At 44.0% G+C, this 115,343-nt stretch carries 122 protein-coding genes, 2 tRNA genes and 1 pseudogene (2 of these 125 running past the window's edge); 65 read left to right on the top strand and 60 right to left on the bottom strand.

All coding sequences use genetic code 11. The features are described from left to right. Together DW121_RS05170 and DW121_RS05165 are read left to right on the top strand one after the other, a co-directional pair. Window positions 1–77: the 3' end of a hypothetical protein gene (locus DW121_RS05170; protein WP_118323184.1), read on the top strand. Its footprint begins 520 nt before the window's first position; the window shows 77 of its 597 coding nt (coding positions 521–597); its start codon lies off the left edge, out of view; it ends in the stop codon at window positions 75–77. A gap of 2 nt (window positions 78–79) precedes the next feature. Next, window positions 80–376 carry a transcription termination/antitermination NusG family protein gene (locus DW121_RS05165; protein ID WP_118323183.1) on the top strand — a complete coding sequence of 99 codons (297 nt, stop codon included), beginning with the start codon at window positions 80–82 and terminating at the stop codon, window positions 374–376. Here the strand turns inward: DW121_RS05165 and DW121_RS05160 are convergent. From DW121_RS05160 to DW121_RS05150, 3 genes are all read right to left on the bottom strand, one after another. Continuing rightward, window positions 364–1,386 carry a YeiH family protein gene (locus DW121_RS05160; protein WP_118323182.1) on the bottom strand — a complete coding sequence of 341 codons (1,023 nt, stop codon included), beginning with the start codon at window positions 1,384–1,386 and terminating at the stop codon, window positions 364–366. The two genes, DW121_RS05165 and DW121_RS05160, sit on opposite strands and share 13 nt — an antisense overlap. A gap of 82 nt (window positions 1,387–1,468) precedes the next feature. After that, window positions 1,469–2,365: a LysR family transcriptional regulator gene (locus DW121_RS05155; RefSeq protein ID WP_117710629.1), complete on the bottom strand. Its 897-nt coding sequence runs from the start codon at window positions 2,363–2,365 to the stop codon at window positions 1,469–1,471. Between the two features lie 20 nt (window positions 2,366–2,385). Next, window positions 2,386–3,006, bottom strand: coding sequence for a DUF6621 family protein (locus DW121_RS05150; protein WP_117710630.1), 621 nt, complete (start codon window positions 3,004–3,006; stop codon window positions 2,386–2,388). 186 nt (window positions 3,007–3,192) lie between these two features. Here DW121_RS05150 and clpB point away from each other — a divergent pair, with 186 nt between their 5' ends. After that, window positions 3,193–5,787 carry an ATP-dependent chaperone ClpB gene (gene clpB / locus DW121_RS05145; protein WP_117710631.1) on the top strand — a complete coding sequence of 865 codons (2,595 nt, stop codon included), beginning with the start codon at window positions 3,193–3,195 and terminating at the stop codon, window positions 5,785–5,787. Window positions 5,788–6,083: 296 nt separating this feature from the next. Here clpB and DW121_RS05140 read toward each other — a convergent pair whose 3' ends face one another. The 5 genes from DW121_RS05140 to nusB are packed head-to-tail and all read right to left on the bottom strand — an operon-like array spanning window position 6,084 to window position 9,479. Beyond that, window positions 6,084–6,521: a DUF5606 domain-containing protein gene (locus tag DW121_RS05140; protein ID WP_118323181.1), complete on the bottom strand. Its 438-nt coding sequence runs from the start codon at window positions 6,519–6,521 to the stop codon at window positions 6,084–6,086. A gap of 27 nt (window positions 6,522–6,548) precedes the next feature. Beyond that, window positions 6,549–7,163, bottom strand: a complete 615-nt coding sequence (gene coaE, locus DW121_RS05135; protein ID WP_118323180.1) for a dephospho-CoA kinase — start codon at window positions 7,161–7,163, stop codon at window positions 6,549–6,551. Continuing rightward, window positions 7,160–8,170 (bottom strand): CdaR family protein, encoded by a 1,011-nt coding sequence (locus tag DW121_RS05130; protein ID WP_117710633.1) that lies wholly within the window; start codon window positions 8,168–8,170, stop codon window positions 7,160–7,162. Before DW121_RS05130 ends, coaE begins: the two co-directional genes overlap by 4 nt. Window positions 8,171–8,184: 14 nt before the next feature. Further along, entirely contained in the window at window positions 8,185–8,514 is a 330-nt protein-coding gene (gene yajC / locus DW121_RS05125; protein ID WP_005652032.1) for a preprotein translocase subunit YajC, read from the bottom strand. A gap of 38 nt (window positions 8,515–8,552) precedes the next feature. Continuing rightward, window positions 8,553–9,479 carry a transcription antitermination factor NusB gene (gene nusB, locus DW121_RS05120; RefSeq protein WP_117710634.1) on the bottom strand — a complete coding sequence of 309 codons (927 nt, stop codon included), beginning with the start codon at window positions 9,477–9,479 and terminating at the stop codon, window positions 8,553–8,555. Between the two features lie 171 nt (window positions 9,480–9,650). On the opposite strand from nusB, the gene DW121_RS05115 reads away from it, so the two are divergent. From DW121_RS05115 to DW121_RS05095, 5 genes are all read left to right on the top strand, one after another. Beyond that, a complete protein-coding gene (locus DW121_RS05115; protein ID WP_117710635.1) occupies window positions 9,651–10,052 on the top strand; it encodes a PUR family DNA/RNA-binding protein in 402 nt (133 codons plus the stop codon). A 137-nt stretch (window positions 10,053–10,189) separates the two neighbouring features. Further along, the gene (locus tag DW121_RS05110) at window positions 10,190–10,783 is read left to right on the top strand and encodes a 50S ribosomal protein L25/general stress protein Ctc (RefSeq protein WP_117710636.1); all 594 of its coding nucleotides are present in this window, start codon (window positions 10,190–10,192) and stop codon (window positions 10,781–10,783) included. A gap of 139 nt (window positions 10,784–10,922) precedes the next feature. Then, window positions 10,923–11,486 (top strand): aminoacyl-tRNA hydrolase, encoded by a 564-nt coding sequence (gene pth, locus DW121_RS05105; RefSeq protein WP_117710637.1) that lies wholly within the window; start codon window positions 10,923–10,925, stop codon window positions 11,484–11,486. Next, the gene (locus DW121_RS05100) at window positions 11,483–11,899 is read left to right on the top strand and encodes an RNA-binding S4 domain-containing protein (RefSeq protein WP_117710638.1); all 417 of its coding nucleotides are present in this window, start codon (window positions 11,483–11,485) and stop codon (window positions 11,897–11,899) included. Before pth ends, DW121_RS05100 begins: the two co-directional genes overlap by 4 nt. Window positions 11,900–11,911: 12 nt before the next feature. Continuing rightward, the gene (locus DW121_RS05095) at window positions 11,912–12,898 is read left to right on the top strand and encodes a Gfo/Idh/MocA family protein (RefSeq protein ID WP_118323179.1); all 987 of its coding nucleotides are present in this window, start codon (window positions 11,912–11,914) and stop codon (window positions 12,896–12,898) included. Window positions 12,899–12,985: 87 nt separating this feature from the next. Here DW121_RS05095 and DW121_RS05090 read toward each other — a convergent pair whose 3' ends face one another. Both DW121_RS05090 and DW121_RS05085 read right to left on the bottom strand, forming a co-directional pair. Next, window positions 12,986–13,411 carry an HIT family protein gene (locus tag DW121_RS05090; protein WP_117710640.1) on the bottom strand — a complete coding sequence of 142 codons (426 nt, stop codon included), beginning with the start codon at window positions 13,409–13,411 and terminating at the stop codon, window positions 12,986–12,988. A 54-nt stretch (window positions 13,412–13,465) separates the two neighbouring features. Then, window positions 13,466–15,733, bottom strand: coding sequence for a cation:proton antiporter (locus tag DW121_RS05085; RefSeq protein ID WP_118323178.1), 2,268 nt, complete (start codon window positions 15,731–15,733; stop codon window positions 13,466–13,468). Between the two features lie 199 nt (window positions 15,734–15,932). Between DW121_RS05085 and mce the strand changes: the two genes are divergently transcribed. The 6 genes from mce to DW121_RS05055 all read left to right on the top strand — a co-directional run bounded on the left by mce (window position 15,933) and on the right by DW121_RS05055 (window position 22,530). Beyond that, window positions 15,933–16,349: a methylmalonyl-CoA epimerase gene (mce, locus tag DW121_RS05080; RefSeq protein ID WP_117710642.1), complete on the top strand. Its 417-nt coding sequence runs from the start codon at window positions 15,933–15,935 to the stop codon at window positions 16,347–16,349. 68 nt (window positions 16,350–16,417) lie between these two features. Then, window positions 16,418–17,971, top strand: a complete 1,554-nt coding sequence (locus DW121_RS05075; protein WP_118323177.1) for an acyl-CoA carboxylase subunit beta — start codon at window positions 16,418–16,420, stop codon at window positions 17,969–17,971. Window positions 17,972–18,018: 47 nt separating this feature from the next. Beyond that, window positions 18,019–18,951 (top strand): OadG family transporter subunit, encoded by a 933-nt coding sequence (locus DW121_RS05070; protein ID WP_117710644.1) that lies wholly within the window; start codon window positions 18,019–18,021, stop codon window positions 18,949–18,951. A gap of 26 nt (window positions 18,952–18,977) precedes the next feature. Beyond that, window positions 18,978–19,409, top strand: a complete 432-nt coding sequence (locus DW121_RS05065) for an acetyl-CoA carboxylase biotin carboxyl carrier protein (RefSeq protein ID WP_117710645.1) — start codon at window positions 18,978–18,980, stop codon at window positions 19,407–19,409. A gap of 1 nt (window position 19,410) precedes the next feature. After that, entirely contained in the window at window positions 19,411–20,571 is a 1,161-nt protein-coding gene (locus DW121_RS05060) for a sodium ion-translocating decarboxylase subunit beta (RefSeq protein WP_117710646.1), read from the top strand. A 108-nt stretch (window positions 20,572–20,679) separates the two neighbouring features. Then, window positions 20,680–22,530, top strand: coding sequence for a glycoside hydrolase family 13 protein (locus tag DW121_RS05055; RefSeq protein WP_118323176.1), 1,851 nt, complete (start codon window positions 20,680–20,682; stop codon window positions 22,528–22,530). 107 nt (window positions 22,531–22,637) lie between these two features. On the opposite strand, the gene DW121_RS05050 is transcribed toward DW121_RS05055, so the two are convergent. After that, on the bottom strand, window positions 22,638–23,648 hold the full coding sequence (locus DW121_RS05050; RefSeq protein ID WP_118323175.1) for a class II fructose-bisphosphate aldolase: 1,011 nt from the start codon (window positions 23,646–23,648) through the stop codon (window positions 22,638–22,640). 279 nt (window positions 23,649–23,927) lie between these two features. Further along, the gene (locus tag DW121_RS05045) at window positions 23,928–24,935 is read right to left on the bottom strand and encodes an endonuclease/exonuclease/phosphatase family protein (RefSeq protein WP_118323174.1); all 1,008 of its coding nucleotides are present in this window, start codon (window positions 24,933–24,935) and stop codon (window positions 23,928–23,930) included. Between the two features lie 191 nt (window positions 24,936–25,126). On the opposite strand from DW121_RS05045, the gene DW121_RS05040 reads away from it, so the two are divergent. Further along, window positions 25,127–25,378, top strand: coding sequence for a type B 50S ribosomal protein L31 (locus tag DW121_RS05040; protein WP_004289781.1), 252 nt, complete (start codon window positions 25,127–25,129; stop codon window positions 25,376–25,378). Between the two features lie 211 nt (window positions 25,379–25,589). Here the strand turns inward: DW121_RS05040 and gcvT are convergent, their stop codons facing one another. The 9 genes from gcvT to DW121_RS04995 all read right to left on the bottom strand — a co-directional run bounded on the left by gcvT (window position 25,590) and on the right by DW121_RS04995 (window position 36,068). Continuing rightward, window positions 25,590–26,681, bottom strand: a complete 1,092-nt coding sequence (gene gcvT, locus DW121_RS05035; RefSeq protein WP_118323173.1) for a glycine cleavage system aminomethyltransferase GcvT — start codon at window positions 26,679–26,681, stop codon at window positions 25,590–25,592. 22 nt (window positions 26,682–26,703) lie between these two features. Further along, entirely contained in the window at window positions 26,704–27,930 is a 1,227-nt protein-coding gene (pepT, locus tag DW121_RS05030; RefSeq protein ID WP_117710651.1) for a peptidase T, read from the bottom strand. A gap of 185 nt (window positions 27,931–28,115) precedes the next feature. Beyond that, the gene (locus DW121_RS05025; protein ID WP_117710652.1) at window positions 28,116–29,525 is read right to left on the bottom strand and encodes an amidophosphoribosyltransferase; all 1,410 of its coding nucleotides are present in this window, start codon (window positions 29,523–29,525) and stop codon (window positions 28,116–28,118) included. A gap of 165 nt (window positions 29,526–29,690) precedes the next feature. Next, window positions 29,691–31,853 (bottom strand): glycoside hydrolase family 97 protein, encoded by a 2,163-nt coding sequence (locus tag DW121_RS05020; RefSeq protein WP_117710653.1) that lies wholly within the window; start codon window positions 31,851–31,853, stop codon window positions 29,691–29,693. Window positions 31,854–32,028: 175 nt separating this feature from the next. Further along, on the bottom strand, window positions 32,029–32,502 hold the full coding sequence (locus DW121_RS05015) for an HU family DNA-binding protein (RefSeq protein WP_117710654.1): 474 nt from the start codon (window positions 32,500–32,502) through the stop codon (window positions 32,029–32,031). A 547-nt stretch (window positions 32,503–33,049) separates the two neighbouring features. Continuing rightward, window positions 33,050–34,723 carry a formylglycine-generating enzyme family protein gene (locus DW121_RS05010; protein WP_118323172.1) on the bottom strand — a complete coding sequence of 558 codons (1,674 nt, stop codon included), beginning with the start codon at window positions 34,721–34,723 and terminating at the stop codon, window positions 33,050–33,052. A 6-nt stretch (window positions 34,724–34,729) separates the two neighbouring features. Beyond that, window positions 34,730–35,176 carry a hypothetical protein gene (locus tag DW121_RS05005; protein ID WP_118323171.1) on the bottom strand — a complete coding sequence of 149 codons (447 nt, stop codon included), beginning with the start codon at window positions 35,174–35,176 and terminating at the stop codon, window positions 34,730–34,732. 12 nt (window positions 35,177–35,188) lie between these two features. Beyond that, window positions 35,189–35,521: a hypothetical protein gene (locus DW121_RS05000; protein ID WP_118323170.1), complete on the bottom strand. Its 333-nt coding sequence runs from the start codon at window positions 35,519–35,521 to the stop codon at window positions 35,189–35,191. A 4-nt stretch (window positions 35,522–35,525) separates the two neighbouring features. Further along, window positions 35,526–36,068, bottom strand: coding sequence for an RNA polymerase sigma factor (locus DW121_RS04995; RefSeq protein WP_118323169.1), 543 nt, complete (start codon window positions 36,066–36,068; stop codon window positions 35,526–35,528). A 436-nt stretch (window positions 36,069–36,504) separates the two neighbouring features. Between DW121_RS04995 and crcB the strand changes: the two genes are divergently transcribed. Beyond that, window positions 36,505–36,882: a fluoride efflux transporter CrcB gene (gene crcB / locus DW121_RS04985; protein WP_117710660.1), complete on the top strand. Its 378-nt coding sequence runs from the start codon at window positions 36,505–36,507 to the stop codon at window positions 36,880–36,882. A gap of 72 nt (window positions 36,883–36,954) precedes the next feature. After that, the gene (gene eno, locus DW121_RS04980) at window positions 36,955–38,235 is read left to right on the top strand and encodes a phosphopyruvate hydratase (RefSeq protein ID WP_117710662.1); all 1,281 of its coding nucleotides are present in this window, start codon (window positions 36,955–36,957) and stop codon (window positions 38,233–38,235) included. Between the two features lie 59 nt (window positions 38,236–38,294). On the opposite strand, the gene DW121_RS04975 is transcribed toward eno, so the two are convergent. Continuing rightward, window positions 38,295–38,368 (bottom strand) — tRNA-Thr (locus DW121_RS04975). A 232-nt stretch (window positions 38,369–38,600) separates the two neighbouring features. Between DW121_RS04975 and DW121_RS04970 the strand changes: the two genes are divergently transcribed. From DW121_RS04970 to DW121_RS04945, 6 genes are all read left to right on the top strand, one after another. Further along, entirely contained in the window at window positions 38,601–39,128 is a 528-nt protein-coding gene (locus DW121_RS04970; protein WP_118323167.1) for a DUF4199 domain-containing protein, read from the top strand. A 64-nt stretch (window positions 39,129–39,192) separates the two neighbouring features. Further along, window positions 39,193–40,146, top strand: a complete 954-nt coding sequence (locus tag DW121_RS04965; protein WP_117710664.1) for a glycosyltransferase family 2 protein — start codon at window positions 39,193–39,195, stop codon at window positions 40,144–40,146. A 2-nt stretch (window positions 40,147–40,148) separates the two neighbouring features. Then, window positions 40,149–40,634, top strand: a complete 486-nt coding sequence (locus DW121_RS04960; protein WP_117710665.1) for a DUF6452 family protein — start codon at window positions 40,149–40,151, stop codon at window positions 40,632–40,634. After that, window positions 40,603–41,370, top strand: coding sequence for a DUF6048 family protein (locus DW121_RS04955; protein WP_117710666.1), 768 nt, complete (start codon window positions 40,603–40,605; stop codon window positions 41,368–41,370). Before DW121_RS04960 ends, DW121_RS04955 begins: the two co-directional genes overlap by 32 nt. Window positions 41,371–41,374: 4 nt before the next feature. Next, on the top strand, window positions 41,375–41,956 hold the full coding sequence (locus DW121_RS04950; RefSeq protein ID WP_118323166.1) for a manganese efflux pump MntP family protein: 582 nt from the start codon (window positions 41,375–41,377) through the stop codon (window positions 41,954–41,956). Between the two features lie 61 nt (window positions 41,957–42,017). Next, window positions 42,018–43,040 (top strand): FAD:protein FMN transferase, encoded by a 1,023-nt coding sequence (locus DW121_RS04945; RefSeq protein ID WP_118323165.1) that lies wholly within the window; start codon window positions 42,018–42,020, stop codon window positions 43,038–43,040. A 196-nt stretch (window positions 43,041–43,236) separates the two neighbouring features. Here DW121_RS04945 and DW121_RS04940 read toward each other — a convergent pair whose 3' ends face one another. Together DW121_RS04940 and DW121_RS04935 are read right to left on the bottom strand one after the other, a co-directional pair. Beyond that, entirely contained in the window at window positions 43,237–43,605 is a 369-nt protein-coding gene (locus tag DW121_RS04940; RefSeq protein WP_117710669.1) for a DMT family protein, read from the bottom strand. A 45-nt stretch (window positions 43,606–43,650) separates the two neighbouring features. Next, window positions 43,651–44,394, bottom strand: coding sequence for an ATP-binding protein (locus DW121_RS04935; protein WP_118323164.1), 744 nt, complete (start codon window positions 44,392–44,394; stop codon window positions 43,651–43,653). 135 nt (window positions 44,395–44,529) lie between these two features. Here DW121_RS04935 and DW121_RS04930 point away from each other — a divergent pair, with 135 nt between their 5' ends. The 4 genes from DW121_RS04930 to DW121_RS04915 all read left to right on the top strand — a co-directional run bounded on the left by DW121_RS04930 (window position 44,530) and on the right by DW121_RS04915 (window position 48,463). Further along, window positions 44,530–45,960, top strand: a complete 1,431-nt coding sequence (locus DW121_RS04930) for a tetratricopeptide repeat protein (protein ID WP_117710671.1) — start codon at window positions 44,530–44,532, stop codon at window positions 45,958–45,960. 7 nt (window positions 45,961–45,967) lie between these two features. Further along, window positions 45,968–46,441: an NfeD family protein gene (locus DW121_RS04925; RefSeq protein WP_117710672.1), complete on the top strand. Its 474-nt coding sequence runs from the start codon at window positions 45,968–45,970 to the stop codon at window positions 46,439–46,441. A gap of 46 nt (window positions 46,442–46,487) precedes the next feature. After that, window positions 46,488–47,489: a flotillin-like protein FloA gene (gene floA, locus DW121_RS04920; protein ID WP_117710673.1), complete on the top strand. Its 1,002-nt coding sequence runs from the start codon at window positions 46,488–46,490 to the stop codon at window positions 47,487–47,489. A 95-nt stretch (window positions 47,490–47,584) separates the two neighbouring features. Then, window positions 47,585–48,463, top strand: coding sequence for a nucleoside phosphorylase (locus tag DW121_RS04915; RefSeq protein WP_117710674.1), 879 nt, complete (start codon window positions 47,585–47,587; stop codon window positions 48,461–48,463). On the opposite strand, the pseudogene DW121_RS04910 reads toward DW121_RS04915, so the two are convergent. Next, a pseudogene (locus DW121_RS04910) lies at window positions 48,460–50,050 on the bottom strand (histidine kinase dimerization/phospho-acceptor domain-containing protein). The gene DW121_RS04915 and the pseudogene DW121_RS04910 sit on opposite strands and share 4 nt — an antisense overlap. A 123-nt stretch (window positions 50,051–50,173) precedes the next feature. On the opposite strand from DW121_RS04910, the gene mnmE reads away from it, so the two are divergent. Next, window positions 50,174–51,559, top strand: a complete 1,386-nt coding sequence (gene mnmE / locus DW121_RS04905) for a tRNA uridine-5-carboxymethylaminomethyl(34) synthesis GTPase MnmE (protein WP_118323163.1) — start codon at window positions 50,174–50,176, stop codon at window positions 51,557–51,559. 150 nt (window positions 51,560–51,709) lie between these two features. Here the strand turns inward: mnmE and DW121_RS04900 are convergent, their stop codons facing one another. From DW121_RS04900 to DW121_RS04880, 5 genes are all read right to left on the bottom strand, one after another. After that, complete coding sequence (locus tag DW121_RS04900) at window positions 51,710–52,624, bottom strand: alpha/beta hydrolase-fold protein (protein ID WP_118323162.1); 915 nt, start codon at window positions 52,622–52,624, stop codon at window positions 51,710–51,712. 12 nt (window positions 52,625–52,636) lie between these two features. Continuing rightward, window positions 52,637–54,256, bottom strand: a complete 1,620-nt coding sequence (locus tag DW121_RS04895; protein WP_233514850.1) for a RagB/SusD family nutrient uptake outer membrane protein — start codon at window positions 54,254–54,256, stop codon at window positions 52,637–52,639. A gap of 18 nt (window positions 54,257–54,274) precedes the next feature. Then, on the bottom strand, window positions 54,275–57,583 hold the full coding sequence (locus DW121_RS04890; RefSeq protein WP_233555771.1) for a SusC/RagA family TonB-linked outer membrane protein: 3,309 nt from the start codon (window positions 57,581–57,583) through the stop codon (window positions 54,275–54,277). Between the two features lie 203 nt (window positions 57,584–57,786). After that, window positions 57,787–58,782 carry a FecR family protein gene (locus tag DW121_RS04885; protein ID WP_117710694.1) on the bottom strand — a complete coding sequence of 332 codons (996 nt, stop codon included), beginning with the start codon at window positions 58,780–58,782 and terminating at the stop codon, window positions 57,787–57,789. Between the two features lie 52 nt (window positions 58,783–58,834). Then, window positions 58,835–59,416, bottom strand: coding sequence for an RNA polymerase sigma factor (locus tag DW121_RS04880; protein WP_118323161.1), 582 nt, complete (start codon window positions 59,414–59,416; stop codon window positions 58,835–58,837). 231 nt (window positions 59,417–59,647) lie between these two features. Between DW121_RS04880 and DW121_RS04875 the strand changes: the two genes are divergently transcribed. Then, window positions 59,648–60,460: a TrmH family RNA methyltransferase gene (locus DW121_RS04875; RefSeq protein WP_118323160.1), complete on the top strand. Its 813-nt coding sequence runs from the start codon at window positions 59,648–59,650 to the stop codon at window positions 60,458–60,460. On the opposite strand, the gene DW121_RS04870 is transcribed toward DW121_RS04875, so the two are convergent. Further along, window positions 60,450–61,484, bottom strand: coding sequence for an alcohol dehydrogenase (locus DW121_RS04870; protein WP_118323159.1), 1,035 nt, complete (start codon window positions 61,482–61,484; stop codon window positions 60,450–60,452). The genes DW121_RS04875 and DW121_RS04870 overlap by 11 nt on opposite strands. Before the next feature lie 167 nt (window positions 61,485–61,651). Here DW121_RS04870 and DW121_RS04865 point away from each other — a divergent pair, with 167 nt between their 5' ends. From DW121_RS04865 to DW121_RS04825, 9 genes are all read left to right on the top strand, one after another. Next, window positions 61,652–62,101 (top strand): DUF6078 family protein, encoded by a 450-nt coding sequence (locus tag DW121_RS04865; protein WP_118323158.1) that lies wholly within the window; start codon window positions 61,652–61,654, stop codon window positions 62,099–62,101. Window positions 62,102–62,335: 234 nt separating this feature from the next. After that, entirely contained in the window at window positions 62,336–63,016 is a 681-nt protein-coding gene (locus DW121_RS04860; protein ID WP_118323157.1) for a glycine zipper family protein, read from the top strand. A gap of 86 nt (window positions 63,017–63,102) precedes the next feature. Beyond that, window positions 63,103–63,315: a hypothetical protein gene (locus tag DW121_RS04855; protein ID WP_117710700.1), complete on the top strand. Its 213-nt coding sequence runs from the start codon at window positions 63,103–63,105 to the stop codon at window positions 63,313–63,315. 7 nt (window positions 63,316–63,322) lie between these two features. Next, entirely contained in the window at window positions 63,323–64,966 is a 1,644-nt protein-coding gene (locus DW121_RS04850) for an RluA family pseudouridine synthase (RefSeq protein WP_118323284.1), read from the top strand. 31 nt (window positions 64,967–64,997) lie between these two features. After that, entirely contained in the window at window positions 64,998–65,435 is a 438-nt protein-coding gene (locus DW121_RS04845; RefSeq protein WP_117710701.1) for a GNAT family N-acetyltransferase, read from the top strand. A gap of 41 nt (window positions 65,436–65,476) precedes the next feature. Next, complete coding sequence (locus tag DW121_RS04840; protein WP_233514852.1) at window positions 65,477–65,701, top strand: hypothetical protein; 225 nt, start codon at window positions 65,477–65,479, stop codon at window positions 65,699–65,701. 1 nt (window position 65,702) lies between these two features. Further along, the gene (locus DW121_RS04835; protein ID WP_118323156.1) at window positions 65,703–66,611 is read left to right on the top strand and encodes a hypothetical protein; all 909 of its coding nucleotides are present in this window, start codon (window positions 65,703–65,705) and stop codon (window positions 66,609–66,611) included. Window positions 66,612–66,631: 20 nt separating this feature from the next. Next, window positions 66,632–67,024, top strand: coding sequence for a VOC family protein (locus tag DW121_RS04830; RefSeq protein ID WP_117710703.1), 393 nt, complete (start codon window positions 66,632–66,634; stop codon window positions 67,022–67,024). 108 nt (window positions 67,025–67,132) lie between these two features. Further along, window positions 67,133–68,431 carry a glycoside hydrolase family 28 protein gene (locus DW121_RS04825; protein WP_117710704.1) on the top strand — a complete coding sequence of 433 codons (1,299 nt, stop codon included), beginning with the start codon at window positions 67,133–67,135 and terminating at the stop codon, window positions 68,429–68,431. On the opposite strand, the gene nfo is transcribed toward DW121_RS04825, so the two are convergent. The 3 genes from nfo to DW121_RS04810 all read right to left on the bottom strand — a co-directional run bounded on the left by nfo (window position 68,421) and on the right by DW121_RS04810 (window position 70,164). After that, window positions 68,421–69,269, bottom strand: a complete 849-nt coding sequence (gene nfo / locus DW121_RS04820) for a deoxyribonuclease IV (RefSeq protein WP_117710952.1) — start codon at window positions 69,267–69,269, stop codon at window positions 68,421–68,423. The two genes, DW121_RS04825 and nfo, sit on opposite strands and share 11 nt — an antisense overlap. Before the next feature lie 22 nt (window positions 69,270–69,291). After that, window positions 69,292–69,603 carry an MGMT family protein gene (locus tag DW121_RS04815; protein ID WP_117710705.1) on the bottom strand — a complete coding sequence of 104 codons (312 nt, stop codon included), beginning with the start codon at window positions 69,601–69,603 and terminating at the stop codon, window positions 69,292–69,294. Window positions 69,604–69,681: 78 nt separating this feature from the next. Further along, a complete protein-coding gene (locus tag DW121_RS04810; protein WP_117710706.1) occupies window positions 69,682–70,164 on the bottom strand; it encodes a PepSY-like domain-containing protein in 483 nt (160 codons plus the stop codon). A gap of 159 nt (window positions 70,165–70,323) precedes the next feature. Between DW121_RS04810 and DW121_RS04805 the strand changes: the two genes are divergently transcribed. Both DW121_RS04805 and DW121_RS04800 read left to right on the top strand, forming a co-directional pair. After that, window positions 70,324–70,779 (top strand): GNAT family N-acetyltransferase, encoded by a 456-nt coding sequence (locus DW121_RS04805; protein WP_117710707.1) that lies wholly within the window; start codon window positions 70,324–70,326, stop codon window positions 70,777–70,779. Beyond that, on the top strand, window positions 70,772–71,146 hold the full coding sequence (locus tag DW121_RS04800) for a nitrous oxide-stimulated promoter family protein (RefSeq protein WP_117710708.1): 375 nt from the start codon (window positions 70,772–70,774) through the stop codon (window positions 71,144–71,146). Before DW121_RS04805 ends, DW121_RS04800 begins: the two co-directional genes overlap by 8 nt. On the opposite strand, the gene DW121_RS04795 is transcribed toward DW121_RS04800, so the two are convergent. Continuing rightward, window positions 71,092–71,298, bottom strand: a complete 207-nt coding sequence (locus DW121_RS04795; protein ID WP_117710953.1) for a hypothetical protein — start codon at window positions 71,296–71,298, stop codon at window positions 71,092–71,094. The two genes, DW121_RS04800 and DW121_RS04795, sit on opposite strands and share 55 nt — an antisense overlap. A 2-nt stretch (window positions 71,299–71,300) precedes the next feature. After that, window positions 71,301–71,765 (bottom strand): MaoC family dehydratase, encoded by a 465-nt coding sequence (locus DW121_RS04790; RefSeq protein WP_117710709.1) that lies wholly within the window; start codon window positions 71,763–71,765, stop codon window positions 71,301–71,303. Between the two features lie 297 nt (window positions 71,766–72,062). Here DW121_RS04790 and DW121_RS04785 point away from each other — a divergent pair, with 297 nt between their 5' ends. The 4 genes from DW121_RS04785 to DW121_RS04770 are packed head-to-tail and all read left to right on the top strand — an operon-like array spanning window position 72,063 to window position 76,128. Further along, window positions 72,063–73,937, top strand: a complete 1,875-nt coding sequence (locus tag DW121_RS04785) for a PAS domain-containing sensor histidine kinase (RefSeq protein ID WP_117710710.1) — start codon at window positions 72,063–72,065, stop codon at window positions 73,935–73,937. A gap of 25 nt (window positions 73,938–73,962) precedes the next feature. Beyond that, window positions 73,963–74,373 (top strand): secondary thiamine-phosphate synthase enzyme YjbQ, encoded by a 411-nt coding sequence (locus tag DW121_RS04780; protein ID WP_117710711.1) that lies wholly within the window; start codon window positions 73,963–73,965, stop codon window positions 74,371–74,373. A gap of 9 nt (window positions 74,374–74,382) precedes the next feature. Next, window positions 74,383–75,108 (top strand): SDR family NAD(P)-dependent oxidoreductase, encoded by a 726-nt coding sequence (locus tag DW121_RS04775; RefSeq protein ID WP_118323155.1) that lies wholly within the window; start codon window positions 74,383–74,385, stop codon window positions 75,106–75,108. 39 nt (window positions 75,109–75,147) lie between these two features. Further along, complete coding sequence (locus DW121_RS04770) at window positions 75,148–76,128, top strand: lytic transglycosylase domain-containing protein (protein ID WP_118323154.1); 981 nt, start codon at window positions 75,148–75,150, stop codon at window positions 76,126–76,128. Window positions 76,129–76,131: 3 nt separating this feature from the next. Here DW121_RS04770 and DW121_RS04765 read toward each other — a convergent pair whose 3' ends face one another. The 3 genes from DW121_RS04765 to DW121_RS04755 all read right to left on the bottom strand — a co-directional run bounded on the left by DW121_RS04765 (window position 76,132) and on the right by DW121_RS04755 (window position 78,440). Next, entirely contained in the window at window positions 76,132–76,905 is a 774-nt protein-coding gene (locus DW121_RS04765) for a TIGR03915 family putative DNA repair protein (RefSeq protein ID WP_118323153.1), read from the bottom strand. After that, window positions 76,902–78,173, bottom strand: coding sequence for a putative DNA modification/repair radical SAM protein (locus DW121_RS04760; protein ID WP_117710715.1), 1,272 nt, complete (start codon window positions 78,171–78,173; stop codon window positions 76,902–76,904). Before DW121_RS04760 ends, DW121_RS04765 begins: the two co-directional genes overlap by 4 nt. Window positions 78,174–78,263: 90 nt before the next feature. Next, window positions 78,264–78,440 carry a histone H1 gene (locus DW121_RS04755; RefSeq protein WP_009121302.1) on the bottom strand — a complete coding sequence of 59 codons (177 nt, stop codon included), beginning with the start codon at window positions 78,438–78,440 and terminating at the stop codon, window positions 78,264–78,266. A 149-nt stretch (window positions 78,441–78,589) separates the two neighbouring features. On the opposite strand from DW121_RS04755, the gene DW121_RS04750 reads away from it, so the two are divergent. The 4 genes from DW121_RS04750 to DW121_RS04735 all read left to right on the top strand — a co-directional run bounded on the left by DW121_RS04750 (window position 78,590) and on the right by DW121_RS04735 (window position 80,704). Further along, a complete protein-coding gene (locus tag DW121_RS04750) occupies window positions 78,590–79,231 on the top strand; it encodes a helix-turn-helix domain-containing protein (RefSeq protein ID WP_118323152.1) in 642 nt (213 codons plus the stop codon). A gap of 79 nt (window positions 79,232–79,310) precedes the next feature. Beyond that, window positions 79,311–79,943, top strand: a complete 633-nt coding sequence (locus tag DW121_RS04745) for a hypothetical protein (protein WP_117710717.1) — start codon at window positions 79,311–79,313, stop codon at window positions 79,941–79,943. 37 nt (window positions 79,944–79,980) lie between these two features. Continuing rightward, entirely contained in the window at window positions 79,981–80,556 is a 576-nt protein-coding gene (locus DW121_RS04740) for a uracil-DNA glycosylase family protein (RefSeq protein ID WP_117710718.1), read from the top strand. Window positions 80,557–80,631: 75 nt separating this feature from the next. Then, window positions 80,632–80,704 (top strand) — tRNA-Trp (locus tag DW121_RS04735). 99 nt (window positions 80,705–80,803) lie between these two features. Here the strand turns inward: DW121_RS04735 and DW121_RS04730 are convergent. Together DW121_RS04730 and queD are read right to left on the bottom strand one after the other, a co-directional pair. Beyond that, entirely contained in the window at window positions 80,804–81,349 is a 546-nt protein-coding gene (locus DW121_RS04730) for a 7-carboxy-7-deazaguanine synthase QueE (RefSeq protein ID WP_117710719.1), read from the bottom strand. Between the two features lie 11 nt (window positions 81,350–81,360). Continuing rightward, window positions 81,361–81,693, bottom strand: coding sequence for a 6-carboxytetrahydropterin synthase QueD (gene queD / locus DW121_RS04725; protein WP_117710720.1), 333 nt, complete (start codon window positions 81,691–81,693; stop codon window positions 81,361–81,363). Window positions 81,694–81,812: 119 nt separating this feature from the next. On the opposite strand from queD, the gene DW121_RS04720 reads away from it, so the two are divergent. Continuing rightward, on the top strand, window positions 81,813–82,175 hold the full coding sequence (locus DW121_RS04720; protein WP_118323151.1) for a YbaN family protein: 363 nt from the start codon (window positions 81,813–81,815) through the stop codon (window positions 82,173–82,175). A 14-nt stretch (window positions 82,176–82,189) separates the two neighbouring features. Here DW121_RS04720 and DW121_RS04715 read toward each other — a convergent pair whose 3' ends face one another. From DW121_RS04715 to DW121_RS04700, 4 genes are read right to left on the bottom strand one after another with little or no spacing between them, the layout of a single operon-like run. Then, complete coding sequence (locus DW121_RS04715; protein ID WP_117710722.1) at window positions 82,190–82,777, bottom strand: nucleosidase; 588 nt, start codon at window positions 82,775–82,777, stop codon at window positions 82,190–82,192. Window positions 82,778–82,801: 24 nt separating this feature from the next. Continuing rightward, the gene (locus DW121_RS04710; RefSeq protein WP_117710723.1) at window positions 82,802–83,086 is read right to left on the bottom strand and encodes a winged helix-turn-helix domain-containing protein; all 285 of its coding nucleotides are present in this window, start codon (window positions 83,084–83,086) and stop codon (window positions 82,802–82,804) included. Between the two features lies 1 nt (window position 83,087). Continuing rightward, window positions 83,088–83,696 carry a hypothetical protein gene (locus DW121_RS04705; RefSeq protein ID WP_117710724.1) on the bottom strand — a complete coding sequence of 203 codons (609 nt, stop codon included), beginning with the start codon at window positions 83,694–83,696 and terminating at the stop codon, window positions 83,088–83,090. A gap of 29 nt (window positions 83,697–83,725) precedes the next feature. Continuing rightward, window positions 83,726–83,905, bottom strand: a complete 180-nt coding sequence (locus DW121_RS04700; protein WP_118323150.1) for a hypothetical protein — start codon at window positions 83,903–83,905, stop codon at window positions 83,726–83,728. A gap of 458 nt (window positions 83,906–84,363) precedes the next feature. Between DW121_RS04700 and DW121_RS04695 the strand changes: the two genes are divergently transcribed. From DW121_RS04695 to DW121_RS04680, 4 genes are all read left to right on the top strand, one after another. Further along, window positions 84,364–84,657, top strand: coding sequence for a hypothetical protein (locus tag DW121_RS04695; protein WP_117710726.1), 294 nt, complete (start codon window positions 84,364–84,366; stop codon window positions 84,655–84,657). A 14-nt stretch (window positions 84,658–84,671) separates the two neighbouring features. Then, a complete protein-coding gene (locus DW121_RS04690; protein WP_117710727.1) occupies window positions 84,672–84,962 on the top strand; it encodes a cell division protein ZapA in 291 nt (96 codons plus the stop codon). A gap of 127 nt (window positions 84,963–85,089) precedes the next feature. Further along, window positions 85,090–86,628, top strand: a complete 1,539-nt coding sequence (rny, locus tag DW121_RS04685) for a ribonuclease Y (protein ID WP_117710728.1) — start codon at window positions 85,090–85,092, stop codon at window positions 86,626–86,628. A gap of 132 nt (window positions 86,629–86,760) precedes the next feature. Beyond that, a complete protein-coding gene (locus DW121_RS04680) occupies window positions 86,761–87,522 on the top strand; it encodes a copper homeostasis protein CutC (RefSeq protein WP_118323149.1) in 762 nt (253 codons plus the stop codon). 29 nt (window positions 87,523–87,551) lie between these two features. Here DW121_RS04680 and DW121_RS04675 read toward each other — a convergent pair whose 3' ends face one another. Continuing rightward, window positions 87,552–90,233 (bottom strand): transglutaminase domain-containing protein, encoded by a 2,682-nt coding sequence (locus DW121_RS04675; RefSeq protein ID WP_118323148.1) that lies wholly within the window; start codon window positions 90,231–90,233, stop codon window positions 87,552–87,554. A gap of 255 nt (window positions 90,234–90,488) precedes the next feature. Between DW121_RS04675 and DW121_RS15685 the strand changes: the two genes are divergently transcribed. After that, entirely contained in the window at window positions 90,489–90,629 is a 141-nt protein-coding gene (locus tag DW121_RS15685; protein ID WP_187120008.1) for a hypothetical protein, read from the top strand. 94 nt (window positions 90,630–90,723) lie between these two features. Here DW121_RS15685 and DW121_RS04670 read toward each other — a convergent pair whose 3' ends face one another. The 5 genes from DW121_RS04670 to DW121_RS04650 form a co-directional block, all read right to left on the bottom strand. Continuing rightward, the gene (locus DW121_RS04670; RefSeq protein ID WP_117710731.1) at window positions 90,724–91,098 is read right to left on the bottom strand and encodes a YccF domain-containing protein; all 375 of its coding nucleotides are present in this window, start codon (window positions 91,096–91,098) and stop codon (window positions 90,724–90,726) included. Between the two features lie 49 nt (window positions 91,099–91,147). After that, window positions 91,148–92,245 carry a DNA polymerase IV gene (gene dinB, locus DW121_RS04665; protein WP_118323283.1) on the bottom strand — a complete coding sequence of 366 codons (1,098 nt, stop codon included), beginning with the start codon at window positions 92,243–92,245 and terminating at the stop codon, window positions 91,148–91,150. Between the two features lie 30 nt (window positions 92,246–92,275). Next, entirely contained in the window at window positions 92,276–93,622 is a 1,347-nt protein-coding gene (locus tag DW121_RS04660) for an MATE family efflux transporter (protein ID WP_118323147.1), read from the bottom strand. Window positions 93,623–93,707: 85 nt separating this feature from the next. After that, complete coding sequence (locus DW121_RS04655; protein ID WP_117710955.1) at window positions 93,708–94,418, bottom strand: murein L,D-transpeptidase catalytic domain family protein; 711 nt, start codon at window positions 94,416–94,418, stop codon at window positions 93,708–93,710. Between the two features lie 87 nt (window positions 94,419–94,505). After that, the gene (locus DW121_RS04650; RefSeq protein WP_117710956.1) at window positions 94,506–95,534 is read right to left on the bottom strand and encodes a L,D-transpeptidase; all 1,029 of its coding nucleotides are present in this window, start codon (window positions 95,532–95,534) and stop codon (window positions 94,506–94,508) included. 273 nt (window positions 95,535–95,807) lie between these two features. Here DW121_RS04650 and DW121_RS04645 point away from each other — a divergent pair, with 273 nt between their 5' ends. Together DW121_RS04645 and DW121_RS04640 are read left to right on the top strand one after the other, a co-directional pair. Further along, window positions 95,808–97,763: a heavy metal translocating P-type ATPase gene (locus tag DW121_RS04645; protein ID WP_117710733.1), complete on the top strand. Its 1,956-nt coding sequence runs from the start codon at window positions 95,808–95,810 to the stop codon at window positions 97,761–97,763. A gap of 14 nt (window positions 97,764–97,777) precedes the next feature. Further along, entirely contained in the window at window positions 97,778–98,206 is a 429-nt protein-coding gene (locus DW121_RS04640; RefSeq protein ID WP_118323146.1) for a Fur family transcriptional regulator, read from the top strand. A 10-nt stretch (window positions 98,207–98,216) separates the two neighbouring features. On the opposite strand, the gene DW121_RS04635 is transcribed toward DW121_RS04640, so the two are convergent. Continuing rightward, window positions 98,217–99,233 carry a LacI family DNA-binding transcriptional regulator gene (locus DW121_RS04635; RefSeq protein ID WP_117710735.1) on the bottom strand — a complete coding sequence of 339 codons (1,017 nt, stop codon included), beginning with the start codon at window positions 99,231–99,233 and terminating at the stop codon, window positions 98,217–98,219. A 170-nt stretch (window positions 99,234–99,403) separates the two neighbouring features. Between DW121_RS04635 and DW121_RS04630 the strand changes: the two genes are divergently transcribed. The 6 genes from DW121_RS04630 to DW121_RS04605 all read left to right on the top strand — a co-directional run bounded on the left by DW121_RS04630 (window position 99,404) and on the right by DW121_RS04605 (window position 106,039). Beyond that, the gene (locus DW121_RS04630; RefSeq protein ID WP_118323145.1) at window positions 99,404–100,336 is read left to right on the top strand and encodes an aldo/keto reductase; all 933 of its coding nucleotides are present in this window, start codon (window positions 99,404–99,406) and stop codon (window positions 100,334–100,336) included. A gap of 12 nt (window positions 100,337–100,348) precedes the next feature. Continuing rightward, window positions 100,349–101,272, top strand: coding sequence for an amidohydrolase family protein (locus tag DW121_RS04625; RefSeq protein WP_117710737.1), 924 nt, complete (start codon window positions 100,349–100,351; stop codon window positions 101,270–101,272). Window positions 101,273–101,286: 14 nt separating this feature from the next. Continuing rightward, entirely contained in the window at window positions 101,287–102,546 is a 1,260-nt protein-coding gene (fucP, locus tag DW121_RS04620; RefSeq protein WP_118323144.1) for an L-fucose:H+ symporter permease, read from the top strand. Between the two features lie 27 nt (window positions 102,547–102,573). Then, window positions 102,574–103,590, top strand: coding sequence for a zinc-binding alcohol dehydrogenase family protein (locus DW121_RS04615; RefSeq protein ID WP_118323282.1), 1,017 nt, complete (start codon window positions 102,574–102,576; stop codon window positions 103,588–103,590). Between the two features lie 96 nt (window positions 103,591–103,686). After that, window positions 103,687–104,085, top strand: a complete 399-nt coding sequence (locus tag DW121_RS04610) for an L-rhamnose mutarotase (protein ID WP_117710739.1) — start codon at window positions 103,687–103,689, stop codon at window positions 104,083–104,085. 307 nt (window positions 104,086–104,392) lie between these two features. Next, window positions 104,393–106,039 carry an alpha-L-fucosidase gene (locus DW121_RS04605; protein ID WP_118323143.1) on the top strand — a complete coding sequence of 549 codons (1,647 nt, stop codon included), beginning with the start codon at window positions 104,393–104,395 and terminating at the stop codon, window positions 106,037–106,039. Between the two features lie 41 nt (window positions 106,040–106,080). Here the strand turns inward: DW121_RS04605 and DW121_RS04600 are convergent, their stop codons facing one another. Beyond that, a complete protein-coding gene (locus DW121_RS04600; protein ID WP_118323142.1) occupies window positions 106,081–108,450 on the bottom strand; it encodes a beta-L-arabinofuranosidase domain-containing protein in 2,370 nt (789 codons plus the stop codon). A gap of 530 nt (window positions 108,451–108,980) precedes the next feature. On the opposite strand from DW121_RS04600, the gene DW121_RS04595 reads away from it, so the two are divergent. Further along, the gene (locus DW121_RS04595) at window positions 108,981–109,700 is read left to right on the top strand and encodes a hypothetical protein (RefSeq protein ID WP_233555770.1); all 720 of its coding nucleotides are present in this window, start codon (window positions 108,981–108,983) and stop codon (window positions 109,698–109,700) included. Between the two features lie 181 nt (window positions 109,701–109,881). On the opposite strand, the gene DW121_RS04590 is transcribed toward DW121_RS04595, so the two are convergent. From DW121_RS04590 to DW121_RS04570, 4 genes are all read right to left on the bottom strand, one after another. Beyond that, window positions 109,882–110,355, bottom strand: a complete 474-nt coding sequence (locus tag DW121_RS04590; RefSeq protein ID WP_118323141.1) for a hypothetical protein — start codon at window positions 110,353–110,355, stop codon at window positions 109,882–109,884. Between the two features lie 6 nt (window positions 110,356–110,361). Beyond that, window positions 110,362–111,417, bottom strand: coding sequence for a peptide-methionine (R)-S-oxide reductase MsrB (gene msrB / locus DW121_RS04585; RefSeq protein ID WP_118323281.1), 1,056 nt, complete (start codon window positions 111,415–111,417; stop codon window positions 110,362–110,364). 81 nt (window positions 111,418–111,498) lie between these two features. Then, the gene (locus tag DW121_RS04580) at window positions 111,499–111,774 is read right to left on the bottom strand and encodes a putative quinol monooxygenase (RefSeq protein ID WP_117710743.1); all 276 of its coding nucleotides are present in this window, start codon (window positions 111,772–111,774) and stop codon (window positions 111,499–111,501) included. A gap of 379 nt (window positions 111,775–112,153) precedes the next feature. Then, window positions 112,154–112,516: a winged helix-turn-helix transcriptional regulator gene (locus DW121_RS04570; RefSeq protein WP_118323140.1), complete on the bottom strand. Its 363-nt coding sequence runs from the start codon at window positions 112,514–112,516 to the stop codon at window positions 112,154–112,156. Between the two features lie 165 nt (window positions 112,517–112,681). Between DW121_RS04570 and DW121_RS04565 the strand changes: the two genes are divergently transcribed. After that, window positions 112,682–113,212 carry a DJ-1/PfpI family protein gene (locus tag DW121_RS04565; protein ID WP_117710959.1) on the top strand — a complete coding sequence of 177 codons (531 nt, stop codon included), beginning with the start codon at window positions 112,682–112,684 and terminating at the stop codon, window positions 113,210–113,212. A gap of 22 nt (window positions 113,213–113,234) precedes the next feature. Here DW121_RS04565 and DW121_RS04560 read toward each other — a convergent pair whose 3' ends face one another. Beyond that, window positions 113,235–113,942, bottom strand: a complete 708-nt coding sequence (locus DW121_RS04560) for a TIGR02757 family protein (RefSeq protein WP_117710746.1) — start codon at window positions 113,940–113,942, stop codon at window positions 113,235–113,237. A 23-nt stretch (window positions 113,943–113,965) separates the two neighbouring features. Then, complete coding sequence (locus DW121_RS04555; protein WP_118323139.1) at window positions 113,966–114,829, bottom strand: urea transporter; 864 nt, start codon at window positions 114,827–114,829, stop codon at window positions 113,966–113,968. A 223-nt stretch (window positions 114,830–115,052) separates the two neighbouring features. Between DW121_RS04555 and DW121_RS04550 the strand changes: the two genes are divergently transcribed. Next, entirely contained in the window at window positions 115,053–115,316 is a 264-nt protein-coding gene (locus DW121_RS04550; protein WP_118323138.1) for a GNAT family N-acetyltransferase, read from the top strand. Window positions 115,317–115,318: 2 nt separating this feature from the next. Here the strand turns inward: DW121_RS04550 and DW121_RS04545 are convergent, their stop codons facing one another. After that, on the bottom strand, window positions 115,319–115,343 hold the final stretch of the coding sequence (locus DW121_RS04545; RefSeq protein ID WP_187120007.1) for a DUF6845 domain-containing protein. Its footprint extends 836 nt past the window's final position; 25 of the gene's 861 nt are visible here — the last part of the coding sequence; its start codon lies beyond the right edge, outside the window — the gene reads right to left on this strand; the stop codon is at window positions 115,319–115,321.

Genomic DNA, 115,343 nt, shown 5'->3' with positions numbered 1-115,343 from the left:
TCGTTCTCCCGATAACTATCGGAAACAAGCCGCAATTCTTCCACACTTTCAATTTCACAGTAACACAAGCTAACTAACTATGACTTTTCAATATATTATCAGTCAATTAGATAAACCGCATATGTGGTATATCGTACTGACCGGTCCGCACGCCGAGCTGAATACCAAAAAGAAACTGGAACGACAAGGGTTTATCACCTACGTTCCATCTGATTCAGTTCGGCGAAGTTGGGCGGGGCACATAAAAGAAATACACACCCCGATAATAGCGAGATGTGTATTTGTATATGCAACCAATGAAGAGATTCAGGGGATACGGAAAGAATATGCCATCCTGTCCCCTCAAACCATAACAGCTTTATATCAGAACCAATAGATATAAGCCAACGTACTGAAACTGATAACCACCCACAGCAGTATACCTTGTACAAGCGGCTTGACTCCTACAGCTTTCAAAACGTCACGTGACAAGGAAGCTCCGATAAAGAACAGAGTTATTGTCAAGGTCTTACGAGCAATACTGTTGATTCCCGCACCAATCAAAGCACCGGTTTCTGAAAGGCTCAGCACGTAGGTGTTGACAATCATTGCCAAAACAAAAAAGAAGATGAACCAAGGAATACTAATCTTCTGCCCTTTGCTTTTGAAAATAAATGAAGTAGCAATTGCCAACGGAATAATCCAAAGGGCGCGTGTCAGTTTAATAGTAGTGGCAACTTTCAACGCTTCTTCACCATAGGCGGCTCCTGCACCCACTACCGAGCTGGTGTCGTGGATAGCAATGGCAGCCCACGTACCAAACTCATGCTGGCTCATGTTCAACGCATGGCCAATCATAGGAAATATAAACAAAGCTATCGCATTCAAAATGAAGATTGTACCCAATGCCACAGACATTTCACTATCTTTCGCCTTCAAAACAGGACCTACCGCCGCAATAGCACTGCCACCGCAAATAGCCGTACCGGAACTAATCAAATAAGAAGTGTCGCGGTCTACTTTAAGAAACTTACGACCGATAACCCAACCGATAAGCAATGTGCCTACCACGGAGATAATCGTAAACTCCATACCTTCCTTGCCGGAAGCAAGCGAAGCCTGCAAATTCATACCAAACCCCAGACCTACTACCGAGTATTGCAACAGGTATTTAGAAGTCTTTTTATTAAACTTAGGATGGGCCTGCCCACACAGCAACGCAAACGCCAATCCGAGGAATAAAGCTACCGGAGGAGTGACCCATGCAGAATAAACGTGCATTCCCGGAATATAATCGAGAAATAGGAAGAAAGAAAGAATAACAAGAAGGGAAACGTAAATAATTTTGTTGTTGTTCTGTAAGAAAGACATATTAATGCTTTTCGCAGATGCTTGAGTTGAAGCCATACCTTTTTATTTTTATTAATTTGTTTTCGGGCGCAAAGGTAGGCTTCTTTTCCCAATCACGCCAATCGTTTCTGCTTATGTACTATAACTTATTGTTATTATGTATGGCAAACTGCATGAATACTTGGGCCAAACCGCTTTCTTGCCCCTGAGGCTGTGCAAAACTGAAATCACGCAACATAGGCATTCCCTTTATTTCAACAACACGCAACTGTCCTGAATATAATTCACGCGTAATAGAACGAACGGAAACAATACCTAAACAATCCGTATGTTCCAAAAACAGTTTGATGCTCTCCGTACTCCCCAAATACATCAGAACCTGCAAAGAGGATAACTTTATATTATGTTGCTGCAAGGCACGTTCAAAAACATCCAATGTACCCGAACCTCTTTCACGAAGCACCAAAGGCAGGTGCAACAGTTCTTCCGGGGTTATCTCCTCCCCTACGGCAAGTTTGCTGCCTGTACGAACCACCGCTACCAATTCATCTTCCAGAAAAGTGGTATATTTTATATTAGGTAAACGAAATACTCCTTCCACAAACCCCAAATCAATACGATGCTCTTGCAGAGCGGCTTCTATCTCTCTAGAATTACCATTCAACAACGACAAATTAACTTGTGGAAATTTGCCTATGAAACTGGCAAGCAAAGGCGGCAGTACATATTGGGCAATAGTGGTACTGGCACCCAACTTCAAACCACCGGTGTACTCATTGTGCAACAAGTGCATTTCGTACTCCAGTCGTTTATAATCTTCCAAAATCCGCTCGCAATGCTCCAAAAGCAATTTACCGGATTCCGTCAATGAAATCCTACTCCCCTGACGGTCGAACAGACGCGTCTGATAAGCGGCTTCCAACTCTTGTATATGCTTGGTAATGGCAGGCTGGCTGACAAACAACTCTTGCGAAGCCTTCGTAAAACTCAGGTTCTTCGCAACAGCCTGGAACACTTTTAAACGAAAATCACTCACGGCATAATGAATTAAAACGATTAATTATCCTGCAAATCTTCGCTCCTGATACCTAATGCCGACATCAACGGATAACCCAACATCTCCCAATGACAAACAGCAGGTACAGCCGGTTCTTCCATACGGAAATAAATAAATTCCTTCGCATCTCCCGGCTTGCCGGCATTTTCCGCAACAGACTCTTTCAGCACCTCTTCAACTTCCTCACCATATTCTTCGCTAAAAGGTACAACAATCAATTTCTTCACATCGGCTGAGTTCAGGACTATATGTAGCAAATCAAGATACAATTCTCCACGGGACACAAAGCCCTCCGAAGGTACAGCCATAAAACTAAACTCCCCCAAAGGCCCTTTAAAAGCCACCCCATCCAGTTCACTCTTCAAATCGGAAGGCAGGCAGTGTTCCAACTTTCCGGATTGTTCATCATACACCAAAAGTATCTGTACATTATTCTCCCCCTCTTTCATTCCGGCATCCATTGCCAAATACATAGTAAAAAGTCCCAAGTCTACTGTCTGTAAAGAACGTCCCAGCAACGGTTCAAAATACTTCTTTAAATCATTGATAACAAAATTCAAGTAGGCAACGTCTATCACCATTACCGTCTCGGAAAGTTTTATTTGGGTATTTTCCATAATTATATATTAATTGAGGGGGTAAAGGTACAAAAAGTTTTGCAGATAAAAACGATTTGTCGCAAATCAGCCATTTTGACATTCATTCTCTTCTATTAACTGAAATTTTGTCTCATTTCTGCCGCTGGCAAATCTTTTGCGCCCTTTGAAGTGTTATGAATCTGATAAAAATAGAAAGGAGAACAAGATATGAACTTTAACAATTTTACCATCAAAGCGCAGGAAGCCGTACAAGAAGCCGTGAACCTGACGCAAGCACGGGGGCAACAAGCCATTGAACCCGTACACTTGCTTCAAAGCGTGATGAAGGTGGGCGAAAACGTTACCAACTTCATTTTCCAAAAGCTGGGTATGAACGGGCAGCAAATCGCACTTGTGCTAGACAAGCAGATTGATTCATTGCCGAAAGTATCAGGCGGTGAGCCTTATCTGAGTCGTGAAACGAATGAAATTTTTCAGAAGGCCACCCAGTACTCCAAAGAAATGGGAGATGAATTCGTTTCATTGGAACCGATTCTGTTGGCTTTGTTAAACGTAAAAAGCACTGCCTCCACCATCTTGAAAGATGCCGGAATGACGGAGAAAGAATTGCGCAACGCTATCAATGAATTACGAAAAGGCGAAAAGGTAACCTCACAATCCAGTGAAGACACTTATCAGTCATTGGAAAAGTACGCTATCAACCTGAATGAAGCAGCCCGAAGCGGCAAATTGGACCCTGTCATCGGACGTGACGAAGAAATCCGCCGGGTACTGCAGATTCTGAGCCGCCGTACAAAAAACAACCCTATATTAATAGGTGAGCCGGGTACAGGTAAAACAGCCATCGTAGAAGGTCTTGCCCATCGTATATTGCGAGGTGACGTTCCTGAGAACCTGAAAAACAAACAGGTTTACTCCTTGGATATGGGTGCATTGGTTGCAGGAGCCAAATACAAGGGTGAATTTGAAGAACGTCTGAAAGCCGTTATCAACGAAGTGAAGAAGTCGGAAGGAGACATCATTTTGTTTATCGACGAGATTCACACGTTGGTAGGAGCCGGTAAGGGTGAAGGCGCCATGGATGCCGCCAACATCCTGAAACCCGCCTTGGCACGTGGTGAGCTGAGAAGTATCGGGGCTACCACCCTCGACGAGTATCAAAAGTACTTTGAAAAGGACAAAGCTCTGGAACGTCGTTTCCAGATAGTCATGGTGAATGAACCGGATACGTTAAGCACCATTTCCATTCTTCGCGGTTTGAAGGAACGTTACGAAAATCATCACCACGTACGGATTAAAGACGATGCCATCATTGCCGCCGTAGAGCTGAGCAACCGCTACATCACCGACCGTTTTCTGCCGGACAAGGCTATCGACTTGATGGACGAAGCCGCAGCCAAACTCCGTATGGAAGTGGACTCCGTACCGGAAGAGTTGGACGAGATTTCACGTAAAATCAAGCAGTTGGAGATTGAGCGTGAAGCCATAAAACGCGAAAACGACCGTCCCAAACTGGAACAAATCGGTAAAGAACTTGCCGAACTGAAAGAACAGGAAAAGTCGTATAAAGCAAAGTGGCAAAGCGAAAAAACGCTGGTGAACAAGATTCAGCAAAACAAGGTCGAAATAGAGAACTTGAAGTTCGAAGCCGATAAAGCGGAACGTGAAGGTGACTACGGAAAGGTTGCCGAAATACGCTATGGCAAACTCCAGGCGCTGAATCAGGAGATTGAAGAAACGCAGCAAAAACTGCACGAAATGCAAGGTGACAGCGCAATGATTAAAGAAGAAGTCGATGCCGAAGACATTGCTGATGTAGTTTCTCGCTGGACGGGTATACCGGTAAGCAAGATGCTGCAAAGCGAAAAGGATAAGTTGCTGCATCTGGAAGACGAACTGCACCAACGCGTAATCGGTCAGGATGAAGCCATCGAAGCCGTTGCTGATGCCGTACGCCGGAGCCGTGCAGGATTGCAAGACCCGAAACGCCCTATCGGTTCGTTCCTCTTCCTCGGTACTACCGGTGTGGGTAAAACAGAACTTGCCAAAGCGCTCGCCGAATATCTGTTTGATGACGAAACGATGATGACACGTATCGACATGAGCGAATACCAAGAGAAACACAGTGTTTCCCGCTTGGTCGGAGCCCCTCCGGGATACGTAGGCTATGATGAGGGTGGCCAGTTGACGGAAGCCGTACGCCGGAAGCCGTACTCAGTCGTACTGTTCGATGAAATAGAAAAGGCACATCCGGATGTATTCAACATCTTACTGCAAGTTTTGGACGACGGACGTTTGACAGATAATAAAGGCCGTACCGTAAACTTCAAGAATACCATTATCATTATGACTTCCAATATGGGTAGCGGATACATTCAAAGCCAAATGGAAAAACTAAACAGTTCCAACAAGGAGGAGATTGTAGAAGAAACCAAGAAAGAAGTAATGAATATGCTGAAAAAAACAATCCGTCCGGAATTCCTGAACCGTATCGATGAAACAATCATGTTCTTGCCACTGACGGAAAAGGAAATCAAACAGATTGTTGTACTCCAAATCAAAAGCGTACAAAAGATGTTGTACGGAAATGGAGTGGAACTGGTATTGACCGATGCTGCCATAGACTTCCTTGCCAATGCAGGGTACGACCCTGAGTTTGGCGCCCGTCCTGTAAAGCGTGCCATCCAGCACTACTTACTGAACGATTTATCAAAGAAGCTATTAGCCCAAGAAGTAGACCGTAGCAAGCCAATCACAGTGGATGCCGATACAACGAAAGACGGATTGGTATTCAGAAACTAAAAACAAGACCTTTTCAGGAAGTTAATATCGTAACTGCAAGAAGTTAACTTTATAGACAACACGAAGTTAACTTTGTAAGAAATAATAAGTTAACTTCATAAGAAACAAGATATTAACTTAGTAAATGGGGTTGTGTCAAAATGTAAAAGTCCTATCATTCTGTCATTCTGAACGCAGTGAAGAATCTCTTCTCTGCATACATAAGAGAGGAGATTCTTCGTCGCAAGCTCCTCTGAATGACAGAATGATAGGACTTTTACATTTCGACACGCCTCTACCTTAAAAAGGGAGTATAATTACTCTGCAGTTTCTTCTTTCACTTCTTCGGCAACGGTTTCGGCCTCTTCTTCAAAGTCCGTCATGCCGCTTGCAACCAACAGGTTATACCAAGAAATCAGCTTCTTAATATCCGATACATATACGCGGTCACGGTCAAAGTTCGGCAACACTTCCGCCAAATAAGCCTGAAGTTCTTTTGCAGAAGCCTTTTTCACATCCAATGTCACAGCCACGCCGTTCTCTTTTTTCTTCATTGAAAGAAGCACATCCTTCAAAGGTACTTCTTCTTCGTCCGTATACATGGCAATATCGCCTAAAGAAATAATCTTTTCATTACCGTAAGCGGGGAAACGCTTCTTATCAACCAGTGACTCTACAATCAGCATATTCTTTCCCTGAGAAATGAGTTTATACAATCCCGGCTTGCCGGAAATAGACAAAATAGTCTTCAACATAGTATATTCTGTTTTTGTAATTAGTAGTTATTTTTTCGGTGGGCAAAGATAGGTATTATTTTGAGACAGGAAAGTGATTAAAGCTAAAACCTGTGGAATTAACGGTGTTTCACCATCATTCACTATTACAAAATCCGCCCGACCGCGCTTTTCTTCATCACTCATTTGGCTGTGGATGCGTTTTTCTATCAATTCGCGCGAGGAAACATCCCGCTTCATAGCGCGTTGTACCCGCACTTCTTCGGGAGCATAGACCATAACAATTACATCCACTTCGCCCGCAAAACCTGCCTCTATCAGAATAGCCGATTCGATGCCTGCTATCGGACAAACCGCATGATGCCGGAGCCATTGTCTGAAATCTTCTTTTACTCGCGGATGAATAATACCGTTCACCTGCAGAGCATGTTCGGGGTTGCCAAAAAGATAAGAAGCAAGCAAAGGCTTATTCAGCACTCCACCGACATAGACTTCATCACCCAACAAAGCAACCAACTCCCTGCGAATGTCAGAGTCTGCCAGCATAAGCCGCTTGGTTTCCACATCAGAAATATAGACAGGAATCCCCATCGCTTCCAACAGTCGGGACACAACACTTTTTCCACTGCCAATACCTCCGGTTATGCCTATCCTGACGGTCATAATGAAGAAGGAATTTGTTCTATAAGGAAATCAACCTGTTCGGGATTAAAACGCACTTGAGTCACTCCTTCCGGAATATTCCTTAGCTTTACAGTGTACTTGTCCGAACCCAACCGCAGCAGTTCCTCATAGGAAACATTGATATGAAAATCATCCGCGGTTATTTGACGGAAACGGCTAAGTCCTACTTGAAAAGTCACTTGAACTTTAGACGGGAAAGCACGCAGTACTTTATTAGCCGGGAAGTTTACTCCATGTAATGGTACTTCTACTGTCTTTTCCGTATAAATATCCACAGGAAGCATCATTTCAATAGAAGCCGGTACGAACTTCACCCCTTTCTGAGTGACCAAAGCCACCTGCCGCCTCAATGTATCAGAAATATTCTCCAGCTTAATATGTTGCGTATAGGCAGCGGTTATTGTATCCAGTACCCCTTCCGGTGCATAGGCCAAAACTGAATCCGGACTAAAAACCGTATCCGACAAATAATATTGCCGTCCGGCACTGACCGTGCCCGATAGTTTTACAGGGACCAACTTAGACAATCCCGTCGCATAAATATATTCCAGTGTATCCGGCTTTATGGATAGCAGGCGCGTAGAAACGTTCAACTGACTAAGAACCTTCTTCTCAAATTGAGAAGCATACACACGTACATGATTGTTGACACCTCGATAATCAGAAAAGTCAAGTGTAATCGGATAGAAACTTTTTCCCAACATATAATTGAGCAAGACAGTTCCTTTATCCTTCACCTTGATGCGAAGTTCGGAAGCAGGCTCTGAAGTAATCATTGTATTATTGGGCACACCGCGCAGACGCACCGGAACAGAGAACTCCGCTTCATAATCGTTGTTCAACGTCTGTAACAGCCAGAAACCGCCGGCTATAAAGAAGAAAAACAAAAAAACAAAGAACTCCCTGCTCTTATCGCTAAGCAGAAAGTCCTTTGCTTTTCCGGTTATATTTAAATAAATACGTCTTATGTTCCTACGATTCAACATAGGCTCACATCTACTTATTTAGAAGCCTGGCTACTGTTTGCATCAGCAGCTGCGGCAAAAATAGAATTCTTATCAATATGGATTTTAACGTTAGAAGCAATTTCAAGTACTACATCATTATCGTTAATTTCCTTGATGATACCGTGAATACCACCGGCAGTGATAACCTTTTGGTTCACTTGAAGAGACTTACGAAAGTTCGCAATTTCTTTTTGTTTCTTGTTTTGAGGACGAATCATAAAAAAGTACATGATGGCAAACATAGCTATCAGCATAATCCACATCATGCTTCCGTCCGGGCCTGCGGCAGGAGCTTGCAGGAAGAATACAGTCATTAAATTCATAAATATTCCGTTTTAATTTTTATTATTCAACAAAGGTATCAGTTTTTCGACAACTTCCCTTCTTTTTTTAATTCCTTAACTATTCCATCTAATGTGCCATTTACAAAGCTACCGCTTTTAGCAGTGCTGTATACTTTGGCTATGTCTACATACTCATTTAACGAAACACTAACGGGAATATTCGGAAAGCTCAATATTTCCGCCAACGCACACTGCATAATAACCACATCCATGAATGCGACACGATCCAAATCCCAATTACGCGTATTTTCGCTGATAAGATGACGATAGTAATCGCAATTCAATATCGTGCGACGGAACAAACGGCGAGCAAACTCCTGATCCTCGTCATCCTTAAATTCGGGTAGCAAAGACTGATTGGCACCATTCTTCTCTTCAAAACGTTTAATTGTTTTCAGAACGAATGTGTCAACTATTTCTTTATCATCATTCCAATAGAGACTTTGATCCTCAAGCAATACATCAAGATCCTCATTGTTGAAAATAAATGTTTTATAAAGCTTTCGCCATAATTCGCGGTCTTCCTCATAAGTCTTTTCAGAAGAAGCCATATATTCTTTATATATATCGGAAGCGATAATCTTTTCAAACAATCCTTTGACAAAATCCTCGTCATTCGCCCAAGTGCGCTTCTGATTGGAGATAAAATCCATCAACTGCTTGTTTACTTCTAACTGGGAAATGAATTTGTTTTCTACGAATTTCATGTTCGGATACAACTCTTCGGCCGTAGGAGCCAATTTTGCTTTTGCCGCATCAAGGCGCTTTTGTGCGTAGTTCGTCAATGCTATCATCAGCATGAGCAGGTAGTTGTAGAGATCATATGCTTTGGAAAGGCTGAAGAACAATTCCTTCTCTGCAGCATCTAAATTTTTACTACCATTCTGATAATAAGCGTATACTATTTGTATAATCTTAAGACGAATAAGAACTCTGTTTATCATAACTAAAGTAAATACTGGTGTTTTAATGAGGGGCAAAAGTAGATATTTTTAATGAGTTTACATAAATAAATCACATTTTTTAATGCAGATAATCATTATCCGGGCTTTTTCTTTTGACAGTTTAAAAAAAATCGTCAATTTTGAGCCCGATTACAACAAGATAGCTAAAATATGGAAGACTTTAAAAAGAAAAGTGGACTGGACGTGAACGACAAAGAAATTGTATTCTCCCAATCCATTAAAGCAGGCAAGCGCATCTACTATTTAGACGTTAAGAAAAACAGAAAGGACGAAATGTTTTTGGCCATTACTGAAAGTAAGAAAGTAGTAATGGGCGAAGGGGATGACTCGCAAGTGAGTTTTGAGAAACACAAAATCTTCTTGTATAAAGAAGACTTTGAAAAGTTTATGAATGGCCTGCAACAAGCGATTGGCTTTATTCAAGAGCAACAAGGGGCTTATGTGCGTCACAACGACAACGAAGAATTACCCTGTAACGAACAGCCAACGGCAGAACAAGAAGAGAAAGAGTCTCCACTGGATGGGGAAATAAAAATAGATATTGATTTTTAAAGGACAACCTTTTGATAATTCAAAAAGAAGCTGTACTTTTGCACCGCTTTTTGCAACATCGTGTGGTGAACCACATCGTGTGATGGTGAATTAAGCAATAATCTACTTAATTTAGAGTAACACAAAATTAAAAAAAAATGAAATCAATTGAAGTAAAAGGAACTGCAAGAACTATTGCAGAACGTTCTTCGGAACAAGCAAGAGCTTTGAAAGCTATTCGTAAAGACAACGGTGTACCTTGCGTACTCTACGGAGCAGGTGAAAACGTTCATTTCACTGTACCGGCAGAAGGTCTGCGCAACTTGGTTTATACTCCGCACATCTACGTGGTTGACCTGATTATCGATGGCAAGAAAGTAAACGCTATCTTGAAAGATATTCAATTCCACCCGGTAAAGGACACTATCCTGCACGTTGACTTCTATCAAATTGACGAAGCTAAGCCTATCGTTATGGAAGTTCCCGTACAAATGGAAGGTTTGGCAGAAGGTGTGAAAGCCGGTGGTAAGCTGACTCTGCAAATGCGTAAACTGAAAGTTAGAGCTTTGTACAACGTTATTCCTGAAAAGCTGATTGTCAACGTATCTCACTTGGGATTGGGCAAGACAGTAAAAGTAGGTGAATTGAGCTACGAAGGTTTGGAACTGTTGAATGCAAAAGAAGCCGTTGTATGTGCTGTTAAGCTGACTCGTGCTGCAAGAGGTGCTGCGGCAGCTGCTGCAAACAACTAATCAGTGCTTTCTTAGTAAGAAAACAAGATATTCCGGAACGCGGATTAACGCAGACAACGCAGATTTCATATCCGCGGACAGCTGCGATAATCCGCGTTCCTCTTTTATCCGAATTATCATCATAGTAAGAATATAAACAATGAAATATCTAATTGTCGGTTTAGGCAATATCGGTCCCGAGTATCACGAAACGCGCCACAACATAGGTTTCATGGTAGTAGACGCCTTAGCAAAAGCTACCGGAGCGACCTTTAACGACGGACGTTACGGTTTCACCGCCACGTTGTCAATCAAAGGCAGGCAGATAATGTTACTGAAGCCGTCTACCTTTATGAACCTGAGCGGAAACGCCGTACGCTACTGGATGCAGAAAGAGAACATTCCATTGGAGAATGTATTAATAGTGGTAGATGACTTGGCGTTGCCTTTTGGCACTCTGCGGCTGAAAGGAAAAGGAAGTGATGCGGGACACAACGGTCTGAAACATATCGCAGCAACATTGGGTACTCAAAATTATGCCCGTCTGCGTTTTGGCATCGGCAATGATTTCCCCCGCGGCGGACAGATAGATTTTGTATTGGGACATTTTACAGACGAGGATTGGAAAACAATGGACGAGCGTCTGGAAACAGCCGGCGAAATCATCAAAAGTTTTTGCCTTGCCGGTATCAACATTACAATGAATCAGTTTAATAAGAAATGAGCGAAGCAAGAATAGACAAATGGATGTGGGCTGTACGTATATTCAAAACACGTACCATTGCAGCCGAAGCCTGCAAAAAAGGACGCATCAGTATTAACGGTGCACTGGCAAAGGCTGCCCGAACGGTAAAGCCGGGAGATGTCATACAAGTACGCAAGCCGCCCGTCACCTATTCTTTCAAAGTACTACAAACAATAGAAAAGCGCGTAGGGGCCAAGCTCGTTCCCGAAATGATGGAGAACGTAACCACTCCCGACCAATATGAGTTATTGGAAATGAGTAAGGTTAGCGGTTTTATCGACCGCGCCAAAGGGACCGGACGTCCCACCAAAAAAGACCGCCGTGAACTGGAAGACTTCACTGCTCCGGAATTCATGGATGACTTTGATTTTGATTTCGACTTTGAAGAATAATTATATATAAGTATGAGCGAGAAAATAATAAAATGGGGCTTCATTGGCTGCGGGGAAGTAACCAAATACAAAAGCGGACCTGCTTTCCAGAAGATTGACCACTCCGAAGTAGTGGCTGTAATGAGCCGGGATATTGCCAAAGCCAAAGCTTATGCTAAAGAAAGAGGCATTGCCAAATGGTACAACGATGCGCAAGAATTGATTAACGATGAAGAGGTGAATGCCGTGTATATCGCTACTCCACCCTCCTCCCACGCCACGTATGCCATAATGTCCATGAAGGCCGGCAAGCCTGTCTATATAGAGAAACCAATGGCAGTGACCTATGAAGAGTGTTGCCGCATCAACCGTATCTCTCAGGAGACCGGCATTCCCTGTTTCGTTGCCTATTACCGCCGCTATCTTCCTTACTTTCTGAAAGTAAAATCATTAGTGGAAGAAGGAGCTATCGGAAACATAATCAATATACAAATCCGTTTTGCCCAACCTCCCCGCGACTTGGATTATAATAAGGAAAACTTGCCTTGGCGTGTACAACCCGACATTGCAGGTGGCGGTTATTTTTACGACTTAGCCCCGCATCAGATAGACATATTGCAAGATATGTTCGGCTATATTCTTGAAGCTAACGGATATAAGAACAACCGTGGCGGCCTATACCCGGCAGAAGATACCCTCAGCGCCTGTTTCCAGTTTGATAGCGGACTTGTAGGCAGTGGTTCATGGTGTTTCGTTGCCCATGAATCCGCACGGGAAGACCGTATAGAAATCATCGGAGATAGAGGTATGATATGTTTCTCTGTATTTACCTATGACCCCATAGCCCTACATACCGAAAGAGGAAGGGAAGAAATTCCGGTTGAAAATCCAATCTATGTTCAGCAACCGCTCATCCAAGCTGTTGTAGACCATCTGCTTGGCAAATCTACCTGTAGCTGTGACGGCGAAAGCGCAACACTGACAAACTGGGTGATGGATAAGATACTAAATAAAATATAATTTATAAAAAATGAAGAATGAGGAATGAAGAATTACCTTGCGGCATAATAGCGCAGCTAATTCTTCATTCCTCATTCTTCATTGCTTTTAAAGGTTCTTTTTCACTGCCTCAATCAGTTCTTGGTATTCAGCATCTGTCAGGTACACTTTTCCCGGATTCATTTGGAAAGTACCGCCATAATCCGGACCATCTACATATTTCGGTGCTAAATGGAAGTGAAGATGAGACAACTTATCTGAGTATGCACCATAATTAATCTTTTCAGGGTTAAAGGCTTTCTGCATGGCGCGAGTCACACGGGCCACGTCTGCCATAAAAGCATTACGTTCTTCGTCAGTCAACTCGTTCAAGTCATTCACATGGTCTTTGTAAGCCACAAGGCAACGTCCACGATAAGTCTGCTCCTTAAAAAGGAAAACACGGGACACACTAAGCTGTGCAATCTCAATCATCAGATTATGCAACGTCTCATTATTCTGGCAATACAGACATTCTTTCGGATCACTTTTCATGATATTCTTTTTTTAGTTTATATTTACAAAGCAAAGATAATTGTTCTCTCAACATTATAGGTCGACATTTTCATCATTTTCGCCAACCAATTTATACACATCCACATTTTCACCGACAATCCACACCACATCCCCCTCGGCAAATGGTTCATGTACATCGGGAGCATGCAACGCTTCCTCCCCCCGTTCTACTCCGGCAATCAGACAATGATATTTCTCCCGGATACCCGCTTCCTTCAAAGTCTTGCCCAGAAAAGGAGAAGTGGCATCTATACGCAGTTGGCGCAGTATCATTTCACTCTTTTCCACCGCATCCGTGGCTATTGCAGAAAACTTGTCCATTTCTTCGCCAAACGCATTCAGTTCTTCATCGGTGGCAATGACCTGTATCTTATCCTGAGGGAAAAGACGTACCGAAGCGCCGGGAATATTTATCCGCTTGCGTCCACGAAGAATGGAAACGACATGTACCCCATAGCGCTTGCCAAAGTTTAACTCCGCCAATGTCTTTCCCGCCCATGCCGATTCACCGGGAATCTCATAATCCGTCAGATGCAAATCGCGGGAAAGCAAACGACCGGCATACTCAGGCTTCTTCTCACCCAAATATTCCGCCCTCATCTCCCGCGAACGTAGATTCTGAAAGAAAGTACGCTCAATCATTATAGACTGACGTTTCAGCTGCCGGGAGAGTATCATCACTATAACCAGTAAAACCGCAACGCCGAAAACCAGCCCGACCGACAACTTAAACAGCCCGGCAATGACAAACATCACGAAAGAAACCGCCAACAAAATCCGCAGTACGATAGTGGCCACCAACGGAGCACGATTGCCACGGCTATCACGCCACAACGTAACGAACTCTACCGAATGGTTCTTCTTAATCATAATAGCCCGCAAAAAAGGAGATATGAACAGGATAATGACCAACGCAGACATCAAAGCCCCCCAAATACCCGGTAGGCTTTCTTTAAAAAACGGTACAAGAAAACGGAATGCAATAGCTACCACCGCAGCACTCACAATGGAATAAACCACTGTAATACGCAGCAGGGCAAATATCAATTTCTTCCATAAACTTTCATGATTCACTGTTTGAGAACCGGAAGCGTAATGCAGCAAAAACTTCTGCCACCTCTCCGGCAGGTGCGTATCGACGAAGTTGGAGGCCGGTTCGGCAAAACGAATCATATAAGGAGTAAGGAAAGTGGTAATAACAGATACTGCCACCACTATAGGATACAGAAAATGACTTGTCACGTGCAGGGACACTCCCAAAGAAGCGATGATAAAGGCAAACTCACCAATCTGTGTCAAACTGAAACCACATTGCATAGCCGTTTTCAACGGTTGCCCCGCAAGCAATACTCCCAACGTACCGAACAAAGACTGTCCGATGATAACCGCCAGAGTGATTACAATAATAGGTCCGGCATATTCCACTATCATCAAAGGGTCTACCATCATACCTACGGAAACAAAAAATATGGCGCCAAACAAATCTTTCACCGGCTTAACCAGACGTTCAATACTCTCCGCTTCTACCGTCTCAGCAAGGATAGATCCCATGATAAACGCACCGAATGCAGCCGAGAAGCCGGTATGGGCGGCAAGGACAACCATGCCGAAACAAAGTCCGAGCGATACAATCAGCAAAGTCTCCTCACTCATCAATTTGCGGCATTTCTTCAGCAAAACAGGAATCAGATAAATACCGACAACAAACCATAATATGAGAAAGAAAAGCAACTTCGCTATACTGCCCAGCATTTCCGTTCCTTCAAAATTATGACTGACCGCCATAGTGGACAGCATAACCATCAGGACAATAGCTAGAATATCTTCCAGAATCAACACGCTAAGCACCAAGCCTGTAAATTGTTTCTTGCGCATCCCCAAATCATCAAAAGCCTTATATATAATAGTAGTGGAGGACATGGCAATCATACCGCCCAGAAAGATGCAGTCCATCCGCTTCCATCCGAAAGCCGTACCGACCGCTACACCTAATAATATCATACAAAATATAATAGTGCAAGCTGCAATAATAGCGGCGCCTCCCACCTTTACAATTTTCTTAAAACTAAACTCCAGCCCCAAGGCAAACAACAAGAAAATAACGCCAATATCCGCCCAAGTCTGTATATTTGCCGTATCCATTACCGAAGGTGTATAAGCCATATGAGGACTTGCCAGAAACCCTGCCACAACATATCCCAAGACCAACGGTTGCTTCAGTTTTTTAAATAATAGCGTCATTACTCCGGCGCAAATCAGTATCAATGCCAAATCGGCAATCAAAGGAGCTAAATGTGACATAATATTTGTCCGATTGTATTTCTACTGACAAAGATATAACAAAAATTACAGCGGTCAACAGCAATCATAAAATCATTTTAAGAAGAAATACCATTATAATTAATTGGCGAAAAATTTCTTTATTCAAGTAGAAATATCTTTCTTTGTACTGCTTATTTTAAAAATTAGGAATTGAATACCAACATTAATAAAAACTGTTATGAAGATTTCACACATTGAACATTTGGGTATTGCCGTAAAAAGCATAGAAGAAGCCCTTCCGTACTACGAAAATGTATTAGGTTTAAAATGCTACAACATTGAGACCGTAGAGGATCAAAAGGTAAGAACCGCTTTCTTGAAAGTCGGTGACGTGAAAATTGAATTGCTGGAACCGACTTCCCCCGAAAGTACCATCGCCAAATTCATCGAAAAGAATAACGGTAACGGCGGTATGCACCATTTAGCATTTGCTGTGGAAGACGGAGTAGCCAACGCACTCGCTGAAGTTGAAGAAAAAGGTATCCGCCTTATTGATAAAGCTCCCCGCAAAGGTGCTGAAGGTTTGAATATTGCATTCCTGCACCCGAAATCCACACTCGGTGTGCTGACAGAACTCTGCGAAAAAGGAGAATAAGCTTTGTGATTTAATAAATCATAAATAGGCAAACATAATTCTGAAATCATAAATCATAAATAAAGAATATGAGTAATCAACTTGAGAAAATTAAAGAGCTTATTGACCGCCGTGCAGCTGCACGCCTTGGCGGTGGTGAAAAGGCGATTGCAAAGCAACATGAGAAAGGTAAATATACAGCTCGCGAGCGTATAGCTATGTTACTCGACGAAGGAAGTTTCGAAGAAATGGATATGTTCGTTGAGCACAGATGTACAAACTTCGGTATGGAAAAAAAACATTACCCCGGTGACGGTGTAGTTACAGGATGCGGTACTATCGGAGGTCGTCTGGTTTATATCTTTGCACAAGATTTCACTGTTTCTGCAGGTTCTTTGTCAGAAACCATGTCTCTGAAGATTTGCAAAATCATGGATCAGGCTATGAAAATGGGTGCTCCCTGTATCGGTATCAATGACTCCGGCGGTGCACGTATCCAAGAGGGTATCAACGCCCTGGCCGGTTATGCCGAGATTTTCCAACGTAATATTCTTGCTTCCGGCGTTATCCCGCAGATTTCCGGTATCTTCGGTCCTTGTGCCGGTGGCGCCGTATATTCTCCTGCTCTGACAGACTTTACGCTGATGATGGAAGGAACTTCCTATATGTTCCTTACCGGTCCGAAAGTTGTGAAAACTGTAACAGGTGAAGATGTCAGCCAAGAAAACCTGGGTGGCGCCAGTGTACACTCCACCAAATCAGGTGTAACTCATTTCACTGCACAAACCGAAGAAGAAGGTTTGGCCTTAATCCGCAAACTTTTGAGCTACATTCCGCAGAATAATCTGGAGGAAGCTCCGTATGTAGATTGTACAGACCCAATCGACCGCCTGGAAGATTCTTTGAACGACATTATCCCCGACAATCCGAACAAGCCTTACGATATGTATGAAGTAATCGGCGCTATTGTCGATAACGGTGAGTTCCTCGAAATCCAGAAAGATTATTCCAAAAATATCATTATCGGTTTTGCCCGCTTCAACGGACAATCGGTGGGTATCGTAGCCAACCAGCCTAAATACTTGGCGGGTGTACTCGACAGCAACGCTTCTCGCAAGGGTGCACGTTTCGTTCGTTTCTGCGACGCTTTCAATATTCCTATCGTATCTTTGGTAGACGTACCGGGCTTCCTTCCCGGAACAGGTCAGGAATACAACGGTGTCATCCTGCATGGCGCTAAGCTGCTGTATGCTTACGGTGAGGCTACCGTTCCTAAGGTTACTATCACGTTGCGTAAGTCTTACGGCGGTTCACACATCGTGATGAGCTGTAAGCAGCTCCGCGGCGATATGAACTATGCATGGCCTACTGCAGAAATCGCCGTAATGGGTGGTGCAGGCGCTGTAGAAGTTCTGTATGCACGCGAAGCTAAAGAACAGGAAAACCCGGCTCAGTTCCTGGCAGAAAAAGAAGCAGAATACACCAAGTTATTTGCCAATCCTTACAATGCAGCCAAGTATGGTTATATCGATGATGTTATCGAACCGCGTAATACGCGTTTCCGCATTATCCGTGCCCTGCAACAGCTGCAAACCAAGAAATTGACCAACCCGGCCAAGAAGCATGGTAATATTCCTCTTTAAAAATTGAGAATTGAAAGTTGAGAATTAAAACATTAAAACTCAAATTTATGAATAAAACAAAAATCGGAATATTCCTTTCATTGATGCTGGTGCTGGGGTTCTGTTCTTCTTGCGGAGAGAAGAAGTCAAACTCTAAACTGCTGCTGAATGAAGTGCTTATCAACAACGAAAGCAATTTTCAGGATGACTACGGCGTACACAGCGCATGGATTGAAATATTCAACAAATCATACGGCAGTGCCGACCTTGCCGGTTGCTATCTGAAATTCAGCAGCCAGCCGGGCGATACCGCCACATATTTTATCCCGAAAGGTGATGTACTGACTTTGGTGAAACCTCGTCAGCACGCATTGTTCTGGGCAGACGGAGAACCTAATCGCGGAACGTTCCATACCAACTTCAAGCTGGACAGCGTGAATGCCAACTGGATAGGTTTGTATGACTCCGGAAAGAAATTGCTCGACCAGATTGTAGTACCTGCCGGCATATTAAAAGCCAACCAGTCCTACGCACGCGTCAGTGATGCCACTCCGGAATGGGAAGTAAAGGGTGGAAGCGATGACCAATACGTAACTCCAAGCACCAACAACAAGACCATTGACAGCAACGCTAAAATGGAAAAGTTCGAGGAACACGACAGCGTAGGTATCGGTATGGCCATTTCCGCCATGAGCGTAGTATTCTGCGGATTGATACTTCTCTATATTTCTTTCAAGATTGTAGGCAAGATTTCCGTCAACCTCAGCAAGCGCAATGCTATGCGGGTTAAGGGCATTACCGACAAAAAGGAAGCTAAAGAGAAGCAACTCGGAGAAGCTCCCGGTGAGATATTCGCCGCTATTTCTCTGGCCATGCACGAAATGCAAAGTGACGTACACGATGTGGAAGACACCGTACTTACTATTACTCGTGTAAAACGCAGCTACTCACCATGGAGTTCCAAGATTTATACACTGCGTGAAACTCCGAACAGAAAGTAAAGTTACCTTTTAATAAAGATAAAACGATGAAAGAATATAAATACAAAATCAACGGTAATGTATATAAAGTTACCATTGGAGATATCGAAGATAATATCGCTCATGTAGAAGTGAACGGCACTCCCTATAATGTTGAAATGGAGAAAGCTCCGAAAGTAGCGGTAAAACCGGTAGTGCGTCCTGTAAGCACAGCTCCGGCTGCTCCGGCTACTCCGGTAGTAAAACCGGCTGCCACCTCAACAGGCAAGTCAGGTGTAAAATCTCCGCTACCCGGTGTTATCCTTGACATCAAAGTCAACGTTGGTGATACAGTGAAGAAAGGCCAGGTTATCATCATCTTGGAAGCCATGAAGATGGAGAACAACATCAATGCCGACAAAGACGGTAAGATTACCGCTATTAATGTTAGTAAAGGAGAATCCGTACTCGAAGGTACTGACCTTGTAATTATTGAATAATATGGGAGAATTTATCACATTTTTAGGAAACAACCTTGCCGATTTCTGGACTTATACGGGTTTTGCCAATGCAACGGCAGGCCACGTGGTCATGATTCTGGTAGGTCTGTTCTTCATATACTTGGCTGTAGCCAAGGAATTTGAGCCGATGCTGCTGATTCCTATCGGTTTCGGTATGCTGATCGGTAATATTCCTTTCAACATGGAAGCCGGATTGAAAGTCGGTATCTATGAAGAAGGATCTGTACTTAACATTCTGTATCAAGGAGTGACTTCCGGTTGGTATCCGCCACTCATCTTCTTGGGCATCGGCGCTATGACGGACTTTTCCGCTCTAATCTCGAACCCCAAACTGATGTTGGTAGGTGCGGCCGCACAGTTCGGTATCTTCGGCGCATACATGACAGCTTTGGCTATCGGATTCGATCCGATGCAAGCCGGTGCTATCGGTATCATCGGTGGTGCTGACGGCCCGACAGCTATCTTCCTTTCGTCCAAACTGGCTCCTAACCTGATGGGTGCCATTGCGGTATCGGCTTATTCTTATATGGCATTGGTACCGGTAATCCAGCCGCCTATCATGCGTTTGTTGACCAACAAGCACGAACGTCTTATCCGTATGAAACCGCCGCGCGTTGTTTCACACACGGAAAAAGTAATGTTCCCTATTATCGGTCTGTTGCTTACTTGCTTCCTTGTTCCGTCCGGTCTGCCTTTGCTGGGTATGCTGTTTTTCGGTAACTTGCTAAAAGAAAGTGGAGTAACCCGTCGTTTGGCCAACACAGCCAGCGGTCCGCTGATTGATACTATCACTATCCTGCTCGGTCTGACTGTAGGTGCTTCCACACAAGCATCCGAATTCTTGACTACAGACTCATTATGGATTTTCGGTCTGGGTGCATTCTCATTTATCGTTGCAACAGCTTCCGGTGTAATCTTCGTGAAGATATTTAACATCTTCCTGAAGAAGGGCAATAAGATTAATCCGCTGATTGGTAATGCAGGTGTATCTGCAGTACCCGACTCTGCACGTATCTCACAGATAGTAGGTTTGGAATACGATCCGACAAACTATTTGCTGATGCATGCCATGGGTCCGAATGTAGCGGGCGTTATCGGTTCGGCAGTAGCTGCCGGTATATTGCTGGGATTCCTTATGTAAGCAGTGAAAACGTTTGCATAACCTGCATAAAGGATAATAGCGGAGAGGCGGCAGCCTTCTCCGCTATTTTTTTTAATTTAGCGCAGAAAATAACGAAAAACTAATATCATGAAAAAAGTATTCTTCATTTTGGGAACACTCCTACTATCCCTTAGCACGTATGCAGCCATGAACGTAAACAAAATCGATCCTCCGTTTTGGTATGCCGGAATGCAAAATCCCGAGCTTCAGCTAATGGTATATGGCGAAGGCATTGGCAATGCAGCGGTATCCGTCAATTATCCCGGTGTCTCACTGAGTAGCACAGTAAAGCTGGAAAGTAATAATTACTTGTTAGTCTATCTCAAACTGGATAAAGACGTGAAGCCCGGCAAAATGGCTCTGACCTTTACACAAGGCAAGAAAAAACTTATCAAGGAATATGAATTAAAGGCACGTGCCAAGAAAGGCTATGAACACAAAGGCTTCGATGCGTCCGATGCCCTTTACCTGCTGATGCCCGACCGCTTTGCCAACGGCAATCCGGAGAATGACCGGATTGCAGGTATGTCAGAATACAAGGTAGACCGCAATGACCCGAACGCCCGTCATGGCGGCGACCTTGCCGGAATCGAACAAAACTTGGATTACTTTTCCGACTTGGGCGTAACCGCCCTCTGGTTCACTCCGGTATTGGAGAACAACATGGCAGGCGGTTCTTATCACGGCTATGCCACTACCGACTATTATAAGGTAGATCCTCGCTTCGGCACTAACGAAGAGTATAAGCAGCTCATTGAAAAGTCTCACGCGCGCGGCATAAAAATCGTAATGGACATGATTTTTAACCACTGCGGCGTAGAACATATATGGATAAAGGATATGCCCGGCAAAGACTGGTTCAACAATCCCGACCACGAAAACAACTTTGTACAGACCTCCTTCAAACTCACTCCCCACGTAGACCCGTACGCATCGAAATATGATTTCAGCCAAATGAACGACGGTTGGTTCGTGACCGCCATGCCCGACCTCAACCAGAAGAATCCGCATGTGTACCGTTATCTCGTCCAGAACAGTTTCTGGTGGATTGAGTATGCCAATATAGACGGTATCCGCATGGACACTTATCCGTATGCTGACTATGATGCCATGAGCAATTGGATGAAAGAGCTGAATGAAGAATACCCCAACTATAACACTGTAGGCGAGACATGGGTTACCGAACCTGCATATACCGCTTGGTGGCAGAAAGACTCCAAGTTATCCGCTCCCAGAAACAGTAACCTGAAAACTGTAATGGATTTCAGCTTCTTCGATAAAATCAATATCGCCAAAACGGAAGAGACGGAAACTTGGTTCAAAGGGCTGGATCGTGTGTATAACAGTTTCGTATACGACTTCCTATACCCGAATCCGGAATCGGTACTTGCTTTCATCGAGAATCACGACACCGACCGCTTCTTGGGTGAAGGCAATGACTTACCGATGCTGAAGCAAGCCTCTACCCTGCTGCTTACCACCCGCCGCATTCCACAATTATACTATGGAACGGAGATTATGATGAATGGTATAAAGAGCAAGAGTGACGGTTATGTTCGCAAAGACTTCCCCGGAGGCTGGGCCGATGATAAGGAAACCGCACTTACAGCCGCAGGCCGTAGTAAAGTTCAAAACGATTGCTACAACTTCTACAAAACAATACTGAACTGGCGCAAAGGAAACGACGTTATCGCCAAAGGCAGCATGACCCAGTTTATGGTACAGAACGGCGTATATGCCTATGCCCGCCAATACGAAGGCAAAACTGTTTTCGTGATGCTGAACGGTACAAATGCCGCAACGAGCGTGCCTTTGAAGTTCTATAAAGAGATACTGAAAGATGCCAAACAAGGAAAAGATATTCTAAGCGGCAGAACAATCGCCTTTGGAGAAGAGCTGAAGATGGGACCACGTGAATCGCTGGTTATCGAGTTGTAAGCACGGATGAATCAAAAAAAACATGAACTTTCGTAAAGTTTGTGCCTAAAAAAAACAGGGAGTGCACTTCAAAAATGCACTCCCCTTTTTATAATCAGATAACTCTATTAGTCTAATTGAGCCAATTTGTTTTCTGAACCAAGCACGCTGATGATTTTGTGCTTGTAAAGTTTCTCCATGTTGTCGCGAGCCGGGCCCAGGTATTTACGCGGGTCAAATTCAGCCGGTTTTTCAGCGAACACCTTACGAACAGCTGCAGTCATAGCCAGACGAGAGTCTGAGTCGATGTTGATTTTGCAAACAGCAGACTTGGCAGCTTTACGCAATTGGTCTTCAGGAATACCGATAGCGGCTTCCAGCTTACCACCGAATTGATTGATAGTATCAACTTCTTCCTGAGGAACTGAAGAAGAACCGTGGAGTACGATAGGGAATCCCGGAAGTTTCTCCATTACAGCGTCCAATACGGCAAATTCCAAAGGAGGAGGAACCAGACGACCTGTAGCGGGATCTACGTGGCATTGTTCGGGTTTGAACTTGTATGCACCGTGAGAAGTACCGATAGAGATAGCCAAAGAATCGCAACCTGTACGAGTAGCGAAATCAATAACTTCTTCAGGGTTAGTATATGTGTGGTGTTCGGCAGAAACTTCGTCTTCCACACCTGCCAATACGCCAAGTTCGCCTTCTACTGTAACATCGAATTGGTGAGCGTACTCAACAACTTTCTTTGTCAGAGCAACATTTTCTTCGTATGGAAGATGTGAACCGTCAATCATTACTGAGGAGAAACCGGAATCGATACAGCTCTTGCAAGTCTCGAAAGTATCTCCATGGTCAAGGTGAAGAACAATTTCAGGATGTTTACAGCCCAATTCCTTGGCATATTCTACAGCACCCTGAGCCATGTAACGCAACAAAGTAGCGTTAGCATACTGGCGGGCACCCTTAGAAACCTGAAGGATAACCGGAGACTTAGTCTCAACTGCAGCCTTGATGATAGCCTGCATCTGTTCCATGTTATTGAAGTTGAATGCAGGGATTGCATATCCACCCTTGATAGCGCGAGCAAACATTTCTTTTGTGTTTACAAGGCCTAAATCTTTGTAATTAACCATTTTGTTTAAAGTTTATTGTTAGTGAATCAAAATTCTACGCAAAAGTAAGCATTATCCTTTAAATAGAAGAACGAGAGAAGAATAAAATATCTCTATTTATCTGTCAAATCTATTCTATTTTAAAGCTATTGGCTTGAATTAACAGAAGATTGTAATCTCCATATTACAAAGTTTTTGCATCTGTCTGTTTATTCCTGCCTTTTGCGTTCTTACCTTCATAAACAAACGGGTCGGAAAGCAAGTTTGCTTTCCGACCCGTTATTTACACATTATTATATATTATTTCTTCAGATAGATAATCGTAGGCAGATGGTCGCTATAACCGTTCAGCCATGTACGCCCGCCATGAGTACGCAGGGGTGAACCTTTGTATTTGCCGTCTTGCTGGATTAAGTAGTCACGGATAAAGACTTCGTTATGATCGTAGCGTAATCCTTTTTTTGCCTTCACCAATGGCTTTGACAGTACAATCTGGTCGAATAAGTTCCATTTGCCGCGATAAAGCAACGTGCCCACTCCCTTATCTTCCAGTGTTTCCCACCACGGGTTATAGAACTGGTTGGACTTCATGCCCGATATGTACTTACGAGCCCCCAAAGTCCGCATACTCTCATCCATCGGGTCATCGTTCATATCTCCCATCACAAAGAGTTTCAGCTTCTTGTCCTCACGCAGCAAGGAGTCCGTCAAAGCCTTCACCTGCTTGGCGGCGTGCACACGTACCGGTGATTTCGCTCCGCGGGAAGGCCAGTGATTCACTATGAAACAGACGCGCTCACCCGCCATCCGACCGTCTACAATCAGGAAGCCACGCGTCAGATGCACCGTATCCCCCTCGAAAGGAGTAGAAAGCACCAACTTGGAGTTGGTAACCGTAAACTGCTGCGGATCGTACAACAACGCACAATCGATGCCGCGTCTGTCGGGACCTTCATAATGAACAAACTTATAGTTGGATATGGCCGGCCGGCTGACGAGGTCCGTCAGCGCCCTGCGGTTCTCAACTTCTGCCACACCAATTACCGCCGGACCTTCGGGAACCAGATTTCGCGACAACGAGCTCAGTACTTTCGACAGATTATGCAACTTGGATTCGTATTTCTTGGCCGTCCACCGATAGCTGCCATCGGGCAAGAACTCACGGTCATTCTTACCTGCGTCATGGATAGTGTCAAACAGATTCTCAAGATTATAAAACGCTACACTGTACAGTTTGCGTTCTGTGTTCTGGGCTGCAAGTGTTGCAACGCAGAAGCAAAAAGAAAAGAATATAATCAGTTTTCTCATAGGTGATATGATATTAATCTCCTGCAAAAATCTAAAATAAAAAGCTATAAACCTATCAATTACCCGATTTTTTTTGCAAAAAACCTTTTTTCATTTCATAGAAAAGCATTATCTTTGCGCACTGAAAAAGACCATTACACTATTTATTACCAAAATAGTAACAGAATATAAATTAAAAAACAAATATTAAAATGAAAAAAGGTATTCATCCTGAAAATTACCGTCCGGTAGTATTTAAAGATATGTCAAACGGTGACGTGTTCTTGTCTCGTTCTACAGTAAATACCAAAGAGACTATCGAGTTCGAAGGCGAAACTTATCCATTGGTAAAATTGGAAATCTCCAGCACTTCTCACCCGTTCTACACAGGTAAGTCTAAGTTGGTTGACACAGCCGGTCGCGTTGATAAGTTCATGAGCCGCTACGGTAACCGCAAGAAATAATCTGTTTTTTAAGAAACAGCAAAAAAGGGAGTCTGATACAGATTCCCTTTTTTATTATGCCGTTTAGTAAAACTCCGCCGACGATTTAGTAAATCATTGGCGGAGTTTTACTAAATCGTTGGTGGAGTTTTAGTAAATCGCCGGCAGAGTTTTACTAAAACGTCGGTAGGGTTTTAGTAATGCTATCAGACAAGGAGGATATATCAACTTCCTATACTTTTCCCCGGAACGGCGGACGTACCACCACCGCTTTCAGCTTGCGTCCGCGCATATCAATACAAATCTCCGTACCGACCTTGCTATATTCAGGCTTCACATACCCCATACCGATACCGATTTTACGGGTAGGCGACATTGTACCCGAAGTAACCACGCCAATGGGAGCGCCTTCCGGGCTCTGCAACTCATAGCCATGACGGGGAATACCGCGGTCTACCATTTCAAAACCTACCAACTTGCGTACCGTACCCTCCGCTTTCTGTTTCTCCAGCACCGGACGATTAGTGAAATTCTTGCCTTCTACAAACTTGGTAATCCATCCCAGTCCGGCTTCGATAGGCGACGTGGTATCGTCCAAATCATTTCCATACAGGCAGAAGCCCATTTCAAGACGAAGCGTATCGCGGGCACCGAGTCCGATAGGCTTGATACCGAATTCCGCGCCTGCCTCGAACACGGCATTCCATATCTTCATCGCCGCTTTCGGATAGAAGTAGAGTTCAAAACCACCCGCACCGGTATAGCCGGTATTGGAAATAATGACATCCGGTTCGCCTGCAAACTCACCGTGCGTAAAGGTATAATACGGGAGTTCGGAAAGGTTGACGGGAGTCAGTTTCTGCAATGCCCCGATAGCCTTCGGACCTTGTACGGCAAGCTGTGCCATGCGGTCGGAAGCATTCTCCAGTTCGGCGCCCTCCGTATTATGAGACACACACCAGTTCCAGTCCTTCTCTATATTGGAAGCATTGACAACCAACAGATACTTCTCCGGCTCATATTGATAGACGAGCAAGTCGTCCACAATACCGCCATCCTCATTGGGAAAGCAAGTGTACTGCACTTTACCGGGAGTAAGGGCTGCCACATTATTAGAAGTAACTTTCTGCAAAAAGTCCAAAGCGTGCGGACCCTTCACCCAAAATTCTCCCATATGGGAGACATCGAACACGCCTACACCTTGGCAAACGGTGAGATGCTCATCGATGATACCGGAATATTCGATAGGCATATTGTATCCCGCAAATTCGTGCATCTTAGCACCCAGCGAGATGTGTGTTTCTGTAAACGGAGTGGTTTTCATGGTAGGATTTATGATTTATAAATTATGATTGATGAGCAACGAGTTCGGCTATCTTGACGATAACCTTCATGGCTTTCTCCATATTCTGAACAGGCACGAACTCGTAGCGTCCGTGGAAATTCAGGCCACCGGCAAAGATATTGGGACAAGGCAGACCCTTGAACGAGAGTTGCGCACCGTCCGTACCGCCTCGAATGGCTTTTACACGAGGCTCTACGCCGACGGCTTCCATAGCTTTGAAAGCGGTGTCGATGATGTGCATTACCGGCTCAATCTTCTCGCGCATATTATAGTACTGGTCGTGCAGTTCGAGCACGGCTGTGCCTTCACCGTATTCGGCATTAATTTTGCGTACAAGATGTTCAAATTCCTTCTTGCGGCTCTCAAAACGGAGACGGTCGTGGTCGCGGATGATATAGGCTACAGTAGTCTGTTCCACTTCGCCCGTGATGCTGATGAGGTGGTAGAATCCCTCGTACCCCTCTGTATGCTCCGGCGTTTCGTGGCTGGGAAGCATGGAGATAAAACGGTTGGCAACACGAATAGAATTTATCATCTTATTCTTGGCATATCCCGGATGCACATTACGTCCCTTGAAAACAATCTTGGCAGAGGCGGCATTGAAGTTTTCAAACTCCAGCTCGCCCAGTTCACCGCCGTCCATGGTATAAGCCCATTCACAATCGAATTGCTCAACGTTGAACTTATGCGCTCCCAAACCGATTTCCTCATCGGGATTGAAACCTATGCGAATCTTACCATGCTTGATTTCAGGATGTTCTTTCAGGTAGGCCATTGCCGAAACAATCTCCGCAATACCGGCTTTATCATCGGCACCCAACAAAGTCTTTCCGTTGGTTACAATCAGGTCCTCTCCCTTATGGTCGAGCAACTCGGGGAAACGTGCAGTAGAAAGAACCACCTTCTCGTCCGCACAAAGAACAATGTCCTTGCCATCGTAATTCTCTACAATACGCGGAGAAACATCCTTGCCACTCATATCGGGACTTGTATCCATGTGGGCTATGAAACCTACAACAGGTACAGCCTTATCTATATTGGCAGGAAGGGTGGCAAACAGATAACCGTTCTCATCCAACGTAATCTCTTCCAGACCCAAAGTTTCCAATTCTTCTTTCAGGAACTTGGCAAATACCATTTGCCCCGGAGTACTTGGAGTTACCCCGCTCTCCTCATTCGATTGAGTATCGAAACTTACATACTTTAAAAAACGTTCTACTAAAGTCATACTAATAATGTGTTAAAGTGATGAGATGGCAGAGTGATAACGGGATATTACTTCATTATATAATGTAACTCACTTTATCGCCCTATCCCCTATCGTTTTTTTAATTGCCGTAAAGTTAAAAAAAGGGGCGTGAACTGCCAAGCAATTCACGCCCCTTTTTTATTCCTTAATAGATGATTTGTCAATCAAAAGTGGCTGCTTCCGTCAAAACAATGGGTACAGAGTTTACATTTAGGCAGCCCGATAGCCTCAACCAACGTTTCCAGTGTATTGAACTTTAATGATGAAAGTCCGAAACGCTCGCGGATGACCTCCACCATTCTCTCATACTCCGGCGAACCGGTAGTGGCATACTTCTCAAGGTTTTTGTTTTCATCACCTTCCAACTCTTTGATGACACGACGGGTAATCAGTTCCAAATCTCCTTTGGATGCCGTGAAACCCACAAACGGACAACTATATATCAGCGGCGGGCAGGCAATACGGATGTGAACTTCCTTAGCACCATACTCGTAGAGCACCTTTACATTATCGCGCAACTGGGTTCCGCGCACTATGGAGTCGTCACAGAACAGAAGACGTTTGCCTTCCAGCATGGCACGGTTAGGAATAAGTTTCATCTTTGCCACCAACGAACGCATTTCTTGTCGGCTGGGAGTGAAGCTGCGCGGCCATGTCGGTGTATATTTTGAGATGGCACGATGATAGGGCACCCCTTTTCCTTCGGCATATCCCAACGCCATGCCCACACCAGAATCGGGAATACCGCAAGTGCAATCTACCTCCGAAGTATCGGTCTGTCCCATTTTCAACCCGGACGAGAAGCGTACATCTTCCACATTCTTTCCCTCATAACACGAAGTGGGGAAGCCGTAATAAACCCATAGGAAAGAACATATCTGCATCTCCTCATTGGGTTTGCGCATCTGCTCTATTCCATCGGCACGCAGGCGGACAATTTCGCCCGGTCCCAAATAGCGGTCTACCTCGTAACCCAAATTCGGGAAGCTGCTCGACTCACTGGTTGCAGCATAAGCCCCGTCTTTCTTGCCTATAACGACAGGAGTACGTCCCCAACGGTCACGGGCAGCGATAATGCCGTCTTCCGTAAGAAGCAGCATGGAGCACGAACCTTTAATATGCTTGTATACATTTTCTATTCCTTCCACAAAGGTTTTTCCTTGTATCAGGAGCAGGGCTATAAGTTCTGTTTGATTGGTCTTGCCGGAGCTTAATTCGGCAAAGTGCATATTTTGTTCCAAAAGTTCGGCTTCCAGTTCTTGCAGGTTCACAATCTTGGCAACCGTTACAATGGCAAAACGACCGAGATGGGAGTTCAATATAAGAGGCTGGGGATCTGTATCGCTGATGATTCCGATGCCGGAGTTCCCTTTGAATTTATCCAGCTCATCTTCAAATTTCGTACGGAAGTAGGTACTCTCCAAATTGTGGATAGAACGCTTAAACACCGCTTCTTCCTGATCGTAAGTAGCCATACCGCCACGCTTTGTCCCTAAGTGCGAATTATAATCTGTGCCGTAAAACAAATCTGCCACGCAACTTGCTTTGGCGACTGTTCCGAAAAAACCTCCCATAAGTTCCTTGTGTTATTAGTTATTTTATTAACGGGCGCAAAGGTACGAAGAAGTTTCCTTGTTAACGCCATTTTCTACCTCTAAAAATAATAAAAAGACTCCCCGCAGAACCAAAGTCCTGCGGGGAGCCAACCAATACCTAATCAGAAACTCTTTTTACCCTAACTATTTCCATTTCTTCACAACCTTTTTATCCGCTGGAGTAGCCTCAATCAGGCTCAGCGCAAAACCACCGCTACGCGCTTCCTTAACGGACATTTTGGTTTTATTGGTCACAATACCTTTCTTTATCAGGTAAGAAGTAGGGTTTTCCTTGTAATCGGCATCCTTACCGTCAGCATACAGAATGGCCACATACTGCTTGCCCGGCGTCAAGAAATCGAGGGTAAAGTTTGCTGTACGGGCATTCTCATCTGTAATACCGCCTACAAACCAATTGTCAGTGCCTTTTGCCTTACGCGCTACGGTAATATAATCTCCCGGTTCCGCTTCAATATACTTGCTGTCATCCCAATCTACGGCTACATCCTTGATGAACTGGAATGCATCCATATGCTTCTCATAGTTCTCAACCAAGTCGGCAGCCATTTGCAACGGACTGTAAAGGGTGACATAAAGAGCCAGCTGCTTGGCAAGCGTTGTTTGTACTTGTCCATGAGGCAGGTCGCCCATAAAGTCCAACTTCGTATCGAAAATACCCGGAGTATAATCCATCGGGCCACCGATAAGGCGGTTGAACGGAAGTAATGTGGTGTGGAACGGTTTGCTGCCGCCAAAGGCTTCGTACTCAGTGCCGCGGGCAGATTCATTGCCAATCAGGTTTGGATAAGTACGGCACAAACCGGTAGGACGTACGGCTTCATGACCGTTGACGCAAATCTTATAGTCGGCAGCTTTCTTCACGGCGTAGAGATAGTGATTGTTCATCCACTGTCCGTAATGATGTTCGCCGCGCGGGATGATATCGCCTACATAACCGCTCTTCACAGCATTATAGCCATTGTCTACCATAAACTGGTACGCTTTGTCCATATGGCGTTCGTAGTTGCGGACGGAAGAAGAAGTTTCGTGGTGCATCATCAGCTTAACGCCTTTGCTTTTGGCATAAGCATTCAGCATCTTCACGTCAAAATCGGGATATGGAGTCACAAAGTCAAAAACATAATCTTTGGATTGCCCGAACCAGTCTTCCCAGCCTTCGTTCCAGCCTTCTACCAAAACCTGATCGAAACCGTTTGCGGCTGCAAAGTCTATGTATCTCTTCACATTCTCATTGTTGGCGCCATGACGTCCGTTGGGTTTTGTTTTGGAATAGTTCGTTTCGCCCAACTTAACGGAAGGAAGGTCGTCTGTATATGCCCAAGTGCTTTTACCGGCAATCATTTCCCACCATACACCTACATACTTCACCGGTTTAATCCAAGAAACATCTTCATAAGCGCAAGGCTCATTCAGGTTCAAAGTCAACTTGGAAGCAAGAATATCGCGCGCATCATCACTGACAATCACCGTACGCCACGGAGATTTACAGGGAGCTTGCATATAGCCCTTGTCACCTACTGCATCAGGAGTCAGCCAAGATTCAAAAATCAAGTTTTTATCATCCAGATTCAGATGCATACAAGAATAATCCACCAAGGCAGCTTCATGCAGGTTGATATACAGGCCGTCCTCAGTCTTCATTTGGAGGGAAGTCTGCACACCTGTCGGAGAAAACTGGGTTTGTGACGCATTGCCGGTAATCGCTTCCTTCATCAGTCCGCGAATCTCGGAAAGTTTGGACTCTGTAAAGTCATATTCCTGCGTATCATAATCACCCGGAATCCAGAATGCTTTATGGTCGCCTGCCATGGCAAACTGTGTCCGCTCTTCTTTAATCACAAAGTAATTCAGATTCTTCTGCAAAGGGAACTCATAACGGAAACCGAGGCCGTCATCAAACAAGCGGAAACGGATAATGATGTTACGGTTCTGCGCTTTCTGATTCAGTGTTACCGCCATTTCATTATAATGGTTGCGGATTTGTCTCACTTCACCCCACACAGGTTCCCATGTTTCATCGAAGGTAGACGTCCGGGTATCAGCCAAAGTGAATCCGTTCATCAGTCCCGGATCATTCTTCAGTTCCAAGCCCAATTTTGAAGGTTTAATAACGGCTTTTCCCTTATAAAAAAGCTCATAAACCGGTTCACCTTGAGGATTCACGGAAAAGTTCAATTGAAGTTGGCCGTTGGGAGAAGTGATGCCCTCGGCCATTGCTGCGCTACCCATGAAAAGGACTAGCAGGAAGCAGGTTAGTTTGATACAAATTGCTTTCATGTTTCTCATACTATGGTATTTTAATTAGTTATCGTACCGCAAATATAAGCAGGATAAGGATTTCTATCGGAAACAATCGGATAAAAATCGAATAATTCGCCAGAAAACGTTTGCATAAGAATGAAGGGTAATGCTACCCTTCATTCTTATTTCTATCCTTCTGTATCCTCAGAAAGTTGCCATGTTATCCCAAAGGATCTTCTTTCTCACCTTCATCGGGGATACCCGAATTGTCAGGTTCGCCGCTACCTCCATTGGTATAATCCGTATCGGGCACCGCCATTCTGGTAACGCTCATATTACCCAGCATCGTACTGAAAGCCTTTCCCGGAAAAAAGAGAATACGCTTACGAACGATATTACTTGCCGTAACACCCTCTTCCGTATCCGCGCTTTTTCCTGTAAAAGAAGGGCGGAAGAGTCCGAATTCGCCTAAGCGGACAGTCTTTCCATCGTCAATCTCTTCCGACATGATGTCTACAAGGCCGGTAGCCACCAAGTCCACCGTTTTTCTATGAATGCCGAGAATACGGCTCACTTTGGCACACAACTTACCAAAGTCCAACTCGCCCGACCCTACGGATTTGGCAACATACTTTACGTTTTTATCCTTGTCGAAACCGAATACACGTTTAGCTACTACATACTGAAGTCCCATAATTTTTAATGTTTTAAAAGGTTTATATAATATAATAATGTAACAGGCCTGAGCCTTTATCTTTTTCAAGAAGCGGAAGTTTGCTGCGAGGCCTCAACAGTTCAGCATCTGTTTCTCAAATTCGATGTTGCAAAGTTAGGGCGAGAATGAAGGGAATACAAGAAAACGGCATCTACAACCGTTTTGGCTAAACACTTAAAACATAGAGAATTAAAAAGAAGGTATCTCTACAGGGCAAAAGAAACGTGAGTAAGGTTAAGGAAAGGGAAAGAAACGAATTCTACAATTTCAGCCTGAAAACTACTGATTATCAGCACAAGTTCTGAATGCAATCTCTACAATCGAGCATTGAAATTACTTAAAGGGGAATGCGTCAAAATGATGATTAACATATCATTCTATCATTCAGAAGGAAGCGAAGAAACCCTTCTCTTCATGCACACAAAAAAGGGAGTAGATTCTTCGCTACGCTCTGAATGACAGAATGGTATAAACTAATTATGCGTATTTACTTAATTGGTAAGTTTATATTTACAATACATTGAATTTATCGGGCACTTGAAACATCTGTTCTTACTACCCTGAAGCCGACATTGGCGTAGCCCTGCGTGCCCGTTCTTACAACATCCGATTTCTCGCTACGGCAATCATCACGGCTGGAGTCCCAACTGCCTCCTTTTATAATGTACGAACCGGCTGCATCTGTTGATGAAGTCCATTCCCAGCAATTGCCCCAAAAATCTATACCGCCACAAGCACCGGTTGTCTGATTGTAAGCATCCACTGCTGTCAGTCCGGATTCCACACGGTCAGCGTTCATAGTGACATCTTTAGGCATATGACCAGCGCCGAGTATCCACTCTTCATCGGTCGGAAGACGATATATATGGGCGTTGTCTTGAGTGGTAAGCCAGTCGCAATAAGCCGTGGCTTCGGCAATCGTAATATTCACTACCGGATAGTTCTCCTCTCCTGCATTATAAACGAATCCGCCTTTGAAGGCTGCGTATTCGGCATTTGTCACAGGTGCATAACCTATGTAGGAATTCGGAGCCGATGCACCGCGCAGTACTATCCAAGCATCATTCGGGTCTTCGTCATTTCGAGGGTCGATGAGACGCAGAAACTGTTGCTCCAATCGAGTATCTCGATTTTCGACCATCTCATCCACAATACCCTGCATTTCTTCTACGAGGTCGGGAGTTTTAGCCTCCCTCTCCAATTCGCGAAGTTTGGCTTTCTTTCGCGCAACGACTTTATCATACCGTAATCCCATTTGATTCAAAAGAGCCTGCTTATTGTCCTCTGTCGGGCTCTGTTGGTACTGGCGGAGAAGTGCTGTGGTCGTGGCATCCAGTTCCGGACGTTCTTCTTCTACAAGCGGAGCATCCGGGTCGTCAAACTCCAACTCGCTTTCCAGCAAATCGTTCGGGGTTATATAAGCGGTTCGCTCTATCGTTTGATGCACACTGAAATAATGGGCCACCAAACCATCCTTGTAAATAGACAGCCTATAACCTCCATAAACGTCACAAGGCAAGGTTGATATATAATAATCCTTTCCGGGAGTAAAACCTGATTTATCCGAAGCACTGAAAGTAATGATGGAATTGGCGTTTTCTATCTTATCGGCTATCGGTTTTCCCTGTTCATCCCATTTTATCCTGACCGTACCGGAAAGTGCATAACCATCAACGCTTTCAAGTTCAATGCCCGTTACACCCGACATTTGGAAGTTAAGCTTGATGCCACCGCAAACAGTCTGAAAATTCAGAGAGTTGGATGTGCTACGAGCCACTGCCACTACCGACTTTTCATCATATCCACTCTCATTTCCGGTTTGAGTGGCAGGTATGGTTACAGTTAAACTTTCATTATCCGAGGACACCTTGTTATCTGCCGGATATATACCAAACAAAGGATTATCATCAGTAAAAGTTCCTTCAATAGTACCTGACAGAATAGATGAACTACCGGCTTCCTGTGCCTGTACAGTAATAGTTTGTTCGTCATGAACCAGCATTATGGGGTCGCCTTCGTTCCAACTGCCATGAAGCCCGTCGGAAATAATGGCAGTAATACTCTCAGGATTTGAATCTTGTTCTTGTTCCTGTTCTTCTTCATCAGGAAATGCCGTATCATCATTCTGGCATGCATTCATTGCAGCCAAAAAGAGGAATGAAAGGCAATACAAATTACAAGTTTTCAAAATCGTCTTCATAATTATTTATCGTTTTTGAGTTTTTGCCTTTTGAGAACGATGATACAGACGATCCATCATCTTTTTTTCCAATTCATATACACGCACAATCTGTTGTTGTGATAAGAACTTGCTATATTCCTCATAATACTTATGCCGCAGGTTCAATATCTTTTGGCTATGGGCAAACCGCTCTTTAATGGCTTGTTCTGTTTCCGCATCCGTCCTGCCCGAGACCTCTCTCTTAGGCCGGGGGCCAAGTGCCCAAATCTCTTTTTGAAACCGGCAAAAGGTTTCAACAAACTTTTCTGAGGTAGTGCCGTCCATTTCCATTTTCTGTGCAATGTATTTAGCCTGTGTTTCGGCCAATTGTTCACGGGTCATACGTTGTCTGCTATCTTTTTGGGCGTAAGCACTTGCGCAAAAAGCGGTCATTGCCATAGCAAACAGAAGGATTCTAAAAATACTTTTCATGATTGATTATTTTTATTCGTTTATAAATAAGTCGTCCTGATAGACGCTAAACAGATAATTCTGGTCGGCTCTGCTCAATTGAGAGAATGCTTGTTCAAACGACTTAAAGTCAGTTGCCTTATGGCTATCCGGCAGAATATTGAAGACCAGTAACAACGCGATGCTTGCCGCCACAAGTCCGCCGGATATGGTGTACCACAGGCGATAGTTCCGTTGGGGCTTGGGTGGTGTCATTTCGTCTTTTATAGCCTCCCATACATTATTTTCAATATCGTCCAAGAAGTTTTCGGGCGCGGTATAGGGCATTCGTTTGCCTATGCGGTTTAAATCAAAATCTTTATTCATACGACTAACTGTTTAAATTCATATACTTGATAATCTTTTCTTTTGCAATATGGTAGTTTGATTTAGCACCATCTGCTGTTGAACCGATGATTCCGGCAATCTCATCATATCCCAAACCGTTATAGTATCGTAAGTTGAAAACCATTTGTTGTTTGGTTGGCAATGCCAGAATAGCCTGTTGCAACCTGACTGTTTCCAAATCACTGTAGTCTACATACTCATCAGCCAACAAACCATTAAGTTCAACCGGAGAATCATCCAATGACATCCGGTCATCACGTCGCCGGTCCAAAATACGCAGGGCCTCGTTGGTGGCAATTCTGTAAAGCCACGACCGAAAAGAGCATTCGCCTTTGAAACCGGACAGCGACCGGAATACCCGCACAAAAGTTTCTTGTGTAGCATCCTGCGCATCTTCGTGAGCCACAACCAATCGCCGAATGTACCAATAGACCTCCTCCTTGTATTTCGCCATCAGACATCGGAATCCTGTTCCGGGGTCTTTGATTACCCTCGCGACCAATTCCCTATCATCCATTATTCCCATATACAACAAGCTCAAAGGTTACCGGATAATCAGCGGATGCACGGTTACACATGATTGCAACAAGAACATGGCCGTAATACCTAAAGCTAAGAATCTCCAAATAGGTTTCATATACTATCCTTTTGTTATACATTATATATTGCACGTCCCCTTTTCGTGAAATCATCCGAATGGACGCTCTATATAAAAGACCTTGCAAAGAAATGAAAGTAAAATTGAATCAACGTTTTTTTGTATTTTTCTTGATGCCCTATAAGATTCTCCTGTTTTACTAAAACACCCCCGACGATTTACTAAATCTCCGGCAACGATTTACTAAATCTTCCCCATCGTTTTAGTAAATCTCTATTTGCTTCATAAAACCTGCCCGAAGATTGATTAAAATTCCCCTGCCTTCACTACCTTTGCAACCCGAAACATTCCTATTACAATCATTATGACTAAAATCCTGATAGCCATATTTCTTGGCGGCGGCACGGGCAGCGTATTGCGCTATTGCGTGCAAATGGCACTACACGAGCGGATAGTACCCTACTCCTTTCCTTGGGCTACGTTCGCCGTAAACATCATCGGAAGTTTTCTGATAGGATTGTTCTATGCCTTGTCCGCACGCTTCAACTTGTCTGCGGAAATGCGAATGTTGCTGACTACCGGTTTATGCGGCGGCTTCACCACCTTTTCCACATTCTCCAACGACGGATTGATTCTGATAAGACAAGGATTCTACGGACTATTTGCCCTATATACCTTATTAAGTATTCTATTGGGAATATTTGCGGCATTGGGCGGGAGTGTTTTAGGAAAAACCTTATAGGACTGAGAACCTGAACAATTCTCTATTTTCACTTGTTATAGTTCGTAGAATTTATATTAAAAACAGAATAAGATGAAAATAGAAAAGATTATCGGACGTGAGATTCTCGATTCAAGAGGAAACCCTACAGTAGAAGTTGATGTCATATTGGAGTCAGGCTTTATCGGTCGCGCTTCAGTACCTTCCGGTGCATCCACCGGCGAGCACGAAGCTTTGGAGCTGCGTGACGGTGACAAAAAACGCTACGGCGGCAAAGGTGTGCTGAAAGCCGTTGACAATATCAACAACATCATTGCTCCCAAATTAATCGGTATGTCGGCTTTGGAACAAATGAGTATCGACCATGCCATGCTGGCACTGGACGGCACGAAGACAAAATCCAATCTGGGTGCCAACGCCATTCTGGGCGTGTCACTTGCCGTAGCCAAAGCGGCGGCGGCCTACCTTGACGTTCCTCTTTATCGTTATATCGGCGGAACAAATACATATGTAATGCCTGTTCCGATGATGAATATCATCAACGGAGGTTCGCACAGCGACGCCCCTATTGCCTTCCAAGAGTTCATGATACGCCCGGTAGGAGCAACTTCCTTCCGCGAAGGTCTGCGCATGGGCGCCGAAGTATTCCATGCTTTGAAGAAAGTGTTGCACGACCGTGGTCTTAGCACCGCCGTCGGCGATGAAGGAGGTTTTGCTCCCGGCTTGGCAGGAACAGAAGATGCTTTGGACTCGATTATTGCCGCCATCAAGGCTGCCGGCTACGAACCGGGCAAGGATGTAATGATTGCCATGGACTGTGCTTCCTCCGAGTTCTACCACGACGGTATTTACGACTACAGCAAATTTGAAGGTGAGAAAGGTAAGAAACGTACTGCCAACGAACAGGTTGATTATCTGGAAGAGCTGATTAACAAATACCCCATCGACTCCATCGAGGACGGCATGAGCGAAAACGACTGGGAAGGCTGGAAAAAACTGACCGACCGTATCGGGAACCGTTGCCAGTTGGTAGGCGATGATTTATTTGTTACCAACGTAGATTTCCTTGCCATGGGCATCGAGAAGGGTTGCGCAAACTCCATACTGATTAAAGTAAATCAAATCGGCTCTTTGACGGAAACACTGAATGCCATCGAAATGGCACACCGCCATGGATACACCACCGTTACTTCCCATCGCTCAGGCGAAACCGAAGATTCCACAATTGCCGACATTGCCGTAGCCACCAACAGCGGACAAATCAAGACCGGTTCTTTAAGCCGTTCGGACCGTATGGCTAAATACAACCAGCTGTTGCGCATCGAAGAAGAATTAGGCAATAACGCTGTGTACGGATACAGAAGAATAAGATAAATGTAGTAAATATGCCATAAAAAAAGAGACATATCCGCAAAGATATGTCTCTTTTTTTGAGCCTCTTGTCGGATTCGAACCAACGACCCCGAGATTACAAATCACGTGCTCTGGCCAACTGAGCTAAAGAGGCAGGCGGGTAAGCTTTCTATATCGCGCCGCTACAACCAACTACCTTTGCTGCGATCAAGCCCTGGAGGATTCGAAGGGAGCTGGCCGTATAGGACTTACCCATGTTTGCGGGTGCAAAGGTAGATAAAAATTTTAAATCTGCAATACCTTACCCCAACTTTTTTCAACTTTAACAAGAATACAGGGTCTACAACCAATATTATTTATAACTTTGCACCATATTTCTAAGAAAAATGGCAGAAAATAAAGGTTACATGCAATATGCAATGTTGTTCGGCACTTATCTGGGCGGGTATTGGATTTTAAAGTTCATCCTCTTCCCTCTGGGGCTGACAATCCCGTTTTTATCTTTCCTTTTCGTAGGGCTCACGCTATGCGTCCCTTTTATGGGATATTATTATGTGCGGATGTATCGAAATACAGTATGCGGCGGCAGTATCAGCTTCTTGCACGCATGGGTCTTTACAGTCTTTATGTATATGTTCGCCGCGTTGCTGACGGCAGTGGCGCACTACATTTATTTCCGCTTCATAGACCACGGTTTTGTTATCAACGCCTACGAATCGCAAATCAATATTCTGAAACAAAGCGGCGTACCGGGCATAGAAGCCTATACAGATATATTTCAAGAAACACTGGACACTGTGAAATCGCTCACTCCCATAGACATCACCATGCAATTGGTGTCATGGAATGTGTTTTGCGGTTCGTTGCTTGCCCTTCCTACCGCCCTGTTTGCTATGAGGCGCAAAAAAGGATGACGGGAAACGGCAGATTCCAGATAAATTCAGGTATAAAGTAAACAGTAAAATCGTAAATAAGCAAATGGATATTTCAGTCGTTGTTCCTTTATATAATGAAGAGGAGTCTCTTCCAGAGTTGTTTGCATGGATTGAACGGGTAATGAAAACCCATAACTTTTCCTACGAGGTTATTTTCGTCAACGACGGAAGTACCGACCGTTCATGGCAAATAATAGAACAATTACAAGCAAAGTCGGACAAAGTGCGGGGGATAAAATTCCGCCGTAATTATGGCAAGTCTCCGGCACTCTATTGCGGGTTTGAACAGGCGCAGGGAGATGTCGTGATAACAATGGACGCCGACCTGCAGGACAGCCCGGATGAGATACCCGAACTGTACCGCATGATTACGGAAGAGGGTTACGACTTGGTATCCGGCTGGAAACAAAAAAGATATGACCCGCTGTCCAAAACCATACCGACAAAACTGTTCAACGCTACGGCACGCAAGGTTTCCGGCATAAAGAACCTGCATGACTTTAATTGCGGACTGAAAGCCTATCGCAAAGACGTCATCAAGAACATAGAGGTATATGGTGAAATGCACCGTTATATTCCTTATCTTGCAAAGAATGCCGGTTTCAAGAAGATTGGCGAGAAAGTGGTACATCATCAGGCACGGAAATTCGGCAAGACTAAGTTCGGCGGATGGAACCGCTTCTTCAACGGATATTTGGATTTGATATCCCTCTGGTTTCTCTCCACTTTCGGCATCAAACCCATGCACTTTTTCGGCATATTGGGTTCACTGATGTTCTTTATCGGATTCGTAGCGGTAGTAATTGTGGGTGCAAGCAAGTTGTATTACATGAATCAGGGTATGCCGTACCGCCTTGTGACAGATTCTCCCTACTTCTACCTGTCACTCACGTCTATGATTATCGGCACACAGCTGTTTGTGGCCGGTTTCCTCGGCGAACTGATATCCCGCAATGCACCGGAACGCAACAAGTATCAAATTGAGAAAATGATTTAACCATGAAAGCATTAGTCAAATTTATCATATTCGGGGCTGTTCTTCTCCCTGTCTTCAGTGTAGTAATGTCCTGTTCGGAAGAAGCCGACTGTTCGATGGCAACACGAGCCATGATGCAATGCTACCTCTATACGCTGGACCCCGAAACCAAGGTCGTGTCCAAAGATACGTTAGACTCGCTGACGGTCACCGCTTTCGGTACGGACTCCATTATCATCAACAACCAGAAGAAGGTGCACGACCTTTCGCTTCCGCTGAGATATACCGAAAATTCCACTGTACTCGTATTTCATTACAGCAAAACCCTGACAGACACTCTTGTAATCCATCAGACCAACACCCCCTACTTCCTGTCGATGGACTGCGGTTATCAAATGAAACAGGCTATAACGGGAGTGGATTACAGCCGTCACAGCCTCGATTCTATTCGCATTGCAAATAAAGAAGCCGGAATTTATGGAACAGAGAATCTTAAACTATTCTATTAGCCTGGCGCTTTGCTTACTGCTGTCCCTTCCGTTACAGGCGCAAAACAGTAACATTTCCGCTCCACCGGCAAACACTCCACCCAAGACGGAGAAAAAAGAAGCCAAAGAGGAAGTGTACTATCCGCTGTACAACGGTATCTCCGTCAGTGTAGACCTGTGGGGTCCCGGAAGCAAGCTACTCGGAAGTGATTTCTTCAGTAGCGAAGTGGCGGTTGATGTAAATCTCAAGAACCGTTTCTTCCCAATCGTAGAATTAGGATATGGTAATACCGACACTTGGAGCGAGAAAGGCATACATTATAAAACCGGTGCGCCCTATTTCCGTATCGGCATGGACTACAACGCGCTATACAACAAGAAACACGGCCATATGATACTCGTCGGTCTGCGTTATGCGGCAACCGGCTTCAAATACGATGTAGAATCATTGCCGGTGAGCGACCCCGAATACGGAGGCAGCTTAGGCAACCCCAATTTGATAGACGGCATCTGGGGAAACAGCCTGCCCTTCAACTATAAAGGGATGAAGGGCTCGATGCAATGGGCGGAGTTTTGCGTCGGTATACGGGCACATGTATGGAAAGACCTGTACATGGGCTGGGCATTGCGCTTCAAGTTCCGCCTGAGCTCTTCCGTTGCCGAGAATGGCGACCCGTGGTATGTACCGGGCTACGGCAAGTATAACGGAAACACAACGGGTGTCACCTATACAATAACTTATAAACTTCCATTCTAAGACAATGACAGGATTAGAAATCTGGCTACTTGCTATAGGGCTTGCAATGGATTGTTTTGCTGTATCTATAGCCAGCGGCATCATATTGAAACGTGTCCGGCTGCGTCCGATGCTGATAATGGCGCTGGCTTTCGGCTTTTTCCAAGCACTCATGCCATTGCTTGGCTGGATAGGCGCCAGTTTTTTCAGCCACCTCATCGAGAGCATAGACCATTGGATTGCCTTTGCCATTCTGGCATTTTTGGGCGGACGCATGGTTAGGGAGTCTTTCAAAGACGAAGAATGCAGACACGAGTTCGACCCTACCAGTTTGAAAGTTGTCGCCGCATTGGCGGTAGCCACCAGTATCGATGCTTTGGCGGTAGGTGTTTCGTTTGCCTTTCTGGGCGTACGCAACTACTCTTCCCTTATGCCCTCCATCGGCATCATAGGATTCGTGTCATTTGTCCTGTCGTTTGTAGGGCTGATGTTCGGCATCCGCTTTGGGTGCGGCATTGCCCGCAGACTGCGTGCAGAGCTTTGGGGCGGCATTATCCTTATCATTATCGGCACGAAGATATTGATAGAACATCTTTGTTTTAGTTGAGAGTTGGAGAGAGGAAAGATTTAAACCGATTTTAATCATTTACTTAGCACTATAATACATTATGGATAAGAAAGCACAACGGAATTTTTTATGGATTGCCTTGCTTGTGTTAGGCACTATCGGAATACTGGCGCGCCACAATCGCACCGCCCCCTACCAAACTACCAGCGGACTGATTTTCGGAACAGTCTACAACATCACCTATCAGTACGACGGTGACTTGAAGGCAGAGATAGAGGCGGAACTCAAGCGGTTCGACGGTTCGTTGTCTCCGTTCAACGATACAGCCACCATTACACGCATCAACCGTAATGAGGACATCGTACCCGACACCTTCTTTACCAACGTATTCCGTCGCAGCATGGAGGTTTCCCAAGAAACCGGAGGCGCATTTGACATCACGGTAGCCCCCTTGGCTAATGCTTGGGGATTCGGCTTCAAGAAAGGAGCGTTTCCCGACTCTGCCATGATAGACAGTTTATTAGACATTACAGGCTATTCGAAAGTTTCATTATCCACCGAAGGAAAAGTTCTTAAACAAGACCCTCGCGTCATGCTTTCGTGCAGTGCAGTAGCCAAAGGATATGCGGTAGATGTCATTGCACAATTGCTGGAAAAGAAAGGAGTTGGCAACTTTATGGTAGATATAGGCGGAGAAGTAGTAGTCCGCGGAGAGAATCCGAAAAAAAGCCTGTGGAGAATCGGCATTAACAAGCCGATAGACGATTCACTTGCAGTAAATCAAGAATTACAGACTGTATTGCAAGTCACTAACGTAGGCATAGCCACCTCCGGTAACTATCGGAACTATTACTACAAAGACGGTAAGAAATATGCCCATACCATAGATCCGCGCACAGGATACCCGGTACAGCACAACATACTGTCGGCAACAGTAGTTGCCCCCGATTGTATGAGTGCCGACGCTTACGCCACTGCCTTCATGGTTATGGGATTGGAGGAAGCCGAACGTTTCGCTGATGCCCACCCCGACCTTGACGCATGTTTTATATATACTGACGAAAAAGGAGAGTTCCAGACGTTCTACACAAAAGGAATGGAAAAATATATGGCAGGAAAATAAAGAGATGAATGCCAAAATGTAAAAGTCCTATCACTCTGTCATTCTGAACATAGTGAAGAATCTCTTCTCTGCATACATAAGAGAGGAGATTCTTCGTCGCAAGCTCCTCTGAATGACAGACTATACCTTAGCGTAAAAATCAAAAGATGTTTTGAGCGAAGCTAATGATAGGGCTTTTACATTTTGACAACCCCCTTTATTTATAAAAGACGAAATACACAGCCAGCACCAAGCAAACAAATGCTGCAAAATGATTCCAGTGCAAACTCTCGCCTTTGAACAGTACCGTGGTAAATATCGTAAAGATAATAAGCGTCACCACCTCCTGAATAACCTTCAGCTGCATCAATGAGAACGGGCCGCCATTGCCGATGAATCCGATGCGGTTGGCGGGAATCTGGAAAGAATACTCCGCAAGCGCAATTCCCCACGAAAAGAGGATAACGGCATAAAGCGGCCAACTGGATATAACTTTCATTTCCTGCAACTTTAAATGCCCGTACCAAGCAAATGTCATAAAGACGTTGGACACAATCAATAGTAAAATGGTATAAAAAGCTTTCATATAGTGGTTAATGATTAGTTATTAGCGATTGGTGATTAAGGACGGTTAAATCTTTCGGGGCAACAACTCTTCCTGTACATTAGTCATGCTTCCCCACAGGCTATACCTCGCCTCCGGATTCATTTCCTCCAACTGATGCAAAACTCCTTTCATCGTGCTCCGGCTCGATTGTGATTCATAAGGGCAATTCTTCTTTTGCTTCCGATAAGCCCTTATCTCCGCCAGTTCCGTCAAGTCCGCTTCGTGCACAAGGCACATCGGCCGGATAATCGTCATGTCGAACTTCTTCATCACCAGTCGCGGCGGCATCGAACTGAATGCGCCCTGATAAGTAATGTTCATCAGCAATGTCTCCAGAATATCATCCATATGATGTCCCAAAGCTATCTTGTTGCATCCTTGTTCCTTGGCTACGGTAAACAGCGCCTTACGCCGATTCCAAGAACACAGGAAGCAAGGTGATTTACGCGTGTCCGTACTTGCGTCAAACTCCGTTTCGTACAGCACAAAAGGCACTCCCCACGATTCGGCATAGCCTCTAAGATAATCCGTATCGCTCTGATAGGGAATATTCCGCATCACCACATGGGCAGCGACCACCGAAAACTTCGGTTTAAAAACCCGGGCGCGACGAGCCAATAACTCAACCAATGCCAAGGAATCCTTTCCGCCCGAAAGCCCAATAAGAATCTTGTCACCGTCTTCTATCAGCCCGTATTCCACCACCCCTTTACTGAACCGCTTGTCAATACGCCGCAATGTCTTCTCTTCCTCTGTAAATTGTGCCATAAAAATCAGTTAAAAGTCGGCTGCAAAAGTAACTGAAAAGAATCATTTAAAGAAGAATTAACATAATAGAATTACGGAAGACGGCTTTATTCCCGATAAATTTGTATTTTTGAACTCATTAAAAAGATTTTTAGTATGAAGAATAGATATATACTGTTTTTATTGTTCGGTTTCTTTGGCATACACGCTTCAGCGCAAACCCTTGCACAAGCGAAAGCACTCTATGAAAAAGGGCAATATGAACAAGCGAAGCCCGCTTTTAAGAAATTCGTAAAATCACAGCCTAATAATGGAAGTTATAATCTGTGGTATGGCGTGTGCTGCCTGAATACGGGAGAAGCGGAAGAAGCCATAAAATATTTGGAAACAGCCGTAAAGCGTCGCGCCACCGGCGGACAACTCTATTTGGGGCAGGCCTACAATGACACCTACCGTTTTGAAGAGGCCGTCAATACTTTTGAAGACTACATTGCCGAACTGGAAAAGCGGAAACGCTCCACCACCGAAGCGGAAAAACTTCTGGAAAAGAGCAAGGCAAATCTCCGTATGCTGAAAGGTGTGGAAGAAGTATGCTTCATCGACAGTTTCGTGGTGGACAAGAAAGACTTCCTCAAAGCATACAGAATCAGTCCCGAATCCGGCAAGTTGTTTATGTACGATGTTTACTTTGAAAATTCCAACAGCAAGGGCGGTACTGTGTACGAAACGGAATTAGGAAACAAGATTTATTACAGCGAACTGCAAAAAGACAGTACGTTCAACATCCTGTCGCGCAATAAAATGCTTGATGAATGGGGTAAAGGCAATATGCTGCCGGGCAGTATCAACGAATCCATGAACGCCGGTTATCCGTATGTATTGGCAGACGGCATCACTATCTACTACGCCGCCGACGGTCCGGCATCAATGGGAGGCTACGATATTTTCGTAACGCGCTACAACATGAATACTGACACCTACCTCACTCCGGAGAACGTAGGTATGCCTTTCAACTCTCCCTACAACGACTATATGTATGTCATAGACGAATTCAACAACCTCGGTTGGTTTGCCTCCGACCGTTATCAGCCGGAAGGCAAAGTTTGCATATATGTGTTCGTTCCGACCTCATCCAAACAGGTGTACAACTATGAAAACATGGATAAACCCAAACTGATAAAGCTTGCCCAACTTCATTCCATTAAAGACACTTGGACCGATGAAAACTTAGTAGCCGATGCCCAAAAACGTCTGCAAGAAGTGATGCAAGAAAAGCCGGAAACCAAGAAACGTCATGAGTTTGAATTTGTAATTGACGACAGGCATATTTATCATTATGCCGCCGACTTCCGTTCTCCACAGGCGAAAGCGCAATTCAAAAAGTATCTTCAATTGGAAGAAAGCTACAATCAGCAGCAAAGCAAACTGGAGAATATGCGCGCCCAATATTCGCGTGCCAATCAAAATGAAAAAAGCAAAATGGCTCCGGCCATACTTGATTTAGAGAAACGAGTGCAACAGTTAGCCACCGAAACAGACCGTGCAGCTATCCAAGTACGCAAATTAGAAAAGCAAACCATTAAATAAAATAGCTATGGACATCTTCATTATCGTAGTATTGGTCGTTGCGGCAGTCATACTGTTCCTCGTAGAATTATTCATAGTACCGGGTATCAGCATTGCAGGCTTTCTGGCAGGCGGTTGCATCATTTATGCCAATTATTATGCTTTCGCCAATTTAGGGACAACAGCCGGGGTCATCACACTTGCCATATCCGCCATAGCTTGTGTAGGCTCATTGGTATGGTTTATGCGTTCTAAAACCCTGGATAAGATAGCTTTGAAGAAAAATATCACTTCAAAAGTAGACCGCAGCGCCGAAGAGAGAGTGAAGATAGGTGATACCGGTATTACCACCACCCGTCTCGCCCTCATCGGATATGCCGAAATAAACGGTGACATCGTAGAAGTAAAATCCACAGACGGCTTTCTGAATGAGAAAACTCCTATCATAGTAAATCGCATTACGGACGGAGTAATTCTCGTAGAGAAAGCTGGCAAGTCATAATCATAAATTGATATTCAATAATAGTAACCATTAATAACTAAAAATCATGGATCCAAGCACAATGTATCTCACTGCCTTCATTATCGTAGGCGGTATCATTTTTCTGGTACTGTTTTTCCACTACGTACCATTTTTCCTATGGCTGTCCGCCAAAGTTTCAGGAGTAAACATATCACTGGTCCAGCTATTCCTGATGCGCATCCGTAACGTACCGCCTTACATCATTGTGCCGGGCTTGATTGAAGCGCATAAAGCCGGTCTGAGCAACATCACCCGCGATGAATTGGAAGCACACTACCTTGCCGGCGGACACGTCGAGAAAGTAGTACATGCGTTGGTATCCGCTTCCAAGGCCAATATAGAATTACCTTTCCAAATGGCAACCGCCATTGACCTTGCCGGACGTGATGTGTTCGAGGCAGTCCAGATGTCGGTAAACCCGAAGGTTATTGACACTCCTCCTGTCACTGCAGTGGCAAAAGACGGTATCCAGCTAATTGCCAAAGCCCGTGTCACTGTACGCGCCAATATCCGTCAACTGGTAGGTGGCGCAGGAGAGGACACAATCCTTGCCCGTGTAGGTGAAGGTATCGTATCGTCCATCGGTTCTTCCGAGAACCATAAATCCGTTCTGGAAAATCCGGACTCTATCTCGAAACTGGTGCTCCGCAAAGGACTGGATGCCGGTACGGCTTTTGAAATCCTGTCCATTGATATTGCCGACATCGACATAGGTAAGAACATCGGTGCAGCTTTACAGATAGACCAAGCAAATGCCGACAAGAACATCGCTCAGGCAAAAGCGGAAGAACGCCGTGCCATGGCCGTTGCCAGCGAACAGGAAATGAAAGCCAAAGCACAGGAAGCACGTGCCAAAGTAATTGAAGCCGAGGCGGAAGTGCCTAAGGCTATGGCTGAAGCATTCCGTAGCGGCAACTTGGGCATAATGGATTATTATCGCATGAAGAACATTGAGGCCGATACTTCGATGCGCGAGAACATTGCCAAACCGACAACCGGCACATCCAGTCAGCCGTTGAGCAAGTAAACCGGTAAATTCATCAATATAAACGTCGGAACCGGTGAACAGAAACCGGTTACCGGCGTTTTCTCTTTATAAACGAACTTATAATATCCTGTAACATGAAAAAGTATTTTGCATCTTCCGAACTGATAATCAATGAAGACGGTTCCGTTTTCCATTTACATGTAAAGCCCGAATGGCTGGCAGATAAAGTAATCCTTGTGGGTGACCCCGGACGAGTGGCACTGGTTGCCTCCCATTTTGAGAGTAAAGAATGTGAAGTGGAGAGCCGCGAGTTCAAAACGATTACAGGTACATATAAAGGTAAGCGCATTACCGTCGTTTCTACCGGTATCGGTTGTGACAATATCGATATTGTAATGAACGAATTGGATGCCCTTGCCAATATCGACTTCCAAACCCGGGAAGAAAAGTCTCAGTTACGTCAGCTGGAATTGGTGCGTATCGGCACTTGCGGCGGTCTGCAACCTTATACTCCTGTGGGAACTTTTGTTTGCTCCGCCAAATCTATCGGTTTTGACGGCTTGCTGAACTTCTATGCCGGACGTAATTCTGTTTGCGACTTACCTTTCGAACGCGCTTTCCTCAACCACATGGGCTGGACGGGAAATATGTGCGCACCGGCTCCTTACGTGATTGATGCAGATACCGAATTGATAAACCGCATAGCCGGAGATGATATGGTGCGAGGTGTAACCATCGCCGCAGGTGGCTTTTTCGGCCCGCAAGGACGCGAACTTCGTGTACCTCTGGCAGATCCGCATCAAAATGAGAAGATTGAAAAATTCGAATATAACGGCTATAAGGTTACCAATTTTGAAATGGAAAGTTCCGCATTGGCCGGTCTTAGCCGCCTAATGGGACACAAGGCTATGACAGTTTGTATGGTAATAGCCAACCGCTTGATTAAGGAAGCCAATACAGGATATAAAAATACCATTGACCACCTTATCCTTAAAGTGCTCGAACGTATTTAAGCGTCTTGCAATAAAACCCTGACCGTCTCTTTCAAGCGGTCTAATGAATAAGGTTTTACTACAACCTTATCACATCCCGCCTGATATGCCTGTTGTTTTGCTGTATAGCATGAGTGTTCCGCTATAGCAACAACGGGTATAGCAGCGGAAACTTGTTTCATCTTCTCTATCACTTGCACACCATCCAATTTGGCAAGTTTCAGATTGATTAATACAAAATCAGGCTTGTCATTAAGGAAGCACTCTATGGCCTCCTCCCCATCCCTTGCCCACAACATCTCATAACCTTTTTTAAACAAGCCATCTATCTCATTCCATTTCAACAACACACCCTAATACAATACGCCCCTCTGAGGTATTTTTAATGGCATTGGACATAAAGTTAGAAAGTACCTGGGTCAATCGGTTTCGGTCGGTATTGATAGTGATATCCTCCTTAGGCAGTATTACTTCCAATTGTATCGCATGGGGTATTTTAAGACGATGTACCTTTGCCACCTCCGTCAGTAAAGCCGACAAAGACACCGGACCGAAATGCATCTCAGACCGTCCTGATTCAATGCGGGATAAATCCAATATATCATTGATAAGTTGCAGTAACAAGCCGCTATTTTTCTGAATAATCTCCAAATACTCCTTCTTTTCATTCTCATCTTCAGTCAGAGACACAATTTCAGAGAAACCGACTATTGCATTCAACGGAGTACGGATTTCATGGCTCATATTAGCCAAAAAGAGTGTTTTCATACTATCAGCTTCTTCCGCCTTCCGCTTAGCCTCAATCAGTTCATTCGAACGGCGTACACGATCACTAATATCATGAATCAATGCCAAGACCTTATTGCCTTCAAAGGGTACAATGCGAGCCTGGAAGTAGTAACGTCTCCCGTCCACATCCAACGGATATTCAATCTCCCGCAGTTGATTATCCTCCAAACATTCATGAATATTCTTCAAGAAAAGTTCACTTACCTGTGGAGAATAGATAGAACGACCGTCCGCTCCTTTCAGAACTTCCACCGGGTGAAGCAATACTGTACCCGGAGCCATCATCACATCAATAAGAAAGAATTTGTCATCAAATATAAATATGAATTCAGGGAGCGCCTCTATTATTTTCCGGTTATGTTCGGCAAGACGGGCTATCTCCAACTCTTTTTCGCGTTTGGCAGTCACATTCACTGTATACACCACCAACTTCTGCGGATGTCCATAGTCATTCCGCTGATAAGACAGAAAATGGTCTTCCACCCAAACCACCTCTCCCCGGCTTCCGACAAAACGATATGGAATCTGTGCGGTTTTTGTCTCCGACTTCAACATTTTTTCAAACTCCTCCTGATAGGACGGCAAATCATCCGGATGAATAAAATGATAGGACTCCTCCATATCCTTAAAATGTATATTCAGTTTATCCAAACCTAATATCAGAAAATAATCATCCGAAAAACTACATCTTCCCGTAGGGATATCATATTCCCACAAAGCTATTTGATGTGCAGTCAGAACAGAAACAATCTTCTGAAAATCTTCCTGTATTGTTTCTCTTTCGTCACTTCTCCAATAGGAGTTATATTCGGCCTCCATAGATGTCTTGTTTGTAGTCATTAATTCATACGAAGTTACGATAAAAGCTAAGAACTTGCATCATTGTAGCTGCTTTTTTATGAAGAAAGCATTATCTTTGTCAAATAAAACAAGCTGGAAATCATGAACCAAGATACTATCTGCGCTATAGCTACCGCCCAGGGAGGGGCTATCGGATGTATTCGTGTCTCCGGACCGGAAGCTATCGAAATCACATCCCGTATTTTTATCCCTGCGGCTACCAATAAAAAGTTAGAGGACAGCAAACCTTATACGCTCACTTTCGGACGAATTTATGACGATTCTGAAGTTATAGATGAAGTGCTCGTCAGCTTGTTTCGTGCCCCTCATTCCTATACAGGTGAGAATAGTACGGAGATTACTTGTCATGGTTCCGCCTACATTCTGCAGAAAGTATTGCAACTACTAATCAAGAACGGCTGCCGCATGGCCGGTCCGGGTGAATATACCCAACGCGCATTCCTTAATGGCAAAATGGATTTAAGCCAGGCAGAGGCTGTTGCAGACCTAATCGCTTCCTCTTCTGCAGCTACTCACCGTCTTGCCATGAGCCAAATGCGAGGCGGTTTCAGTAAAGAACTTGCCACCCTACGCGATCAACTACTCCATTTCACCTCACTCATCGAACTGGAATTAGACTTTAGCGATCACGAGGAACTGGAATTTGCCGACCGCTCCGAACTTTGTCAGTTAGCGGATAACATCGAAAAAGTGATAACCCGCTTGGTGAACTCCTTCAGTGTAGGTAATGCCATAAAGAATGGGGTTCCGGTAGCCATCATCGGAGAAACAAACGCAGGAAAATCCACGTTACTCAATGTTTTGCTTAATGAAGAAAAAGCTATTGTCAGCGACATTCATGGTACTACGCGCGATGTGATAGAAGATACGGTCAATATCGGTGGCATCACTTTCCGCTTTATTGATACGGCAGGTATTCGTGAGACCAACGATACCATCGAAAATCTTGGTATAGAACGCACTTTTCAAAAGCTGAATCAGGCGGAAATTGTTCTTTGGATGATTGACGCTACGGATGCCCAAGCTCAAATTACACAGTTGTCCAATCAACTCCTTCCCCGCTGTGAAGGGAAACAACTTATCCTCGTTTACAATAAAGTGGATTTAGTGAATAATATGCAGAATACTATTCCTGCCTACTTTCCTGATAGTGTAAAATCAATCACCTTATCTGCAAAAAAAAGAGAACATATAGAAGAACTTCAGCAGATGCTAATAACATCCGCCCATCTTCCTGCAATTACTCAAAATGATGTCATAGTAACAAATGTCCGTCACTATGAAGCATTAAACAATGCACTGGAAGCCATTCATCGAGTTCAAAAAGGTCTGGCAAATAATATTTCCGGAGATTTCGTATCACAAGATATTCGGGAGTGTATTTTTCATTTGAGTGATATTGCGGGAGAGGTAACGAATGATATGGTATTACAAAATATATTTCAGCATTTCTGCATCGGAAAATAACACATTACACCAACTACATTAGCAAACAGTCCATCAAACATAGAGGTTAGAAAAGCATATATATGCTTTTCTAACCTCTATGTTATCTCCGATATTTCACCGATAATGAAACTTTTACAATAGATTCAAGTAATTATAATTAAGTTACAGCTATTTTGTCTCATTCCGAACTCTTTCCATAAACAAAAAAACATGAGGAAGAACAACTGGTATCATTTCTCCATGCCCTTTATTTACCTCCATATACTCCACCTCATAGTTCTTTTCAGACATATATTTATAAATCAACCGGCTACTTTTACTTGCCGACTTAGAGCCTTCAGATATAAAGACCGGTATATTGCTAATACTATCCCAAGGATATCCATGCTCAAGCACAAAAGGACCAGACATCGGAGCTAATCCTTTCCAATAATTAGAGTATTTTGCACCTAAATACCAAGTACCTCCAGCTCCCATAGAGTGTCCTGTTAAAAACATATTTTTTTTATCTATTGGATATTCGGCAAGAATCAATTCCAACACATTAATAATATCTTTCTCACTTAATATTTGTTCTTCCTTAGAATACATTTTATTTCTCCCTGCAGCAATTATCTTAGAGCTTTCTTCTGTTTCACCAAATACAGCTGGTAACAACAGATTATTGCCATAAGCTGCATGACAACCCAATGGAGAAACCAATAAGTATCCATATTTTTCGGCTAACTTGATGAGTTGTCTATCATTAGCATCTACATATGAATTTTCATCATTCCACCCACCATGCAAAAACATTACTAACGGTAAATCACTTTTGCCATCCCAATTTTGAGGCACATATAACCTATATGGCATATTTTCATTGGCCTCTTTAAAAAAATAATTTCGATGTTGGTCTCCTTTTGCTCTCCAATATCCAACCTGTGGGTCTACTATGGACAGAGCATTTTTCCGAGCGGCTTCAATTTGAGACTTTGCATCCAGCGCTGTCCCAAAAGAAATTAAAGGAGTACACTCTTCTTGGGCTAAACAATAATTAGCTCCTATGATAGCAATTAGCAATTGTACAAATATCTTCTTCATTTTTTAATACCTTTATTTATTCATCTCATTTCCTTGCAAATTCTTATTATTATTTAGCTCTTGTTGTGGAAATGGATAGTACATAGCTTTTTCTGTCCAACCCAAATCTTTTATAGATTCCAGCCATTTCTCATCTGCCATTCCCCACCTCAACAGATCAAAATAACGTAAATACTCACCACAAAATTCAACATATCTTTCGTGCACAATCAAATTTTTGACATTATTCATTGGAACTCCATTTATTACACTTCCTGAAGCTAAAAGAGTTTCAACGTCCGGAATAGTTCCAGGAGAGTGTTGATACCACAAATGTGGCTGTTCAGAGGGTACTATATTATTTGCACGTGATCGTACAACTTGAATCCAATATTTAGGGCCATTTGGATCTGTTATCGCTAGATTATCATGCCCTGCCTCATGTAAGCATTCTGCATACATAAGCAATATATCTGCATAACGCATCAACCTTTCATTATGCTCATTTGCAATATTCCCAATTTGATAATCTAAACAATACTTACGTGTACCATAAAGTGAAACTTCCACCGGGTAATGTCCATACATATATTCCCAATCGGCTACATTACCATTTAGTTCTGTATAATAAGCACCTTCAGGGCACCATAGGGTCATAAATTTTCTCGGGTCACCTTCCTCAAATTCGTTGTAAGTACGCTGATTCGGAGCTAATTGCCACCAAGCACTCCCTGTTCCGCTAGGAACACCTATCATTTGCCACCGTAAGGAATAGGATTGTTCAAAAAAATCTGCTCCTAATAACATTTGCACTTCAAATATTGATTCTTTATTATTTTCATTATTTCCTACTGAATTATCCCGGAAATTGTCCACAAGCTCGTATTCATTACTATCAATTATTTCCTTCAACACTTTTTCTGCTTTACTAAATTCGGCAGTGGAGCCTTTCTCTAATAAAGGACGATACAGATATGCCCTAGCTAAGTATCCTTGTGCAGCTCCCTTAGTTGCCCTACCAATATATGACTCATTTTCATATAACTTACTACGAACCGGCAAAAGTTCAGCCGCTTTAGAGAAATTATCAATGATAAATGCATATATTTCACCCCGTTGGGCATTTCCTTTGTAATAGTCACTGGCATCAGTTACCGAATGATCATACAGGGGAACCGTTTCTCCAAACAACATACACAGATGCATATAATGTAATCCTCTCAGAAAATAGGCTTCACCCAACATTCTATCCCTAATACTCTCCTGAATATCACCAGTATAATTTTCTATTTTCTCTATTGCCAAATTTGCAGCATATACTCCTGAAAAGAAATCTTTCCATGAATTTAAAATAGTAGCATCATACGCAGGAGTAGTATATGTATCTTGAAAAATAGTATTAGATGGTGTTGCATCAAAATCATCACCCGGAGCCAACTGATTATTGAATGCGCCTACAGCATAGCCTCCCTGTGACACTCCGAACAAAGCCTGATAGGCAGGTATAATAGCTGCTTCTAATTGTTCAATTTTTGTATAATATGTCTCCGTCGATACTTCTTCAGGATTATTCAAATCCATATTTGGCACACATGCAGTTGCCCCAACCATTGTAGTTACTAACAAAGTATATATTTTAAGAAATTGTTTCATATCGAATAAGTTTTTTAATTAAAATACAAGTTCAAGTCCCATGTAATATTCTCTTATGTTAGGAAATGTAGAGCCCCATGTAGATGAAGCATCAATTCCCCTAGTAAGATTGTTCTCTGTATTTTGATCTCCTACTTCAGGGTCAAAGCCTGAATAACCTGTAAATGTCAAAAGATTCTTACCGCCAATAAAGAATTTCATTTTCTCTATATTCAATTTCTTTATTAAATTAGTTGGTAAGGAGTACGATAATACCAAAGATTTCAAACGTAAATATTTTCCGTCTTCCACAAACCTATCAGATTTCCTAGAGTTTTGATTCGGATCTCCAAAAACAGCTCTTGGAATATCGGTGTCTGTATTCTTTGGATATATTGTAGTAACGCCTGATACCGGATTGGTAAATGACAACTCTTCTGCACGATACCGGTTTTTTGTACTGGCAAAGCAATTAGTATATCCAAACATTCCTTCACCATAATATCTGGTATTATTATATATATCATTACCATAAGTTCCCTGCCATATCATTGATAAATCAAAAACACCTACATTGGTACGGTAGCTCAAATTTGAACTTAGTCCAAAGTTCAGTTTCGGAATTGGATTTCCTATAAAATCCTGATCATCAGCATTTAGTTTACCATCATTATTCAAATCCTTGAAACGTACATCTCCTAATTGTGCATTAGGTGCAAATGCCTTATCTTCATTAAGTTGATCAACAGAGGTATAAAGTCCATCAGTAACATATCCCCAAAACATTCCTATTGGTTTGCCAACAACTGTTTTTGAAATTTCATTCGAAGCAAATATTTCATTTTTAGTTCCCAATTCTACAACCTTATTCTTTACAGAAGATAAATTTGCAGAAATTGAATAATCAAGTTTCTTATACCTATTTCTATATGTAATCATAAGTTCCATACCCTTATTCTGAATACTACCCGCATTTAAAACAGGAAAAACATCTCTAAAGCCAGCTGCAAATGAAATTGGCACTTCTACAAGCATATCTTTGGTCTTCTTATAAAAATAATCAAATGTAAAGGACAAATGGTTATTGAACATTGACAGATCCAGTCCTAAATCTGTAGAATATTGGCTTTCCCACTTTACATCAGGATTTGAAGGAGTGGTAGGAAATCCTCCAGCTACCCTTACATTGTTTAAATAATAGCATATTTTATCAAATGATACAGTACTTTGGTATTGATAAGCATTAATGTTAGAATTTCCTAATATCCCCCAGCTTCCTCTAATTTTAAGATCAGTAATGAAATCCAGATTTCTCATGAATTTTTCCTGACTAACTCTCCAAGCTGCAGAAAATGAAGGAAAATTACCATAGCGATTTTTTTTACTAAAGTTCGAAGAGCCATCTCGACGGAAGTTTATTGTCATCATATATTTACTATCGTAACTGTAGTTGATTCTTCCCAACAATGAATACATAGCAGATTCGAATTCTGAAGAGCCGACTGTCCTTGAATCATAATCTCTTGTTGTTCCCAAAGAAAGAACAGATTCACTCGCCAAGGCCCTTACCCCTGCATTCACTCCCAATCTTTTTGTTTGCTCCGATGTTACACCAATCAAAGCGCTGATATTATGCTTACCAAAATCTTTCTCATACGAAAGAGTATTTTCGTATAGTACTCTGTTTGACTTAATACTAGAAAGGTCGTACTGATCAGGAGAATGTGTACAATAAATAATAACATAATCACCATCATAATTTTGAGTCATAGTAGTATAGAAATCAACCCCCATATTGAATTTATATTTCAAACCAGGCAGTATATTCCACACTCCCCATGCATTTCCGTTTATTAGTGTTGTTTCCGTCTTATTCCAATTTAAATGTGCTTGAGCTAAAGGATTTCCACAAGTTGTTCCATTGCTTGCCCCCATGAATCCTGTCGGATTATTTTCATCATAAAACGGAACCGTAGGTGACCATTGCAAAGATTCCAAAACATTTTTGTTGCTCCAGTCACGGTTAAGCCTTTTTATCGTAAATGTTTCACCAAACTCAAAATTCCCAACTTTAAAATCTGAGATAAACTGTAATCCCAAACTCTTGCTATCTTCTTTTATGAATGTCGGTTGATCAGAAGAATAGACTCCATTAATTCTAAAATGAGCCGTTTCCGAACCACCATTAAGCGATAAGTTGTGTTTCTGATAAAATCCCGTACGTTTAAGGGCATTCAACATATTGTATCCCTCACCAATAGATTCAGGATTTGAAAGAGCTTTCATATAATCATTCCGCGTCGGGTCGGCATTGTATAATTCCTCATTAACCAATTCAGCCAGCTCCCGTCCATTCAACAGATCTATAGTATGTTGTAATTCCTTAAGCCCTGCATAACCATTATATTCCACCTTAACTTTACCTACTTGCCCCCGCTTTGTGTTAATAAGTATCACACCATTAGCCCCTCTTGCTCCATAAATAGCACAAGAAGCTGCATCTTTTAAAATCTGGATACTTTCAATATTATTTTCATCAGGTACAGCACCTCCAATCATTCCGTCCACGACATATAATGGATCTGTATCATTTATACTTCCCACACCACGAATGCGGATTCTCCCATTTGTTATCTGCACTCCGGGCACTGAACTCTGCAATCCCGTTTCCAACCCATTTGGCAATTGTCCTATATCCTTAGACGAGAGTGTGGCAATTGAAGAAGACAAATCCACCTTTTTTTGAGTTCCATAACCAATCACTATAACTTCATCCAATGCTTGTGTATTTTCTTCTAAAGTGATAGAAAATGAATTATTTGATTTAAGTGATAACTCTTGCTCAATATAGCCCATATATGAAACAACCATGACGCCTTCATAAGGTACTTCAAGTTCAAAATGACCGTTTATATCTGTAATAGCACCTATATTAGTCCCTTTTATCATAATATTTGCTCCTATAACAGCATCTCCTGATATATCCCTTACTATACCGGTAATATGTTTTGTTTTTTTATTTGCATTATTAATCTTTTCAGAAATAACAATCGATTTAGATGATATTATGCTGTAATATAAATTTCTATTCTTTAGTGCTTCATCTAACACGACATTAACAGTAGCATTTAATTTAGAAATAGAAATGTCTTTCTTATTATCAATAGTTGCGTTACGGTAAGAAAAACGATAGGTAGTTTGTTGTTCAATTGTTTTAAAAACTTCTTTGAGAGATGCGTTTCTCACATTAACAGACACTTTCTGTACTTGTGAGAAAACATTCTCACAACAGAAACATGACAATAACATAAAAACAATAAAACACCTCATTTTCAAATGATTGTTCATGACATTATAAATTAAAGTTAATAAATACCCTCTTCTTGAGAGGCTATAAGTAAAGACAATACATATTTAAAAAGGTACCATTAAAAATCTATGTTAAATAACATATTACGTATACCTCCTTAAACCAAAAATGAGTAATTTAAACTGTCCTATGATTATACTGTTATTTACAACTTACCAGATTGTGTTTATATCATTTTGTCCTATCGTGCCAAAACCGTAACATCTGCCTTTATAAAAACTATTTTACGACCTTCTACTACAGCCTTTACATTATATGATTTTTCAATAATTTCAAGAGCTTCATTCAAACTTGATGTAGGCAATGTTCCTGTAAAAAGGTCATTACCGGAAATTACTGTATCTAATTTTATTTGAACAGCAAATGCCTCTTCTACTTTTTTCAAGACATCTCCCAATGGCAGGTTTCTAAATACCAAATCGCCTCTTTTCCATGCGGTTGCAGTTGACACATTCTCTGCTGTGCTCACCGTAATAACGCCCGTACTATAATCCAAAACAGCTGTTTGACTTGGCTGTAAAACCACTTCTTTTCCTGTTTTTAAAGAGGTAAAGAGTACACTGCCTGTTTCCAATGTTAATTCAGCTGCAAAATTGTCCTCACGTGCAGACAAATTAAAAGAGGTTCCCAATACTTTTACTTTAAAATCTTTAGATAATATATAGAAAGGGGATTCTTTACGTTTACTCACCTCAAAATAAGCCTCTCCATTAAACTTTATCTCACGTTTATCTTTATTATAAGAATTCGGTTTATAACACAATCTAGAATTATAATTCATGGTTACTTTAGTCTTATCAGGAAGAGTAATACTAACTTTCTCACCCGGACCGGTAGTGACCAACATCTCTTCAGCTACATAATTAACGTTCTCAATATATAAATATATACTAATAGTAATAAAGACAGGTAACATGATGGCGGCGGCTATCTTCAGCACCTTTATCATATTGTTTCTAAACACATTAGGATTAGTAATTCTTGAATCTATTTTTTTCTTTATTTCATTTATGCGTGCATCATCAACATCAGCAATGGCTATCTCATCATTCATCCAATGTTCACGCATTACGTTCTCTATTTTTTCAATATTTCCTATATTGAAATCATTCCTCAATTTTGATAATTCTTCAATAGATAAATTATCATTTCTATATTTCTGATCTAAATCTTTCATACTTTCATTTTTTTATGACAAATCGGAAGAGATAAAGTACTTTTTTTTCTGTCTAATTAACAAATAACAACAAAATGATTATAATCAAAGCTTTTTTTAGAATTTCCCGTAATTTTTTTAATCCAATAGAAAGCTGATTTTTAACCGTTTGTTCACTTAATAACAATTTCTCCGCAATTTCCTTATTTCCTAATTGATGTAATAAAGAAAGTTCCAAAACTTTTCTCTGTGTAGCGGGCAACTCTTTTATTACTGACTTTAGCTGAAAAACAAACTCATCATACTCCATTTTTTTAGTAGGGTCACTACCAGATATTAAATATGGACAATTTACAAAATCTTCGTATATCGGGGAGTTTATCTTGGCATGATATGCATTAATCAGCCGATTTCTGGACATTATAAAAAGTAAAGACTTTAATGTTTCTTCTTGGCGAATTTCTTTTCTTATTTTCCATAAATGTACAAAAACATCCTGCACAATATCCTCAGCATCTTCTACATTCTTAGTGTATTGCAAACAATATGCATACAAGCGCTTAGCATACATGGCATATATTTCATCAAATGCCTTTCGAGAGCTTTTTTTCAAGTCCCGAATTAGTATTTGCTCAAATTGATAACTACAATCCATACGATATGATATCCATTGCAGAAGTTAGTAGAATTAATATTAGATACTTCCAATTAATTATGAAAGTAAGTCAACAAGCACATGATTTATATGCAATATTCGCAATTTATATCGATATCTGCAAACATTATTTATAGATACTGATTGAAAAATCAACTATCTTTGCTTTGCAAGTCAATGGACTTATATTTCTAAAAAATCATATTACCAATAAAACAAAGACTTATAAATATGCCCATCATCGAAATATCCTCCCTCTCCCACCCCGGAGTAGAAATCTTCAGTACCCTTACCGAAGCTCAGTTGCGCAACCGTATCGAGCCTTCCAAGGGCATATTCATTGCAGAAAGCCCCAAAGTCATTTCTGTTGCCATAAACACAGGTTACGAACCTTTAGCCCTCTTGTGCGAAGAAAAGCACATCACCGGTGATGCCGCCCCTATCATAGAGCGTTGCGGAGACGTTCCGGTCTATACAGGTAAAAGGGAATTACTTGCCACGCTTACCGGATACACTCTTACCCGCGGTGTCCTTTGTGCCATGCGTCGTCCCAAGCCACGCAGTGTCGAAGAGATTTGCCGGAAAGCCCGCCGGATTGTGGTAGTAGACGGGGTAGTAGACACCACCAACATCGGAGCGATTTTCCGTTCAGCAGCCGCTCTCGGCATAGATGCCGTATTGCTTACCCCAACTTCCTGCGATCCGCTCAACCGCCGCGCCGTAAGGGTTTCTATGGGTTCGGTATTTCTCGTGCCGTGGACTTGGCTGGACACTCCCATCAGCAAACTTGGCAACTTAGGTTTCCGCACGGCAGCTATGGCGCTCACCGATGATTCAATCTCTATTGCCGACCCCGTCTTGACCAGCGAACCCAAGCTGGCTATCGTAATGGGTACTGAAGGTGACGGGCTATCATGCGAGGCGATTGCCGAAGCCGACTATGTAGTGCGCATCCCTATGTCACACGGTGTCGATTCGCTCAATGTGGCAGCCGCTGCTGCCGTAGCTTTCTGGCAACTCCGTGCACCGGATTCTAATAAGTAATCGCAACCTTAATCACCCCTTCCAATCTGTTTTCAAAGACATGATAGGCCTCCTCAATTCGCTCCAAAGGAAAGCGGTGTGTGATAAGCGGTGTAGTATCTATCTTACCTTCCTCAATCAGACGGAGTATTTCCGCGCAATCGCATCCGTCTACCCCACCTGTTTTGAAAATCAGATTCTTACCGTACATATCGGGTAAAGGAAGAAGCTGCGGTTTATCATAAAGGGCAACGACAGTGACTACTGCATTGGGACGGGCACACTCCCACGCCATGCGAAAGGTATCTTCAACGCCGGCCACTTCCAGCACGACATCGGCACCGCCATGCTCACTATTCCGAAGCACAAACTCCCTGCAATGCTCCGGTGTTGTCACCAGCACATCAGGATAATGCCGGCGAATAAACCGAGTCCTTTCGGCCGATTTTTCACAGACAATGACACGCTTCGGGTTCTTCAACATCACACAAAGCAAGGTGCATATCCCGGTAGGACCTGCCCCTATAATAAGTACGGTATCATCTTCGGAAATCTCCGAGATACGAGCCGCCCAAAAGCCCGTTGCAAGCACATCGCCCACAAAAAGCGCCTGTTCATCACTTACCGAATCAGGAATGCGGTTCAATCCCCGGTCGGCATAAGGAACTCTTACATACTCCGCCTGCCCGCCGTCAATACGGCATCCTAACGCCCAACCGCCATTCGCATCCGTACAATTATTCACATATCCGTGCCGGCAGAAAAAGCACTCGCCGCAAAAAGTCTCAACATTTATGGTGACCCTGTCACCCGGCTTTACCGAGGTCACGCCCTCCCCGACTTCTTCAACAATACCCACCATTTCGTGTCCGACCGTTATGCCGGGAACAGCACGCGGCACGCTGCCGTGTTTGATGTGCAAATCACTGGTACAGATGCTGCCGAGCGTTACGCGCACAATAGCGTCGCGCGAATCCTTCAGTTCGGGTTTCGGCTTATCCGACAGTTCAAATCTTCCATGTTCGATGTATGTATATGCAAGCATAGTATCCTCCTCAATTATCAGTTCCTGTTTTTGGGGCGAATATAAACATTACATTCCTGATAAAAGAACGATAATAGAAAATATTTATAGGCATCTCACGCCCGTAAGAATAAGAATGGTTACATTTGCAGACAGATATCAGAATCCCCACATAACCACAATCCATAATGAACAAAAAAGAACTTACATTTTCAGATATTCCCAATAACTTCCTATGGTGCACCAACCGACAATGTCCCAAAGCCGGAACTTGCCTCAGACAATTGGCTGAAAAGCTTTCACCGGAAGAACGAATTTCTTGTACTACCATCAATCCCAAGCATTTAGATAAATTCAAAGAGGAGTGCCCTTACTTTCGCACCAATAAGCAAGTAAAGTACGCCAAAGGCTTCCTCGGGATTATGGAAAACCTCACCGCCAAGCAAACACGCTTCTTCATCAACCGGATTATCAGCAATTCCAGCCGCCGCACCTATTACCGTGTACGCAATGGCGAACGGGTATTATCTCCTGCCGAGCAACAAAGCATAATAAACATACTCAAAGAGTGCGGAGCAACTTTCTCCATTGAATTCGATTCTTACTTTGAGGATTATTATTGGGGCGATACATTATAATATGCCAACCATTGCCACCTCACTGGCACAACCTTGCCTGTTAGCTGGCACAGTTATGCCAACGAGTAGGCACAGTTGTGCCAGCTAAGTGGCACAACCGGTTCGGAATACAGTCTTATTATGTCCGTCTCCGATAGAGTTTTTATGCATTAAGAGAACACAAAAGAGTGAAAGAGAACAGGCAACTTTCCATATATTTGCCTATCTTTGTACTATCAACTAAAGCTCAACGATATGAAGAGACAGATTGCAGTGTTAACCGCTTCGTTGCTCATCCTGTCCGGTTGCGGCACAAGCCGGATGGCATCGGGCGATCCCGGCGCGATATTTGCGGGTGCCGCCATCGGTGGAAATGTCGGCAGCGCCATCGGTGGTTTGATAGGCGACAATCACGGCGGCTGGCGGGGCGGTTACCGAGGCTCGGCCATCGGCACAATCATCGGAACCATTGCAGGAGCTGCCATAGGCAATGCCGTCTCCGCCCCGAAACAAGAAGAATTCAGCTATCGGATAGAAAGAACTGAGCCCTACGAACCGCAACCCGAAACCTATCCCGCTCCCTCTGTCTTCGATAATCTGAGAATACGCAATATACGTTTTATCGACGATAACCGCGACCATATAATCACTTCCGGTGAAAACAGCAAAGTGATTTTTGAAATCATGAACGAAGGAAATCAAACGATATATAATGTAGTCCCCATAGTGACAGAAACTACGGGTATGAAGCGCATCTATATTTCTCCGCCCGTAATGGTGGAACAGATTGCCCCACACAACGGTGTGAAGTACACCGCCAACATCAGTGCCGGAGACCGGATAAAGACGGGTGACATCACCATACGCGTAGCCGTAGCCGACGGTAACGGACAACAATACGACTGGCAGGAATTTTCACTGCCCACCGAACGGTAAAAGAAATCATACAGAAAACATTCTATGCCTCCGTGTCTCTGTGTTCAGAGAAACAAGCATTGAACGACCTATAAACAACAAGAATTATGGCTGACAACTATCTGGAAAACCAATACGAACAATACCAGGCACGCAAGGCCGCTTGGGAAAGAGAACGTAAATACGGAAAGAAAAAGAAATCGGTACACCCGCGTCCTTTGCCACAACAAGCCGGAGACGATGTTGCGACCGACCCGGAAGAAGACAACAACAGCGCCCCTTACATCAATACAGACAACGACAACTTCATTGATGACTAATCCCATTATGCTGCACACTTTCCATACGCCCGTAACAGACATACCACTGCCGGAAAAGTTCACCTATCCCTTTTGCTACACCCCGCACCCGCTCTGCATAGCCGCAGCAAAAGAGGTGCAGAACTACCTCAACCGACAAGACCGATGGAAAGAAGAACTGGCACAAGGCAAAATGTTCGGTGTATTGGTTGTGGAGACGGAGGAGGGTGAAACAGGGTATCTCGCAGCCTTTTCGGGTATCTTGGCGGGCAAAAATGTGCACCCTTTCTTTGTGCCGCCCGTGTACGACTTATTACAGCCGCAGGGGTTCTTCAAAATAGAAGAGGAACAAATATCACAAATCAACGTACGTATCAGGCAGTTGGAAGAGGATGAAGACTACAAACGGCAGATTGAACAGCTGGCCGCCTTGCAACAAACTGCCCGAAAGTCTTTGGAAGAAGCCAAACTGCAAATGAAAGCTGCCAAGGAGCAGCGGGAAGAACGGAGACAAAAAGCTCTCTCATCTCCCGGTTTCCGACTCACTCCCGAAGAAGAAGCTGTCCTGATACGCGAAAGCCAGTTTCAGAAAGCCGAATACAAACGGATGGAACATACATGGAAAGAGCGGCTTGCTCCTTTGCAGCAAGCCGTCGCCGCCCGTGAAGCCGGCATACAATCTCTGAAAACCGAACGAAAGGTACGCTCCGCCGCCCTGCAGCAAAAATTGTTTGAACAGTTCAAAATGCTGAATTACCGGGGAGAAATCAAGACCCTTTGCGACATCTTTGAGCAAACCGTACACAAGACTCCCCCCGCAGGCGCCGGCGAGTGTGCCGCCCCCAAACTGTTGCAACAAGCCTATCTGCATGGTTGGAAGCCCATTGCAATGGCAGAATTTTGGTGGGGAGAATCTCCCAAAACAGAAATACGGCATCACGGGCATTACTATCCTGCCTGCAAAGGTAAGTGCGAACCGATTCTGAAGCATATGCTGCAAGGCCTTGAAGTGGACGGAAATCCAATGCTGAAAGAACTGCAAGCCACCGGGAAAGAACTGGAAACCGTCTACGAAGACGAATGGCTGGTGGCGGTTAGCAAACCGGCAGGTATGCTATCCGTCCCCGGCAAGGAAGACGCGGTTTCCGTTTACAGTGTGCTACGTGAACGGTATCCGGATGCGGATGGTCCGCTGATTGTGCATCGCTTGGATATGGCTACATCGGGTCTGTTGGTGGTTGCAAAAACCAAGCAGGTTCACCAGCACCTGCAAGAGCAGTTTAAAAACCGCAGTGTTCAAAAACGCTATATAGCATTACTCCAAGGCACAGTCTCCCAAGATACGGGAACGGTTGAGTTGCCGCTATGCCTGAATCCGCTTGACCGACCCCGGCAAATGGTGCATACCGGACATGGCAAACCCGCCATAACAGACTTTGAGGTTTTGGTACGCAAGGACAATTATACCCGCATCGCCTTTTATCCCCGCACCGGACGCACACACCAGCTTCGGGTGCACGCCGCCCACCCGCTTGGATTGCACTGTCCCATCATCGGTGACGAACTCTATGGAGCGAAAGCCGAACGGCTGTACCTGCACGCGGAAAAACTGGAGTTTATCCACCCGATAACCGGAGAGAAAATAAGTATTACCCGGAAAGCCGACTTTTAATTCATTGATTTATCACAATAATATATACCCAATGACAATCCTCCGCCCCACCCCGCAAGACTACGACGAACTTCTCACCGTATGGGAAGCCTCCGTACGCAGCACCCACCATTTTCTGACAGAAGAGAACATACAGTTCTACAAACCCTTAATACGGAACCAATACTTCCAAGCCGTAGAGCTTTACGTCATTCGCAACCGGGAAGGAAATATAGCAGCTTTTATGGGACTGAGCGATGAACTCATTGAAATGCTCTTTGTCCATCCCGATGAACAGGGAAAAGGATATGGAAAGCTGTTCATACAATACGCGCTCCACGAAAAACATATATATAAGGTAGACGTCAACGAACAAAACGAACAGGCGTACCAATTCTATCTGCATACAGGTTTCCAACCTATAGGAAGGGATGAAACCGACCCTACGGGAAACCCTTTTCCCATATTGCACCTGCAATGGGAAGCGTAAAAACGCTACATCATATAAACTAAAATAAAGAAAAAAATACAATGAAAAGCCATAAACAATATAAAAATGAAAATCAATGTTGGACTGAGGAAATTCAAGCGTTAAATGAAGCAGTACAACGTGATACGAAGAAATGGAAAATTATTGGATGCTTCTTTGCCTTGTTTGCAAGTCTATCATTTTGCGGCTCATTTTTTGCGGCTTGCTTTATCTGTGAGACAGCAACAATATGTCAATATAAACAGACTATGACAGAAAAAAAGTGACATGAAGAAACAGAAAAAAAAGAGCAACAAGCAATCGAGGCGTGAAATCATAGCCGATGTCAAGCGTAGAGAAGCCGAGTGGCGAAAGCAAAGGAGAAAAGAAAGGTGGCGTATATGCAAATTCCATATCTTGTTTTGGGGAGCATTTATATCTTTCTTCCCATTACTTATATTCGTCACGGAGTCAGATATACGTAACACCTTCACCAATATCATACTGGGATTGATAACCATTAACGGTTGGATTTACCTGTTCATGTACCTCCTATTTAAAGAAGCCCGGAATTTAACCGTCCGGATACCTTTGAAAAATGGCGGAAGTACGGGAAATGCGCAATGGTCAACAGATTCTTCAAGGATTCCGGTAGAGCCTGAATATTTAAGCCGGTGTGATGACAAACAGATTGTTATTGATAATGACGGCATCTCGGTGAGAATGGTGAGTTTCCTGATCTGGCTCTTTATATTTTTAGTTTCGGTTTGCGCTGGTTTAACTCCTTCAAACCTTACAACTGAAGATTATGGAAGTATATTACTGCTTCTTGAGCTGTACTTGATTATCCTGACAGCAGGAATAAGTGCCATTCTACAGCCGTGGCGGCGGATTGTTTTTGATCGTGTTTCCAAAACCGTAACGATACCAGGACGACTTCTGTTGCATAAAAAAGAAACGATACCTTATAGTCAAGCTGAACTCACGATTCGTTATTACAGGCGTGGTTCATGGCTTGCACCAGATATAATAATTTCCAATGCCGATTCATCCAGTCTGTTAAGTGGAGTCTCCTTGATGCCCGGTGATCTGGATAAGGCCAGGTGTTTTGCACGTTTCATACAACTATACATGGAAGAAGAGGAGTTGCCGGACATACCGGAATTTGAGAAATGCAGAAATAAGGTAAACGTTTAAATTAAAATAAAAATTGACTCATGAGAATACACCACATCGCCGTCTGGACCTTCCGATTAGAAGACATGAAAGAGTTTTATATCCGCTACTTTCAAGGCACAAGTAACGACAAGTACATCAACCCCAAAAAAGGATTTGAGTCCTACTTTATCCGCTTCGACAGCGGAACCGAGTTAGAATTGATGAGCCGTACCGATGTACAAAACACTGCCATTAAAGAAAACAGGCTGGGATTAACCCATTTCGCCTTTGCACTCAACAGCAAAGAGGAAGTTCTTGAACTGACGGAAAAACTGCGCAATGCCGGATATACCATTGCCGGAGAGCCTCGTACCTCAGGCGACGGCTATTTTGAAAGTGTAGTGCTCGACCCTGACGGCAACCGGGTGGAATGTGTATTCAAAGCAGTCTAAAAAGTCATTTTACATAGAATTTACATCAACACCTTTCACCCCACATTGTACTAAGTTTCTTATGTTTGCAGCATAATTCATAAGTTGATTTTAAATTTACCGGAAACCATGAAAATCATTGCATTTCTATTTACAGCGTTTATCAGTCTGCAAATGTTCGGACAAGAGAAATTCCCCGACGGCACACCAATTCCCGACTGGTTCAGACAAAACGAAATCGTAAACATTGAAACACTCGGAAAAAAATACACCATAACCGACTATGGTGTAGTGAACGACAGTACAATCCTGCAAACAGAAAAGATACAGGCAGTAATAGACCAAGCAGCCCAAAACGGCGGCGGTGTCATCATCATCCCCAAAGGAACGTTCCTCAGCGGTTCAATCTTCTTCAAGCCGCAGACACACTTATATATGGAAGAAGGCGCGGTATTGAAAGGAAGTGACGACATCAGTAACTTCGCCATTGTCAACACCCGTATAGAGGGGCAAAGCCTGAAATACTTCGCTGCCCTCGTAAATGCCGACAAAGTAAACGGTTTTACAATCTCCGGCAAGGGGACAATCAACGGCAACGGACACAGGTACTGGAAGTCATTCTGGCTGCGCCGTCAAGTTATCCCTAAATGTACCAATATGGACGAGTTGCGTCCCCGCTTGCTCTACATCTCCAATAGCAGCGATGTGCAAATCTCCGGAGTGCGCCTCATGAACTCACCGTTCTGGACTACACATATCTACCGCTGTAACAACATAAAATTGCTGAATCTCCATATCTTTGCCCCTGCCGCTCCGGTGAAAGCGCCAAGCAGTGACGCGATTGACATTGACGTATGCAACAACGTACTGGTTAAGAATTGCTATATGTCAGTCAACGACGATGCTGTAGCTCTGAAAGGCGGTAAAGGTCCATGGGCGGATAAAGATCCCAACAACGGCAGTAACACAAATATCATCATAGAAGATTGTACATACGGTTTTTGCCACAGCGGCCTAACGTGCGGCAGTGAGTCGATACACAACCGAAACATCATACTCCGCCGTTGCAAAATCAGTAATGCCACCCGTTTACTATGGCTGAAGATGCGTCCCGACACTCCGCAACATTACGAATATATCTTGGTGGAAGACATCACTGGCGACGCCAAGAGTATGCTGCTCATCAAGCCGTGGACACAGTTCTTCGACCTCAAAGGCCGTAAGGACATTCCTCTATCACGCGCCAACAACGTAACTCTGCGCAATATCAATCTGGACTGCGACATCTTCTTCAACGTAAGCAAGTCCGACCAATACGAATTGAAGGACTTCACTTTCGAGAATCTGAATATCAAAGCAAAAGATGCCAAATGTGATAAAGAGATTATCTCTAATTTTGAATGGAAAAACGTTAAGGTCAACCAATAACGTTTGTCTCAAAGCTGCGCAACATTCTGATTTCTTCCGCCCAAAGTGATTCATCGGGAGTCTCAAGCACAATCGGCATATCATTGAACCGTTCATCTTTCATGAAACGTTCAAAGAAACCCATACCGATTAGTCCTTTCCCGATGCTATCATGGCGGTCTACACGACTACCCAACGCCTTTTTGGAATCATTCAGATGGATAGCACGAAGGAAACCGAAGCCAACAGTCTTATCGAAATCCTCAAAGACCTTATCGTACTCGTTCACAATATCATACCCCGCCGTATACGTATGGCAGGTGTCGAGACAAACACCCACGCGCGATTTGTCTTCCACACGGTCGATGATATGCTTTAACTGCCAGAACTCATTGCCTACATTACTACCTTGCCCGGCTGTGTTTTCAATAACAGCCGTAACGCCCTGTGTCTCTCCCAATACCATATTGATAGACTCCGCTACCTTATCCAGACAAGCCTCAACGGAAATCTTGTTCAGATGACTGCCCGGATGGAAATTCAGCAATTTCAATCCCAGTTCTTCGCAACGCTGCATCTCATCCAGAAAAGCCGCACGGCTTTTCGCCAGTCCTTCCTCTTCGGGATGTCCCAAATTTATCAGATAGCTGTCATGCGGAAGAATATAACGTGCATCAAACCCATACTTCCCGCAGTTCTTCTTAAATAGAGCGATACTTTCCTGCGTCAGGGGTTTTGCCACCCACTGGCGCTGGTTCTTGGTAAACAAGGCAAAGGCATTCGCCCCTATTTCATGTGCATTGACGGGCGCCAGTTCCACACCGCCGCCGGCTGATACATGCGCACCTATAAATTTCATATTCCGAGTATTATTCATTAGTTTATTGTTCTATCATAAATTGCCACTGGGACTTTTTCATATCTACGAAGCCGTTTGCCTTGAACCGGACCCCTTCGTTTTCCAGCAACGTCCGTTGCTCCGTCCATCCCGGCACCAATCTACCCTGACTGTTCACAACCCGATGACAAGGCAGATTCAACTCCTCCGGTGCATGATGCATAGCCTGTCCCACCATACGCGAACACTGGGGCCTACCCGCCAGATAGGCTATCTGCCCATACGTCGTCACACGTCCCGCAGGGATAGCGGCAACAATACTGTAAATATCTTGCAGAAAAGCATCACGGTTCATAAAATAAAATCTTTCTTTCCGGCAAAGATAACGTAAACAGAAGGTATAAAAAACAAGTCCGGCTATTTTTTGTACGGTTTATAGGAAAGTGCCTGCCCCCAGCGTATTATCGTCATAGGTGATATTCTGCTGGCGGAGCATTTCGCCCTGAGGAGTAAACAACAGCTGATATTTTATCTGCACATTCGGTTTGCCCACTTGTATGGCCACGATGGATTGCCATTTGGGAAACTGCACCCAAATAACGTTCTGCACCACCCCGTCCGAAAACTGACTGGCAGCAAAGGCATTGAACACGGCGGCGGGCACTTCGTCCAACGTTTCCCAGTCTGTTTGCTTCATTACCCATTCCGCATCCGAATTGAACCAGACTTTGGTATCGAAGCCATTCATCATAAAATCCGCCACATAATATTCCTTATCCTGTGACCAAGCTATGCCGACGGCTGTGGGATAGATCTTTTTAAGAGCTATTTGCACGCTGTCGGGAGCATAACCGGCAGAAACGGATATAGATGCCAAAAGCATCAGAATCAATAAAGAAGTTTTCAATTTATTCATAATCGTTCAGGCATTAATGACTCACCGCAAATGATGCGGCAAGCATGGATTATACATATTACACGAATTATCACAGATTAATCAACAGTATCATTTCGTTTTTTGTTTGGTATTATACCTGCAAAGATTAATTTTGCAACGTAAATCCATGAAAGCGATATGATAAGCATATGTCCTGTTCTCCATAACAAGAAACAATACCTCGACCTCCTACTCCTCGCCGACGAGCAGGAACACATGATAGACCGTTATCTGGAACGTGGCGAAATGTTCGTCCTGACAGATGCAGGTGACATAAAAGCCGCTTGTGTCGTTACTCGTGAAGCGGAAGATGTTTTCGAGATAAAGAACATCGCCACCTACCCGCAATTCCAGCGACAGGGATATGGCAGGATGCTGATAGAATATCTTTTCGAACGGTATGCAGGCAGATGCCGAACCATGTTCGTAGGTACGGGCGACAGTCCTCTGACCGTTCCCTTTTATGAAAGCTGCGGATTCACATATTCGCACCGTATCCCCGACTTTTTTACGGACAACTATGACCATCCCATATACGAAGCGGGCAAGCAACTGAAAGATATGATTTACCTAAAACGCAGCATGAATGAGTAAAAATAATACCCGCCTATCACGCATCGCCCAAGAGCAACGCACCGTAGAACAGATGATCCGTCTCTACTGCCGCAAAAAAGAGGGCAACAAAGAACTCTGCCCGCAATGCCTCGAATTATTGGAGTATGCCCGCATACGCCTGTCCCGCTGCCCGTTTGGCGAAAAAAAGAGCACTTGCAGGCTCTGCCCCATTCATTGCTACAAGCCTGCCATGAAAGAACGGATGCGAGAAGTGATGCGGTATGCCGGACCACGAATGCTATTCTATCATCCTGCGGCGGCACTCCGGCATTTATGGAAGGAGTATATACATCAATATTTCAGCAAACGCCTCGGACTGCCATGCCAGGAACAGCATAAACAGTAGACCTCCGTCAAGTCATACCCTTCCAAAGAAGCGGCAAGGTCTTTGGGTACAATCTCTCCCTCGCGCGATACATATACAGGCAGGCGCTCCCCGTTACCGTTCAGCACAAAAAATGCCCCCACCTTGCATTGGGGGCATATCATTTTACGCATCATCAGTTAAAGTAATATAAGAAAATCGCGATTCCTTCGAGCGCTTTCTTCTTTTCACCCTCTATTTCGATGGCAAACTTGATTTCCGCCTTTGCCACACCACGCAGATTTGCCAACGAGTGCAGGGAAGCTACCAGACGGATGTTCTGTCCCGACAGTACAGCCTGACCGAACTTCATCTTGTCCATGCCATAGTTAATCATCATCTTCAGATTGTTTACCTCAATTATCTGGTTCCACAGATGGGGCAGCATGGAGAGAGTGAGATAGCCGTGAGCAATGGTACTCTTGAAAGGACTTTCGGTCTTGGCACGTTCGGTATCCACGTGAATCCACTGATGGTCCAGCGTTGCATCGGCAAAAAGGTCGATGCGCTCCTGCGTAAGCTCCACATACTCCGAAACGCCGATTTGCTGACCTACCAGTTTTTCAAAATCCTCATACGAGTTAATAATAACTTTTTCCATATATTCTTTGTTTTATTGGGTAAATAGCGTTGTAAACGGTAACAAAGATACCGCTTATCTCCGAATAAATTACAAGTGAATAGAGGGAATAAACATAAATTTGTACCTTTTTTATAAACAGATGCATATGGCTTTACATAACAACAAGAATTCAAAAATCAACGAGTACCATAACCTGTATCTGCTTTTTTTCATATCTCAATCCCAAAATCTTTTCATTTCAGCGAATTATCCCTATTTTTGTAATCATTATATATCAGGTATAATTAAAATATAAATTACCATAAATGTTTCTGTATGGACGCTAAAACGGATTATAACCTACTTTCAGAAATAATGCGCAATGCCGATATGGGTTGGTGGGAAGCCGACGTGCAAAATGCAAGTTATATCTGTTCCGAGTACATTGCCGACCTATTGGGCTTGAAGGAAGACGGATTCATCAGTTTTGAAGACTTCAACAAACGCATCCTGAAAGAGGAACAACCGCACACCACCGCCCATTCCTTCCAAAATATACAGCAGACGAATGAAGCTGTCTACCTACTGGACACCGTAAAAGGCCCCATATGGATACGAAGCAAAGCCTGTATGCAGAAAACCGATGAAAACGGGAACAATAAGATTTACGGCATAGCCGAAGTGCAGGACGGTCCTTATATGTCATCTGCCTCGCAAGTGCTGCAACAGCGCGAACGGTTATTGCACAACATCTACAAGAACCTCCCGGTAGGCATCGAACTCTACAACATAGCCGGCGTACTGATAGACCTCAACGACAAGGAACTGGAAATGTTCCATCTGCAACGGAAAGAAGACCTCTTGGGCATCAACATCTTCGACAACCCCGTATTCCCGCAAGAAATGAAGGAAAAACTGAGGAAATACGAAAATGCCGACTTCACTTTCCGTTACGACTTCTCACAGGTAGGCTCTTACTACAATCCGCAGATCAAGACGGGCACAATGGACCTCGTAACCAAAGTAACCACGTTGTACGACGAAAACCACGTCCCCATCAACTACCTGCTAATTAACGCCGACAAAACCGAAACCACCGTAGCCTACAACAAGATACAGGAGTTCCAGAGTTTCTTCGAGCTGATAGGCAACTATGCCAAAGTGGGATATGCCCAATACAACCTGCTTACCCGGCAAGGAGATGCCCAACACAGCTGGTACATCAATATCGGTGAACAGGAAGAAACACCCCTGTCCGAAATCATCGGAGTGTACAACCATATCCACCCCGACGACCGCCGGTATATGCTCAACTTCTTGGATAATGCCCTAAAAGGCACGGAAGACAAATTCAACAAGGAAATACGTGTACTCAGAGAAGACGGCAATTATTCGTGGACACACGTCAACCTGATAGTGCGAACCTATGCCCCCGAACGAAACTGCATAGAACTCATCTGCATCAACTACGACATCACCCGGCTCAAAGACACGGAAGCCATGCTGATACAGGCCAAAGAAAAAGCCGAAGAATCAGATCGCTTGAAATCGGCTTTCCTTGCCAATATGAGCCACGAAATACGTACACCACTGAATGCTATTATCGGTTTCTCCGGCCTCTTACCCTACATAGAAGATACCGAAGAACGGAACCGTTACATCGCCCTGATAAACCACAACAACGAATTGTTGCTGAATATCGTTAACGATGTGCTGGACTTGTCAAAGATAGAAGCCGGACACATAGAGCTGAATCCCACTTGGTTCAGCCTCTCAGAGCTGATTGACACAAGCTGCACCGAATACCAACGTAATGTTCCCGAAGGCGTAACTCTCAAAACCCGCTATCCGGCATCCCCTTGCTTGATAGAACAAGACCCGATGCGTATTAAGCAGGTATTGAACAACCTCATATCGAACGCATTGAAAAATACAACGCAGGGATATATCGAGGTTTCCTACGAGACAGACCAATCTGAAGCAAGAATAAGTATTACGGACACCGGACGGGGAATTCCCCAAGAAAAACTCGGTATAATATTCGAGCGGTTTGAGAAAGTGGACTCTTTCGTACAAGGAGCAGGATTAGGCTTGTCTGTCTGTAAGTCCATCATAGAGCACATGAACGGAAACATTGAAGTAGCATCCACCGTAGGCAAAGGCAGCACGTTCACCGTAACGTTCCCCTGTCAAGTGCAGTTAGTGGAATAAACGAAATACAGAGAAAGAGAAAAATATGATAACACAGAAAGAATTTACCCTCACCCCTCACCGACGCGGCTTTCATCTGGTTACGGAAGAAATAGCACGCAACCTGCCACCGTTGCCGCCAACCGGATTATTACACTTGTTTATCAAGCACACAAGCGCTGCACTCTCCATCAACGAGAATGCCGATCCGGATGTGCAGACAGATATGGAAGCCATCTTCAACCGCCTTGTAAAAGAACGTGAACCCTACTATGAGCATACCTGCGAGGGTGATGACGATATGCCGGCGCATGCCAAATCCACCATTGTCGGAGCCTCCCTTACCATCCCTATTACTAATGGACGGATGAATATGGGCATTTGGCAGGGTATCTATCTTTGCGAGTTCCGCAACCGAGGCGGTGGAAGAAAAATCGTAGCAACCGTCATTGGATAACCCCTGCCTATGAAAAGAGCCATCATCATAGGAGCCACCTCGGGTATCGGACAAGAAGTAGCGCACTTACTTGTGCAGCAAGGCTGGTATATAGGCATTGCCGGCAGGCGCGAAAACGCCCTGCAGAATATGCAGCAAGCCTATCCCGGACAAATAGAGATACAATGCCTCGACGTAACAAAAGAAGATGCCGTCCTACATCTCAATGAACTGATAAGCCGCTTGGGCGGTATGGACTTGTTTTTCCTCAGCTCCGGTGTGGGCTATCAGAATAGGAACTTGGAACCGGAAATTGAACTACATACCGCACGCACCAACGTCGAGGGTTTCACTCGAATGATAACCGCCGCTTTCGATTATTTCAAGAAAACGGATGGCGGACATATCGCTGTAATCAGTTCCATAGCCGGCACTAAGGGATTAGGAGTTGCACCCGCCTACTCCGCCACCAAGCGATTTCAGAATACATATATCGACGCTCTGGCGCAACTCTCACGGATGCAGCATCTTAATATCCGATTCACGGACATCCGTCCGGGTTTCGTAGCAACGGACTTGCTACGGAACGGCAAGTATCCAATGCTGATGAGCGCTGATAAAGTGGCGCGGCACATCGTCCGGGCATTGAAACGGAGAAAACGGGTAGCGGTCATTGACAGACGCTACCGCCTATTGGTATTCTTCTGGCGAATGATTCCACGTTGGTTGTGGGAACGGTTGCCTATAAAAAATTGATTTCGTATCTTCACGCCAATAAACCCAAAAACAACCAAGATGAAAAGAAATGCCAAATATATGATGCTTACAGCCACAGTTGCCTTATGTACAGGTGCTTCACTGCCCTTCCTCTTCGGAAGCAGTGTGCTGAATTCTGAGCAACAGTCGGTTAAATCGGAAGTACCCTATTGTGTCACTTCCCCTGCCGTACCTGCCAAAATTACCTTTGCCGGACAAGAAGTGGACTTGCTACGCTACGACCACCGCGAGCGTATGGACCGCGAACTGATGTCATTCACTTATATGCATTCCACCACAATGCTCACCGTAAAGCGTGCCAACCGCTACTTCCCCATCATAGAACCTATATTAAAAATAAACGGCATACCGGATGATTTCAAGTATCTTGCCGTAATAGAAAGCGCCCTTAACCCGCTTGCCAAATCACCCGCCGGTGCCGCCGGAATGTGGCAGTTCATGCCCGGCACAGGACGCGAGTTCGGCTTGGAAGTAAACAATAATATCGACGAACGCTATCACGTGGAGAAAGAGACGAAAGCCGCCTGCAAGTATCTGAAAGAAGCCTATGCCAAATACGGTAACTGGCTCTGCGTAGCCGCCGCCTACAATGCCGGACAAGGACGTATCTCCACGCAACTGGAAAAGCAAATGGTAAGTCAGGCTGTGGACCTTTGGCTGGTGGAAGAAACCTCACGCTATATGTTCCGCCTGTTGGCGGCAAAGTCTGTTATCGGCAACCCGCAGCAATACGGATTCTTACTGAAACGCGAGCATCTCTATCCGGTCATCCCTTACACAGAAGTGAAAGTCACTACCGGAATAGCCAACTTGGCACAATTCGCCAAAAGCAAAGGCATCACCTATGCACAGCTGAAAGACGCCAACCCCTGGCTGCGAGACACTTCACTGATGAACAAAAGCGGACGTACATATATCCTGAAAATACCGACACAAGCCGGAATGCACTACGACCCGCGCAAGACCATTCCCCATAACAGGACCTGGGTGATAAACTAAGGATTAAGTCTGTTTCTCCGTCAGATACTTCCAATAGCGCACAGGCATATCCTGCCTGTGCTTACGGGGATTCAGCCTCTCTTTGATGCAGATTGCCTTGAAATAGGTTTTCCAAAGTTGTTGAAAGAGTTTCTCGTCTTTGTCCATAAGGCTTTCGTCCAACATACCCGTCACAAGGTGCCCTTCTTGGCTGTCCTCTCCGAAGGTAACTTCGCGCACCTCTTTCAAGTCATAATAATAACCGTAGGCACGCTTGATGTCGTATATCAGCCAACGCTGGTCGGCAAAGCGGTCTCTAAAATGCCCCGTTATCAGGGGGAGTGCGTTTTTCTCCGGTTCTACGGCAGCGAAATAAGTGCCGTCCGCCGCTTTTTGGAAACGAATGAATTGCAACATCCGTATGCGTTCCCAATCCACCCGCTTCCACATACGCGAAAATTCCAAAACATCGGGGTCTGCAAAATTAGTTTCAATGGAACGGGGAGCATCTATTGCCTTGCAGATATAACGAAACAAGAGTGATGCCGTTTCCGGCTCCTCCGCCAGCCAGCATTGTGCAAGACAGGACAAAGCGGATGAAGATAGTTTTTTCTGTAAACCACGCCAAACCCTGCCCGATTTCTCTTCATCGGAAACCACAGTAAAAGCCTCATCATAGAATAAAGGAAACGGCTCTCCCTCCGCCAACAAAACATCCGGAAAGCTGCGACGGGAATAAGCCTCAAAAACAGCAGTCAGCAATCCTTCAAAAGTATTATCGAATATAAACAGGTTCATTCTCCTTCTTCTCCAAAATTAAGTGTCAACTGCCTGTCATCGTATTTCTTTTTAGACTTCTGCACCAACAGGTTGCGCACCCCTTGCGGAGTCATTTCATTGACCGTACGCATAGGAAGTTCACTGCACGTTATGAAATACTGCGCTTTTTTCATCACCACGCCCATCTTCTTCAACTGATAAAATCCTAATTTGGAAAAACGACGGGAAGCGACTATCAACCGCGCCGATTTCACACCGATGCCCGGTATGCGAAGTATCATTTCATAATCCGCCTTATTGACGTCAACAGGAAACTGTTCGGGATGGCGTAATGCCCACGACAGTTTCGGATCTATCTCCAAGTCCAAATCCGGGTAAGCGTCATCTACAATCTCATCTACCTTGAACTGATAGAAACGCAGCAACCAGTCTGCCTGATAAAGCCGGTTCTCACGCACTAAAGGCGGCTGCTTCAGGGCCGGAAGGCGCTTGTCATACATATTCACCGAGATATATCCGGAATAATAGACACGCCGCATTGTAGGACGCTGATAAAGAGCCGATGAAAGGGAAAGAATATCTTTGTCCGTTTCGGCGGTAGCCCCCACAATCACTTGCGTACTCTGTCCTGCCGGGGCGAAACGGGGTGCGTGGCGATACTTCTTGCGTTCTTCCGCACTCTCCAAAACACCTTGCTGGATGTATCGCATCGGAGTAAACACACTTTTATGGTCTTTCTCCGGAGCAAGCATTTTAAGGTTTTCTTCTTTGGGAATTTCTACATTAACACTGAGACGATCGGCATAAAGTCCGGCTTCGTTCACCAACTCGCGACTGGCTCCGGGAATGCTTTTCAAATGGATATAGCCGTTGAAGCGATGAATGGTACGAAGGTCTTTGGCCACGCGCACCAACCGTTCCATTGTATAATCGGGATTGCGCACCACACCGCTACTCAAGAAAAGCCCTTCTATATAATTGCGGCGATAGAACTCCATTGTCAAGTCCACAAGCTCGCTGACGGAAAGTGTGGCACGGGGCAAGTCGTTACTGCGGCGGTTGATGCAATAGGCGCAATCGTATATGCAGTAATTCGTCAACATCACCTTCAGCAACGAAATACAGCGTCCATCTTCTGCAAAGCTGTGGCAGATGCCCCATCCGCCCACAGTATTGCCCACCATGCCCGCCTTATTGGAGCGCACAGTGCCGCTGGAAGAGCAAGATACATCATATTTTGCCGACTCCGCCAATATCTTCAACTTATTCAATACATTCTCGTCCATCTACGACTTATCTATACAAAAAGAGTTGTGTATAGAAAAAAAAAGACCGCCGGACGGCAGTCTTTCACAGCATTAAATCTGCGTTTTCTCTTACTTCTTAGAAGCTTCCAAAGATGCCTTACGGAATTCTTTCATTGTCTTTTCGATTTCCAAAGAAGCCTTACGTGCACGAGTACCGGCTGCCTTGTTACCGTTTTCCAACTGAGCTTTTGCATCTTTCTCGAATGCTGCATACAATTCTGCAACTTTTTCAACTAATTCTTTCATAATCCTTTTTAAATTACTTCGTTAATAATGTCCGACAAAAATACATTCTTTCTTGAAATAAATGCAGAAAAACGATATTTTTTTTGAAATAATACGCAAAATCGGCACAAAAAAGGGCTCATACGTGTTTTTTATCTACTTTTGCAGGTATGAAAACGCTTACTGATGCCCAATATATACATGCTCTCATAGCCGAAGGAGAGCACCAGCAACAGGATTTCAAATTCGAAATATCCGATGCGCGAAAAATTGCCAAGACGCTCTCCGCCTTTTCAAATACAAACGGCGGGCGTCTCCTTATCGGTGTAAAAGACAACGGAAAAATAGCCGGAGTGCGCTCCGACGAGGAACAATATATGATAGAAGCGGCAGCCCGGTTGTACTGCCGGCCGGAAGTACATTACAGTATGCAGACCTATCAGGTAGAAGGCCGCAGCGTGCTACTCGTGCAGATTGATGAAAGCGAACGCAAGCCTGTCTATGCCAAAGACGAAGACGGAAAGTACCTCGCCTACCTGCGCATTAAAGATGAAAACATACTCGCCACCCCGGTACACCTGCGCATCTGGCAACAAAGTGAAAGTCCCAAAGGAGAATTGATGGAATATACCGAAAGGGAACAGCTATTACTTGATTTATTGGAACAAAACGACCGGCTGTCACTGAATCGTTATTGTCGTCTGGCACATCTGTCACGCCGTTCCGCAGAGCATTTACTGGCAAAATTCATTCGCTACGACATTGTAGAGCCCGTATTCGAAGGACATAAGTTTCACTTCAGGCTGAAATGAAGTAGAAAAAGAGTTGGAGTGCTGGTAAAAAGCAAGTTATTTACTACCTTTGCATCCGTAAATTAGAAAAATTATCATCATGGGTATATTTGCCAAACTATTTAACAAGAATTCGGAAGAGGTTTCTTCTAAAAATGTGGAAGACTTCGTCTCATTGACGCGCGTCTACTTCCAGTCTGTGATAGCCGCAAACTTGGGTATCACCAACATCCGCTTTGTACCGGATGTAGCTAATTTCAAACGTTTATTCAAAATCCCCACACAGGGCGGCCGTCTGGGACAAGCGGAAAAAGCTGCTTCCCGCAAGATGCTGATGCAGGACTACGGAATCAGCGAGAACTTCTTTAAAGAAATTGACGCTTCCGTCAAAAAACACTGCCGCACGCAGAATGACGTACAAGGCTATCTTTTCATGTATCAGGGTTTTTCCAACGACCTGATGATGTTAATGGGCAACTTGATGCAATGGAAATTCCGTATGCCCTCTATCTTTAAAGGCGCACTACGCAGTATGACCGAAAAAACAGTACACGAAGTTTGCACCAAGACCGTTTGGAAAAAAGACGATGTACACAAAACGGCCATGACTGTCCGCCAGTATAAAGAACGTCTGGGATATTCGGAACAGTGGATGACCGAGTATGTGTACAATGTAGTTATGCTGGCAAAGAAAGAACCGAAAAAGAAGGGTGACGAACAAGAAAAAGCATAAGTTAAAGTTTTGACAAACAAGTGCAAACGCTTTTTCTATGGAAATAGAGCAGCATCCCTTAAAACCTTTTCTCCCCGGCAATGCCCGTTTGCTGATGTTGGGGAGTTTTCCGCCGCAAAAGAAGCGATGGTCAATGGAATTTTATTATCCGAACTGGAATAATGATATGTGGCGCATTGTGGGGCTCTTATTCTTCAATGACAAAGATTATTTTGTAGACAAATCCCGAAAAGCCTTTTGCAAAGAATGTATCATCAACTTTTTGAACGAAAAAGGAATAGCACTGTTCGATACAGCCACTGCCGTACGACGGTTGCAGGACAATGCATCCGATAAGTTCCTTGAAGTAGTACAGGCTACCGATGTAACCGCATTGTTGCAACAACTGCCACAATGCAAGGCCATTGTTACTACGGGGCAAAAAGCCACAGATACGCTTTGTGCACTGTTTTCACTGAAAGAGCCCAAAGTCGGAGACTTTACAGAATTTATTTTTGAAAATCGCCCCATGCGGCTCTATCGTATGCCCTCTTCGTCAAGAGCCTATCCGCTGGCTTTAGAAAAAAAAGCGGCAGCCTATCGCATTATGTATCAGGACCTACAAATGCTATAAGCAAATTCTCCTTTAAAATAAAGCGGCAAAGGACTTGCAGATTTGAAAGTTTCCATTACCTTTGCAGCCGCAAACACGGGAGTAGCTCAGTTGGTAGAGCACCGGTCTCCAAAACCGGGTGTCGGGAGTTCGAGCCTCTCCTCCCGTGCAAAGATAAGGTCATGTAAATTAGCATTTACATGACCTTATCTTATTTATCTCCCGGTGTTCACATCCGATACAACCGTTATTCCGCAAAAATTATCATTCAGGAAATACCTATCAGTTTATGTGTCTGCAAACTCAACCTCCACTTAGGATGCTGCATTACGCACGCCACAGTTTCCGCGGTATTGCTACAAGAACAAGGTTGCAGAAAAAAGTGTCCGGCAGGAAGCGACTCATATACGGCAATATCCTGTCCCTCGTACACCACCTTCACTTCATCCATACGAGAGATTTCCACCTTTGCCCCTTGCTTGGGCGAGCAAGTCACCCAGTCTATATTATCCGGCAACGGATGCGTCCCGTTAGTCTCGATACAAACATACTTTCCTATCCGATGCAGACGGTCTACAAACTCACGATCAATCCAGAGCGAGGGTTCCCCACCCGTCAGTATCACCGTCCTCGCAGGATATTTCCCCACTTCCGCCAAAATCTCTTTATCAGACATCAACACTCCCTCTTCATGTTGCGTATCGCAAAAAGAGCATTTCAGATTACAACCGGAGAAACGGACAAAAACGGCCGGAGTGCCCGTATGAAATCCCTCTCCCTGCAAGCTATAAAATATCTCGTTAATTTTTCTCATAAGCGGTCTTGTCACTCCTCCTCATAAACGGCTATATTCGACTCAGACTCCTGTACTTCTACCTTGAAGCAAGTCGGTATCCGGTCGCATATCCAACGCGCAATATTCTCGGCTGTGGGATTAAACGGAAGAACTTCATTGATATTCCGGTGGTCCAGTTTTTCTTTCACCACCTGTTTGATATGGCTGAAATCGACTACCATCCCATCGGCATTCAGCTCTTTGGAACGGCAATAAACTGTGATTATCCAATTGTGACCGTGCAGATTTTCACATTTACTCTGGTAAGAAAGCTTCAGGCTGTGAGCTGCCGAAACTTCCATTCGTTTAATGACTGTGTACATACTGTTAATACGCTAATTAAAATATCATTTATAGAATTGTGCATCTAATGTCACCTCGATGCAGCAGCAAAAGTACAAAAAACGCTGGAATTGACAGTTATTTATTCTATTTTTGCAGCATGAAAGCCCTTTATATTCTATTCGGTACACTTTCTTTAATACTCGGCATCATCGGCATTTTCCTTCCGTTGCTGCCCACAACCCCATTTCTGCTGCTCACGGCCGCCCTCTATGTGCGTAGTTCTCCCCGCCTCTACAACTGGCTGTTACATCAGAAATACTTGGGAAACTATATCCGTAATTTCCGTGAGAATAAAGCCATTCCGTTAAGAGCCAAAATAATTTCCGTATCACTGATATGGATAACAATCCTCAACTGCATCTTTTTCATAGCCCCCTACTGGTGGCTGAGAATACTATTGCTGCTGATTGCAGTAGGAACAAGTTATCACATCCTCTCTTTCAAAACACTTCGCCAATAGACAGGTAAAAAGTATCACATTTTTACTTTATCGCAATGCGCTTCAAAAAATGCTCCCAATCCCTTACGGGCATCTGCAAGTTTATCTTCCCAGTGTTTCACCGAATTCTGCCCGATAATATCGGTCACATACTTCACGGCGATGAACGGCGTATTTTTGGCACGGCACACCAATGCTTGGGCATAAGCCTCCATATCCACGACATCCCCTGTCACATCCGACAGTTCCGTCAGGAAAGTATCGCCCGTATTGCATATTCCTTCGCCCTGCCAATGCAGGCAATAGCCTTTCCGGGCCAACAGTTCCGCCGAATCTATCTCGCATTCCATATCAAATCCTGTCAGATTCTGCATATCACGGTCTACGAAATGACGGCATACAAAAACATCCCCTACCTGATGGCGAACAGTGCCTGCCGTACCCATATTGACAACCAAATCGGGCTGCGCACGATTAATCGCTTCCGTAAGATAAAAAGCCGATTTCACCTTTCCTATTCCGGTACGCAAATAACCTACCTGCACCTCTTCTTCCCCTATCAAACCGGGAAACTTCAATTCTGTAAATTCACCCTGAACGGCGTAAGTAACTAAAATTCTCATATTCTCTGGTTCTTGTTTCAATTCCTATTTCATAATATACGATTTCAGCGCTTCCACATATTCCTCAAAAGCGTCGATACCCTGCGGAGTAATCTTACAAAGCGTACAAGGCATTTTCCCCTTAAAAGTCTTTGTCACCTCTACGTACCCCGCCTTACCAAGTTTATCCAGCTGCACACTGAGATTGCCTGCCGTTGCACCGGTTTGCTGACGGATATATACAAAATCCGCTTCTTCAACACTGATGAGCAACGACATTATGGCAAGCCGCAGTTCGCTGTGGAGCAAAGGGTTCAATTCCTTAAACATATTACTTCCTTTTATTTTCCTTTTTTGCTTTATAATTCAAGATATGTCCCGGTATAATCATTGCAAATATAATCACCAAAATAAATTCCGGCAACACCTGCAAAGAAGAAGACTTGTCCAAGACATCAAACAACATCTTCACCCCCAACGCAATACCAAAACCGGGAAATCCCGAAAATATCGTATAACGAATGATGCTGCCCGTAAAAAGACTGCCCAGCGAAATCAATATGGCACACAGAGGCAAGATTATCTCAAAACGATGAAAGTACGTGGCCCACAACACAACCCCCATGCAGACTATTCCCAATACTTGCCAAACTTCATTCAGCACCTTATCTATATATAATTTCACCGGCTTTTCCTTTCTGCGCATAAGAATATAGCTCAGCAGATACCCTATGACGGGAATTCCCCAAAAGCCCCACATCCATACAGGATTTTGCGTCAGGCTAACCCCAATCCAAACAACCAAAGTCAGCAATGCGCACACATACCCCCACAACAAAAACATATTACCGCTACCCGTATCCAGATTACGACGGGTATTCTGTATCATTTGAGTGATGAGCTCCAAGCTCTCTTTCTCGCTTAACTTTTTATCTTCCATAGTCTTATTTTATTTATCCGTTACTCACTTTATTTTTTCACTTCTTTCCGGACATCCACCATGTTATATTGCCCTTTATCAGTAGCAATCATCACTTTCCCCCTATCCGAACGAACATTCACCACCTTAACCGTCAAACCAGTCTGTGCAGATGCCATATATGCAAAAGCAACAAACACAAATAGCATAACCCACTTAATTGTTTTCATACCATCACTTTTATTTAATGCAACTTAAATCAATCACTCTTTGGGTTCGAACTCCGATACAAATATAAGTAGTTTATTTTATAAACCAAATTATTTTATAAATTATTTTATGAGAAATCCAACATCCATACGGATAAATCAACCGAAAGTGATTAAAGAAACTATTCCCTACACAATTACGGACTAATATCAACCATACTAAAATTTAATCGTCCGACATCCGTTACACTTTCGTCCGACAGCTGTTTAATTATCGTCCGACAACTGTGGGACGATAATTAAACAGCTGTCGGACGATTAATTTTCAGCATTAAAGAAAATTGGTGCATAGCTACAGAGAATTTCGTACTATATAGTCCCATTTTTCCTTTATTTCAGTGCATACGGAACATTTTTCCCTGAAAAGCTTTTGTAATCTCCAAGTTAATTGTATTTTTGTGTACAATTTTGGTGTAGTAATGACAGACGAAGAAAAGAAGCTATTAAGTACTTTTGAAGCCAGGCTGCGGCATTTAATCTATCTGCATGATGAATTAAAACGCGAAAATGCTGAACTTAAGCAACTTCTCGAATCAAAAGAGGAAGAATGCGAGAAGGTACGAGCCGATTACAAAGAGCTGGAGACTAACTACACAAACCTAAAAACAGCTACGGCAATCAGCCTTAACGGCAGTGACGTAAAAGAGACGAAACTGCGATTGTCCAAATTAGTGCGTGAAGTCGATAAATGCATCGCTTTGTTAAATGAATAAAAGAAAGAGGATGTATGAACGATAAGATAAAGATAAACCTGCAAATGGCAGGAGCCACCTACCCCCTCACCATCAACCGCGAAGATGAGGAAATAGTAAGGGAAGCTGCCAAACAGGTAAATATCCGGGTCAATGCGTATCGGGAACATTATCAGAATATCCCTTCAGAGAGGATTATAGCCATGGTGGCTTATCAATTTGCTTTGGAGACACTTCAGTTGAAAGACCGTAATGATACTGAACCCTATACAGACAAGATAAAAGAACTGACAGAAGTATTGGAAACCTATTTCAAAGAAGAATAAGGAGACGATTTTCTGTTCTGTTTTTACGAGAGAGACAATATCGCGCACTGTACAAAAGCCCCGTTCGGTAACAGACAGGCTTTTATGCAGTGCTTTTTATTTATATACTTAAAAACAAATTAATAAAATGACAGTAGTTACAATAGTAGTATCCATTGCCTGTTTCATCGTTGGCGGATTTGCTTCGTACATGTTCTTCAAGCATGGATTGAAGTCCAAATACGACAGCATCCTCAAAGAAGCCGAGACTGAAGCGGAAGTAATTAAAAAGAACAAGTTGCTGGAAGTAAAGGAAAAGTTCCTGAACAAGAAAGCCGATTTGGAGAAAGAAGTATCGCTCCGTAACCAAAAGATACAGCAGGCAGAGAATAAGTTGAAGCAACGTGAACTGGTATTGAACCAGCGTCAGGAAGAAATTCAACGCAAGAAGTTGGAAGCCGAAGCGGTGAAAGAGAATCTGGAAGCCCAATTGGTAATCGTTGACAAGAAGAAAGAGGAACTGGAGCATATGCAGCGTCAGGAAATCGAAAAACTGGAAGCCATTTCCGGACTTTCTGCCGAAGAAGCCAAAGAACGCATGGTAGAGTCTTTGAAGGAAGAAGCCAAGACACAGGCGCAATCCTACATCAACGACATTATGGACGATGCCAAACTGACGGCAAGCAAAGAAGCCAAACGTATCGTAATACAGTCCATCCAACGTGTGGCAACAGAGACCGCCATCGAAAACTCCGTTACCGTATTCCACATCGAATCGGATGAGATCAAAGGACGCATCATCGGTCGCGAAGGACGTAACATCCGCGCGCTGGAAGCTGCCACCGGTGTGGAAATCGTTGTGGACGATACTCCGGAAGCTATCGTTTTATCAGCTTTCGACCCGGTTCGCCGCGAAATTGCCCGTCTGGCATTGCATCAGCTGGTAACGGACGGACGCATCCACCCCGCACGCATCGAGGAAGTAGTGGCCAAAGTACGCAAGCAGGTGGAAGAGGAAATCATTGAAACCGGTAAACGTACCACCATAGACTTGGGTATTCATGGTCTGCATCCCGAACTTATCCGTATCATCGGTAAGATGAAATACCGTTCGTCTTACGGTCAGAACCTGTTGCAACATGCCCGTGAAACAGCCAATCTGTGTGCTGTAATGGCATCAGAACTCGGTTTGAACCCGAAGAAAGCAAAACGTGCCGGATTGTTGCACGATATCGGTAAAGTGCCCGATGAAGAACCGGAATTGCCGCACGCACTCTACGGTATGAAACTGGCAGAGAAATTCAAGGAAAAACCGGACATCTGCAACGCTATCGGCGCCCACCACGACGAAGTGGAAATGACCAGCTTGCTGGCTCCCATCGTACAAGTATGCGATGCTATCTCAGGCGCACGTCCGGGAGCACGCCGCGAAATTGTAGAAGCCTACATCAAGCGTCTCAACGACCTCGAACAACTGGCAATGTCTTATCCGGGCGTAACGAAGACCTACGCCATCCAGGCAGGACGTGAATTGCGCGTAATCGTCGGTGCGGACAAGATTGACGATAAGGCAACAGAAAACCTTTCCGGTGAAATAGCCAAAAAGATACAAGATGAAATGACCTATCCGGGACAGGTGAAGATTACCGTTATCCGTGAAACGCGTGCGGTAAGCTATGCCAAGTAAATAAAAGAATACAAGACTTAAAACCATAAAAGGAGCGTTGGTATCAAACCATCCGCTCCTTTTTTATTTTATCCGCTTCCGGAGTTCGCGGAGTTTCCGTATATTTGGCGGTACAAAGCAAAGATAAAAGCTATGAAAGAATATTTATTTGAAGTCTGTGCAAACTCCGTAGAGAGTTGTATGGCCGCCCAAGCCGGCGGAGCCGATCGGGTAGAACTATGCGCCGGAATACCCGAAGGGGGAACTACCCCTTCTTACGGTAATATTGTCATTGCAAGAGAGGCTTTGCAAAACACCAGGTTACACGTCATTATCCGTCCTCGCGGCGGCGATTTCCTATACTCTCCCACAGAGCAGCGCATCATGCTGAAGGACATAGACAATGCCCGCCGCTTAGAAGCGGACGGCGTTGTTTTAGGCTGCCTGACGGCAGACGGCGAAGTTGATATTCCGCTAATGAAGCAATTTATGGAAGCTGCCCAAGATATATCGGTGACTTTTCACCGTGCCTTTGATGTCTGCCGCAATCCGCAAAAAGCGCTGGAAGATATTATCAGCCTCGGATGCGACCGCATCCTGACTTCCGGGCAGCAACTCTCTGCCGAAATGGGCATTCCTCTGTTGAAAGAACTGCAACAACAGGCAGCAGGGCGCATCACCCTGCTTGCCGGCTGTGGAGTAAATGAAACTAATATTGCACGCATAGCCCGCGAAACAGGTATTCACGAGTTCCACTTCTCGGCAAGAGAAACAGTAACAAGCCGTATGCAATATCGCAAAGACAGAGTTCCTATGGGCGCAACCGTACAAATCAATGAATTTGAACGGAACGTAACTACTAAGGAACGGGTAAGGAAAACAATTGAAAAGTTGAAAACAGATATATCAGAATGATAGAGTTGCAGTCTTCCTTTTTTCAATTATCAAAGGCCTTTTATTGTTTTCATCAACTGTTCGCCCAATCCTATTGTATAGCCTTGCGACACAAAGACCACCCTGTTGAATGTATCTGCAATGATAAATACAGGCAAGGTTCCTTTATGTCTTAACTTCATGGACTCTGCAATTTGGGACTGGATACCCTCCGTATCTATACCATAGATAATAGTAGAAGGCAAGTCGGGGAAAGACTCTTGAACGAATTTCTCGGACTGTGCCTCATTCGGGAAAAGCAATACCATTCTCCGTCCCCACTTTTCCAAATCAGCCTTGAAAGCTGCAATATCACGCAACGCATGATTGGTAGGCTCTTGGTTGACTCCCAAAATGCCGACAATATAGTACCCGCGTCCGCATGCCGACAACAAGCTTTGTTTGGAATCGCCCTCTTGAAGCGGAGTAAAGAGAGACTCCGAATTGAAGTTACCTATCACCTGCACCTCATCCCTGCTCTCGCGCATCACCAACTCAATACGAGTGGTCTGTCCCGGTTTAATGCTGAAGCCCGCAAGACGTGAAAGCACACCACCGCTTGCCAGGCGGGTTCCGGTCACTAAAAAATAATCTCCGGCATCCAATGCCGTACAGTTCTTCAGCAGGCTGCTCCAAGTAGTGCCGTCCCCCGTATCGGGATTACCTTCACTGTAAGACAGTAGTTGCAACTTGCCCTGCGGAGTCGCTTTAGAGAGAGTAAAATGAGAATAATATTTAGGATCGTCCACCGACTTGACCGGCGAATAGTTAGCGATAAGTTTACCCTTTAGAGGTATTAACTCCTCCATAAACACAACTTCTTTCGGATTGCAATCCAAATCTACATCCACTGCACCATCTTCCTTTATCAGTTGCACTTTGCCCGTTACCTCGTCTATGCGTGCAGGTATTCCCATGCTGCGTGCCATGGAAACAAAAAAGATGTCCCGGCTGTGTGCATCCGCCAGCCGTGCCCTCCACACGCCTTCGGGAGAGACAGGATCACCGCCTAAGTTGCAATCTTTCTCCACACGGATGTTCTCTACCACCCACTCCACCAGCTTCATCGGCTGCGCCGCATAGGCTTCCATATCTTCTTTTGAAACTTCCTTCTTGAAAAAAGCTTTGTATGGAGTCAGCATTTCGTTGCTCACACGCGGATTACGCACGTATTTACGGAAATACTCCGCACCGGTACGCACTTTGGACAGCATATGGTCTATCAACACTTCCAAACTTACATCCCGAAGATCTTTTGCCGAAATCCGCTGCAACAGGTCGATGCCCCCTTTCTTTGACTTTTCAGAACGCAGACGGGTCATGAAGTCGCAGATTACCTTATGGTTGCCACGGGAGGCAACCAGTATTTTGACAACCGCATCCTCATCCAACTTGTATTTACGGGCAAAGGTGCGCGCTGCATCCTCGGTCATAAACGTTGCAGTATAAGCACCACGGATAGAATCTTCCTGCGCCAGTCTAAAGTCATTCAAAGCACGTTGCTCAGGTGTTACTTCGGGCAGATTGGCAGTTTCCAACGGCGGCACGACATCCATATCTACGGTAAATGTATCACCGTCCTTTTTATCAAGCTTCACCGTCAATTCCTGCTGCTTGCCGAAAGATATCTTGGCAAAACCGAAACATCCGTCCTTTGACGCCCATACCAGCATATCCCCCTTCCCGGCTGTCAGGTCGCAAACACCGCCGGCAGAAGTATATTTGGTAGCAACTGTATAGAATTCCGCATAATTGTAAAGTTTGAATTCCACGCAGGCGCTATCCACAGGCGCACCACCAGCATCCACTACGGTTACGGCTGCTTTTGTCGCAGGGGCATAGTTACCAATCACATTGATTTCTGTATAGGTGGGGGTAACGGACATTATCTCTTCCACCCCCTCATAACGTCCGAAGACCTTTGTGTGCATCAGCATCCCCCGACTGGCAGGCGCATTGAACCAGCCAAGATTGAGAACAGGTTCGGGTTCGCAAGCTCCCAAAAAATACCATTTACCATCTGCCCATGCCTCTACCCACGCATGATTATCATCGGTATGGGCCCAACGGGGTGTATATACCTGACGTGCCGGAATCCCCACTGAACGGAGCGCGGCAACCAAAAACGTAGACTCTTCACCGCAACGGCCGTAAGCGGTGCGCACCGTTGCCAAAGGAGAACTGGTACGAGCATCGGAAGGCATATAAACAGCTTTCTCATGACACCAGTGGTTCACTTCCAAAATGGCGTCCTGCAAAGGAAGAGATTTTACCCGGTCTTTCAGCTCTTTATAGAATACTACACGGGCGCTGTCCAAATGCTCATTATTCACCCGTACCGGAAGAACAAAATGCCGGAATATATCTTCTGGAATAATCTTTCCCCAAGGCATTTCATCGGCAGCCTGCCGGGAAGCACGTACATTCATCAAATGAAATTCCCCTGAGTAATCCGCAATATCAGCCAAAGGCATATAAGCATAGAGAAACTCCAATGCTTCACGCTCATAAGTAGTGAGAGAAGCATCGAATATGGAAAACAAATCTCCATGCGGCATCAAAGTCCTTTTCTGTTGAAAATCTTGCTCCACACGCGAACGATAGGCAGCATCTGTCATAAAATGGGAATGACCGCAAGCAGCCAGCAGGCACGACAGGCTGATTATCCCGAAAAATAAGGTGATGTGTCTCATAATGTACAATCATTGAAGTTGGAGTACAAAAATAACATAAATCGTGTGCAAAAGAAAAGATAGGTAATATATTTGTAATACACGGATAGCAAAACAACGTATTTTTTAAGAAAACAAAGACTATAATGCAATTTTCTATGTTATAAAACATATTTTTCACGAACATTTTGTATCTTTGCAGCGTTAATAAGAGAGAAAACAATAAAAGATGTTTAATCGCTTTCCGAAACGCGGAAAGCAAAAAAGAAGATGATTATGAAAAAGAATGCAAATGAAATTTTTATGTTACAGTACCGTATCAAACGCTATCAAGCAATGGGTAACGGAACAATGTGCCAAACCTTAAATGGCAAACTACAAAAACTGCTTGCAGAGCAAGCTGCTATGACCATGTAAATTACACCTTTAAATAAAATGAACGAGGGCAGGAAATTTTTCAGTTTCCTGCCCTCTTCTTTTATCATTTTCTTGCCCATGTAAGATAATATGTTTACACCTCCACAATATCCTTGCCAAAAGGAGCCAACGCCAAAGCAGCAAGTTTGAAATGCTGCATACCGAAAGGAATGCCAATAATAGTGATACACAACAATATGCCAAACCCCAAATGTGAAAGGCAAATCCATATTCCACCCAGAAAAATCCACAGCACATTCATCAGTATATACAGACAGCCGCCTGAACGCTCTCCACTGCGCACATCCTTACCAAACGGCCATAAAGCAAGACCCGCCATTTTCATTGTCTGCATACCAAAAGGGATACCGACGATTGTAATCATCATTAAAAGACTGGCTATCATGTATTCCACGGCAGTAAAAATACCACCGAATATCAGCCATAAAACATTCATTAGACAACCCATTGTATTACGTTTTTATGTTCGACATTACAAAGATAATATACTTTCTTACCTATTCACTAAATTTCCAGTCACTAAATTCAAAACTTAGCTGTTCCCAAACACCTTTTTCATCACTTTCTTCACGAGGATTGGACACCGAGAGACCTATCAGTCGGATAGGATGATGCACATAGTCGACTTCTTTCAAAAGCTGTTTTGCCAATGGCAGGATTACATCAAGAGTAGTCAACTCTTTAGATTGTGTAATGCTGCGGGTAATCTGGCTGAAATCATGGAATTTGATTTTCAGCGTCAACGTATTCCCCCGAAAGTTCTTATGCTCCAAACGCCCCACCAACTCCACCGCCGTATGATATAATTCAATAATCACCGATGCCTGCCGGTTAATATCTTTTTCCAAAGTATGTTCGCATCCGATAGACTTGCGAATGCGTACCGCCTCTACCGGACGGAGATCTATCCCACGGGCGAAATCATAATAAAGACTTCCCACCTTACCGAACTCGCGCAACAGCATTGCGTGCGAACAGGCACGCAATTGTTCTCCGTTGTGTATCCCCAAAGCGTGCATCTTCTTTGCTGTCACCGGACCTACTCCCCAAAAACTTTCTATCGGCAAATGTGCTATAAACTCCAAAGCCTGATTGGGATGAATGGTGCACAAACCGTCCGGCTTGCGATAATCGGATGCTATTTTGGCAAGAAATTTATTGTAGGAAACTCCCGCAGAAGCCACTAAATTCAACCTTTCACGTACTTTCCGTTTTATTTCTTTAGCTATGTCCACAGCTAAGAGAATGCCCGGTTTGTTTTCCGTCACATCCAAAAAAGCCTCATCCAAAGAGATAGGTTCTATGATATCCGTATATTCATGGAAAATCTCATGTATCCGGCAAGATACCGATTTATACGTATCCATACGTCCCGGAATAAAAATAAGCTGCGGACATAACCGTTTCGCTTTCTGTGATGACATAGCCGAACGCACCCCGAACCGGCGGGCTTCATAGCTGGCAGCAGCTACCACACCCCGCTCCTCAGCATGACCTACCGCCACGGGTTTGCCACGCAGTTCAGGATTATCACGCTGTTCTACAGATGCGTAGAAAGCGTCCATATCAATATGTATAATCTTCCGTTCGGTCACCATCATACCAACTACCGATACAAAGATACACTAAATTTTCTTCATTCGGAGTATGCGCTGATAGACATAAATAAAAGCGGGAACAAGGAATAAATCTGCAAAAATCCAGGCAGTCGGGTCACCAAAGCAAACGGCAATGTAGCCAAATGCCGGAACTGCCAACAAACTGACCAAGATACGGGCTATCATTTCGGAAACACCCGAAAGCATAGCCAGATTGGTGTAACCTACCCCTTGGATAGTGTAGCGCAGAATACAGAGTAAACCCAGTATCGGGAAAAAGGAGACAGATATATGCAGGAAAAGTTCCGTATCTTTTAAGATTTCCATTTCCGAAGCCTCTACGAACAATAAAGCGAACGTTCCGGCTCCAAACATCAGCGCCACAAAAGTAAATGCCCAGTAGATAATCATCATAAGCGCACTTGCCTTGACACCCTGCCATATGCGTTCAGGCTTGCCTGCACCGTAGTTTTGCCCACTATAAGTTGCCATTGCCATACCCAAACTCTCGAAGGGGCACATAAAGAACATCTTGATACGCATGGCAGCCGTAAAAGCCGCTACACACGCTGTACCCAACGCATTATTGGCACTCTGCAACATAATACTGCCTATGGCGGTTATAGAGAACTGTAATCCCATAGGCACTCCGATATACATCAGTGTCCGTGCCAATGCACCATCGAATTTACGTTCGGCAGGAGTCGTCTTCAGAATTTCAAAACGTTTCATCATATAGATGTAACACAACACTGCCGAAACCCCTTGAGAAAAGACCGTAGCGATTGCCGCTCCCGCCACACCCCAATTCAAAACGAGGATACAAAACAGGTCAAGCAGAATATTCAAGACAGTGGAAAAGAGCAGAAACCAAAACGGTGTCTTGCTATCGCCCAAAGCACGTATAATGCTGGATAACAAGTTATAGAAGAATGTACAGGGAACACCTATAAAAGTAACGAGCAGATAATAATAAGCTCCGGTAAAAATATTTTCCGGTGTACGCATCATGCGCAGGATGTCTGCACAATAGATGCTTGTAACTACGGCAAGCACCACCGACATTACCGCAGCCAGTTGCAAACTGACTGCCACATAACGGCGCATCGTAACATAATCCCGTGCCCCGAACTTCTGCGCCACCGGAATGCCGAATCCGCCGCAACATCCGTTGCAAAAGCCAAGTATCAGGAATATGACCGATGTGCTTGCCCCGACAGAAGCCAGCGCATTTATTCCCAAGAATTTACCGACTATTGCAGCATCCACCAAAGAATAGGTCTGTTGCAGCAAATTACCCAGCAATAAAGGCAAAGTGAAATTGAATATCAGCGGAAGCGCCCGTCCTTCCGTCATTTCTCTTGATGTTGCCATACAATCTAATCCCTCCGAAAACCGGTGCAAAATTAGTAAAAGAAAAGTTTACGGGAATTGATACATATCAAAAGATTCGGGCTACTTACAAACGGTCCGTCTCTTTCAATACAGAACTATGAGCCAAATAGTCGGGAGCCTCGGCATAGATATACATCACACTGCCCCCTTTGATGGCGTCGATGATAGGACGGGTAAGTTTTTGCGGAACAGCCGGACAGCCGAAACTGCGTCCCAAACGTCCTCCCTCGCTTACAACCGAAGGATTGGCATAGGCAGCCCCGTGCATCACTATGGCACGCTCACGGGCGCGGTCATTGATGCCCTTTTCCAACCCGTTCAGGATAAGGGAATAACCGTTCTTACCCTGATAGGTTGTCTCAGTCAAATAGAATCCCAAGGAACTTTTATAAGAACCGTATTCGTTGGAGAACGAAGTGGCATACTTGTCACCACTATTTTTCCCATGCGAAACAACCGATGAAAAAAGCAGCTTCCGCTGTTTCATATCGAATACAAACAGACGCTTCTCGGTAGAGGGGCGGGAGAAATCTATCAGAGTCAGCACATCCCGTTTACGGTCTGCTATTTTATGATACCCCGTTACCGCCTGACGGAAAGCTTTCCAGCTTACTACTCCTTCCAGTTGCATGGAACGGTACAAACCGGCATATGCAGCCGACTCTACCGCCAGCGTAACATCCGGCTTATCCGGCACATCGGCAGAAGGCTTGCTCCCCAAGAAAAGGAAACAAGGAAAAAACAGTAATAAAAAAGACAAGCAAAATCGCAACATAAACATCTGACCTGAGAAAATATCGGCGGCAAAGTTAATACTTTTCGCCCATACACCTATCACACAGATAGTTAAAAAAGACAGGTGTTATTCGATAACAACTACTAAAGAACGTTCCGTCGGCGCCCAGTCAAACACAAACTTTGCGTGTGAAGTAGCATTACGCACGCACATATGCGAACGCGGTGTGGTGCCAAGCGACCAACTATATTCAATCATTGCCGTACGCGGAACATTCACCGGCACTCCATGAATATAGGCTCCGTTGGTGAAGCGGCTGGCATAGGGCGCATACCCGCCCGTTGCCGTAGAGCCATCTTTAAGAAAGACCATGCGCGATTTCTTTTGTTGAAGCAAATACATACCCAGCGGTGTCTCCTGCGCATAGGGCGGTGCATGCCGTCCCGTAGTGGCAGGATTCATGCTGCGTATTTTCCATTCACCTTTGTCCACACGCTCCAACGTGGCGATATTCTGGTCCAGACGGTCTACGAAAATGGCATGGTTAAAGACGGTACTGTCCGCCAGCTGTTTCAAATAACGGCGGGGAGCCAACCATTCATCTTCTAACGTAATAGGAAGAATACGGTCGAAGCTGCCTTCCGCACCCAGCAAATAAGCCAGTGTCCCGTCTCTGCCATAACGCTCGGGAACCAGCGTATCTCCCGGCAGGTACAAAGGAACGGACTGATAACGCTCCACTCCGAGAGTGTCCGCCACACGACGATAGGTGTTACGCACAAACTTGCGAACCAAAGGAGCTTCCCGGTTCAAATTCTTATAATTCTGCAAAACCACCCACTTCACACTGTCTCGTTGCATATTCTCAATATAAGCCAGACAATTGCGGATTACATCCCATTTGAACGAACGCACGGTATCCTTGTACGGATAGGTATCTTCCAACGTATATGTATCGTAAAGCAACTCTTTGGTTAGCGTTATATCGGCTGCCGTCAACAACTTCTCCTTGAAAGGCGTTTCCACCACAGACACAACGGTATCGACAGGTTCCGATACCTGCGCAACAGGAGATGAAACCCGGTCTTGACGCCCGTTACATCCTGCAAGCACCATGTATGTAGCCACAGCGGCAAAGAGGAAGAATCGTTTCATAAAGATAAATTTAAGTTCGTAATCGGATTCAGAATCTTCATGAATACCTGACTCTACGAACAAAGATATAATTTTTTCTTACGTTTACAACGATTTTTCCCCGATAATTGTTGTGCTCCACAGTACTTTTCAAGCAGGGGGGGTATCTAAGTATACGACTGAGACTATCTGAGTATACGCCCGAAAAATGTTACCCGGATAAATCACAAAGGTAACTTTGCAACTTGGTTGCATTTACCATTGCCTATCTTTGCATCAAAAATAGAAGATAATATGGGACATCATAATTGTACATGTTGCTGTGCGCATGACAATGCACAGCCAAAGAATGCACCGGGCAATATCGGTTTCTTAAAGGAATATTGGAAAATCCTGCTTTCAGCCCTTCTGCTTTTTGGCGGAATAGCCATGAAAGCGATGAATTTAAGTTTCTTCTCAGACGATGCCGTCGTACTTGTCTGGTATCTGCTGGCATATCTGCCCGTAGGTTTACCCGTACTGAAAGAGGCATGGGAAAGTATTCTGCAGAAAGATATTTTCAGCGAATTTACACTCATGTCCATCGCTACATTAGGGGCTTTCTATATTAAGGAATACCCGGAAGGCGTAGCAGTAATGCTGTTCTATTCATTGGGAGAATTATTTCAGGACAAAGCGGTAAGCAAAGCCAAGCAAAACATCAGCGCATTGCTTGATGTACGCCCGGAAACAGCAACTGTTATCAGAGGTAATGAAGCCTTCATTGAATCTCCCCGCAATGTACAAGTAGGCGACATTATAGAGGTAAAAACCGGAGAACGTGTTCCGCTAGACGGAACAATGTTAGGGGAGACCGCTGCGTTCAATACTTCCGCCCTTACCGGCGAAAGTGTGCCCCGCACAATTCGTAAAGGCGAGGAAGTACTTGCCGGAATGATTGCCACAGATAAGGTTGTCAGAGTGAAAGTAACTAAACCTTTTGAAAAGAGCGCCTTGTCACGCATACTGGAGCTGGTGCAGAATGCGTCCGAACGCAAAGCCCCCGCCGAGTTGTTTATACGTAAATTCGCCCGTATCTACACGCCGATTGTAACCGGACTGGCGGTATTGATAGTGTTGCTGCCTTTTCTCTATTCATTGGCAAATACCCAATTCATATTCACTTTTGACGACTGGTTGTATCGGGCACTTGTATTCCTGGTTATATCATGTCCTTGCGCTTTGGTGGTAAGCATTCCTTTGGGATATTTCGGCGGTATCGGCGCTGCATCCCGTTTGGGGGTATTGTTCAAAGGCGGTAATTATCTGGATGCCATTACCAAAGTCAATACGGTAGTCTTCGACAAGACGGGCACACTGACAAAAGGAACGTTTGAAGTACAGGCCTGCCATACACAACACGGCACATCCGAAAAAAAGCTGATACAAATCATCGCCTCCGCAGAGCGCAACAGCACGCACCCCATAGCCAAAGCTATTACCGGCTACGCGGAACAAAGGCAGATACCCTTTGCTCCCGCTGCAGAAGTCACGGAAATTGCAGGTCATGGTCTTGAAACAAAGATAAACGGACAGCACATACTGGTAGGTAACACCCGCCTATTATCCAAATATAACGTGGAATATCCGCAGAAATTATCCACGATTGCCGATACGGTGGTAGTCTGTGCCATCGATTCTGCCTATGCGGGTTACCTGCTGCTATCCGATACGCTGAAAGAAGACGCCCGCAAAGCTATAAAGGATTTGAAAGCTTTAAATATCAATAATATTCAGATATTATCGGGAGACAAACAGGCGATTGTCACTAACTTTGCAGAGAAACTGGGAATAACACAAGCTTACGGAGACCTGCTACCTGACGGAAAAGTGGAACACATAGAGAAACTGAGGCAAGATGCAGATAACCGGATAGCTTTTGTAGGCGACGGCATCAACGATGCTCCCGTCCTTGCCCTCAGCCATGTGGGAATTGCAATGGGCGGATTGGGCAGCGATGCCGCTATAGAAACCGCTGATGTTGTAATCCAAACCGACCAGCCTTCGAAAGTAGCTACCGCCATTCGTGTCGGAAAACAGACACACAGAATTGTCTGGCAGAACATTTCGCTGGCTTTCGGAGTTAAATTATCGGTACTTATATTAGGTGCCGGAGGATTGGCGACATTGTGGGAAGCCGTCTTTGCAGATGTAGGCGTGGCCCTCATTGCCATAGTAAATGCTATACGCATACAGAAACTGATAAAATAGAAAGGCTGAATCTTATGACAGAAAAGGATTATTTAGACCTGTTGGCAAAAAGAGAAATACAACCTACCGCCATACGTATCTTGGTATTACAAGCTATGCTAAAGGCAGGCCGTTCCGTCTCTTTGCTCAATTTGGAAAATATGCTGGATACGGTTGATAAATCTTCTATCTTCCGCACCATCACCCTTTTCCTCTCCCATCACCTGATACACAGCATTGATGACGGAACAGGCTCTTTTAAATATGCGGTATGCAGTGCAAGTTGCTCTTGCGAAGTCAACGACCTTCATACTCATTTTCATTGTGAGGGATGCAACAAGACATTTTGTTTCAAGAATATTCCTACCCCGATAGTACAAGTTCCGGAAGGATTTACCCTTAACAGCATCAACTATGTACTGAAAGGGCTTTGCCCGGAATGTGCGGCAAAAAACAAAAAGTAGATTAATCGCATTACTCTTTTATACTACTTTCCCTGATTTGCAAATGGGTAGGAATAACTACTTGTTTGATAGTTTTATCCCCTTTTATTTGTTCTATCAACAAACGGCAGGCTGTTTCACCCATCAAGTATGTCTGATGAGATATAGCCGACAGTTTGGGCTCTACATAATTGGCATGCCGTTCATCCGTATATCCTATAAGGGCTACATCCTGCGGAATACGGAGCCCGTGCCCTTTGATAACTTCCATTGCAGCGAATGCCAGCGTATCATTCATGGCAAGAATGGCATCGGGAGGCTCAGGGAGGGACAGTAATGTTTCCGTTGCTATTTTGCCTTCCTCATAATCAATCTTACGGCATACGACCAATTCTCTTTCTATAGGAATCCTATTCTCACGCAACGCTTCCAAATAACCATGCTTCCTCCGTTTCACTATATCCAGATGATTGGCCCCCCCAATAAAAGCAACCCGTTTGCTTCCATTGTCCAGTAAATGTTGCGTAGCCTTCTGAGCCGAACAAGCTCCGTCCGCAACTACGGTAGAAAACAGTTCCGGCAGACAAACACGGTCGAACAGTACAACAGGCATATTGATATCGGACAGGCTTGTGAAATGGTGATAATCGGTTGTTTCCTGAGAAAGGCAGGCTATAATACCCTCTACACGCATATTTACAAGATTTTCAATACTTCTTTTTTCGTGTTCGTAAGATTCATGTGAAGTAGTGATAATCACAAAATATCCATTGGCTACCGCCGTATCTTCGATGCCGCTCAGAATAGAAGAAAAGAAATGAGTTACAATATCAGGAACAATCACCCCGATGATGCGCGGAGCATTCCTGCGGAGACTCATGGCAAAAGGATTGGGACGATAGTTCATCTCCTTTGCTAATTTTTTAGCTTTCGCACAAAGTTCACGGCTAATCTCCGGACTGTCTTTCAGGGCTCTTGATACAGTTGGAATGGAAACTCCAAGAATTCCGGCAATATCTTTCAGTGAAGTATGTTTTTTGTGTTCCATTCAAAGATTGTCATTAGGTTTGCTCTACAAAGAAAACACATTTCCCGCAAATAAATGTATTCTAAAAAACATTTCTTACGTAAACCGTTACGTGCTTTTTCAGAATCATGTAAGAGTTACCCGACCCATTTGCTGCATACATTTGTCGCATAATCTTAAAACACAAAGTTATGCAATACCATGAAATTGGAAAAACAGGGATGAAGGTTTCTTCCCTTAGTTTCGGAGCTTCTTCTTTGGGAGGGGTTTTCCACAACATCAAAGAAAAAGAAGGTATCACATCCGTATTCACCGCTATCGAATCAGGAATCAACTTTATTGACGTATCGCCCTACTACGGGCACTACAAAGCCGAAACCGTTTTGGGGAAAGCACTGAAAGACATCCCGCGCGACCGTTACTATCTCTCAACCAAAGTAGGGCGCTACGGAAAAGACGGAGTCAATACCTGGGACTATTCTGCCAAACGTGCAACGGAAAGCGTATACGAAAGCATGGAACGGCTGAACATAGATTTCATTGATTTGATAAATGTGCACGACATAGAATTTGCCGATCTGAACCAAGTTGTCAACGAAACTCTGCCGGCACTGGTGGAACTGCGCGAAAAAGGTGTTGTAGGGCATGTCGGTATCACGGACTTGCAGTTGGAAAATCTGAAATGGGTTACCGACCACTCACCTGCAGGAACGGTGGAATCCATACTCAACTTCTGCCATTATTGCCTTTGCGATGATAAACTGGCAGACTTTCTGGATTATTTTGAAGAAAAAGGAATCGGTATAATCAACGCTTCTCCACTATCCATGGGCTTGCTGACAGAACGCGGAGCCCCCGCCTGGCATCCGGCTCCCGAATCGTTGGCCGCCGCCTGCCGGAAAGCCATGCTGCATTGCAAGGCCAAGAACTATCCGATAGAAAAGCTTGCCATGCAATTCTCCGTCAGCAACCCACGCATTGCCACTACCTTATTCAGTACCGCCAACCCTCAAAATGTAAAGAACAATATCGAATTTATCGAGGCTCCGATGGACGAAGAACTGGCACGTGAAGTCAAAACGATTATCGGAGATCAACAACGCGTCAGCTGGGCAAATTCTTAATACCGGTTTCTTATGGACTACACAATTATTGATGCACATGCCCACCTGTGGCTGCGTCAGGACACGACAGTAGACGGCCTTCCTATACGGACACTGGAGAACGGACGTTCTTTATTCATGGGCGAAATACGCCAGATGGTTCCGCCTTTCATGGTGGACGGAGTGAACAGTGCCGAGGTTTTCCTATCGAATATGGACTATGCACAAGTATCCGCCGCAGTAATCACGCAAGAGTTCATCGACGGCATACAGAATGAATACCTGAAAGAAGTCACTACCCGTTATCCCGACCGTTTCTTTGTTTGCGGAATGTGTGAATTCCGCAAGCCCGGATACTTAAAGCAAGCCGAACAGCTGATAGACAGCGGGTTCAAAGCCATTAAGATTCCCGCACATCGTCTGTTGCTGAAGGAAGGACGCGTGATGCTGAATTGTGAAGAGATGATGCAAATGTTCCGGTTAATGGAAGAACGGAATATTATCTTGTCCATAGACTTGGCGGAAGGAAGTACCCAGATTGCCGAGATGGAAGAGATTATCGACCGGTATCCCCGCTTGAAGATTGCGATAGGACATTTCGGTATGGTGACCCTGCCCGAATGGAAACAGCAGATTCTATTGGCGCGCCATCCCAATGTAATGATTGAATCGGGCGGTATCACCTGGCTCTTCAACGAAGAATTCTACCCTTTTAAAGGAGCGGTAAAAGCTATCCGTGAAGCCGCAGATTTGGTAGGAATGGAGAAACTGATGTGGGGGTCGGATTATCCGCGCACGATTACCGCCATCACCTACAAGATGTCTTATGACTTCATAACGAAGTCCTCTGAGCTGACAGAAGCGGAAAAAGCCCTTTTCTTAGGGGAAAATGCCCGTAACTTTTACGGGTTCAGCCAACTCCCCGTTCTGCCTTATATCAAGAATATGTCCGAATAAACAAGAAAAATACCATGAAAAAAAATAAATACATTGTTCCCCTTACACTGGTTTTCAGCCTTTTCTTTTTATGGGCCATCAGCAGTAACCTATTGCCTACCATGATTCGGCAACTGATGAAAACCTGCGAACTGAACACGTTTGAAGCATCATTCACCGAAACTGCCTATTGGCTGGCCTATTTCATATTCCCTATACCGATAGCCATGTTTATGAAAAAATACAGCTACAAGGCCGGCATCATATTCGGATTACTTCTGGCAGCAAGCGGCGGATTGCTGTTCTTTCCGGCAGCCATGTTGAAAGAATACTGGGCCTATCTGTGTATCTTCTTTATCATCGCTACCGGTATGTGCTTCCTCGAAACAGCCGCCAACCCGTATGTAACTGCACTGGGAGACCCCCAAACAGCACCTCGCCGTCTGAATCTGGCACAATCATTCAACGGTCTCGGAGCGTTCATTTCTGCAATGTTCCTAAGTAAACTGATTCTCAGCGGCACGCATTATACACGAGAAACCCTTCCAACGGACTATCCGGGTGGTTGGCAGGCATACATACAGGTGGAAACGGATGCCATGAAATTCCCCTATCTGGTACTCGCTTTATTATTAGTTGCCATAGCCGTAGTATTTGTATTCTCCAAATTACCTAAGATAGGTGACGAAGAAACGCAACCCGATGCCGCTGTACCCAAAGAAAAGCTGATAGACTTCGGAGTACTGAAACACTCGCATCTACGCTGGGGAGTTATAGCACAGTTCTTCTATAATGGCGGGCAGACAGCCATCAACAGTCTTTTCCTTGTCTATTGCTGTTCATATGCCGGTTTGGCAGAAGATACGGCCACTACATTTTTCGGCCTTTATATGCTCGCCTTCTTGCTGGGACGTTGGATAGGAACGGGACTCATGATGAAATTCCGTCCGCAGGATATGTTGGCGGTATACGCTATAATCAATATTGTGTTATGTGGAGTGGTAGTCATTTTCGGAGGTACGGTAGGGCTGTATGCCATGTTGCTCATCTCTTTCTTTATGTCCATCATGTACCCCACACAGTTCTCGCTGGCACTGACCGGACTGGGCAGCCAAACCAAAAGCGGTTCCGCTTTTTTAGTAATGTCTATCGTCGGCAACGCCTGTCTTCCCCAATTGACAGCCTACTTTATGCACGTAAACGAAGATATATATCACATAGCCTATATCATCCCTATGCTTTGCTTCCTCTTCTGTGCATACTACGGTTGGAAGAAATACAAAGTCATTGATTAAATGTCTAATTATTACTATACAATAAAAATGAAAGCAGTCCAGATTACAGCCCCTTCCAAGATGAGGGTGGTTGATGTAGAAAAGCCGGTGGCAGGTGCCGGAGAAGTATTAGTGAAAATAAAATATGTAGGTTTTTGCGGTTCCGATTTGAATACATTCGCCGGACGCAATCCAATGGTGAAACTTCCCGTTATTCCGGGACATGAGGTGGGTGCAGTCATCGAAGAAACAGGTCCGGACGTACCCGCGGAATTGAAAAAAGGCATGAACGTAACCCTGAATCCTTATACCAATTGCGGTAAATGCGCATCCTGCCGTTCGGGACGCGTCAACGCCTGTGAGCATAACGAGACTTTAGGGGTACAACGCAACGGGGTAATGTGTGAATATGCCGTGTTGCCTTGGACCAAAATTATTCCGGCAGGTGATATCACGCCCCGCGATTGCGCTTTGATAGAACCGATGAGCGTAGGTTTCCATGCAGTGTCCAGAGGACAAATCAACGACAATGAATATGTCATGGTCATCGGTTGCGGTATGATTGGTATCGGCGCTATTGTCCGTGCAGCACTGAGAGGGGCAAAAGTTATCGCAGTCGATTTGGACGATGAGAAACTGGAATTGGCAAAAAAGGTAGGAGCGGCTTATGTCATTAATTCCAAAACGGAGAATGTGCACGAACGTATGTTGGAAATAACGGACGGATTTGGTGCGGATACTGTCATAGAGGCTGTCGGAAGCCCGGTTACGTACGTAATGGCTGTGAATGAGGTCGGGTTCACCGGACGGGTTGTCTGTATAGGCTATGCCAAAAGCGAAGTGTCTTTCCAGACTAAATATTTTGTTCAGAAAGAGATTGATATACGCGGTTCGCGCAATGCATTGCCGGCAGACTTCCGTGCGGTAATCAACTACATGAAATCGGGAAACTGCCCGATAGAAGAACTTATTTCCAGGATTGCAACTCCGGAAACAGCTTTGAACGCTATGGAAGAATGGGCTGCAAATCCGGGAAAGGTATTCCGAATTTTAGTAGAATTTTAGTTCTTGTGTTTATCCCCTGATTTGCCATTCCTTCATAAAGATAGATGTAAATCAGGGGATTTTTTTAGTTCAATACTATATAATTAATTTGATACTATGAAATACAATATTACAGCAAAGGAACAAGGTTATCGCGTACGTTCCTATGATATGCCCGTAAAACGTTATTGTCAAACTTTAGACTTAAAAGATAATCCGGAAATGATAGCCGAATACCGCAAACGCCACAGCGAAACAGAACATTGGGCAGAAATTCGGGAGGGCATCCGGAAAGTCGGCATCTTGGAAATGGAGATATACATCCTCGGCAACCGGCTATTCATGATTGTAGAAACTCCGTTGGATTTTGATTGGGACACCGCCATGCAACACTTGGCAACACTTCCGCGCCAAGCTGAATGGGAAGAATATATGGCTGTTTTCCAAGTGTGTAATCCCGGTGCAAGTTCCGCTGAAAAGTGGAAACTTATGGAACGGATGTTTTATTTATACTGATATCTTAGAAAGAGACCTTTAATTAAGATACTTACCATGAAAAAAAATACTATTAATAATGCGAATCAAAAAACAACTACGGATTCACATATAACTAATATTAAATAAACAATTCGTTAAATAATTAATTAAAAAACATATATACAATGAGTTATATTAACAGTAGCTAGCATAATAAAGCCTATCAAAAATGCTAAACTTGTCAAAGAATTATGTAATTTAGCAGCGTGTGCTGCATGAATCAACCAATATGTTAATTAAATTTTTAATATTATATTGATTATAATAAAAAATAATATTTATATCTATGAAAACCAAAGTCTTCTTAGTAGCTTTCTTAGTATTTTCGATAGGGACATTGCCCGCTCAAGACTATCAAGTACCGGTATCGGAGAAAAATGAGCCCATGATGAAAGGTAAATTTCAACCTACATGGAACTCACTACAGAATTATCAAGTCCCCGAATGGTTTAGAAATGCAAAATTCGGAATTTGGGCACATTGGGGGCCACAGTGTGTGGAAGGTTCGGGCGACTGGATGGCACGTTCTATGTATCTGGAAGGAACAGCGGAGTATAAATATCATGTAGAGCATTACGGACATCCCTCGGAGGTTGGCTTTAAAGATATCATACCTTTATTTAAGGCAGAGAAATGGAATCCGGATAAATTGGTAGAATTCTATAAAAAGATAGGTGCGCAGTATTTCTTTGCTTTGGGTAACCATCACGATAATTTTGATTTGTGGGATAGTAAATACCAACCATGGAATTCAAAAAATATGGGCCCGAAACGTGATATTTTAGCGGAATGGGAGAAAGCTGCGCGCAAGTACGAGTTACCGTTTGGAATCAGTTTTCACGCCGATCATGCTTGGACTTGGTATGAGCCCTCTCAACGCTATGACAGGAACGGCCCTAAAGCGGGCATTCCTTATGATGGTACATTGACTAAGGCAGACGGTAAAGGCAAGTGGTGGGAAGGATATGATCCTCAGGATTTATATGCACAAAACCATCCGATGAGTAAAGGCAGTTGGGCGAATGGCATGATTCATAGCCAGTGGGCTTGGGGAAACGGGGCTTGTTTGCCAACACAAGAATACTGTACTAATTTTTATGATCGCACAGTAGATGCTATCAACCGCTATAATCCTGATCTCATTTATTTTGATGTGACGGTAGCTCCGTTTTATCCCATCAGTGATGCAGGATTAAAGATTGCCGCTCATTTTTATAATCATAATATTGCTACTCACAAAGGGAAATTGGAGGCAGTCATGTTAAGCAAAATATTGGATGAGAATCAGCGTAAGGCCATGGTTTGGGATGTAGAGCGTGGAGCTCCCAATAAGATTATGGAGCAACCATGGCAGTCTTGCTCATGTATTGGAGGGTGGCATTACAATACATCCATTTATGAGAATAGCCGATATAAATCAGCAGCTGATATTGTGAAACTGTTAGTTGACATTGTAAGTAAGAATGGTAACTTGTTGCTCAGCGTTCCGTTGAGAGCAGATGGAACCTTTGATGAAAAGGAAGAAAAGATATTAAATGAATTCGGCAATTGGATGAATATTAATAAAGAAGCTATCTTTGACACACGACCATGGAAAATATTTGGTGAAGGACCAATAGCTGAAGCTGATATTAAGATTAATGCACAAGGCTTCAATGAAGGAGCGTATAGCAAGGCTACAGCACAAGAAATCCGTTTCACCCAAACTAAAAAAGACCTATTTGCTACGGTTTTGGCTTGGCCGGCAGAAAATCAAATACTTATCAAATCATTATCCAGCAAGAGTAAACTGTTCCCTGATAAGATTAGAAGAGTGGAATTATTGGGATATGGTAAAGTTTCATTTACACGTACGGAGAAGGGCTTAGTTATAAATATGCCTGATAAACAGGTCAACAAAATAGCTCCGGTCTTTAAAATAAAAGCACTATAAAATATTTTATAGTGCCTATTAACAGTAGCTAGGATATTCCACTATTTGATGAGCCTTACCTCATATATCTCGCCTATTTGTTTATTTGGTTTTGCCACAAACTTGACACGCACTTGTTTCTTACCTTGCAGATACGTAGCCGGGATATCATAGGTTTCTGACTTGAATTCTGATATGCGATACTTGCCTGTATTATTAATAGAGCGAAGAAGCACGTCGTCGATATAAATATCGAACTCATGGCTCTTCCATTCACCCACGCCCCAATACTTGAGTCGCAGTTTAAGGTCGGTCAGACCGTCGGTTTGCATGAGGTAGCTGAAGTAATGTCCGTTACGAGCATCCCGATAGAAGACATTGTTTGTATTACCCGTGTACGACTCGTCAGTCTCCATCTTATGATCGGTTTCCGGTTGCTGTTCACCCGGCTGTACTTTGTCAACAGTACTTGCTTCGAGCGCCTGACGTTCCTGTTCCTGTTGGGCAATGTTATCAATGTACTGCTTATAGCTTCCTTCGGTAAGAGCGAGCCAGTACATCATATAACGAGAATCGTGAATCTCGAAAAACGGTTGTAATTCCCCTTCAATTCCATTTACCATACGGGTACCGAGTGTGAAGTGCAACGGTTTGCCGGGCACAGGAGTAAGTTGCGACGGAATGGCGGCAATATCATTATTTATAAGAATCGGCGCTTTGTCAATGGGCAACTTCGGACCGCCTGCATACTGTCCGAAGCGGCTGTCGTCGGCTATGAGTGAGGTCATGGACTCTGTGCCGGTTTTCATACCGAGAAGGATAGGACCATACATGAAAGCAATGTACTGCGGTTCGTTGGGCAGATAGCGCAAAGATGAATGCATCGGAAAGTTAACGCTTACCACATCTCCTTTCTTCCATTTACGGTTGATGCTGACGTAAGATGACGGACCTGTTATGATGTCAACGGGCTGTCCGTTCACGCTAACCTTGAACTCTCCCGGACGTACCCATCCCGGATAGCGTACCATGAGGCTGAACACACCTTTGCCTTCTGCAATAGTGATTGTGCTGTTTTCGGAATAAGGAAAAGCAGTCTCCTGGCGTAGCGTGATACCGCGTTCTTTCCAGTCGAGTCGTGAAGCTGCATAGAGATTCACAAAGAGGGCATCGCCCGCATGGGTATAGATGAATTGCCCATACTTGCCATGATTCTCCATGCCGGTACCAACGCAGCACCACATAGCCTCGTTAGGGGCGGAGTAGTTGCGATAATGGCGAGGACGCGCAGGGGTGAAATACACATAACCTCCGTGTTCAGGATGCTGGGTAGAGAGTATGTGGTTGTATGTGGCAAGTTCGTAGTAGTCTGCATACCTTGCCTCCGGGTTACGGCGATGGAGATATTCCGTAAGTTTCAACATATTATTGGTGTTACAACTCTCGGGACCGTCAATATCATTGATGAAATCCATACAAGCATCCTTGGCAGGGAAATGCTCCCGACGGCTGTTTCCCCCGAAAGCAAGACTACGCTCACCGGTCACAATGTCCCAGAAGAATGAACTTGCCACATGATAGTCTTCATTACCCGACAATTCTGATATACGTTCAAAGCCGATAACTTTAGGCACCTGAGTGTTGGCATGCATATTGTCAAGACAATCTTGCCGCTGAGACATCGGAACGAGTAACCGTTTGTGCGAGAAGCGTTTTGCGCAGTCAAGGTATTTTTGTTCTTGAGTAATGGCATACGCATCGGCAAGTACCTCGTTCATACCGCCATGTTCATTGCCAAGCATCTGTTCCATCTGTTCGTCCGACAAATGCGATGTGATATTAACTGCCCAATCGCAGAACTGCAAAAAAAGGATCTTGGCCTGCTCGTTGCCACAATACAGCCACGCATCACGCAAACCGGCGTACATCTTGTGCAGATTATAGAATGGCGCCCACGAACCGCTATACACGCGGAAGTCGCCGTTTCTAAAGTTATTCCAAATATTTTGACTATTAGGCATTCCACCCATATAACCAATACCCCATTCAGGATGTTTTTTACGGTTGGCCTCGGCACATTCGGCTATTTCGCTGATGATATACTCCATGCGCTTACGACATTCGTCGTTGCCCGTAGCCGCATTAATGGCCATGGCGGTAAGATAATGTCCGCCCACATGACCATCCAAACCGTCCCAGTTGGGATAACACTTCGCCTTGGGCTCCAACCCTGCCTCCTTGCGATAAGGAGCCAACAGGCGGTCGCAGTCATATTTTAGCAATGTCCCGATATTCAAGTCGCGGGCATGCTTCAGCGGTCCTTCGAGAAGGGTTACTTGTGAAAGCGGAAACTCATTGGAATACAGTCTGTCTTGTGCATTTACCCCTGTGGTTGCACATACTAATAGTAAGGTAGCAAATAGTTTTTTCATGTTACAAAAAATGTGTTCAATAAATTGTCGTGTCGTCCATCAAGTCACAAAGCTACAATAAATTTGGGACAGGACAAAATAAATGTGTAAAGAAAAATCTTCTATAAAATCCCATGCGGACCAAAATGAAACTGAGCCGAAACAAGATTCAGGAGAGTAAAAAGAAGGAGTATCAGAAATAAACCATGAGGCTATCATATACCATAAGACCGTACAGCACCTGATGGGTGAGATGTACCACTTCTTCAGTATCATGAAGGCTTTGGACAAACATATAGAGTATCACAAAAGAATTAAACCCAAATTAAAAGAAAAGAGCCGGATACAATACCAAACTCTTTCAATGAAGGGATAATGTGTAGATACTAATTGAAAAGTGCGCCACCATAGGATAAGTACTTACCATCCAGCCCAAGTATGACAGTTCCAAACACCGCCCTCACCTATTCACACAAAAGATTAAGGATGAGATAGGATTTTACCTGAAGAAGAATACCGTTAAGATAGCTACGGGGCTTCGCAAACAGCGCATGTTGAAGAAGCATATCCACCAGTTTCTGTTATCCCAAGGATATACCATCAGCTATGCCACAGTATGCAGTTATATAAAAAATATAGAATCATACAAAGAGAAGAAAAAGGGCGAAGCCTTTATTCGGTTGTTCCATGAACCGGGATGCATTGCCGAGTTTAACTGGGATGCAGTCCTTCTTTTTATTGACGGGATCAAGACCAAGTTTTATCTGGCCGTATTTACTTTCGGGCATAGCAATGGCAGATACGCCTATCTTTTCAGACATCAGAATACGCTTGCCTTCATGGAATCCCACCGTAACTTCTTCAGGGATATACATGATGTCTCAGCCATGATGATCTATGACAATATGCGTGTAGCCGTCAAGAGCTTTGTCGGTGGTGACAAGAAGCCTACAGAAGCCCTGATGAAGATGTCCGGTTTCTATTGTTTTGGGTATCGTTTCTGTAATATACGGATCGGATGGGAGAAAGGGCACGTGGAACGTAGCGTGGAATATGTCAGAAAGAAAGCTTTCTGCCTGACGGACCATTTCAGTGATATACGTTCTGCGCAGGAGCATTTGAGCCGGATATGTATGCAGGTCAACAACGAGCAAGGCAGTCTTTCAACAGCGGAGAAATCATCACGTTTGGAGGCTGATTTGCCATTGCTGAAGCCTCTTCCCGGTAACCTGGACTGTTTTAAGGTCTATGAGTACATTGTGGATAAGTAGTCGACTATTAGCATGAAAAATGTTCATTATTCCGTCCCCGATTCCCTTGTAGGGGAAAAAGTATATGTCAAGGTTTATAGTGAAAAAAATCATCATCCTGTACGGGAAGGAGAAATAGAATATTAAGTTCATCAAATAGCACAATAACCAAATTGGCTTTTCAGCCTATTATAAAAATTCTCTACTCGCAACGACAATAAGTATTTGCACCGCATGTACAACGAGGCAACAATTGTTCACTCAATTCATCACGATAGAATTCATACAGTTGCCTATACATCACTTCATAAAGGGTGGCAATTTGTTCTTCATGGCCACTCCTATTTTGAGAATGATTCTCAAAGGGATTCTCAAAGTTAAAATGCACATATCGCTTGGCAATCAAAGTGATAAAATTCAATTCTTCCTCAGCTTCTTTACATAAAGTGACAACATAATCCCATGACCGATGTGTATACATCCCAACACCCGAGGGCTTCTTACGGGATATGCTATATCCATTTTGTTCCATCACATTACATACGGCATCGGGAACACCATTTCCCTCCATAACTCCTGCCGTAAAAATATTCATTCCCCTGCCAAATGCATGCAGGAACTCTTGCGCAATACGACTGCGGCAAGCATCTTCATTACTTATTAATAGTATATCCATTGATTGTTATTTTACTAATTCCAAATATTCACCGTATCCTTCTGACAACATCCGGTCTTTAGGAATAAAGCGCAATGAAGCACTGTTGATGCAATAACGTAATCCTCCCTTATCAGCAGGACCATCTGTAAAAACATGTCCTAAATGGGCATCACCCGTTTTACTGCGAATTTCCGTACGTACCATTCCGTGGGTAGTATCCACTTTTTCCTGAATGAGCCTGCTGTCAATCGGTTTGGAAAAACTGGGCCATCCGCAACCGGAATCAAACTTATCAGTAGAAACAAACAGGGGTTCACCCGTAGTAATATCTACATAAATACCGGGACTGTGTTCATCCCAATAGGCATTACGGAAAGGCGGTTCGGTGGCATTTTTCTGAGTAACGGCATACTGTTCCGCAGTAAGCTGCGAACGCAAAGCCGCATCATCCGGTTTACTGTAAGCCGCTACCTTTTTTTTCATCTTCGCCTTACGTGCCAAGTCAAATAATGCAGGATTAATATGGCAATAGCCACCCGGATTTTTACCCAAATAGTCTTGATGATAATCTTCTGCCGGATAGAAACTCTTCAACTCCTCAATCTCCACTTCCAACGGACGAGTATAATTAGCCGCCAGACGGTTAACGGTTTCACGGATAACAGGCAGGTCTGCGGTATCTATATAATAGATGCCTGTGCGGTATTGAGTACCCCGATCATTGCCCTGACGATTCAGACTGGTAGGATCAATCGTCTTAAAATAAAGGTCAATAAGGAAAGGCAAGTCTACCTTATCGGGATTATACTGTACTTTTACAGTTTCGACAAAGTCCGTAGTACCTGTGCAAACCTGTTGATAAGTAGGATTGGCAATATTCCCGTTTGCATACCCCACTTGGGTAACTTCCACCCCTTCTATTTGTTTCAGAAAATGTTCGGTTCCCCAAAAACATCCCCCTGCCAGATAAATCTCTTTCACCGGATTCATATCAATTCTCCTTTCTGCCTGCTTAGCCGGTTTACCGATGCAAGACAGGCAACTTATTAGCATTACAAAAATAAAAAATATTTGTTTCATACCATTTGTCATATAAGTAATAAAACAAAAAAGTCAACACAATGGTTGACTTTTTCAAATTATATGTCTACAAAAACATTATCAGAAACTGAGCTTCTCCAATTTCATAGAGGCAAGATTTTGTATCTTGGGAACTAATGTTACAAAATGCGTAGCCTTCTCATGTACAGCCAGCGACTCCTCATCTTTCCATGTTTCGCAAATCATAAGGACATCTTCACGAGTTGCACTTTCAAAAATATCATAAGCAATGCAACCATTATCTTTCAGAGAGCAAGCTACCAATTCTTTTGCAGCTTCCATTACAGCAGCACGGTTATCCGCACTCACTTGAATAAAAACATTCAATCTAATCATACTTATATCAATTTTAAGTGTACCGCAAATTTAAAAAGAATAAATAAGAAGTCCGTTAAGATTCTGTGTAATTATTCCTCATGTGTGATACTCAATTCCACAACTTTCCATATTTTTACGTACTGTATTAGTAGTAACAGCGTGCAATTATTACATTATAAATCAATCATATAATCTATTTCATCATTCTTTGGCATCCTCTTTGTCCTATGATAAGTGTTAGAAACAATAACCCCAACAGAGTTGCCACAAGCTATCATGCTGGCATTGGCAAAAGATTACGAAGGAACTTCCGTAAAAGAAGCCTATGTAAAGGAAAAAGAAAGAATTCCGGTTCGTGATGAATCGGAATTCTTGTATATTATAATATGTACAGTTCTTATGATTCCACTTCTTCCCGTACTCCCCGCCGTTCCATAATATCTGCCATATGCTCCAATGCCCAACCGACCAACGATTCGATATGCGGCATCAAGCTATATCCCGTTTCCGTAAGAGAATACTCCACACGCGGGGGAACTTCTGCATACACTTTTCTGATAATCAAGCCGTCCGTTTCCAACGAACGTAGCGTAACCGTAAGCATACGTTGTGAAATGTCACCGATTGTTTTCTGAATGTCACAAAAACGCATTGTACCATTCGCTTTTAATGTAACCATGATAAGCATTGTCCACTTATCTCCCAACTTACTCAAAACGTCCCGTATCGGACAACGACCTATATGATGAAAGTTTTCCATTTTTTAACTTTTACTAATTGGTTGAACTCCAGCAATGGTTACATTCTTGTAACTATCTAACATTCAAGTGCCTTCTTGTCTACAAGCAACAAGAATCCTAACTTTGCAATACAAAAGTAATAAACTTACTGAGAATAACTATTGTTTCACTTAATAATTATGATTATGGCAAAAAAAGTTGCAGTTTTAGCAGTAAATCCGGTAAACGGATGTGGTCTATTCCAGTATTTGGAGGCCTTTTTTGAGAATGGCATTTCTTATAAAGTATTTGCGGTAGCAGAAAACAAGGAAATCAGGACCAACTCCGGTATAGCCCTGATAACCGATGATGTAGTCGCTAATCTGAAAGGACATGAAGATGAATACGACGCGCTTGTGTTCGCTTGCGGTGACGCCGTTCCCGTATTTCAACAGAATGCCGACAAACCGTACAATATTACCATGCTGGAAACCATCAAGACATTCGGTGAGAAAGACAAAATTATGATTGGGCACTGTGCCGCCGCCATGATATTTGATTTTACAGGTATCACTAAAGGCAAGAAAGTAGCCGTTCATCCGTTGGCGAAGCCCGCTATCCAAAATGGGGAAGCAACCGACAACTCTTCCGAAGTAGACGGAAACTTCTATACTGCCCAGGATGAAAACAATATCCGGACAATGATAGAGAAAGTTGTAGCTACCTTAAAATCATAAGCAATACGCAAAATACTTTATCTTATAACACTCCATTCACTCCGCTACCGAACAATGCGAAATCACCCAAACAAGGATCCTCCGGAAAGACCTCCGCCAAAGCGGCTGTTATGTTCCGTGCATTCTTTAACGAGAATGTTTCCGTATCTGTAAGCCCTAAAAGATAGGCTACCCGACAAACATGAGTATCTAAAGGAATCAACAAATCTCGACAGTCAAAACTTCCCCAAATACCGAAGTCCACTTCCGATTCTTTCCGTATCATCCAGCGCAGAAACATATTCAGTTTCTTTTGCGGACTTCGGGCGGAAACTTCCAAAAATGCACATAATCTTTCCATTGGTGTACCCGAATAGACCAGCAAGGCATCTTCCAAACTATCAAACTGCGAATAGGCAGCATATAATCGAGAGAAATAAGTATAAAAATCCGCATGGGAAAGCATACGATAAAAGCTACTGCTATCTGTCGGCTGAAAATCCGCTTTCCATTGGCAAGACAATACATACTCATAAGGTGAAATTCCCATTAAACGATGTAATTCATCTGATTTCTTCAATATCTGCTTACGATTTCCAAAACTCATTATAGCTGTAAGTAAGCCGCTAATCTCAATATCCTGTTTCCGCGCATATCTATGTGGAAACTGAACAGGATCACCTTGTATAAAGGCGACACAATGGTATTCTTTTGCCCATGCCAAGAGTTGTAATCGGATTCCCTCAGTCATATTTTAATAAGATTCCTCTATTTTTAGTTTCTATATCCACTCTTTTTATCCAACTTCTGCAATCCCGACACAATCCAGACAGCAACTACAAAAGGTGCAGTGAGAGTTGTTATCCCCCACTCCATACCACCTATCTGAAATAAGACGGACAGTAATACAGCCACTACAGCCCACACACCGCCTCTCCACGTTTTATCTCCCAAAGCAATGGCACACAACACTCCGTTATACCCCATCAATCCGGCATTCAAAGCGGCATAATCCATTCCCAATAACAGAGCGAACGGAATGGGAAGCAATGCCCCCAGTATAGAATAAAAACCATTGATACGGGAGTTAACCATGATACCCAGCAAAAAGAACAATCCAGACAATACTGTATTTCCCTGGAACATAACCTGACCGATATTCAAACAAAAAGCTTGTAAAAAAGAAAGCGTCTGAACCGCCACAGCATCTCCGGAAGGCAATAGCAAAGATGGTGTCATCCAACTGCAAACTGCCAACAATATCCATACAGAAACAATAAAGGGAGCGGTGAATCCCGATACCAGCCGTTGCAAACTAAAAAGACGAGCTATCCAAGCAGACAAGCAAGAGCCTGCGACCAACAGTAATAAGGAAACTACAGTGACCGGCATAAATACCCCAATCGCTATTCCCACCAAAGTACCATTAAACCCGTAAAGTCCATTCCGTATATCTTCACGATTGTAACCTGAAAAATAAGCCGCCAATGTACTTACAACATTACCTGCAATCGCCAGCAATGCCATTTGCCAAGAATTCAGAAAAAGTCCGGCTAACATTAACAACCCTGACAGTGCATTATTCTGAAACATCACCTGCCCTATTCCACGCCCTAAAATAAGTAAAGCTGCTTTCATATACTTCTCAAAAGCTATTTATACAATGTAATCCCGGCACAAAAGTACGCATATTTTATCTTCGCAGGCAAACTAAGAAATGATTATTAACGAACCCGCAATTGTATTTTGCTTTAGCTACCATTTTTTTTAAGGTAAATGCCGTAAGATTGCAAATTAGTATTTGTAACTTTGCATACAATACAATTATCTCTCTAACGATAGTCAGATAAAGAAAAAGAATATGGAATACATCATCAACCACAATCCTGAACGTCACCGGTTCATTACCGAAGTGGAGAATCATACCGCCTATGTAGAATATCACCTCCATGACGGCAGTTTGGACATCCTTCATACAATCGTTCCCCCGCCTATTGAGGGCAGGGGAGTTGCTTCAGCTCTTGTAAAAAAAGCCTATGAATACGCTGTGGAACAAGGATTAACCCCCAAAGCCACTTGTTCATATGCAGTGAAGTGGTTAGAAAGGCATCCGGAAATAAAATAGCCTTAGTTCAGGCTTAGTCCATACTCA

Origin of the sequence: Bacteroides sp. AM10-21B, assembly GCF_003472565.1 — a bacterium.
GTDB lineage: Bacteria > Bacteroidota > Bacteroidia > Bacteroidales > Bacteroidaceae > Bacteroides > Bacteroides propionicigenes.
The sequence above is the reverse complement of the archived record's forward strand: the minus strand, read 5'-3'. Positions and strand labels throughout refer to the sequence as shown.

Coding starts and splice junctions, on each gene's coding strand:
- DW121_RS05165 (WP_118323183.1), top strand. CDS start 80: ATGACTTTTCAATATATTATCAGTCAATTAGATAAACCGCATATGTGG.
- DW121_RS05160 (WP_118323182.1), bottom strand. CDS start 1,386: ATGGCTTCAACTCAAGCATCTGCGAAAAGCATTAATATGTCTTTCTTA.
- clpB (WP_117710631.1), top strand. CDS start 3,193: ATGAACTTTAACAATTTTACCATCAAAGCGCAGGAAGCCGTACAAGAA.
- DW121_RS05140 (WP_118323181.1), bottom strand. CDS start 6,521: ATGTTGAAGACTATTTTGTCTATTTCCGGCAAGCCGGGATTGTATAAA.
- coaE (WP_118323180.1), bottom strand. CDS start 7,163: ATGACCGTCAGGATAGGCATAACCGGAGGTATTGGCAGTGGAAAAAGT.
- DW121_RS05130 (WP_117710633.1), bottom strand. CDS start 8,170: ATGTTGAATCGTAGGAACATAAGACGTATTTATTTAAATATAACCGGA.
- yajC (WP_005652032.1), bottom strand. CDS start 8,514: ATGAATTTAATGACTGTATTCTTCCTGCAAGCTCCTGCCGCAGGCCCG.
- nusB (WP_117710634.1), bottom strand. CDS start 9,479: ATGATAAACAGAGTTCTTATTCGTCTTAAGATTATACAAATAGTATAC.
- DW121_RS05115 (WP_117710635.1), top strand. CDS start 9,651: ATGGAAGACTTTAAAAAGAAAAGTGGACTGGACGTGAACGACAAAGAA.
- DW121_RS05110 (WP_117710636.1), top strand. CDS start 10,190: ATGAAATCAATTGAAGTAAAAGGAACTGCAAGAACTATTGCAGAACGT.
- pth (WP_117710637.1), top strand. CDS start 10,923: ATGAAATATCTAATTGTCGGTTTAGGCAATATCGGTCCCGAGTATCAC.
- DW121_RS05100 (WP_117710638.1), top strand. CDS start 11,483: ATGAGCGAAGCAAGAATAGACAAATGGATGTGGGCTGTACGTATATTC.
- DW121_RS05095 (WP_118323179.1), top strand. CDS start 11,912: ATGAGCGAGAAAATAATAAAATGGGGCTTCATTGGCTGCGGGGAAGTA.
- DW121_RS05090 (WP_117710640.1), bottom strand. CDS start 13,411: ATGAAAAGTGATCCGAAAGAATGTCTGTATTGCCAGAATAATGAGACG.
- DW121_RS05085 (WP_118323178.1), bottom strand. CDS start 15,733: ATGTCACATTTAGCTCCTTTGATTGCCGATTTGGCATTGATACTGATT.
- mce (WP_117710642.1), top strand. CDS start 15,933: ATGAAGATTTCACACATTGAACATTTGGGTATTGCCGTAAAAAGCATA.
- DW121_RS05075 (WP_118323177.1), top strand. CDS start 16,418: ATGAGTAATCAACTTGAGAAAATTAAAGAGCTTATTGACCGCCGTGCA.
- DW121_RS05070 (WP_117710644.1), top strand. CDS start 18,019: ATGAATAAAACAAAAATCGGAATATTCCTTTCATTGATGCTGGTGCTG.
- DW121_RS05065 (WP_117710645.1), top strand. CDS start 18,978: ATGAAAGAATATAAATACAAAATCAACGGTAATGTATATAAAGTTACC.
- DW121_RS05060 (WP_117710646.1), top strand. CDS start 19,411: ATGGGAGAATTTATCACATTTTTAGGAAACAACCTTGCCGATTTCTGG.
- DW121_RS05055 (WP_118323176.1), top strand. CDS start 20,680: ATGAAAAAAGTATTCTTCATTTTGGGAACACTCCTACTATCCCTTAGC.
- DW121_RS05050 (WP_118323175.1), bottom strand. CDS start 23,648: ATGGTTAATTACAAAGATTTAGGCCTTGTAAACACAAAAGAAATGTTT.
- DW121_RS05045 (WP_118323174.1), bottom strand. CDS start 24,935: ATGAGAAAACTGATTATATTCTTTTCTTTTTGCTTCTGCGTTGCAACA.
- DW121_RS05040 (WP_004289781.1), top strand. CDS start 25,127: ATGAAAAAAGGTATTCATCCTGAAAATTACCGTCCGGTAGTATTTAAA.
- gcvT (WP_118323173.1), bottom strand. CDS start 26,681: ATGAAAACCACTCCGTTTACAGAAACACACATCTCGCTGGGTGCTAAG.
- pepT (WP_117710651.1), bottom strand. CDS start 27,930: ATGACTTTAGTAGAACGTTTTTTAAAGTATGTAAGTTTCGATACTCAA.
- DW121_RS05025 (WP_117710652.1), bottom strand. CDS start 29,525: ATGGGAGGTTTTTTCGGAACAGTCGCCAAAGCAAGTTGCGTGGCAGAT.
- DW121_RS05020 (WP_117710653.1), bottom strand. CDS start 31,853: ATGAGAAACATGAAAGCAATTTGTATCAAACTAACCTGCTTCCTGCTA.
- DW121_RS05015 (WP_117710654.1), bottom strand. CDS start 32,502: ATGGGACTTCAGTATGTAGTAGCTAAACGTGTATTCGGTTTCGACAAG.
- DW121_RS05010 (WP_118323172.1), bottom strand. CDS start 34,723: ATGAAGACGATTTTGAAAACTTGTAATTTGTATTGCCTTTCATTCCTC.
- DW121_RS05005 (WP_118323171.1), bottom strand. CDS start 35,176: ATGAAAAGTATTTTTAGAATCCTTCTGTTTGCTATGGCAATGACCGCT.
- DW121_RS05000 (WP_118323170.1), bottom strand. CDS start 35,521: ATGAATAAAGATTTTGATTTAAACCGCATAGGCAAACGAATGCCCTAT.
- DW121_RS04995 (WP_118323169.1), bottom strand. CDS start 36,068: ATGGGAATAATGGATGATAGGGAATTGGTCGCGAGGGTAATCAAAGAC.
- crcB (WP_117710660.1), top strand. CDS start 36,505: ATGACTAAAATCCTGATAGCCATATTTCTTGGCGGCGGCACGGGCAGC.
- eno (WP_117710662.1), top strand. CDS start 36,955: ATGAAAATAGAAAAGATTATCGGACGTGAGATTCTCGATTCAAGAGGA.
- DW121_RS04970 (WP_118323167.1), top strand. CDS start 38,601: ATGGCAGAAAATAAAGGTTACATGCAATATGCAATGTTGTTCGGCACT.
- DW121_RS04965 (WP_117710664.1), top strand. CDS start 39,193: ATGGATATTTCAGTCGTTGTTCCTTTATATAATGAAGAGGAGTCTCTT.
- DW121_RS04960 (WP_117710665.1), top strand. CDS start 40,149: ATGAAAGCATTAGTCAAATTTATCATATTCGGGGCTGTTCTTCTCCCT.
- DW121_RS04955 (WP_117710666.1), top strand. CDS start 40,603: ATGGAACAGAGAATCTTAAACTATTCTATTAGCCTGGCGCTTTGCTTA.
- DW121_RS04950 (WP_118323166.1), top strand. CDS start 41,375: ATGACAGGATTAGAAATCTGGCTACTTGCTATAGGGCTTGCAATGGAT.
- DW121_RS04945 (WP_118323165.1), top strand. CDS start 42,018: ATGGATAAGAAAGCACAACGGAATTTTTTATGGATTGCCTTGCTTGTG.
- DW121_RS04940 (WP_117710669.1), bottom strand. CDS start 43,605: ATGAAAGCTTTTTATACCATTTTACTATTGATTGTGTCCAACGTCTTT.
- DW121_RS04935 (WP_118323164.1), bottom strand. CDS start 44,394: ATGGCACAATTTACAGAGGAAGAGAAGACATTGCGGCGTATTGACAAG.
- DW121_RS04930 (WP_117710671.1), top strand. CDS start 44,530: ATGAAGAATAGATATATACTGTTTTTATTGTTCGGTTTCTTTGGCATA.
- DW121_RS04925 (WP_117710672.1), top strand. CDS start 45,968: ATGGACATCTTCATTATCGTAGTATTGGTCGTTGCGGCAGTCATACTG.
- floA (WP_117710673.1), top strand. CDS start 46,488: ATGGATCCAAGCACAATGTATCTCACTGCCTTCATTATCGTAGGCGGT.
- DW121_RS04915 (WP_117710674.1), top strand. CDS start 47,585: ATGAAAAAGTATTTTGCATCTTCCGAACTGATAATCAATGAAGACGGT.
- mnmE (WP_118323163.1), top strand. CDS start 50,174: ATGAACCAAGATACTATCTGCGCTATAGCTACCGCCCAGGGAGGGGCT.
- DW121_RS04900 (WP_118323162.1), bottom strand. CDS start 52,624: ATGAAGAAGATATTTGTACAATTGCTAATTGCTATCATAGGAGCTAAT.
- DW121_RS04895 (WP_233514850.1), bottom strand. CDS start 54,256: ATGAAACAATTTCTTAAAATATATACTTTGTTAGTAACTACAATGGTT.
- DW121_RS04890 (WP_233555771.1), bottom strand. CDS start 57,583: ATGAACAATCATTTGAAAATGAGGTGTTTTATTGTTTTTATGTTATTG.
- DW121_RS04885 (WP_117710694.1), bottom strand. CDS start 58,782: ATGAAAGATTTAGATCAGAAATATAGAAATGATAATTTATCTATTGAA.
- DW121_RS04880 (WP_118323161.1), bottom strand. CDS start 59,416: ATGGATTGTAGTTATCAATTTGAGCAAATACTAATTCGGGACTTGAAA.
- DW121_RS04875 (WP_118323160.1), top strand. CDS start 59,648: ATGCCCATCATCGAAATATCCTCCCTCTCCCACCCCGGAGTAGAAATC.
- DW121_RS04870 (WP_118323159.1), bottom strand. CDS start 61,484: ATGCTTGCATATACATACATCGAACATGGAAGATTTGAACTGTCGGAT.
- DW121_RS04865 (WP_118323158.1), top strand. CDS start 61,652: ATGAACAAAAAAGAACTTACATTTTCAGATATTCCCAATAACTTCCTA.
- DW121_RS04860 (WP_118323157.1), top strand. CDS start 62,336: ATGAAGAGACAGATTGCAGTGTTAACCGCTTCGTTGCTCATCCTGTCC.
- DW121_RS04855 (WP_117710700.1), top strand. CDS start 63,103: ATGGCTGACAACTATCTGGAAAACCAATACGAACAATACCAGGCACGC.
- DW121_RS04850 (WP_118323284.1), top strand. CDS start 63,323: ATGCTGCACACTTTCCATACGCCCGTAACAGACATACCACTGCCGGAA.
- DW121_RS04845 (WP_117710701.1), top strand. CDS start 64,998: ATGACAATCCTCCGCCCCACCCCGCAAGACTACGACGAACTTCTCACC.
- DW121_RS04840 (WP_233514852.1), top strand. CDS start 65,477: ATGAAAAGCCATAAACAATATAAAAATGAAAATCAATGTTGGACTGAG.
- DW121_RS04835 (WP_118323156.1), top strand. CDS start 65,703: ATGAAGAAACAGAAAAAAAAGAGCAACAAGCAATCGAGGCGTGAAATC.
- DW121_RS04830 (WP_117710703.1), top strand. CDS start 66,632: ATGAGAATACACCACATCGCCGTCTGGACCTTCCGATTAGAAGACATG.
- DW121_RS04825 (WP_117710704.1), top strand. CDS start 67,133: ATGAAAATCATTGCATTTCTATTTACAGCGTTTATCAGTCTGCAAATG.
- nfo (WP_117710952.1), bottom strand. CDS start 69,269: ATGAAATTTATAGGTGCGCATGTATCAGCCGGCGGCGGTGTGGAACTG.
- DW121_RS04815 (WP_117710705.1), bottom strand. CDS start 69,603: ATGAACCGTGATGCTTTTCTGCAAGATATTTACAGTATTGTTGCCGCT.
- DW121_RS04810 (WP_117710706.1), bottom strand. CDS start 70,164: ATGAATAAATTGAAAACTTCTTTATTGATTCTGATGCTTTTGGCATCT.
- DW121_RS04805 (WP_117710707.1), top strand. CDS start 70,324: ATGATAAGCATATGTCCTGTTCTCCATAACAAGAAACAATACCTCGAC.
- DW121_RS04800 (WP_117710708.1), top strand. CDS start 70,772: ATGAGTAAAAATAATACCCGCCTATCACGCATCGCCCAAGAGCAACGC.
- DW121_RS04795 (WP_117710953.1), bottom strand. CDS start 71,298: ATGCGTAAAATGATATGCCCCCAATGCAAGGTGGGGGCATTTTTTGTG.
- DW121_RS04790 (WP_117710709.1), bottom strand. CDS start 71,765: ATGGAAAAAGTTATTATTAACTCGTATGAGGATTTTGAAAAACTGGTA.
- DW121_RS04785 (WP_117710710.1), top strand. CDS start 72,063: ATGGACGCTAAAACGGATTATAACCTACTTTCAGAAATAATGCGCAAT.
- DW121_RS04780 (WP_117710711.1), top strand. CDS start 73,963: ATGATAACACAGAAAGAATTTACCCTCACCCCTCACCGACGCGGCTTT.
- DW121_RS04775 (WP_118323155.1), top strand. CDS start 74,383: ATGAAAAGAGCCATCATCATAGGAGCCACCTCGGGTATCGGACAAGAA.
- DW121_RS04770 (WP_118323154.1), top strand. CDS start 75,148: ATGAAAAGAAATGCCAAATATATGATGCTTACAGCCACAGTTGCCTTA.
- DW121_RS04765 (WP_118323153.1), bottom strand. CDS start 76,905: ATGAACCTGTTTATATTCGATAATACTTTTGAAGGATTGCTGACTGCT.
- DW121_RS04760 (WP_117710715.1), bottom strand. CDS start 78,173: ATGGACGAGAATGTATTGAATAAGTTGAAGATATTGGCGGAGTCGGCA.
- DW121_RS04755 (WP_009121302.1), bottom strand. CDS start 78,440: ATGAAAGAATTAGTTGAAAAAGTTGCAGAATTGTATGCAGCATTCGAG.
- DW121_RS04750 (WP_118323152.1), top strand. CDS start 78,590: ATGAAAACGCTTACTGATGCCCAATATATACATGCTCTCATAGCCGAA.
- DW121_RS04745 (WP_117710717.1), top strand. CDS start 79,311: ATGGGTATATTTGCCAAACTATTTAACAAGAATTCGGAAGAGGTTTCT.
- DW121_RS04740 (WP_117710718.1), top strand. CDS start 79,981: ATGGAAATAGAGCAGCATCCCTTAAAACCTTTTCTCCCCGGCAATGCC.
- DW121_RS04730 (WP_117710719.1), bottom strand. CDS start 81,349: ATGAGAAAAATTAACGAGATATTTTATAGCTTGCAGGGAGAGGGATTT.
- queD (WP_117710720.1), bottom strand. CDS start 81,693: ATGTACACAGTCATTAAACGAATGGAAGTTTCGGCAGCTCACAGCCTG.
- DW121_RS04720 (WP_118323151.1), top strand. CDS start 81,813: ATGAAAGCCCTTTATATTCTATTCGGTACACTTTCTTTAATACTCGGC.
- DW121_RS04715 (WP_117710722.1), bottom strand. CDS start 82,777: ATGAGAATTTTAGTTACTTACGCCGTTCAGGGTGAATTTACAGAATTG.
- DW121_RS04710 (WP_117710723.1), bottom strand. CDS start 83,086: ATGTTTAAGGAATTGAACCCTTTGCTCCACAGCGAACTGCGGCTTGCC.
- DW121_RS04705 (WP_117710724.1), bottom strand. CDS start 83,696: ATGGAAGATAAAAAGTTAAGCGAGAAAGAGAGCTTGGAGCTCATCACT.
- DW121_RS04700 (WP_118323150.1), bottom strand. CDS start 83,905: ATGAAAACAATTAAGTGGGTTATGCTATTTGTGTTTGTTGCTTTTGCA.
- DW121_RS04695 (WP_117710726.1), top strand. CDS start 84,364: ATGACAGACGAAGAAAAGAAGCTATTAAGTACTTTTGAAGCCAGGCTG.
- DW121_RS04690 (WP_117710727.1), top strand. CDS start 84,672: ATGAACGATAAGATAAAGATAAACCTGCAAATGGCAGGAGCCACCTAC.
- rny (WP_117710728.1), top strand. CDS start 85,090: ATGACAGTAGTTACAATAGTAGTATCCATTGCCTGTTTCATCGTTGGC.
- DW121_RS04680 (WP_118323149.1), top strand. CDS start 86,761: ATGAAAGAATATTTATTTGAAGTCTGTGCAAACTCCGTAGAGAGTTGT.
- DW121_RS04675 (WP_118323148.1), bottom strand. CDS start 90,233: ATGAGACACATCACCTTATTTTTCGGGATAATCAGCCTGTCGTGCCTG.
- DW121_RS15685 (WP_187120008.1), top strand. CDS start 90,489: ATGAAAAAGAATGCAAATGAAATTTTTATGTTACAGTACCGTATCAAA.
- DW121_RS04670 (WP_117710731.1), bottom strand. CDS start 91,098: ATGGGTTGTCTAATGAATGTTTTATGGCTGATATTCGGTGGTATTTTT.
- DW121_RS04660 (WP_118323147.1), bottom strand. CDS start 93,622: ATGGCAACATCAAGAGAAATGACGGAAGGACGGGCGCTTCCGCTGATA.
- DW121_RS04655 (WP_117710955.1), bottom strand. CDS start 94,418: ATGTTGCGATTTTGCTTGTCTTTTTTATTACTGTTTTTTCCTTGTTTC.
- DW121_RS04650 (WP_117710956.1), bottom strand. CDS start 95,534: ATGAAACGATTCTTCCTCTTTGCCGCTGTGGCTACATACATGGTGCTT.
- DW121_RS04645 (WP_117710733.1), top strand. CDS start 95,808: ATGGGACATCATAATTGTACATGTTGCTGTGCGCATGACAATGCACAG.
- DW121_RS04640 (WP_118323146.1), top strand. CDS start 97,778: ATGACAGAAAAGGATTATTTAGACCTGTTGGCAAAAAGAGAAATACAA.
- DW121_RS04635 (WP_117710735.1), bottom strand. CDS start 99,233: ATGGAACACAAAAAACATACTTCACTGAAAGATATTGCCGGAATTCTT.
- DW121_RS04630 (WP_118323145.1), top strand. CDS start 99,404: ATGCAATACCATGAAATTGGAAAAACAGGGATGAAGGTTTCTTCCCTT.
- DW121_RS04625 (WP_117710737.1), top strand. CDS start 100,349: ATGGACTACACAATTATTGATGCACATGCCCACCTGTGGCTGCGTCAG.
- fucP (WP_118323144.1), top strand. CDS start 101,287: ATGAAAAAAAATAAATACATTGTTCCCCTTACACTGGTTTTCAGCCTT.
- DW121_RS04615 (WP_118323282.1), top strand. CDS start 102,574: ATGAAAGCAGTCCAGATTACAGCCCCTTCCAAGATGAGGGTGGTTGAT.
- DW121_RS04610 (WP_117710739.1), top strand. CDS start 103,687: ATGAAATACAATATTACAGCAAAGGAACAAGGTTATCGCGTACGTTCC.
- DW121_RS04605 (WP_118323143.1), top strand. CDS start 104,393: ATGAAAACCAAAGTCTTCTTAGTAGCTTTCTTAGTATTTTCGATAGGG.
- DW121_RS04600 (WP_118323142.1), bottom strand. CDS start 108,450: ATGAAAAAACTATTTGCTACCTTACTATTAGTATGTGCAACCACAGGG.
- DW121_RS04595 (WP_233555770.1), top strand. CDS start 108,981: ATGTTGAAGAAGCATATCCACCAGTTTCTGTTATCCCAAGGATATACC.
- DW121_RS04590 (WP_118323141.1), bottom strand. CDS start 110,355: ATGGATATACTATTAATAAGTAATGAAGATGCTTGCCGCAGTCGTATT.
- msrB (WP_118323281.1), bottom strand. CDS start 111,417: ATGAAACAAATATTTTTTATTTTTGTAATGCTAATAAGTTGCCTGTCT.
- DW121_RS04580 (WP_117710743.1), bottom strand. CDS start 111,774: ATGATTAGATTGAATGTTTTTATTCAAGTGAGTGCGGATAACCGTGCT.
- DW121_RS04570 (WP_118323140.1), bottom strand. CDS start 112,516: ATGGAAAACTTTCATCATATAGGTCGTTGTCCGATACGGGACGTTTTG.
- DW121_RS04565 (WP_117710959.1), top strand. CDS start 112,682: ATGGCAAAAAAAGTTGCAGTTTTAGCAGTAAATCCGGTAAACGGATGT.
- DW121_RS04560 (WP_117710746.1), bottom strand. CDS start 113,942: ATGACTGAGGGAATCCGATTACAACTCTTGGCATGGGCAAAAGAATAC.
- DW121_RS04555 (WP_118323139.1), bottom strand. CDS start 114,829: ATGAAAGCAGCTTTACTTATTTTAGGGCGTGGAATAGGGCAGGTGATG.
- DW121_RS04550 (WP_118323138.1), top strand. CDS start 115,053: ATGGAATACATCATCAACCACAATCCTGAACGTCACCGGTTCATTACC.